72 protein-coding genes and 1 pseudogene are annotated in these 84,669 nt (G+C 66.2%); 28 read left to right on the top strand and 45 right to left on the bottom strand.

All coding sequences use genetic code 11. The features are described from left to right. A pseudogene (locus IP86_RS08565) lies at positions 1–1,274 on the bottom strand (tetratricopeptide repeat protein); the annotation flags it as partial. A 356-nt stretch (positions 1,275–1,630) separates the two neighbouring features. Between IP86_RS08565 and IP86_RS08560 the strand changes: the two are divergent. Continuing rightward, a complete protein-coding gene (locus tag IP86_RS08560; RefSeq protein ID WP_054162094.1) occupies positions 1,631–1,960 on the top strand; it encodes a GrlR family regulatory protein in 330 nt (109 codons plus the stop codon). 51 nt (positions 1,961–2,011) lie between these two features. Here the strand turns inward: IP86_RS08560 and IP86_RS08555 are convergent, their stop codons facing one another. The 4 genes from IP86_RS08555 to fliL are packed head-to-tail and all read right to left on the bottom strand — an operon-like array spanning position 2,012 to position 4,934. Then, positions 2,012–2,791, bottom strand: coding sequence for a MotE family protein (locus IP86_RS08555; protein ID WP_054162093.1), 780 nt, complete (start codon positions 2,789–2,791; stop codon positions 2,012–2,014). Then, a complete protein-coding gene (locus IP86_RS08550; protein WP_054162092.1) occupies positions 2,788–3,225 on the bottom strand; it encodes a DUF6468 domain-containing protein in 438 nt (145 codons plus the stop codon). The genes IP86_RS08555 and IP86_RS08550 overlap by 4 nt, the downstream gene beginning before the upstream one ends. After that, positions 3,222–4,424, bottom strand: a complete 1,203-nt coding sequence (gene fliM, locus IP86_RS08545) for a flagellar motor switch protein FliM (RefSeq protein ID WP_054162091.1) — start codon at positions 4,422–4,424, stop codon at positions 3,222–3,224. The genes IP86_RS08550 and fliM overlap by 4 nt, the downstream gene beginning before the upstream one ends. 6 nt (positions 4,425–4,430) lie before the next feature. Next, positions 4,431–4,934 carry a flagellar basal body-associated protein FliL gene (fliL, locus tag IP86_RS08540; protein ID WP_054162090.1) on the bottom strand — a complete coding sequence of 168 codons (504 nt, stop codon included), beginning with the start codon at positions 4,932–4,934 and terminating at the stop codon, positions 4,431–4,433. A 361-nt stretch (positions 4,935–5,295) separates the two neighbouring features. Between fliL and flgF the strand changes: the two genes are divergently transcribed. The 4 genes from flgF to flgH are packed head-to-tail and all read left to right on the top strand — an operon-like array spanning position 5,296 to position 8,710. Then, a complete protein-coding gene (gene flgF / locus IP86_RS08535) occupies positions 5,296–6,057 on the top strand; it encodes a flagellar basal-body rod protein FlgF (RefSeq protein WP_054162089.1) in 762 nt (253 codons plus the stop codon). Between the two features lie 11 nt (positions 6,058–6,068). Beyond that, positions 6,069–6,857, top strand: a complete 789-nt coding sequence (flgG, locus tag IP86_RS08530) for a flagellar basal-body rod protein FlgG (RefSeq protein WP_054162088.1) — start codon at positions 6,069–6,071, stop codon at positions 6,855–6,857. Positions 6,858–6,869: 12 nt separating this feature from the next. Then, positions 6,870–7,946, top strand: a complete 1,077-nt coding sequence (flgA, locus tag IP86_RS08525) for a flagellar basal body P-ring formation chaperone FlgA (RefSeq protein WP_054162087.1) — start codon at positions 6,870–6,872, stop codon at positions 7,944–7,946. A 5-nt stretch (positions 7,947–7,951) separates the two neighbouring features. Next, positions 7,952–8,710, top strand: a complete 759-nt coding sequence (flgH, locus tag IP86_RS08520) for a flagellar basal body L-ring protein FlgH (RefSeq protein WP_054162086.1) — start codon at positions 7,952–7,954, stop codon at positions 8,708–8,710. 132 nt (positions 8,711–8,842) lie between these two features. On the opposite strand, the gene IP86_RS08515 is transcribed toward flgH, so the two are convergent. Together IP86_RS08515 and IP86_RS08510 are read right to left on the bottom strand one after the other, a co-directional pair. Next, a complete protein-coding gene (locus IP86_RS08515; RefSeq protein WP_054162085.1) occupies positions 8,843–12,004 on the bottom strand; it encodes a multidrug efflux RND transporter permease subunit in 3,162 nt (1,053 codons plus the stop codon). Positions 12,005–12,016: 12 nt separating this feature from the next. Continuing rightward, on the bottom strand, positions 12,017–13,213 hold the full coding sequence (locus IP86_RS08510) for an efflux RND transporter periplasmic adaptor subunit (protein ID WP_245290570.1): 1,197 nt from the start codon (positions 13,211–13,213) through the stop codon (positions 12,017–12,019). Positions 13,214–13,368: 155 nt separating this feature from the next. Here IP86_RS08510 and IP86_RS08505 point away from each other — a divergent pair, with 155 nt between their 5' ends. Continuing rightward, a complete protein-coding gene (locus IP86_RS08505) occupies positions 13,369–13,932 on the top strand; it encodes a TetR family transcriptional regulator (protein WP_054162101.1) in 564 nt (187 codons plus the stop codon). A 170-nt stretch (positions 13,933–14,102) separates the two neighbouring features. Continuing rightward, positions 14,103–14,375 carry a DUF3551 domain-containing protein gene (locus tag IP86_RS08500; protein ID WP_054162083.1) on the top strand — a complete coding sequence of 91 codons (273 nt, stop codon included), beginning with the start codon at positions 14,103–14,105 and terminating at the stop codon, positions 14,373–14,375. A 149-nt stretch (positions 14,376–14,524) separates the two neighbouring features. Here IP86_RS08500 and dksA read toward each other — a convergent pair whose 3' ends face one another. Together dksA and IP86_RS08490 are read right to left on the bottom strand one after the other, a co-directional pair. Further along, on the bottom strand, positions 14,525–14,890 hold the full coding sequence (gene dksA, locus IP86_RS08495) for an RNA polymerase-binding protein DksA (RefSeq protein ID WP_234831092.1): 366 nt from the start codon (positions 14,888–14,890) through the stop codon (positions 14,525–14,527). Between the two features lie 186 nt (positions 14,891–15,076). After that, on the bottom strand, positions 15,077–15,493 hold the full coding sequence (locus IP86_RS08490; RefSeq protein WP_054162081.1) for a flagellar assembly protein FliX: 417 nt from the start codon (positions 15,491–15,493) through the stop codon (positions 15,077–15,079). A 310-nt stretch (positions 15,494–15,803) separates the two neighbouring features. On the opposite strand from IP86_RS08490, the gene IP86_RS08485 reads away from it, so the two are divergent. From IP86_RS08485 to IP86_RS08470, 4 genes are all read left to right on the top strand, one after another. Further along, the gene (locus IP86_RS08485) at positions 15,804–16,925 is read left to right on the top strand and encodes a flagellar basal body P-ring protein FlgI (protein WP_054162080.1); all 1,122 of its coding nucleotides are present in this window, start codon (positions 15,804–15,806) and stop codon (positions 16,923–16,925) included. Continuing rightward, positions 16,925–17,266 (top strand): flagellar assembly peptidoglycan hydrolase FlgJ, encoded by a 342-nt coding sequence (gene flgJ / locus IP86_RS08480; RefSeq protein ID WP_054162079.1) that lies wholly within the window; start codon positions 16,925–16,927, stop codon positions 17,264–17,266. The genes IP86_RS08485 and flgJ overlap by 1 nt, the downstream gene beginning before the upstream one ends. Before the next feature lie 31 nt (positions 17,267–17,297). Further along, entirely contained in the window at positions 17,298–17,786 is a 489-nt protein-coding gene (locus IP86_RS08475; protein WP_054162078.1) for a hypothetical protein, read from the top strand. A gap of 231 nt (positions 17,787–18,017) precedes the next feature. After that, positions 18,018–18,398 carry a hypothetical protein gene (locus tag IP86_RS08470; RefSeq protein ID WP_054162077.1) on the top strand — a complete coding sequence of 127 codons (381 nt, stop codon included), beginning with the start codon at positions 18,018–18,020 and terminating at the stop codon, positions 18,396–18,398. 120 nt (positions 18,399–18,518) lie between these two features. On the opposite strand, the gene flaF is transcribed toward IP86_RS08470, so the two are convergent. The 3 genes from flaF to IP86_RS08455 all read right to left on the bottom strand — a co-directional run bounded on the left by flaF (position 18,519) and on the right by IP86_RS08455 (position 22,120). Further along, positions 18,519–18,887 carry a flagellar biosynthesis regulator FlaF gene (gene flaF, locus IP86_RS08465; protein WP_054162076.1) on the bottom strand — a complete coding sequence of 123 codons (369 nt, stop codon included), beginning with the start codon at positions 18,885–18,887 and terminating at the stop codon, positions 18,519–18,521. Positions 18,888–18,889: 2 nt separating this feature from the next. Next, the gene (gene flbT, locus IP86_RS08460; protein ID WP_054162075.1) at positions 18,890–19,270 is read right to left on the bottom strand and encodes a flagellar biosynthesis repressor FlbT; all 381 of its coding nucleotides are present in this window, start codon (positions 19,268–19,270) and stop codon (positions 18,890–18,892) included. Between the two features lie 192 nt (positions 19,271–19,462). Then, a complete protein-coding gene (locus IP86_RS08455; protein ID WP_054162074.1) occupies positions 19,463–22,120 on the bottom strand; it encodes a DUF1522 domain-containing protein in 2,658 nt (885 codons plus the stop codon). Positions 22,121–22,629: 509 nt separating this feature from the next. Between IP86_RS08455 and IP86_RS08450 the strand changes: the two genes are divergently transcribed. After that, positions 22,630–24,765: an O-linked N-acetylglucosamine transferase, SPINDLY family protein gene (locus IP86_RS08450; protein WP_054162073.1), complete on the top strand. Its 2,136-nt coding sequence runs from the start codon at positions 22,630–22,632 to the stop codon at positions 24,763–24,765. A 341-nt stretch (positions 24,766–25,106) separates the two neighbouring features. Here IP86_RS08450 and IP86_RS08445 read toward each other — a convergent pair whose 3' ends face one another. The 14 genes from IP86_RS08445 to IP86_RS08380 all read right to left on the bottom strand — a co-directional run bounded on the left by IP86_RS08445 (position 25,107) and on the right by IP86_RS08380 (position 42,526). Then, on the bottom strand, positions 25,107–26,906 hold the full coding sequence (locus tag IP86_RS08445; RefSeq protein ID WP_054162100.1) for a thiamine pyrophosphate-binding protein: 1,800 nt from the start codon (positions 26,904–26,906) through the stop codon (positions 25,107–25,109). 28 nt (positions 26,907–26,934) lie between these two features. Continuing rightward, entirely contained in the window at positions 26,935–27,741 is an 807-nt protein-coding gene (locus IP86_RS08440) for an SDR family NAD(P)-dependent oxidoreductase (RefSeq protein ID WP_054162072.1), read from the bottom strand. Beyond that, on the bottom strand, positions 27,742–28,668 hold the full coding sequence (locus tag IP86_RS08435; protein WP_054162071.1) for a nucleotidyltransferase family protein: 927 nt from the start codon (positions 28,666–28,668) through the stop codon (positions 27,742–27,744). It abuts the gene before it with no gap. Then, positions 28,665–30,146: a PfkB family carbohydrate kinase gene (locus IP86_RS08430; RefSeq protein WP_054162099.1), complete on the bottom strand. Its 1,482-nt coding sequence runs from the start codon at positions 30,144–30,146 to the stop codon at positions 28,665–28,667. The genes IP86_RS08435 and IP86_RS08430 overlap by 4 nt, the downstream gene beginning before the upstream one ends. Before the next feature lie 5 nt (positions 30,147–30,151). Beyond that, complete coding sequence (locus IP86_RS08425; protein ID WP_054162070.1) at positions 30,152–31,207, bottom strand: zinc-binding dehydrogenase; 1,056 nt, start codon at positions 31,205–31,207, stop codon at positions 30,152–30,154. 144 nt (positions 31,208–31,351) lie between these two features. Next, positions 31,352–32,404: an alpha-ketoacid dehydrogenase subunit beta gene (locus IP86_RS08420; RefSeq protein ID WP_054162098.1), complete on the bottom strand. Its 1,053-nt coding sequence runs from the start codon at positions 32,402–32,404 to the stop codon at positions 31,352–31,354. Positions 32,405–32,414: 10 nt separating this feature from the next. Beyond that, positions 32,415–33,407, bottom strand: coding sequence for a thiamine pyrophosphate-dependent dehydrogenase E1 component subunit alpha (locus IP86_RS08415; protein ID WP_054162069.1), 993 nt, complete (start codon positions 33,405–33,407; stop codon positions 32,415–32,417). Between the two features lie 13 nt (positions 33,408–33,420). After that, positions 33,421–34,080, bottom strand: a complete 660-nt coding sequence (locus IP86_RS08410) for a class I SAM-dependent methyltransferase (protein WP_054162068.1) — start codon at positions 34,078–34,080, stop codon at positions 33,421–33,423. A gap of 8 nt (positions 34,081–34,088) precedes the next feature. Continuing rightward, positions 34,089–35,126 (bottom strand): GDP-mannose 4,6-dehydratase, encoded by a 1,038-nt coding sequence (locus IP86_RS08405; RefSeq protein WP_054162067.1) that lies wholly within the window; start codon positions 35,124–35,126, stop codon positions 34,089–34,091. Next, positions 35,123–36,061, bottom strand: a complete 939-nt coding sequence (locus tag IP86_RS08400) for an NAD-dependent epimerase/dehydratase family protein (protein WP_054162066.1) — start codon at positions 36,059–36,061, stop codon at positions 35,123–35,125. Before IP86_RS08400 ends, IP86_RS08405 begins: the two co-directional genes overlap by 4 nt. Before the next feature lie 224 nt (positions 36,062–36,285). Then, the gene (locus tag IP86_RS08395; RefSeq protein ID WP_082363893.1) at positions 36,286–36,987 is read right to left on the bottom strand and encodes an SIS domain-containing protein; all 702 of its coding nucleotides are present in this window, start codon (positions 36,985–36,987) and stop codon (positions 36,286–36,288) included. Positions 36,988–37,203: 216 nt separating this feature from the next. Further along, positions 37,204–38,133, bottom strand: coding sequence for an FkbM family methyltransferase (locus IP86_RS08390; protein ID WP_054162065.1), 930 nt, complete (start codon positions 38,131–38,133; stop codon positions 37,204–37,206). A gap of 173 nt (positions 38,134–38,306) precedes the next feature. Continuing rightward, positions 38,307–40,973: a DUF1522 domain-containing protein gene (locus IP86_RS08385; RefSeq protein WP_054162064.1), complete on the bottom strand. Its 2,667-nt coding sequence runs from the start codon at positions 40,971–40,973 to the stop codon at positions 38,307–38,309. A 359-nt stretch (positions 40,974–41,332) separates the two neighbouring features. Continuing rightward, entirely contained in the window at positions 41,333–42,526 is a 1,194-nt protein-coding gene (locus tag IP86_RS08380; RefSeq protein ID WP_502693992.1) for an MFS transporter, read from the bottom strand. A 164-nt stretch (positions 42,527–42,690) separates the two neighbouring features. Between IP86_RS08380 and IP86_RS08375 the strand changes: the two genes are divergently transcribed. After that, positions 42,691–43,620, top strand: coding sequence for a LysR substrate-binding domain-containing protein (locus tag IP86_RS08375; protein ID WP_054162062.1), 930 nt, complete (start codon positions 42,691–42,693; stop codon positions 43,618–43,620). A 50-nt stretch (positions 43,621–43,670) separates the two neighbouring features. Here IP86_RS08375 and IP86_RS08370 read toward each other — a convergent pair whose 3' ends face one another. Genes IP86_RS08370 through IP86_RS08360 form a run of 3 tightly spaced genes read right to left on the bottom strand, consistent with a single transcriptional unit; the run spans position 43,671 to position 49,029 of the window. Next, entirely contained in the window at positions 43,671–45,278 is a 1,608-nt protein-coding gene (locus tag IP86_RS08370) for a flagellar biosynthesis protein FlgL (protein WP_054162061.1), read from the bottom strand. Between the two features lie 7 nt (positions 45,279–45,285). After that, positions 45,286–47,151 carry a flagellar hook-associated protein FlgK gene (gene flgK / locus IP86_RS08365; protein WP_054162060.1) on the bottom strand — a complete coding sequence of 622 codons (1,866 nt, stop codon included), beginning with the start codon at positions 47,149–47,151 and terminating at the stop codon, positions 45,286–45,288. A gap of 48 nt (positions 47,152–47,199) precedes the next feature. Further along, positions 47,200–49,029 (bottom strand): flagellar hook-basal body complex protein, encoded by a 1,830-nt coding sequence (locus IP86_RS08360; RefSeq protein WP_054162059.1) that lies wholly within the window; start codon positions 49,027–49,029, stop codon positions 47,200–47,202. 284 nt (positions 49,030–49,313) lie between these two features. Here IP86_RS08360 and IP86_RS08355 point away from each other — a divergent pair, with 284 nt between their 5' ends. Both IP86_RS08355 and IP86_RS08350 read left to right on the top strand, forming a co-directional pair. Beyond that, complete coding sequence (locus tag IP86_RS08355) at positions 49,314–53,588, top strand: ATP-binding protein (protein WP_054162058.1); 4,275 nt, start codon at positions 49,314–49,316, stop codon at positions 53,586–53,588. A 99-nt stretch (positions 53,589–53,687) separates the two neighbouring features. Further along, positions 53,688–53,960 carry a hypothetical protein gene (locus IP86_RS08350; RefSeq protein WP_054162057.1) on the top strand — a complete coding sequence of 91 codons (273 nt, stop codon included), beginning with the start codon at positions 53,688–53,690 and terminating at the stop codon, positions 53,958–53,960. An 18-nt stretch (positions 53,961–53,978) separates the two neighbouring features. Here IP86_RS08350 and IP86_RS08345 read toward each other — a convergent pair whose 3' ends face one another. Further along, positions 53,979–55,460: a glycosyltransferase family 39 protein gene (locus tag IP86_RS08345; protein WP_245290569.1), complete on the bottom strand. Its 1,482-nt coding sequence runs from the start codon at positions 55,458–55,460 to the stop codon at positions 53,979–53,981. A 392-nt stretch (positions 55,461–55,852) separates the two neighbouring features. Here IP86_RS08345 and IP86_RS28600 point away from each other — a divergent pair, with 392 nt between their 5' ends. Both IP86_RS28600 and IP86_RS08340 read left to right on the top strand, forming a co-directional pair. Next, positions 55,853–56,797 carry a hypothetical protein gene (locus IP86_RS28600; RefSeq protein ID WP_156332440.1) on the top strand — a complete coding sequence of 315 codons (945 nt, stop codon included), beginning with the start codon at positions 55,853–55,855 and terminating at the stop codon, positions 56,795–56,797. Continuing rightward, positions 56,794–57,237, top strand: coding sequence for a hypothetical protein (locus IP86_RS08340; protein WP_054162056.1), 444 nt, complete (start codon positions 56,794–56,796; stop codon positions 57,235–57,237). The genes IP86_RS28600 and IP86_RS08340 overlap by 4 nt, the downstream gene beginning before the upstream one ends. 24 nt (positions 57,238–57,261) lie before the next feature. Here IP86_RS08340 and msrB read toward each other — a convergent pair whose 3' ends face one another. Both msrB and IP86_RS08330 read right to left on the bottom strand, forming a co-directional pair. Beyond that, on the bottom strand, positions 57,262–57,759 hold the full coding sequence (gene msrB, locus IP86_RS08335) for a peptide-methionine (R)-S-oxide reductase MsrB (protein WP_054162055.1): 498 nt from the start codon (positions 57,757–57,759) through the stop codon (positions 57,262–57,264). 124 nt (positions 57,760–57,883) lie between these two features. Beyond that, positions 57,884–59,347, bottom strand: a complete 1,464-nt coding sequence (locus IP86_RS08330) for an NAD(P)/FAD-dependent oxidoreductase (RefSeq protein ID WP_054162054.1) — start codon at positions 59,345–59,347, stop codon at positions 57,884–57,886. Positions 59,348–59,441: 94 nt separating this feature from the next. Here IP86_RS08330 and IP86_RS08325 point away from each other — a divergent pair, with 94 nt between their 5' ends. Then, positions 59,442–59,972 (top strand): SixA phosphatase family protein, encoded by a 531-nt coding sequence (locus tag IP86_RS08325; RefSeq protein WP_054162053.1) that lies wholly within the window; start codon positions 59,442–59,444, stop codon positions 59,970–59,972. 219 nt (positions 59,973–60,191) lie between these two features. Then, the gene (locus IP86_RS08320; protein WP_054162052.1) at positions 60,192–60,620 is read left to right on the top strand and encodes a universal stress protein; all 429 of its coding nucleotides are present in this window, start codon (positions 60,192–60,194) and stop codon (positions 60,618–60,620) included. 89 nt (positions 60,621–60,709) lie between these two features. On the opposite strand, the gene IP86_RS08315 is transcribed toward IP86_RS08320, so the two are convergent. Both IP86_RS08315 and trhA read right to left on the bottom strand, forming a co-directional pair. Beyond that, the gene (locus tag IP86_RS08315) at positions 60,710–61,513 is read right to left on the bottom strand and encodes an SDR family oxidoreductase (protein WP_054162051.1); all 804 of its coding nucleotides are present in this window, start codon (positions 61,511–61,513) and stop codon (positions 60,710–60,712) included. Positions 61,514–61,568: 55 nt separating this feature from the next. Next, positions 61,569–62,267, bottom strand: a complete 699-nt coding sequence (gene trhA / locus IP86_RS08310; protein ID WP_054162050.1) for a PAQR family membrane homeostasis protein TrhA — start codon at positions 62,265–62,267, stop codon at positions 61,569–61,571. 209 nt (positions 62,268–62,476) lie between these two features. Between trhA and IP86_RS08305 the strand changes: the two genes are divergently transcribed. From IP86_RS08305 to IP86_RS08290, 4 genes are all read left to right on the top strand, one after another. After that, positions 62,477–63,946, top strand: a complete 1,470-nt coding sequence (locus tag IP86_RS08305; RefSeq protein WP_054162049.1) for a YcjX family GTP-binding protein — start codon at positions 62,477–62,479, stop codon at positions 63,944–63,946. Continuing rightward, positions 63,943–65,016, top strand: a complete 1,074-nt coding sequence (locus tag IP86_RS08300) for a YcjF family protein (protein WP_054162048.1) — start codon at positions 63,943–63,945, stop codon at positions 65,014–65,016. Before IP86_RS08305 ends, IP86_RS08300 begins: the two co-directional genes overlap by 4 nt. 103 nt (positions 65,017–65,119) lie before the next feature. Next, positions 65,120–66,898 carry an adenylate/guanylate cyclase domain-containing protein gene (locus IP86_RS08295; protein ID WP_054162047.1) on the top strand — a complete coding sequence of 593 codons (1,779 nt, stop codon included), beginning with the start codon at positions 65,120–65,122 and terminating at the stop codon, positions 66,896–66,898. Between the two features lie 238 nt (positions 66,899–67,136). Then, complete coding sequence (locus IP86_RS08290) at positions 67,137–67,376, top strand: hypothetical protein (RefSeq protein WP_054162046.1); 240 nt, start codon at positions 67,137–67,139, stop codon at positions 67,374–67,376. Positions 67,377–67,464: 88 nt separating this feature from the next. Here the strand turns inward: IP86_RS08290 and IP86_RS08285 are convergent, their stop codons facing one another. Continuing rightward, entirely contained in the window at positions 67,465–68,064 is a 600-nt protein-coding gene (locus tag IP86_RS08285; protein WP_502583637.1) for a hypothetical protein, read from the bottom strand. A gap of 190 nt (positions 68,065–68,254) precedes the next feature. Between IP86_RS08285 and putA the strand changes: the two genes are divergently transcribed. Next, a complete protein-coding gene (gene putA, locus IP86_RS08280) occupies positions 68,255–71,260 on the top strand; it encodes a bifunctional proline dehydrogenase/L-glutamate gamma-semialdehyde dehydrogenase PutA (RefSeq protein ID WP_054162044.1) in 3,006 nt (1,001 codons plus the stop codon). Between the two features lie 135 nt (positions 71,261–71,395). Further along, positions 71,396–72,601 (top strand): CaiB/BaiF CoA transferase family protein, encoded by a 1,206-nt coding sequence (locus IP86_RS08275; RefSeq protein ID WP_054162043.1) that lies wholly within the window; start codon positions 71,396–71,398, stop codon positions 72,599–72,601. 1 nt (position 72,602) lies between these two features. On the opposite strand, the gene IP86_RS08270 is transcribed toward IP86_RS08275, so the two are convergent. Next, positions 72,603–73,220: a TetR/AcrR family transcriptional regulator gene (locus IP86_RS08270; protein WP_054162042.1), complete on the bottom strand. Its 618-nt coding sequence runs from the start codon at positions 73,218–73,220 to the stop codon at positions 72,603–72,605. Positions 73,221–73,297: 77 nt separating this feature from the next. Between IP86_RS08270 and IP86_RS08265 the strand changes: the two genes are divergently transcribed. Further along, complete coding sequence (locus IP86_RS08265) at positions 73,298–74,254, top strand: alpha/beta fold hydrolase (RefSeq protein ID WP_054162041.1); 957 nt, start codon at positions 73,298–73,300, stop codon at positions 74,252–74,254. 226 nt (positions 74,255–74,480) lie between these two features. Here the strand turns inward: IP86_RS08265 and IP86_RS28595 are convergent, their stop codons facing one another. Genes IP86_RS28595 through IP86_RS08255 form a run of 3 tightly spaced genes read right to left on the bottom strand, consistent with a single transcriptional unit; the run spans position 74,481 to position 77,266 of the window. Continuing rightward, positions 74,481–74,636, bottom strand: a complete 156-nt coding sequence (locus IP86_RS28595; RefSeq protein ID WP_156332439.1) for a hypothetical protein — start codon at positions 74,634–74,636, stop codon at positions 74,481–74,483. A gap of 32 nt (positions 74,637–74,668) precedes the next feature. After that, complete coding sequence (locus tag IP86_RS08260; RefSeq protein ID WP_245290568.1) at positions 74,669–76,282, bottom strand: hypothetical protein; 1,614 nt, start codon at positions 76,280–76,282, stop codon at positions 74,669–74,671. 15 nt (positions 76,283–76,297) lie between these two features. Next, entirely contained in the window at positions 76,298–77,266 is a 969-nt protein-coding gene (locus tag IP86_RS08255; protein WP_054162039.1) for a hypothetical protein, read from the bottom strand. 217 nt (positions 77,267–77,483) lie between these two features. On the opposite strand from IP86_RS08255, the gene IP86_RS08250 reads away from it, so the two are divergent. Beyond that, a complete protein-coding gene (locus tag IP86_RS08250) occupies positions 77,484–78,095 on the top strand; it encodes a glutathione S-transferase family protein (RefSeq protein ID WP_054162038.1) in 612 nt (203 codons plus the stop codon). Positions 78,096–78,144: 49 nt separating this feature from the next. On the opposite strand, the gene IP86_RS08245 is transcribed toward IP86_RS08250, so the two are convergent. Together IP86_RS08245 and IP86_RS08240 are read right to left on the bottom strand one after the other, a co-directional pair. Next, the gene (locus IP86_RS08245; protein WP_054162037.1) at positions 78,145–79,035 is read right to left on the bottom strand and encodes an NAD(P)/FAD-dependent oxidoreductase; all 891 of its coding nucleotides are present in this window, start codon (positions 79,033–79,035) and stop codon (positions 78,145–78,147) included. Positions 79,036–79,045: 10 nt separating this feature from the next. After that, positions 79,046–79,486: an RrF2 family transcriptional regulator gene (locus tag IP86_RS08240; protein ID WP_054162036.1), complete on the bottom strand. Its 441-nt coding sequence runs from the start codon at positions 79,484–79,486 to the stop codon at positions 79,046–79,048. An 85-nt stretch (positions 79,487–79,571) separates the two neighbouring features. Here IP86_RS08240 and IP86_RS08235 point away from each other — a divergent pair, with 85 nt between their 5' ends. Further along, positions 79,572–79,850, top strand: a complete 279-nt coding sequence (locus IP86_RS08235; RefSeq protein ID WP_349509524.1) for a DUF2798 domain-containing protein — start codon at positions 79,572–79,574, stop codon at positions 79,848–79,850. Positions 79,851–79,868: 18 nt separating this feature from the next. Here IP86_RS08235 and IP86_RS08230 read toward each other — a convergent pair whose 3' ends face one another. From IP86_RS08230 to IP86_RS08215, 4 genes are all read right to left on the bottom strand, one after another. After that, on the bottom strand, positions 79,869–80,366 hold the full coding sequence (locus IP86_RS08230) for a TPM domain-containing protein (protein ID WP_054162095.1): 498 nt from the start codon (positions 80,364–80,366) through the stop codon (positions 79,869–79,871). 14 nt (positions 80,367–80,380) lie between these two features. Next, entirely contained in the window at positions 80,381–81,295 is a 915-nt protein-coding gene (locus IP86_RS08225; protein ID WP_054162034.1) for a TPM domain-containing protein, read from the bottom strand. Between the two features lie 16 nt (positions 81,296–81,311). Continuing rightward, positions 81,312–81,926 carry a LemA family protein gene (locus tag IP86_RS08220; RefSeq protein WP_054162033.1) on the bottom strand — a complete coding sequence of 205 codons (615 nt, stop codon included), beginning with the start codon at positions 81,924–81,926 and terminating at the stop codon, positions 81,312–81,314. Between the two features lie 228 nt (positions 81,927–82,154). Further along, positions 82,155–84,485 (bottom strand): xanthine dehydrogenase family protein molybdopterin-binding subunit, encoded by a 2,331-nt coding sequence (locus IP86_RS08215; RefSeq protein WP_054162032.1) that lies wholly within the window; start codon positions 84,483–84,485, stop codon positions 82,155–82,157. Between the last annotated feature and the right edge of the window lie 184 nt (positions 84,486–84,669).

Genomic DNA, 84,669 nt, shown 5'->3' with positions numbered 1-84,669 from the left:
GGCTTGTCGGCGGCAACGGGCGCGGCCGCTGCCGCCACCATCGCCGCAGCCGCAGGCCCCGCCGCAGCGACGACCGGTCCGGCGGCAATCGTCGGCGGCGCGCCTGCAACGACAGGCTTGTCGCCGAGTCGGGCCGATGGCCCAGCGGGCGAAGCCGGCGCCGCCGGTTTGGGAGCTGCGACGGGGGGCGCGGCCGGCGATGGCGCGGCCGGCTTCGCGGCAGACTTTGCATCCGGCTTCGGCTCTGGCCTGACTTCGGCCTTCGCCCCGGCCTTCGGGTCAGGGACGACCGCCGGTCTGGTCTCTGGTTTTGCGACCTCGGGCTTCGCCTCAGGTTTGCCAGAATCCGGTTTGGCGGTCTCGGCCTTCGCTTCCGGCATGGCCGCTTCGATCTTGGCGATCTCCGGCAGCACCAGCGCGGCGCCGTTCTTCTTCGGCGGCTCGCTCTCCTGCGGCTGGAAGCTGACGTCGACGATGAAGTTCTTGTCTTCGCGGAACGAGCGCACATCGGCGCCGCCGATCAACGTGAAGTCGACGCTCGAGCCGTTGCCGTCGATCTTCTGGCTGATCGCGCCGACATTCGGCGCGCCGGCAAGCTGCGCATCGGCGAGATCGAAGTTGAGCCCGGTGTTGAACTGCACCGTGAGCTTCTTCTCCGTCAGCGTCGACGACACCTGCACGCCCGGGGGCACTTCGAACACGTAGCGCACGAAGGTCGGTTGCATCGAGGCGCGAACACGGATCGGCGGCCGCTTCTTGACCTCGGCCTTGGCCTGCTGGGCGCGCAGCGCACGCTCCGCCGCCCGGGCGCGTTCGGCCAGCGCCTTGACCACGTCCTGCGGCAGGCTCGGCGGGGCGCCAACCCAATTGTCCGGCAGGAAGTCGATATAGAGCCGCTCCCCGGCGACCATCGGGTTGACGGTGAACTTGCGCAGCAGCGCCAGACGGACCGCATAGCCATCCGGATCGAGCCGGGCCGAACCGATGTAATCGCGCGCGGAGTCGGTCAACTTGTCGATCGGGATATCGACCGGCCGTTTGAACCTGATCACCACGATCAGTCCGGCCATCACAACGTCGGAGTCGACGTCCTCGGCGAGTTTGAACAACAGCCGACCATAGCCGTCGGTCGCCTCGAAGCTCGCCTCGCCGCGGACCACCTGCGCGGCGGCCGGGTGCGCCGCCAGCACCACGCCGAGACAGAGCGCCAACGTCAGGCAGACTCGTGCGAGGCGCCAGCAGAGCACCTGCGACCAGTTTGCAACGGCAGCCATCCGCGCCATCGGTTTCTTCCGGTCAACGACCCTGTTTGACGGACGAACCCAAGCCGCCCTTTCGCGTTATCCGACGCATCGCGTCCCGCGCGGCACGCCGCGCAGGCAATTCCACGTTACTTCATCATGAAAGCCGTTAACGTTGGTTTAACCATCGCCCGAACCCGTTGATATCAAAGCCGTGCGACAATCCGGCGGGCAGCTGGGTTGCATCGAGTTTGATTCAAATAGGTCGGCTAATCCTGTTTTTTGTAGTATGACCTCGCGCGGACCTCCTCCTTTTCTTCCCACATCAATATCCGCACCCGCACAGGCGCGACTTCCGACCAGCCGTTCAATTGGGGACCGCTTTAGTCATGCTGTTGAAGGGATTGTATAAAGTTGAGTTTGAAACGCCGCGGCGCAAAGCCGTCGGCGTGGTTTTCGCCGAGGACGGCAAACTGCGCGGTGGCAGCTCCGCGTTCGCCTACATCGGCACCTACGAACAGGACGGCGGCAAAATCCGCGGCAAGATCAGCAGCCGCCGCCACACCAACGATCCGAACATCGCGTCGGTGTTTGGTGTCGACGAAGTCCGAGTCGAGTTTCACGGCTCCTCGATCGGCGACTTTGCTCAAGTCGAAGGCGTCGCAGCCGAGGCTCCCGCGCTCGGCTTCAAGGCCGTGCTGACGCGGATCTGCGACTGATCAGACCGCGCGACGTACCACCCGCCTCGTTCTTGTAGTAAGAGTAATTAGTTACCGCGCAGGAACCGGCCGTCCCTCAATTTTCGGGAGCGCAGCAGCGGAGGCTGTCGCCGCGCCTTTGCCGCTGGCGCGGCGCGCGAGCTCGACGGTGAGCTTCTCGGCAGCTTCCGGCGTCATCAGGCCCAGAATATCGGACATTTTGCGCGGTGCGATCTGGGAAGCTATCTCGATCAGCACCGGCATTTCAAGCCGGTCGAAGATCTTCGCGGCATCCTTGGGCTTCATCGACTCGTACATCGTGATGATGCCCTTGAAGCGTGCGGCGTCGGCCTCGCTCTTCTGTTCGTTGGCCTTGCCGATCTGGCCCTCGGTCGCCTTCATCTCCTCGACCCGGGATTCGATGCGCTTTTCCGCGGCCTTCAACAGGCTCTCGCGGATCTCCACCTCGCGTGCGCGGGCATCGAGCTCCTGCCGGCGTGCCTGCAGGCGCTCCAGGATGGCGCGCTCGGACGGCGAGATGGCAGGCGGCTGCTCTTCCGGAGGCTTGGTCTCCTCGGGCGCTGCCACGGCCGGCTTCGGCTCTTCCTTTTTCGGCGGCGCCTGGACCGAGCCGGTGATGTCGGAATTCAGATCGGGATCCGCTGCCGCCTTGGTGGTGGCGCCGCCCGGATAGTTCAGGTTGGCCTGCGCCCAGGACGGCTTGCTCGTGTTCGGATCGTAGTCGAACACGTAGCCGCCATCGAGCAGCAGGCCGGCGATCTTCAGCACGGCAAGGCCGAGGATCGCAACCAGTACAACCGGGAGGATGCGGACGTCCCGAAATGCGTTCATGCAGCGAGGCCGCTGTGTCGTCGCCGTTCGGCGAAGGCTTCAGCCGCCGCGGCGTTGGCGCGCGCGGCCGAGAGCGTCGGCTGCGCATCGGGCTGCTCCGACGACGGCCGCGCGGCAGCGACGATCTTGGACAGCCTGCGCAGCACGTTGTCGCCTTCGGCGAGTTGCTTCTTGAGATGCTCCGACATCGCGCTCGCCGAGGCGATATCGCGGCCGAGGTTCTCGTTGACCTCGCGAACCGTGAGTTTGAGCCCGCCGATCGCGCGCTCGGCGATCTCGGTGACGGTAATCAGTTCGCCGATCGTCGCCTTCAGCGACTGCTCGTCGGCCTTGAGGCGCAGCAGCCGCTTGTTGAGCAGCCAGCAATAACCAATCGTCAGCAGCAACAGGACGGCGACGAGGCTTTCGATGACGAGTCCCAGGGTATGGCTCATTGTGCCTCCATCATTTTGCTTTGCTCGTCGGTCCGTTCGAACATCGCGTAGGTCGTGACCGGCTTGCGCAGGGGTTTGGTGACGCGAATGGCGACGCGGTCGCCGACGCGACCCATCCGCCCTTCTGTCAGAGTGACGTTGCCGCAGCGCACCGCGACCAGCGCATCTGCGCGCAGCTCCAGCGGCAGCGTGTCGCCGACCTGCAGGGCCATCAGTTGCTTGAGCGGCACCTCGGCTTCGTACAGCACGGCGTCGACCGAAATATCCGCTTGGCCGATCTCGGTCGCGAGGTGACCTTCCCAGACCTGATCACGGCCGAATTTTTCGCCCATGAACATCTGCATCAGCACGCCGCGGATCGGTTCGATCGTGGCGTAGGGCAGCAGCAGTTCGATATTGCCGCCCCGGTCTTCCATGTCGATGTGCAGGCGGACCAGGATGGCGGCGTTGGCCGGGCGGCTGATCGCGGCGAAGCGCGGGTTGGTCTCGAGCCGGTCGATCGAGAATGCCACCGGCGACAGCGGCCGGAACGCCTGCTCGGCGTCGGCGAGTACGACCTCGAGCAGCCGCTTCACCAGGTTGGTTTCGATCGTCGTGTACGGCCGCCCTTCGATCCGCAGCGATGCCTGGCCGCGCCGGCCGCCGAGCAGGACGTCGATCATCGAATAGATCAGGCTGGAGTCGACGGTGGCGAGTCCGAAGTTCTGCCACTCCTCGGCCTTGAACACGCACAGCACCGCCGGTAGCGGGATCGAGTTCATGTAGTCGCCGAACCGCACCGAGGTGATGCGATCGAGCGAGACTTCGACGTTGTCGGAGGTGAAATTGCGCAGGCTCGTCGTCATCAACCGCACCAGGCGGTCGAACACGATTTCGAGCATCGGCAGACGCTCGTAGGAGACCATCGCCGAGTCGATGATCGCGCGAATGCCCGAGTTCTCGTCGAGATTGACCTCGCCGACGCTGAAGCCGAGGAGATTGTCGATCTCCTCCTGCGACAGCACGCGCTCGCCGCCGTTCTTGCCGCCACCGAGATCGCGGCCGCCGTCGTCGACCATGGCGGCCCATTGCTCCGCCATCGTCCCGGTAAGTTCGTTCTCCTGCGCCGCCTTCGCTGCGGCCTCGGGATCTTCCGAGGCCATCGACGCTTCCCATTGGGCGGCGATGGCGTCCTGGTCGAGTTGTTCCTGGCCGGCCATGTCAGCTCACTGCACCAGCACTTCCTTGAACAGCACCGCGTTCACCTGAGCAGGCGCGATCGCGACGTTGACCCGGCGGGTCAGCTCTTCCTTCATCCGAAACATCCCGACCGAACCGTTGAGGTCGTTCGAGCGCAGTTCGCGTAGGTACGTCTGAAACAGGTCGGTGATCCGCGGCATCGTCGGCTTGATCTGCTCGGCGAGCTTGTCGTCCTTCACCTCGAGCACGATCTTGGCCTTGAGATACTGCACCCGCTCGCCCGGAGAGCCGGCGAGATTGACCATGATCTCGGGTACCTCGACGAAATTCGGCGGCTTCACCTTCTCGACGTGCTCGGCGTGATCCTTTTCGGCACCGTGCCCCTTGAACAGGAAGAACCACGCGCCGCCACCGCCGCCTCCAACCAGCAGCAGAGCCGCCGCGGCGATGATGATCAGCTTCTTCTTGCTTTTCGGCGCAGCGCCTTCGGCGCCCTCGGCGCCTTCTTCCGGTTTCTCTGTATCCGCCATCGGCCGCGTCCGCCTGCAAGAAGAGCCGATGTGCCGTCCAGGCGAACCGTTAACGCGATACTAAAGCCGCCAGCGCCTCGAGCCCTGATTGCCTGACGCTAATGTCGCAATGGTTAACGGAACCTTTCCAGACCGGCTCCCGCTAGGAAGTTTTTGCCGGGCAACATGGTCAACAAGTCCTTATTGCCGACCTCCGCGCCTCTCCTAGAATCGATAAAGCATTGAAAAGACGATAATTTGCGGGTTGGCACGACCCTCGCTAGACCAAGGGGCGAACCAGCGCTTGGGAGAGCGCCGGTTCACGGAGATCCACTGAAGGTCTGGGAGGACTGGAGGCGGATCCTTAAAGGGAGAACCACCGATGCAGAATACGCTTCTGGTCGGCTTGTCGCGGCAGGTCGTGCTCGAACGACAGATGGATGTCGTCGCGAACAACCTGGCGAACATCAATACCAACGGCTTCAAGGCCGAGCGCTCGATGTTTCAGGAATTCCTGAACACCGGAGCGCATGAAGACAATTTCCCGTCGCCGGACCGCCGCGTCAGCTTCGTGCAGGACCGCGCCGCCTATCACGACTTCTCCTCCGGTCCGCTGGAGGAAACCAAGAACCCGCTCGACATCGCGATCGACGGCTCGGCCTTCCTGGTGGTGCAGACGCCGGCAGGCGAGCGCTACACCCGCGACGGCAAGCTGACAATCAATCCGCAGGGCCAGCTGGTCAACGCCTCGGGTTATCCGGTGCTCGGCAATTCGGGCCCGATCGTGTTTCAGCCGACCGACAAGGCGATCAACATCGCGGCCGACGGCAATGTCAGCGTGCTCGAGGGCACCGCCACCATCGACTCGCTGCGCGGCAAGCTGCGGCTGGTGTCGTTCGCAAGGCCGCAGAGCCTGGAGAAGCAGGGCGGCAACCTGTTCGCCGCCACCAACGATCCTGGCGCGCCGGATACCAAGGCGGCCGTCCGCCAGGGCTTCGTCGAGAAGTCGAACGTCAATTCCGTCTCCGAGATGTCGCGGATGATCGCCGTCACCCGCTCCTACCAGTCCGTCGCCTCGCTGCTGCAGCAGGAAGGCGATCTGCAGAAGACCGCGATCGAGCGGCTCGCTGATGTGCCGGCGTAAGGAGACCTGAGATGCGCGCACTCTACACCGCAGCGACCGGCATGGCCGCTCAGGAGCTCAACGTCCAGGTGATCTCCAACAACATCGCCAACATGCGGACGACCGGCTTCAAGAAGCAGACCGCACAGTTTCAGGATCTGATCTACGATCACGTCCGCCGCGTCGGCGCGCAGGCGTCGGACCAGGGTACGATCATCCCGGTCGGCGTCGATATCGGGGGCGGCGTCAAGACCGTCGGCACGCCGCGGCTGATGACGCAGGGTACGCTGTCGACAACCGGCAACGACCTCGACCTCGCGGTTCGCGGCGAGGGCTTCTTCAAGATCCAGATGCCGGACGGCACGTTCCGCTATACCCGCGACGGCTCGTTCACCACCGACAACACCGGCCGCGTCGTGACCGCCGGCGGCAATCCGGTGCAGCCGACCATCACCATCCCGAACGGCGCCTACGGCATCACGGTGGCCAGCAATGGTCAGGTCTCGGTGACGGTCTCCGGTTCGACCACGCCGACCGTGATCGGTCAGATCGGCCTGACGCGCTTCATCAACAAGACCGGCTTGCAGCCGGAGGGCGACAATCTGTTCCTCGAGACGCAGGCTTCCGGACCGCCGCAGGATGGCATCGCCACCAACGACGGTCTCGGCGACATCATGCAGAAGACGCTCGAACAGGCCAACGTCGAGGTCGTCAACGAGATCTCCGACCTGATCGCCGCGCAGCGCGCTTACGAGATGAACGCCAAGGTCGTCAGCGCCGCCGACCAGATGCTGCAATCCACCTCCAACATGTTCCGCTGAGGGAGTTGACCGATGATCCGCTCGCTCCTCGCCGCCGCCCTGCTCACCGCGCCGCTCGCGGCCGTCGCAGCCGAACCCGCTGCACCGGCTGCGGTGCCCGCACTGTCGCCGCAGATCGAAGAAGTCCTGCGCACGCCGGTGCTGCGCGCCCATATCGATGTGTCCGACGAACTGGTGCGGATCGGCGACCTGATCGAAAATGCTGGTGTCGCCGCGCAGATTCCAGTGTATCGCGCGCCCGATCTGGGCACGACCGGTGCCCTGTCGACCGCGGCGGTGATCGCCGCGCTACGCGCTCATCAAGTAATCGGCGTGGATACACGCGACATCCGCGAAGTCACCGTGACGCGCCTCGCCCGCAATCTGCCGGCGAAGGAAATCGAACAGCAGGTGATCGACACGCTGCAGCGGCGCCACGGCTTCGGTGAGGCCGAGGACCTGGCGCTGAGCTGGGACCGCGAGATCGAAGCGCGCACCCTGCCAGCCAACTTCGACGGCGCGCCGCAACTCGTTGCCGATCGTTTCGACCGTCGCAGCGGCCGCTTCGACTTCAGCTTCGAGATCGCCGGGGGCGCCGATGCCGCCCCGGTGCGGCTGCGCGCCACCGGGACGGTGGTGGAAACCGCCAAGGTGACGGTGCTGACCCGGCCGGTCGAACGCAATGAAGTCATCAAGGCTTCCGACCTCGCGATCGAGCGCCGGCCGAAAGCGGAAATCGCCTCCGATACGGTGGCGTACGACGCCGCGCTCGGCATGCAAACCCGACGTACCCTGCGCGGCGGCCAGATCCTGCGCACCGCCGACCTTTCCAAGCCCGATCTGGTCACGCGCGACCAGGGCGTGACGCTGATCTACCAGGCCGCCGGCATCTATCTCACTTCGCGCGGCAAGGCGCTGGAAACCGGTACCGAAGGCGACGTCATCAACGTGCTCAATCTGCAATCCAAGCGCACCGTGACCGCGACCGTCGTCGGACGCGGCCAGGTGATGGTGTCGGTCGCGGTGCCGCGCGTCCTCGCCAGCGCTGCACCGGCCACCACACCCGAACCCGCCATCGCCCGAACGTCCGCCTCCGCGAAGCCCGAGTGAGTTCAATGTTCAAGTTCGCCCCAATCAACCGCATCGTCCTGATCACCGCACTCGTCGGGACAGGCGGTCTCGCCGGCGGCTGCTCCTCGATCGACCGGCTCGCTTCGATCGGCGAGCGGCCGGCGCTGAGCGCGATCGAAAATCCGACGACGCAGCCCGGCTACAAGCCGGTGCAGATGCCGATGCCGAAGCCGGAGGTCGCGTCCTACAACGCCAACTCGCTGTGGCGGAACGGCTCGCGCGCGTTCTTCCGCGATCAGCGTGCCGCCAAGGTCGGTGACATCATGACGGTGACGGTGAACTTCACCGACAAGGCCAACATCGCCAATGAGACCCAGCGCAGCCGGAAAAACACCGAGGACTCCGGCATCACCGATTTCATCGGCAGCAAGACCATCACGGCGCCCGCCGCCGCGGTGCTGCCGGGCCGCATCCTGACCACCGACTCGACCTCCACCAGCGACGGCAAGGGTTCGGTGCAGCGGCAGGAAGCCTTGCAGACCAGCGTCGCCGCGGTGGTGACGCAGGTGCTGCCGAACGGCAACCTGGTGGTCGAGGGCAAGCAGGAAATCCGCGTCAACTTCGAAGTCCGCGAACTGATCGTCGCCGGCATCGTCCGGCCGGAAGACATCCAGAGCGACAACACCATCGACAGCAGCAAGATCGCACAGGCCCGTATAGCTTATGGCGGTCGCGGCCAGATCACCGACGTGCAGCAGCCGCGCTACGGCTCACAGGTGATGGACGTGCTGCTGCCGTTCTAATCATCACGATCCGACAAGAGCTCCCACACCCGACCGCGAACCTAGGCGCGGTCAGGTGTTCCAACGCGGCCTCCTCCGGCTCTCCCTCCGGACGGAGGCCGCGGCCTTTTCGGCGAGCGGCGGAGGCCGTCGCTACGATCGCGCGAGAGGCGGTTGTGGATGCACATCCGGCGGCTCTGACCGTTGCGTGGTCGCCTCGGCAGCCGACGCCTTGCGCTCGACCCTGCGCAGCACGAAGACGTAGAACACCGGAACGAACAGCACCGCCAGCACGGTGGCGGACAACATGCCGCCGAACACGCCGGTGCCGATCGCGTTCTGGCTGCCGGCGCTGACGCCCGTGGCGAATGCCAGGGGCGTGACGCCGAGGATGAAGGCGAGCGACGTCATGATGATCGGCCGGAAGCGCACCGCGGCCGCCTCGATCGCCGCGTCGCGGAGCGACTTGCCCTCGGCGTGCAGATCCTTGGCGAACTCCACGATCAGGATCGCGTTCTTGGCGGACAGTCCGATGATCGCGATCAGGCCGACCTTGAAGTAGATGTCGTTCGGCATGTCGCGAAGCATCACCGCCAGCAGCGCACCGATGATGCCGAGCGGCACCACCAGCATCACCGACAGCGGGATCGACCAGCTCTCGTAGAGCGCCGCCAGCAGCAGAAACACGAACAGCACGCTGAGCCCGAGCAGGAACGGCGCCTGATTGCCGGACTGGATTTCCTGCAGCGACTGCCCGGCCCATTCGAAACCGAAGCCGCTCGGCAACTGCCCGGCCAGCCGCTCCATCTCGGCGATCGCTTCGCCCGAAGAGTGGCCCGGCGCGGCATCGCCGGCAAAGCGCACCGACGGATAGCCGTTGAATCCGATCACCTGGATCGGCCCCTTCGACCATTCGGTCCGCGCGAACGCCGACAGCGGCACCATCCGACCGGCAGCGTTTCGCACATTCAGCTTGAGCAGATCGTCCGCCTGCATCCGCCGATCGTCCTGCGCCTGGATGGTGACACGCTGCATCCGCCCCGCATTGGGGAAGTCGTTGACATAGGTCGAACCGAGGCTCGCGGTGATCGTCGCGTTGATGTCGGCGAACGATACGCCGAGCGTGTTCGCCTTCTCGCGATCGATCACCAGATGCAACTGCGCCGAGTTGGCCAAGCCCTCGACCCGCACACCGGTCAGCACCGGGCTGGCGGTGCCTGCCGCGGTCAGGCGCGTCGCGGCATCCTCGAGCGCCGCCGTGCCGCGGCTGCCCCGATCCTGCAGGCGGAAGGTGAAGCCGGTGAAGTTGCCGAGGCCGTCGATCGGCGGCGGCTCGAACGCCATCACCGCGGCATCGCCGATCTTCGCCAGTTCGACATTGGCTCGCCTGGCGATTGCGCCCGCGTTGTCGTGACCGCGCTCGCTCCAGTCCTTGAGAGTCACGAACGCCACCGCGGCGCTCTGCGAATTGCCCGAGAAGCTGAAGCCAGAGACGGTGAAGACTTGCGAAACGCTGGGATCGGCGAGGAACACCTTCTCGGCCTGTTCGATCGAATTCATCGCGCGGGTCTGCGTCGCTTCCGACGGCGCCTGCATGTCGACGATCAGATAGCCCTGGTCTTCGGTCGGCAGGAACGCCGCGGGCAGGCGCAGGTAGGCCCAGCCCAATCCCGCCAGCAGCGCCAGATACACCACCATCAGCCGCCCGGTCCGCGCGGTCGCCCAGCCGACACCATTGCGATAGCGTCCGGCGACGCGCGCGAAAGTCCGGTTGAACCAGCCGAAGAATCCAGCCTTCTCGTGATGATCCTCCGGCACCGGCTTCAGGAACGTCGCGCACAATGCCGGCGTCAGGGTCAGCGCCAGGAAACTGGAGAACAGGATAGACACCACCATGGTCAGGCTGAACTGCCGATAGATGATACCGACCGCGCCCGGAAAAAACGCCATCGGCAGGAACACCGCCGTCAGCACCAAAGTGATGCCGACGATCGCTCCCTTGATCTGCTTCATCGCCTTGATGGTCGCCTCGCGCGGTGACAGCCTCTCGGTCGCCATCAAGCGCTCGACGTTCTCGACCACGACGATCGCGTCGTCGACCAGAATGCCGATCGCCAGCACCATCGCGAACATCGTCAGCACGTTGATCGAGAAGCCGGTGGCGAACATCACCGCGCAGGTGCCGAGCAGCGCGATCGGCACTACCAGCGTCGGGATCAGGGTGTAGCGGATGTTCTGCAGAAACAGGAACATCACCACGAACACCAGCGCGATCGCCTCGGCCAGAGTGTACAGCACTTTCTCGATCGAGGCCTTGATGAATGGCGTGGTATTGTAGGGAATCTCATAGGTCATCCCTTTCGGGAAGTACTTCGAGAGCTCCTTCATCTTGGCGGTCACGGCGTCCGAGGTGGCGAGTGCGTTGGCGGTCGCCGAGAGCTGAATGCCGATCGCGGCCGCGGGCTTGCCGTTGAGCCGGCTGTCGGTGTTGTAGTCCTCGCCGCCGACCTCGATCCGCGCGACGTCACGCAGCCGCACCGACGAACCGTCGCGGTTGGCGCGCAACACGATGGCGCCGAACTCGTCCGGCGTTCCGAGCTGGCCTTTCACCAGCACCGGCGCCGAGACTTCCTGCGAAACCGGGTTGGGCATCGCACCGATCCGCCCCGCCGCGACCTGCGCGTTCTGCGCGGCGATCGCAGCCGTAACGTCACTGACGGTGAGCCCGACGCCGAACAGTTTGTCCGGATCGATCCACACCCGCATCGAACGCTGGGTGCCGAACAGCTGCGCCTTGCCGACCCCCTCGACGCGACGGATCTCGCTGAGGATGTTGCGGGTGATGTAGTCGCCGACCGCGATGCTATCGAGCGATCCGTCGATCGACTGCACCGAGATGAACATCAGGAAAGTGCTCGACGCCTCGTCGACCAGAATGCCGCGCTGAGTCACGGCGCTGGGCAGCCGCGACTCCACGCGGCGGATGCGGTTCTGCACGTCCACAGTGGCCTGCGCCAGCGACGTTCCCGGCTGGAAAGACACCTCGATCGAGATCTGGCCGGTCGCGTCCGTGGTCGACTCGAAATACATCAGACCGGGAATGCCGGCGAGTTGGTCTTCGATCAGCCGGACGACGCCCTGATAGATCTCTTCCGATGACGCGCCCGGATAGTTGGCGGTGACGGAGATCTTGGCCGGGGCGATGTTCGGATATTGCGCGACCGGCAGAAACGGAATCGCCAACGCGCCGGCGATCATGATGAAGATGGCGACGACCCACGCGAACACGGGCCGCGAGATGAAGAAATCGGGCATGACGGCTGGGCCTCACTTCGCGCGCGAGGCGGCGCCGGCGGTGCCGCCCGCGACGATGCCCGGCCACGGCCTCGGGTCGACCGGAGCCCCCGGTGACAGCGCCTGGAAACCTTGCACGATCACGGCGTCGCCGGGGTTGAGGCCGCTGGCGATGATCCAGCGGCCGTCGACCAACCGCGCCGGCGTCACCGGCCGCAATTCGGCTTTGCGGTCGGCCGACACGACGTAGAGCTGCGCCTGCCCGCCGGGATCGCGGCGCAGTGCGCGCTCAGGCACCGCCAGTACATTGGACTGCTCGCCCTGTACTAATTGCACGCGAACATACATGCCGGGCAACAGATCGCCGTCCGGATTGGGAAACTCGCCGCGTAGCGTCACTTGCCCGGTGCTGGCATCGACCGACGCTTCGGAGAACAGCAGCCGGCCACGGTGCGCGTAGTTGGCGCCGTCGTCGAACCGCAGCCGCACCTCGGCTTCGATCGCGTCGCCGGCTTTCGCGGACTGCTGCGCGGCCCGCTTGAGCGCCAACAGCTCGTTAGCCGACTGGGTGAAGTCGGCATAGACCGGATCGAGCTGCTGGATCGTCGCCAGGCTTTCGCTGCCGCCGACGGTGAACAGCGCGCCCTCGGTGATCAGCGCGCGCCCGATACGCCCGGTGATCGGTGCGCGAACTTCGGTGTATTGCAGATCGAGCTCGGCGGCCTGCAGGCCGGCGCGTGCGGAGGCCTCATCCGCCTCGGCCTGCGCCAGCTCTGCGACCGCCTTGTCGTAAAGCTGGCCGGTGGTGACGTCGCGGTCCTTCAGCCGGGTCTGGCGCTCGGCCTGCTGTGCCGCGAGCGTGCGCGTCGCCTCGGCACGCTGCAGCGCCGCCTTGGCGCTGGCGACGCGGACCTGGAACGGCGCGGGATCGAGCCGGTACAGCACGTCGCCCTGCCTGACGATGGTCCCTTGCTTAAACACCCGCTCCACGATGATGCCGGACACGCGCGGCCGCACTTCGGCGATCCGCGTCGGCGCAATGCGGCCCGGCAGATCGCTGATGATCCGCACGGTCTCGGGTGCCACCGTGACCACGCTCACCGTCACCGGCGGCTTGGTCTTATCGGCTTCGGCCTGCTTGTCGCTGCAGCCGATCAGGCCCGCGGTCAGCGCAACCATCACGGCCACGGCACCGACCGAGCGCAAGCCGGCCATCGTCTTCGTCGTCACGAACTCACCTCTGGTCGGAGCGGCGGCGCGCCTCTCGCACCAAGCCGCAGCACGTCGTCTCAAAAGATACCGGCCGGTTGGTATATTACATTCTTGACAATGGCAACGGGGCGCCATCAAGACTTGGGCAGCCCACTTAGAAAGTGTCGCGACGCATGAGCACGGCTTATGAGCGAAAGAAGCAACCTGAGGTCGTGCGCCGCGCCTTGATTGACTGCGCCGCCAAGCTGGCAATGGAGCGCGGGCTTCAGGCCGTCACCGTCCAGGCCGTGGCGGCCGCGGCGGGCGTCACCAAGGGTGGTCTCTTTCATCACTTCTCCAGCAAGGAGAAGTTGATCGAGGCGGTCTTCGACGAGCAGCTCGACGTGTTCGGCGCGGCGGTCGACGATGCGCTCCAGCACGACAACTCGAGTTATGGCTGCTTCACTCGCGCTTATGTGATGGCCACCTTCACGCTCGGCGAAGCGGACGAAGGCCAGTGCGGCGGCGCGCTGGCGGTCTCGATGATGACCGACCCGCTGTTGCGCCCGCGCTGGTCGGACTGGATGCGCGCGCGGATGAGCAAGCACAAGAAGACCGACTCTGCGCCAGCACTCGAAATCGTCCGCCTCGCCGCCGATGGCGCGTGGCTGGCGGATCTCACCGCGCTTGCGCCCGACTTGCGGATGAGCCGCAAGAAGTTGCTGGCGCGGCTGCTGGCGATGACCCGGAAAGACTGACCGCAGCTTCGCGACCGCCCGCAGCCCGATCCTAAGATCGTTGCTGGACGTTCATACCGGCGCATCGCGCTCATTCCCGCATCGCAGTTGTATCGGCCGGCGCGGTCATTATTTTCCCGTCAGCCTGACGATCCCTGCCCCCGCAGGCGCAGGCATGATGGAGATAAGAAATGACCAGGACGGGCGCCGCGCTGATCGCGGCCGCGACGATCTTCAGCTTCGCGGGAGCGCCGGCTCACGCGCGCGATTTTCCCTACTGCCTGCAGGGCGGCGAATGGGGCTATCCCGGCAACTGCCAGTTCGAGTCGTACCAGCAATGCATGGTGACGGCGTCCGGCACCAAGGCCTATTGCGACGTCAATCCGGTGTTTGCGTTCCGCGCCCAACAGCCGGCGCCGATCGACGAGTCCGCACCGCCGCCGCGCCGCGCCCGCCGGCACTGAGCTGGGACGGTCTCGCAGTCCAGCGCAGCGACGATCTGCGGCGACAAGCTCACCGGGTCAGAACAAAGGCGCCGTTCCCGATCAGGAACGGCGCCTTGAATTTTTAAGCGCCCGTTTTCAGCGCGCGGCGATCAGCCGGGGCTGCCCGACTACTCGTCGCGATAGACCTTCTCACGCTTCTCGTGGCGCTCCTGGGCTTCCACCGACAACGTCGCGATCGGACGGGCTTCGAGCCGCTTCAGCGAAATCGGCTCGCCGGTCTCTTCGCAATAGCCGTAGGTGTTGTCCTCGATGCGCTGCAGCGCCGCATCGATCTTGGAGATCAGCTTGCGCTGCCGATCGCGCGCGCGCAGTTCGATGGCGCGGTCGGTCTCCGACGAGGCGCGGTCGGCCAGGTCGGGATGATTGACGTTTTCTTCTTGGAGGGTCTGGAGCGTGAGCTTTGCTTCTCGCAAAATCTCGTCCTTCCAGGCCAGCAGCTTCGCACGAAAATACTCGCGTTGCCGTTCATTCATGAACGGCTCTTTCTCGGAGGGTCGATAGCTTTTCAACTTATCCAAGGGGCAATCCATGATCTCGTTGGGCGGCAAAAAGTCCCGCCTGCGCGGCAGCTTATATAGCGCGCGCCGATGACAGACAATATCGTCCGCCGCCCGCCGCGACGGGGTGCACAAGCAGGAAAGGAACTTCCTTACGGACGGTCAGTATTGGCCGGCCTTGGCCAGCTCGACCTCGACCCGCAGCTCAATCTCCGCCAATACCGCGTCGAGGCCGGGGTCGCCCGACGACGCCTTCAGCTCCGCAGCGGCGGCACGCAGCCGCGCCACCGTGGACGGGTTGAAGCTGCCGGCCAGCAGGCCGATCTTGAGGTCGTCGAGCACGTCAAGGGCGGAGCGGCCGCGCGCGACCGAGCGCTTGCGCCGTTCGGTGGCATCCTCCACGCCCTGCATCGCCAGCAGCGCCTCGAGACCGGTGGGTGCCAGCGGTGCGTGCACCGCCCGTGCTTCCGGCTCCGGCTGTGACGTCGTGGTCGGCAGCGAAAAGGTGCTCGAGCCGGTCCGGCGGACCGGGCCGGTGGAAGTCGACGTGGTGGTGCCGTTCGGGCCGTAAATTCGCATGGTCTCTCTCGCCGGACAGTTCCTGGCTAGGCGCCGCGCCTGAACAGCATACACCCAAGCTGACAAGGCCGCTCAGAGCCCTGGAACCCACCGTCGCCAGATATGGTTAACGCCGCGTAAACGGGCCGGCAAATTTTGCCGGGCCGGCGCAGTTTTGCCGTGGCCAGCTCACTTCACCACGGGCCGCCCGGCACGCTTTATCGAAATATATCATATGCTTAAACTGATCTTCCCGGGTGGCACGGGTCTCGCAAGACCAATGCTGAGGCCGAGTCGCGCGTGCACGCGATAGCCCTTGAGGAGCCCGAGAATGCCGAGCGTTTCGACCACGATCCTGAAGCTGGCCGCAGCCGCTCTGTCCGCGCTGCTGCTGTCGGGCGTGGCGGCCAGCGCCACTTCGCGGATCAAGGACCTCGCCAATATCGAGGGCGTGCGGCAGAACCAGTTGATCGGTTATGGCCTAGTCGTCGGCCTCAACGGCACCGGCGACACCCTCAACAACATCCCTTTCACCAAGCAGTCGCTGCAGGCGATGCTGGAGCGAATGGGCGTCAACATCCGCGGCGCCACCATCCGCACGGGCAACGTCGCGGCCGTGATGGTCACCGGCAATCTGCCCGCCTTTGCCACCCAGGGCACGCGCATGGACGTCACCGTGTCGGCGCTCGGTGACGCCAAGAATCTGCAGGGCGGCACCTTGCTCGTCACGCCGCTGCTCGGCGCCGACGGCAACGTCTATGCGGTGGCGCAGGGCTCGCTGGCGATCGGCGGCTTCCAGGCCGAGGGCGAGGCCGCCAAGATCACCCGCGGCGTGCCCACGGTCGGCCGCATCGCCAACGGGGCGATCATCGAACGCGAGATCGAATTCGCCCTGAACCGCCTGCCGATGGTGCGGCTGGCGCTGCGCAACGCCGACTTCACCACCGCCAAGCGCATCGCCGCCGCGGTCAACGACTTCCTCGGCACCAAGAGCGCGGAGCCGATCGATCCCTCCACCGTCCAACTCTCGATTCCCGCGGAGTTCAAGGGCAACGCCGTGGCGTTCCTCACCGAGATCGAGCAGTTGCAGGTCGAGCCGGATCAGGCCGCCAAGATCATCATCGACGAGCGCAGCGGCATCATCGTGATGGGCCGCGACGTGCGCGTCGCCACCGTCGCGGTTGCGCAGGGCAACCTCACCGTCTCGATCTCCGAGAGCCCGCAGGTCAGCCAGCCCAATCCGTTCTCGCGCGGCCGTACCGTCACGACACCGAACACGCGGGTCGGCGTCACCGAAGACGGCAAGAAACTCGCACTGGTCAAGGATGGCGTGTCGCTGCAGCAGTTGGTGGACGGCCTCAACGGCCTCGGCATCGGGCCGCGCGACCTGATCGGCATCCTGCAGGCGATCAAGGCGGCGGGCGCCATCGAAGCTGACATCGAGGTGATGTGATGTCGATCGTCCCGACGCCGGCTTCGACCACGATCCCGATCCGCAACGGCCGCCCCGACTACGATCTCGCCGCGGCGCTGCCCAAAGTCTCGCCCGAGGCTCAGGCGAAAGCGCGTAGTTCGGCGCGCGATTTCGAGGCGATGTTTCTCAACTCGATGTTCTCGCAGATGACCAGCGGCCTGAAGGGCGAAGGCCCGTTCGGCGACACCGTCGGAACCGGCGTGTGGCGTTCGATGCTGACGGAGCAATATTCGCAGACCATCGCGAAATCCGGCGGCGTCGGCATCGCCAGCGACGTCTTCCGCACCCTCATTCTTCAGCAAGCGAACGCCAAGGCCTGAGTGTAAAGGCCTGAGTGCAAAGGACCACGCGATGATGCAGATGCAACGCCAGCAGGGCCCCGCTCCCGTACAGCCGGTCGCTTCGCCGAACGATGCGCGCCAACTTGCGAACACGCTGACCGCCGTGATGAACGAGCTGCTGGCGCTGATCGAACGCGAGACCGAACTGGTCCGCGCCGGCAAGATCCCGGAGGCGATGAAGCTCGAGCAGCAGAAGAACGGACTCACCAAGCGCTACATCGCGGCGATCACGCTGGTGCGTGCCAGCCAGCCTTATATGGCCAAGGCGACGCCGGATCTGCTCGGCACGCTGCACCGGCACCACGAGGTGTTTCGTGCGATGCTGCAGGTGAATCTCACGGTGCTGGCGACCGCCCATGCGGTCTCGGAAGGCATCGTGCGCGGCGTCAATGCCGAGGTGCAGCGCCGCAATATTCCGCAGACCTATACGGCCGCCGGCAAGCGCGCCGCGCCGGGACCGCGCAATCTGACGCCGATCGCGGTCAGCCGATCGCTGTAGCCACGCGCCTCCGCCACGGTATGCGGCTGCGCCCGTAGCGGGGCCGAGCGGCCGCGAAATCATGTGGCAAACCTGAGGCAGCGAGCCGGACGCCCAAACGGGCGCCGTTGCCTCGCAATGTCAGCAATTTGAATCAAATGCACGCTCAGATTGCAGGACTAGATTCAAGCGTTATGTGCAGCATGCTGGACCGGAGGGGTGGATTTACCTTGATGGAGCCAGGAGGCTGCCATGAGTTTCGACTTCACCGTGAAGCCCGTCGGGCAGCTGGTGATCCCAACCGTCATCAGGCCGGAGCCTGAGGCGGTCCAATCCGCGGTGGCGACGCAGTTGCCTGCGCCGCAAAGCGTGTCCGCGACGGCGAATGGCGCCAGCAGCAATGCGATCGCCAGCAACGCCGCCAAGGTCGGCGCCGACACCATCTCGCGCCAGGTGATCTTCGATCAGGCCGCGGCCGCGATGGTGTTCGTGTCGGTCGACGAGTCGACGTCCGAGGTGCTCAATCAGTACCCGGAATCCTGGCAGCTCAAGGCGCGCGCTTACTTCCGCGAGCAGGATCAGTCGAAGCTTCAGCAGCGCACCGGTCCGATCCCGACCAACCGCATCGCCTGAACGCACGCCGCCGATCGCTGTGCTGTCCCGGCTCGCCTGTGCGAGCGCGGGCGTGGACGCATGTCCGCGGCTGACGGCGGACCGATATCTGCAGATGGGAAAAGAAAAAGTCCGCGCGGATCAGGGACGGCCGCTGAGGCCGGCGGCGATGTTGCGGTTGATCTCGATCAGGGCGTTGAGCGGCTCGAGCTGCGGCGACATCTGCAGCGCGGCCGATTGGCTGAGCACGAACACGCCGATATTGGCGATGTTCTGCCGGATCTCCAGCGATTGCGGATTGTCGTCGCGCAGCGCGTCGCTGACGAAGATCGACCAGAGCTTGCGGTTGAACATCAGCGCCTCGTTGAGGCCGATGGCGCCGCGCTCGTTCCAGTTGGTGACGACGTCCTGAAGCTGCCGTGCGGCCTTGAGCAACGCCTGGGCTTCGATCTCACGCGGGGAAGCCGTTCGTTGCGCGGTGCGGGCGTACGCTTGAGCAGCACTCGACATGACTACCTCTGCAGCAATTCTTCTTCACGCTTGATGAGAGGCCGCAACTCCCTCAAAGCCTTATAAAGCTGGCCGCTTAAAATTAGATTACTCGTCGCCTCGATCGTGTCTCGAAAACTCGGCACGGCTTCGAGCAATTCCTTGATGAAGCCGAGATAGAGATCCTGATACGCCGGAATGTCGTTCTGCAGATACATCATCTGCACGCAGAGATAGACGCGCTTCACCGGCGTGTTGGCGGTCTCCGCGGTGAGGATGTCCTTCTCGCGCAGGATCGGCGCGTCGCCGTCGATCAGAAACGTGGTGCGTGAGTCGGAATTGGTGATCACGCTCTGCCCGATCACGATCCGCTCGAACGGCTTCAATTCGACTCGCAATGGCATCGTGTTTTCCTTTGATTGCGTTGAATGCGACCAAGGACGAATCGTCCCGCCCGACCGTGCGCCGGTTATGCGCCGGCTTTGCGTCGCGATCCAATGTCGTGTTTCGGGCGATAAGTCGAGTGCAGCGTTGCGGGCCGACGAATCGCGGAGATTACGCGAGGGCGCGCACGCCCTCGCCGTTCACCGCGACGATTACCTGAGCAATTGCAGCACGCTCTGCTGCGACTGGTTGGCCAGCGACAGCGCCGAGACCGCGATCGACTGACGGGTCGACAGCGCCTGGCTGTTGGCGGCTTCTTCGTTGGTGTCGGCCAGCGTCAGGTTCGACGAGCCGGTCTGCAGCACGTTGATCAGGTTCTTGGCGAAGTCCTGACGGATCTGCACGATCGAGAGGTTCGAGCCGTAGGACGACGCCTGCGAGCGCAGCGTGGTGGACGCGGTGTTGAGCGCCGCCAGCGTCTTGTTGGTGGCGGCGTTGTCGATGAAGTCGACGCCGGACACCAGCGTCGGCAGGCCGAGCGCAGCGGGGCTGAGCGCGGTGCCGACGATGTTCAGCGTCGACTTGCCGGTCTCGTTGAACACCAGCTTCAGCGTGTCGCCGTTCAGCAGGTTGACGCCGTTGAACGAGGCGTCCTGCGACGTGGTGGTGATCTGCTGAATGACGTTGTTGTACTGCTCGACCAGCTTGGCGCGCGCCATCTGCGAGGTGACGTCGGCGACCGGCGGGTTCGGCGTGCTGAACGTCAGCGTCGCCGTGATGGTGCCGCCGAGCGTGCCGCCGTCCGCGACCGAGCCGAGCGTCGACGACGCGTAGTCGTTGTTGGACGAAATCGTCAGCAGGCCGTTGGCGTCGATCTGCGCGATCATGTTGTTGGTGGCGAGCTTGGCGTTGAGCTGCGCCAGCGACTTGACGGTGCCACCGGTGCCGTCGCCGAAGGTGATGCTGACCGGCGAGCCGCCCTTGAACGAGGTGAAGGTCAGGCTCTTGCCGGCGACGCCGCCGCTGCCCGAGGCGCGCGAGGCCTTGAACTCGGTCGAGGTGCCGGTGTTGCCGGCGAGGCCGAGCGCCAGCATCGCGTTGCCGGTGCCGCTGATCGTCAGGTCGGAGGCGCTGCCGGTCGAGATCTTCAGCGAGCCGCTCGACAGCGAGGAGTTCGCCGAGCCGGTCTGCGTGGTCAGCGTCGCGCCGCCCTGGGCGAGCTTCGCGGTCTGCACGCCGGTGGCGAGGTCGATCGCGGTCAGCACGTCGGCCATGGTGCCGCCCTGCAGATACACGGTCGAATTGCCGAGGCCGTCGGTTTCGACGTGGCCGGTGACACCCGGATGCGTCAGGGACGGCGTCGGCGTCGGCGCATTCTTGAAGGTGATGGTCTTGCCGTTGACGTTCAGCGTCGAACCATCCTCGATCAGCGTGCCGATCGTGGACGAGCTGGTGGTGCGGGTCGCGGTGATCGTCGCCGGGCCGGGACCGGTCGAGCCGGTCAGGCGTAGCGAGTTGAGGAAATCGGCCGGACCGGTGATGCTGAGATCGGCGCCGGTCGATGTCTGCAGCGTCACCGCACCGGAGTTGAGCTGCGACGGCGTGCCGTTGGCCGAGAACGTCGCGACGCCGCCCGAGATCGTCGCCGTCTTCACGCCGCTGGCCAGATCGATCGCGGTGAGCACGTCACCGACCGTGGCCGAGGTGAAGGTGTTGCTCGTCCCCATATAGATCGTCGAATTGCCCGACGTATCGGTGACGATGTTGCCGAGCACGCCGGAGCCGGCGAGCAGGCCCGCGGCGCTCGGCGGATCGCTCGACTTGAACACCACCGACTTGCCGTTGACCGTCAGCGTGGTGCCGTCGGCAATCGCCGGCCCGAGGCCGCCGACCGAGTTGAACAGCTTGGTGGTGGCGGTGATCGCGGTCGCCGCGCCGGTGCCGAGCGCGACGTTGACGGTGGCGCCGAAGCCGAGCTTCGCCAGCACCAGGCCGCCCGTCGAGTCGCTGACCGACAGCGCCCGGTTGGTGCCGGTGTGCAGCTGGATGTGGCCGTTGGCATCGACCACCGACGGATTGCTGGTGTTGCCGTTGATGGTGTCGACGGTGGCCAGCAGCGCGCTGATCGGCTGGTTGATGCCGATCGTGTAGTTGCCGTTGCTGTCGGCGCTGGCCGAGCCCGTGGTGGTGAAGGTGACGGTCTTGCCGTTGACGGTGATGGAGTCGCCGGCCTGCGGGCCGGTCGGCGTCACGGTCGAACCGTTGGTCAGCGAGCTGATCAAGTCGGCGCTGGTCGCCGTCGCGGTCGCGGTGCCGGTGTAGAGCACGGCGCCGGTCGCGGTGGCGTCCGCCGCGGTCGCCTTGGTGATCGCGGTGCCGCTGATGCTGCCGACGCCGCCACCGAGCGTGTCGGTCAGCGACACGCCGTTGGTGCCGCCGGCGCTGCCATCGTTGACCACGGCGCTGGTGGCGGTCGCGCTGGCGAAGGTCTGGGTGCCGCGCAGATCGTCCGGGGTGGCGCCCGCGATGGTCGCCGAGACGTTGGACTTGGTGGAGTAGCCGACGTTGGACTGCAGCGCCTGGTTGGCGATCGACTTGGCGGTGTCGATCAGCTTGTTCAGCGAGGTGATGCCGGTGTTGGCCGCCTGCAGGATCTGCACGCCGTTGCTGATGCCGTCGAGCAGGTTGTTGATGTCGCTGGCGCGGCTGTCGAGCCCTGCCGCGGTGAAGAAGTTCGTCGGATTGTCGAGCGCGGTGTTGACCTTCTTGCCGCTCGCCAGCCGATTCTGGGTGGTCGACAGCAATTCAGCGGTCGATTGCAGCGAAAGCAGATTCTGGCGAACCGCTGCCGAGAGAACCACATCAGACATGGTGCAAACCTTCCTGATCCGCGCTGGGCGACGACTTCGGTCGTACGCTGCTGCTCGCGTCGGGGCAGTGCCGCGACGCTTGCCGGTTGTGTTTAGACGCCTGTTCTGGAGAGGGACCTCGGCCGCACTCGCGCACGGTCCGGATCAGCACGGCCGATTCTCGGCCTACCTTCTTCCTGAGCATGGGGACTATGCCGAGGGGTCTTTAAGATATGGTTAACAGCCGATTAAGGACCCGCCCGGCGGAAAAATCCGTGTCTTTTCAATGCCAGGAAGCGGCGGCGCGGGACCTGGGCACCGGCAAGCGGTCCCTGGACGGGCCTGATTCGGGCTCGTCGCCGCAGCTTTCCGGCCACCGTTAAGGGACTGGTGAGACTCCGTCCGGCCGGCGACATGGTTAATCGATAATTTACGCCGCGACCCGAGTATCAGCGCGATCTACACGAGCGACTCGGAGGTGCGTAGGATCGCCCGAAGAGCATGATTCCTCAGGCCGATTCGGACACCCCATGCCGCCCACCAAGGCCTCTGCCACCTCTTCGTCCCACGACAAATCCTACGAGCCGGTGCTGATGCTGATGCGCGCCCGGGTGCTGCATCAGGGCGGCCAGTACGACGAGGCGAAATCGCTCTACAAGAAGGTGCTGAAGAAGAGCCCGAGCAATTTCCAGGCGCTGCACTTCCTCGGCCTCGCCGAATATCAGAGCGGCCACTACGACGCCGGCATCCGCTCGATCAAGCGGGCGCTGATCGAAGATCCGAAATCCGCGCAGGCGCACTCCGATCTCGGCAGCGTGCTCAACGCCGCCAGGCGCTACGACGAGTCGCTGATCGCCTGCGACAAGGCGATCGCGCTCGATCCCACGCTCGCCTTCGGCCACGCCAACCGGGGCAACGTGCTGATCACGCTGGGCCGTTTCGACGATGCCCTGGTCAGCCTCGACAAGGCGCTCGAACTGCTGCCGACCCATGCCGACACCTGGAACGACCGCGGCAACGCGCTGCACAAGCTCGGCCGCTACGACGAAGCGCTGGTGAGCTACGAAAAGGCGATCGGGCTCGATCCGCAGCACGACGTCGCCTGCATCAACCGCGCCACCACGCTGAAAGAACTGAAGCGCTTCGACGAGGCGCTGGCGAGCTACGACCGCGCGCTCAAGATCGGCAAGCGGCCGATGGAAGCCGGCATCGCCCGCGCCGACCTGCTGCTGCAGATGCGCAACGTCGAGGCCGCGCTGGCGACCTGCACGGCGCTGCTGAAGATCGAGCCGAGTTCAGTGCCGGCGCTGACCGTGCTCGGCAACTGCATGGCGACGCTCGGCGACGCCGACACCGCGACCGCGCTGCATGGCCGCGCGCTGGCGCTGCAGCCCAACTACGAACCGGCAATCTCGAGCCGGATCTTCTCGATGGACTTCTGCTCCGATGCCGACTTCCAGTCGCAGCAGGCGGCGCGCGCGAGCTGGTGGCAGCATGTCGGCGCGCGGCTCTACAAGGCCCACGCCGCGCCGTTCGCCAACGATCGCGATCCGGAGCGCCGCCTCGTGGTCGGCTACGTCTCGGCGGACTTCCGCCAGCACTCCGCGGCGTTCTCGTTCCGGCCGATCCTCGAGCATCACGACCGCAGCAAGGTCGAAGTGATCTGCTACTCGGGCGTGGTGGTGCCCGACATGGCGACCAAGGCGTTCGAGACCATCGCCGACAAATGGCGCGACAGCTCGCAATGGACCGATGCGCGGCTCGCCGACACCATCCGGGCCGACAAGGTCGACATCCTGATCGATCTCTCCGGTCATTCCGCCGGCAATCGCCTGCGCGTGTTCGCCCGCAAGCCGGCGCCGGTGCAGGTCACCGCCTGGGGCCACGCCACCGGCACCGGCCTGCCGGTGATCGACTATCTGTTCGCCGATCCGGTCGCGGTGCCCAAAGAGGTGCGGCCGTTCTACGCCGAGGCGATCTACGATCTGCCGTCGATCGTGATCATCGAGCCGCCGCCGGCCGGGCTGCATTCGCCCGAGCTGCCACTGGACCGCAACGGCTATCTCACCTACGGCTCGCTCAACCGCATCAGCAAACTGTCCGACGCCGCGATCGCGGTGTGGGCCCGGATCATGACCGGCAATCCGACATCGCGGTTGATCCTGAAGGATCACCAGATCGACGACCCGGCGGTGCGCCAGACGCTGCTGGAGAAATTCGCCGCGCAGGGCATCGCCGCGGACCGCATCACCCTGCTCGGCTCGACCTCGCGGCAGGATCATCTGCGGACGCTGCGCGAGATCGATCTCGGCCTCGACCCGTTCCCGCAGGCCGGCGGCGTCTCGACCTGGGAAGCGCTGCATATGGGCGTGCCGGTGGTGAGCAAGCTCGGCAACACCGTGGCGAGCCGCGTCGGCTCGGCGATCCTGTCGGCCGCCGGCCTGCCGGAATTCATCGCCACCGATGAAGACCGCTACGTCGCCATCGCGCTCGCGCCCGACCACGACAAGCTGCGCGCGATCCGCCGCGGCCTGCCTGCCTTCATCGTCGAGCGCTGCGGCCCCGTCGCCTACACCCGCGCCGTCGAAGACGCCTACCGCACCATGTGGCACCGCTGGTGCGCCACGCCGGCGGACGCGAAGGCGGTGCTACCCGGGACGCGGTGAGCAGCGCGCCAGCCCCTGAGCAGCGCGCCAGCCACGGCACACTCCTAACTGACGCGACGAACAATCGTTTTCATGTCGTCATGGCCGGGCTCGTCCCGGCCATCCACGTCTTTGACGCCCATTGGTCTCAGCGTCAAGAATCAGGTTGGTTGGTAACACATCACAGCAAGCACAACCTCATGGTGAGGAGGCGCGTAGCGCCGTCTCGAACCATGGGCCACAGGGAATGCGTCGGCCATCCTTCGAGACGCCCGGCTTCGCCGAGCTCCTCAGGATGAGGACTCAGTGCGTGTGGTAAGCGCCGCAAGGTTGGAGAAGGTGTCCGATCGGCAGCCCCCGCCTCACACCCCCGCCCCGCCGCTCTGACTCGGCGGCGCCGCCTTGTAAGGCGCGACGATCATCTCGCGCGCGATCAGTTCATCATCGATCGACGGCAGCTGGCTCTCCAGCGGCGCGCCGAACTTCAACACCGGGTACAACTTCTGCGCCGGGTTGATCTCGACATTGCAGAACACCGGCCCCTTGCGCGCATAGACATCGGCGAGCTGCGCCGCGATGTCGCCGCTGCGGCTGATGGTGACGACCGGCAGGTCCATCGCCTCGGCGACCTTGGCGAAATCGACGAAGGACAGCCCGCTCGGCGCATCGACGCCGACGTAGTTGGCGTCGAGCCAGGTCTCCAGCGTCTGCTTCTGGATGCCGTGGCCGTGATTGTTGAACAGGAACAGCCGCAGCGGCAGCCGGTGCCGCGCCAGCAGCGCCAGCTCGCCGAGCGTCAGCATCAGCCCGCCGTCGCCGATGATACACGTCACGCCGCCTTTGGCCTGCACGGCGGCGCCAATCGCGGCCGGCAGCGCGTAGCCCATCGCGGTGTTGTTCCAGTCCGAGATCAGCCGCTGGCCGCGCTTGATGCGGAAGCCGTTGCAGGTCCAGGTCAGATTGCCGCCGGTGTCGACATAGATCAGTTCGTCGCTCGGCGCGGCATCGCTGAGCTTGTCGACGAAGTCATAAGCATCGACGTGCCCGGCATTGGCGCCGGCCGGGCCCGGGCGATCATCGGGCAGTGCGCCGCGCCAATGCGCGATCTTCGCCAGCCAATCGGCACGCGGCGGCGCGGCCTCGAGCGCACCCAGCAGCTTCGGCACGAAGGCGTCGAGCCGCGCTTCGATCCGCGTGGCGATGCGGATGCCGCGGCTGTCGAACTTGTCCATCTCGCCGCGACTGGCATCGACCATCACGATCGTCGCCTCGCGCGCGAACGACGGCAGGATGCCGCCGGTGACGTTCTGCGACAGCCGGCTGCCGAGGCACAGAACGAGGTCCGCATTCTGGATCGCGAAATTGCCGAGCCGCGGCCCGTACACGCCGAACGGCCCGACGCGCAGCGGATGGTCGTGCGCGATCAGATCGGTCGCCGCCCAGGTGGTGAGCACCGGCATGCCGAGCCGATCGACCAGCTGATCGAGCGCCGCGCCGATCCGCGGCGTCGACAGCCCGCCGCCGAGCACGACGACGGGCCGTTTCGCCTGCGCGATCACCGGCAGCAGCGTGGCGATTTCGGCGTCGAGGTCGCTGGTGGCGATCTGCGCCTCTGGCACGAACGACGCCAGCGCGTCGGGGTCGATCTCGGCGCGCTGTAGATCGTCCGGCAGATCGATCAGCACCGCCCCCGGCCGGCCTTCGAAGGCGAGGTAGTACGCCTTCTCCAGATGATAGCGGATCGTCGCCGGATCGCTGATCTGCACCGCATACTTCGTCACGGTGGCGAAGATCGACGGCACGTCGGTTTCCTGGAAGCCGAGCTGGCGGACGTCGTTCTGGCCCTTGAGCCGATGCGTCGCCACCTGCCCGGTGATCATCAGCGTCGGCACTGAGTCGTAGTACGCGCAGCACACGCCGGTCAGCAGATTGGTGGCGCCGGGACCGCTCGTGGTGATGGCGACGCCGAGCTTGCCGGTGGCGCGCGCATAGCCGTCGGCCGCGATCGCCGCGGCCTGCTCGTGCTGCGGGAAGATCGGCGTGACGTCCGGATGCTTCGCGGCGGAATCGAACAGATGCACCGCGGCGCCGCCGGAGATGCCGAACACATGCGTGACGCCGCGCCGCGCGAGGAAATCGATGACGTAGTCGGAGAGCTTCACGCGAACCTCCTGGCGCAAACGGCTTCGCTCAATTGCCGTGCCGGCGTAGCTTGTAGATGTTGGGATCGGCCGTCAGCCGCGCGACCAGCGCCTCGCCGCCACCCCGCCAGCCGTCGTGCACCACCGAGAAATTGCGGCCGCTGGTGGCGGCGCGGCCGGCCTTGAATGCCCATTCGATGCAGCCAAAGATGTCCTCGATCGTCGTGCCCTGCTGGCCGCTGTCGAGAAATTCCATCGTCCGGCGCAGATTGATTCCGGCGTCGTCGCCGGCCTCGACGGTCTGCCGATGGATCTTGGTATTGACCCAGCCGGTGCCGACCGCGATGGCGTGGACGTCGGGATACTCGTCGTCGAGCAGCTCGCACAGCTTCACCAGCATCACCTTGCCGAGGCAATAGGCCGAGTAGTTGCGGAACGGGCCGTTGATGCCGCCGCCGACCAGGAACGCGACCTTCGCGGGCGACGATTGATCGCGATGCGGATACAGCGCATGCAGCAGCCGCATCTGCGCGACTGAATTCAGCGACAGCGACGCCGCCCAGTCGTCGAAATCTCGACCGAAGAAGCCGCCGATCGGCGCCAACTGCCCGGCAGCACTGATCAGCCGCGCCCATGGCTTGCCGAGCGCCGCGATCTCCGCCGCCGCGCCGCGCACGCTGGCGGCGTCAGCGAGGTCGCAATGCACCAGATGAATGCCGGCATCGGCCGTCAGCTCGGCGAGGTTGTCGCTCGACCGATACGTGCCGATCACCTCATGGCCCTGCGCGCGATACAGCTGAGCCAGCCGGACGCCGATGTCGCTGGAGATCGCCGCGATGATCACGCTGCCGGGCATCTAGCGGGCTCCGATGTTGCTGTAGGTCTTCGCCGCGGCCTGCACAAAGTCCCGAGCCAAGGCGCCGTTGTTATCGCTCATCAGCCCGAACCAGGGATCGTCACTCTCCGTCATTGCGAGCGAAGCGAAGCAATCCAGAGTCCCGCGCACCGCACTGGATTGCTTCGTCGGCTGCGCCTCCTCGCAATGACGGGGGGAGGTTCCGAACTGCAACAACGCCAGCGGATAGTCGAGCTGTGCCAGCGCCAAGCTCGCTGGATTGCCGATGTCGCGGTGATAGCTGCCGTTGTGGAACGAGCCGATCCGGCCCATGAAGGCCGGTAGCACCTCGGTGGAGAAATCGACGACCTCCTTGCCGAGGCCGGCGATGAAGTCGATCACTTCCGGTTCGACCACATACACCGCCGCGTTGGCGAGGTTGCCCTTCGGATGGGGCGGCTTTTCGTCCATCTCCAGCACGCGGCCTTCCGCATCGAGTGAAAGGATGCCGCAGCTTTGCGGATGGTCGGTAACGAAACTCATCATCGTCATCGCGCAACCCTGCGGCCGCGCTGCGTGTGCGGCCAGGAAGGCGCGCGGATCGAACTGGCTGAGATTGTCGGCATGGGCGAACAGCGTCGGGCCTTCGGCGAAACGCTCACGCTGCCGCAGCAACGTGCCGGCGGTGCCAAGTAATTTTTCTTCCGGCGCCAGGATCACGCGGTCGGCCCACGGGCTGCGGCGGATGTAGTCGCTGACCAGCTCGGCGTGGTGATGCAGATTGACGACGATCTCGGTGAAGCCGGCGTCGCTCAGCATCTCCAGCCACAGCCCGAGCAGCGGGCGGCCGGCGATCGGCATCAGGCATTTCGGCAGCACGTCGGTCAGCGGCGCCAGCCGCGTACCGAGTCCCGCCGCCACCAGCAGGGCCTTGGCTGGCGCGCTCACGCGTCGAGTTCCTTGATGATATCGGCGGTGGTGACCGGGATGTTGCCGATGCGGCCGACCTGACAGGCGGCGGCGATCGAGGCGAGATAGGCGCTGCGCCAGATGTCGCTGCCGACCGCGAGCGCCAGCGCCGCGCAGACGAAGAACGAGTCGCCGGCGCCGGCTGCATCCTTCGGCGCGGTGTTGAACGCCGGCAAGCGATCGGTCAGCACCGAGCCGCGCCCGGCGGCGGCGTGCACCAGCAGACCTTCGGCCGCCAGCGTCAGGATGACGTTCTTGGCCTTCGCTTTCTGCCGCAGCGCCTCGACCAGCACGACGAGACCGGAGTCGAAATCTCGCAGCGCCAGCCGCGCCTCGCGCTCGGTCGGCTTGATCAGCAGCATGTTCCTGAAGCGCGAGATGTCGCCGACCTGCGACGACGACTGGCTGTCGGCCACCATCGGAATCGATCGTTCGCGACACAGTGCGCTGATCGACTCGACCAGCTTGGTCGGCAGGCAGCCATAGTTGAAGTCCGAGAACACCACGAGATCGGTCGAAGCCAGCTTGTCGCGCACCGCCGCCAGCATGGTTTCCTGCAAATCGGCGTCGATGTCGTGCTGCTTGAGATGGCTGACGCGCAGCAGCGTTTTGTTGCCGGCACGGAAGCGCTGCTTGTTGGTGGTCGGCCGACTCTCGTCGGTGAGGATGGTGGCATCGACCTGATAGGAGGCGAGCCGCTCGCGCGCCAGATCCGCCATGGCGTCCTTGCCACCGACGGTGAGCAAACTCACCTTGCAACCCATCCCGGCGGCGTGACCCGCGACGATGCCGGCGCCGCCGACGAACAATTCGCGCAGCACCGGCGTGACCACAATAGTCGGATCTTCCTGCGACATGCCGAGCGGATCGCAGGCGATGTACTCGTCCATGATCAGATCGCCGAGCACCAGCACGCGCAGCGACGGAAACTGCCCGAGGATGGCCTTGAGATCGGCGAAGCCGAAGCGATGGCGACGTGGATAGTCCAGCGGCTTGAAGATCGACGACGGATTGAACTCGCGGAATTCGCGGCGGATCAGGTCCAGCGACGAGAACGCCACTTCGCCCGACGAGAACAGCAGCTTGCCGCCGTAGCCATCCAGCACCGGCTTTTCCGGATTGTCGGCGTTCTCGTGCTCCTTGCCCTTGACCACCACGGCGGGCTTCAGCGCGGCGATGAAGTCTTCAAGCTTATCATGCAGCAGGAAGGCGTGATTGACGAAGCCGATGGCGTTGACGCCTTCGAGCCGCAGATCCTTCGGCAGCATCCAGTCGTAGCCTGGATCGGCCGCGACGCCGACGACGAGGAAGTCCCCGCATTCGGCGGCGAACTTGAGCAGGCGCAGATGACCAGGATGCACGATGTTGAAATTGCCGGAGACGAACACGATGGCGCGGTCCGGCCCGGCTTCGGCCCGGATGCGTTGCAGCGTCGTTTCGGTCTCGGGGTGCAGCATCGCCGTCACTCTAACGTCGGATCGATTTCGATCAGCGGCCGCACGCTGCGGCGGTGTTCGAGATCGTCGAGAGCGGTGTTGATGTCGGCGAGCGCGTAGCGGCGCGTGAACATCGAGGCCAGCGGCAGCTTGCCGTCACGATACAGGCCCGCGAGCAGTTCGATGTCGTGGCCGGGCCGGCTGTCGCCGCCCCAGGTGCCGAGGATGCGCTTGCCGCAGATCAGCTCGAACGGATCGAGCGCAATCTTCTCGCCGCTTTTCGGATGCGACGCGAACACGCAGAGGCCGCCGAACCGCCGCGTCGCGTCGAACGCCTGCTCGATCACGCGGGTGAGCCCTGCGGACTCGATCGCGAAATCGACGCCGAGGCCGCCGGTCAGCGCGCGGATCTGTTCGGCCGGATCGTGCCGCGAGGCGTCGATCACCGCGGTGGCGCCGAGCTCGCGCGCCATCTCCAACTTGGCCGGCTCGACATCGACGGCGATTAGTTGCTTGCAACTGAACAGCTTGCAGGCCATCAGCGCCGACAGGCCGATGCCGCCGAGGCCGAACACCGCGAGCGTCGAGCCCGGCGGCGGCTTGGCGATGTTGATGACGATGCCGGCGCCGACCGGCAGCGCGCAGCCGAACAGCACCGCGACATCCATCGGCACGCCGGGCGGCAGCGGCGTCACGCGATTTTCCGCCACCACCGCGTATTCGTTGAAGGTCGTCACTGCGCCGGCGTTGATGAAGCCGTTGCCGGCCTTGTAGCGGATGCCCTGGGCGTCGGCGCCCGGCCCCTTGATCCAGCCGAGAATGACGCGGTCGCCCGGCCGCACCTTGGTCACCCCCTCGCCGATCTCGACGACGACGCCCGAGCCTTCATGGCCGAGCATATGCGGCAGATAGCGATCGACCCCGCGCCCGCCGCGCGCTTCCATCACCTGGCTGTGGCAGACGCCGGAGTAAGCAAGCTTCACCAGCACCTGCCCGGCCGCCAGGGCGGGGGCTTCGACGGTTTCGATGCTGAGCGGCTGATTGAGCTCGCGGAGCACGGCGGCGCGAAAGGTCACGGACATCGCAAGCTCCGTGGACTTGTACTCCGATCTCTCCCCCTCATTGCGAGGAGCGCAGCGACGAAGCAATCCACAGCCCCGTGCTCGGCGCTGGATTGCTTCGCTTCGCTCGCAATGACGGGGTGAGACTGTGCCATCATCGCATCCTCAGAACGGCCCGGAGAACCACGTCCCCGGCACGTCGTGCGGGAATTGGCGTTGGGCGATCAGCGACGCCGTCTCGACGTCGCGGCCGAGCATGCGGCCGACGGTATCCACGATATGTTCGGCGCGAACGTGATAATTCTTGGTCAGCGCCGGGCTGGTTGCCTCCGGCACACCCGGCGCGGCGAGCCGCTGCGGTGCGGCTTTCAGGCTGGCGAAGTGATCGGTCGCGATCCGCGCCACGATCTCGCCGGCGACGCCGCCGGTGAGATGCCCGCTGTCGAGCGCCAGCAGCCGGCCGGTCTTCTGCACCGAAGCGATCACCGCCGGCCAGTCGAGCGGCCGGATGCTGCGCAGGTCGATCAGGTCGCACGCGATTCCCTGCGCCGCAAGATGATCGACCGCGTGCAGCGCCTCGACCGTCATGTAGCTCATCGCCACGATCGTCAGCGCGTCGCCGCTGCGCACGACGCGTGCGGTGCCGATCGGCTCGCGCACGTCGCCGGCCGGCACGTCGCCCTGCATGTTGTGCAGCCAGCGATGCTCGAGGAAGATCACCGGATCGTCGTCGAAGATCGAACCGAGCAGCAACGTCTTGGCATCCGTGGCCGTGGTCGGCATCACGACCTTCAGCCCAGGGATATGCGCGAACCAGGATTGCAGGCTCTGCGAATGCGTCGGGCCCTGGCCCCAGCCGCGGCCGATGATCATCCGGATGGTGATCGGCACGCCGCGCTTGCCGCCGAACATGAAGCGCCACTTCGCGGCGTTGTTGACGAGCTGATCGAGCGACAGCAGCGCGAAGTCGAGCCGCTGATGCGTCAGCACCGGCCGCATCCCGTTCAGCGCGGCGCCGATCGCAAAGCCGGTCATCGCTGCTTCCGAGGTCGGCATGTCGAATACGCGATCGGGGCCAAACTGCTTGTGCAGATCGAGCGTGGTGCCGAACACGCCCTTGGGATCGTCGGTGCCGAGGCCGAAGCAGATCACGCCGGGATCGGCCGTCAGCGCGGTGGCAAGCCCATCCCGAATGGCGGCGGCGAATGTTGTGCTCATCGCGCCCTCCTCAGCCCGCCGCCGACACGAGCGCGTCCGCCGCATAGACGTCGGCGAAGGCGTCTTCGGCCGGCGGGAACGGCGAGGCTTCGGCGAAGGCAAACGCCTCGTCGATCTCGGCATCGATCGTCGCCTGCATCGTCGCGACATCGGCCTCGCTGATCACGCCCTCGGCGATCAGCGCGCGCTGCAGCGCCGGCACCGGATCGCGCAGCTTCCACGCCTCGTATTCGGCGATGCTGCGGTAGCCGATGTCGTTGTCGTAGTTCGGCCCGCAATGCTCGCGCCAGCGATAGGTCTCGAACTCGTAGAACCGCGGCCCCTCGCCGCGCCGGATCGCCGCGACGCCGTCGCTCAGCGCGGCATGCACCGCGCGCGCATCGTTGCCGTCGCCGTGATGCGTCGTCAGGCCGAAGCCGGCGACCAGCTCGTACAGCTTGCGGCCCGGCGGCTGCCGGACGCTCAGCGGCGAATACACCGAGTAGCCGTTGTTCTCGCACAGGAACAACACCGGCAGCTGCTTCACGACGGCGAAGTTCACCGACTCGAAAAACACGCCGGTCTCCGGCACCGCGTCGCCGAGGAACACGCAGGCGATCTGCCCGGTGTTGTTCAGCTTCATCGGATAGGACAGCCCGACGCCGACCGGCACGGTGCCGCCGACGATCGCGGTCGAACCCATGAAGCCGACGCTCTCGTCGATCAGGTGCATCGAGCCGCCTTTGCCGCGGGCGCAGCCGGTGACCTTGCCGTAGATCTCGGCGATCATCGCCTTCAGCGATCCGCCCTTGGCCAGATAGTGCGCGTGCGCGCGATGGCCGCTGACGGCGAGATCGGTCGGCTTCAGCACCGCGCCGGCCGCGGCGGCGACCGCCTCCTGCCCGACCGACAAATGCGTCGGGCAGCGCATTTTTTGCTCGCCGTAGCGCGCCGCGATGGTTTCCTCCACGCTGCGGATACGCAGCATGTCGAACAGCAGGCGGCGCGACGTCTCGGCGCTCATGAAGCGAACCAGGTCATGGGATGAACCAGTAGTAATCGCCGGTGTACCCGATCTCGGCGAAGAACGCGGTCCACTCGTCGACATGCATGATGGTCTGCGCGGTGAGATTCCACGCCATCATCCGGCGCTTCTCCTCTTCGTCCCGATACGCATCCACGGTGATGAACGCGCCCTTGCGCGCCACCCGCTCGATCTCGCGCAGCGCGGTGGCGCAGTCGTCGCGGACCAAATTGTGCACGGTGTTGATCGAGATCACCACGTCGAACGATTTGTCGGCGAACGGCAGCCTGGTGGCGCTGGCGACGCTGACATGCGGCTTCATATCGTCGATGGCGTGGTCGATCGCATAGTCGGAAATATCGACGCCCTTGACGGTGATGCCGGGGATCAGCTCGGCCATGTCGTGCAGCATGAAGCCCTTGGCGCAGCCGACGTCGAGCACCGACGACGACGCGGTAAGGCCGAAATGCGACTGAAAGGTCGGGATCACCGGCTGCCAGAACCGCGGTATGTAGCCAAACCCGCCATAGCCGTGGCGGCGGTCGCCATCGAAGAACTCCTTGCCGAACTTGCGCGCGACGGCGCGGTCCTCTTCGGATTTGGTCTGGCCGCGCTCGTCGACATTGCGCTTGGTGCGCGGATAGTTGACGAGCAGATCGATTTCCTGGCCCATTCCCGGCCTCACGGCTTGTGCTGATAGTCGAAGGGTTGCGTCTTGAGCACGTCGAACCAGCGGTCGACCCAGGCGATGGTCTGGTCGATGCCCTGCTCCAGCGTGACCTGATCGCGCCAGCCGAGCTCGCGGCGGAGCTTGCCGCTGTCGAGCTTGTAGGCCGCGTCCTTGCCGAGCCGGTCGCCGACGATCTCGACGTGATCGCCGAAGGCGACGCCCATCCGGGCGCAAATCATCTCCACCAGTTCGCGGATGGTGACGATACGGTCGGTCGAGATGTGATAGGTCTCGCCGAGCTTGCCGTGTGCAGCGATCCGGCGAGTCGCATCGGCGACGTCGGAGGCGGCGATGAAGGAACGCTCCGAGGTGCCGCCGCCGTGCAGCTGCAGTTTGCGGCCGAGCCGGATGAACAAAATGGTGCGCGGCACGATGCGATACAGTCGCTGCCCGGGGCCGTAGACATTGGCGGCGCGCGTGTACAGCACCGGGAAGCCATAGGCGCGGAAGTAGGAGCGCAGGCTCATGTCGCCGGCGGCGCGTGACACCGCGTAGGGCGTCGACGGATCGAACGGCGCATCCTCGGTCAGCGTGCCGGTGGCGCCGCCATACACTTCGGGCGTGGTGACGTGGACGTAGCGATCGAGGAAGTCGCAGTGCCGCAAGCGTTCGTGCAATCGCACGGTCGACACCACATTGGTCATGAACCAGTGGTCGGGATTGGCCCAGCTCTCGCCGACCATGCTCTGCGCGGCGAAATTGATGATGCAGCCAAACCGCTCGGCCTCGATCAGCGCCATCAGCGCGTCGAGATCGTGGTTGAGATCGAGCTGGCGGAAACGGAAGCGCGAGGTGTCGGTCCAGCGATAGGGCAGGAACGCCTCGTGCGGCTCCGGCGAGCGGCTGACGCCGACCACGTCCATGCCGTGGTCGAGCAGATCGCGCACCATCTCGGCGCCGGTGAACGAATTGCTGCCGAGCACCAGAACCTTTCCGAACGCCGCGCCGGCCTTCGCATCGGGCGACGACGCGGGAATCGGTCCGGTCACGCCCCGACGCTCCGCTGCATCCAGCGCAGATTGTAGTGCCGGTCCTCGTTCTTCAGTTCGCCGCGCTGGAACTTGACGATGATCTCGCGGATCGCGTCGTTGACGGTCTTCTTCGGCTTGAAGCCGGTGGCGAGCAGCTTGTCGGAGTTGATCCGGTAGGAGCGCGGATCGTTGGATTCGGTCACGGTGATCTTGGTCGGCACCTGGGCGTCGACCATCCTGGCGATGTCGAGGATCGAGATGTTCTCGAAGCCGGCATTGTAGATGCCGCGCAGCTCGGGGCGGTCGAGCAGCATCACGTAGAGGTCGGTGATGTCGTCGATGTGGATGTTGGGGCGAACCTGGGTGCCGCCGAACACGGTGATCTCGCCATTGGTCAGCGCCTGCATGGTCAGCATGTTGACCGAAACGTCGAGCCGCATCCGCGGCGACGGGCCGCAGACTGTCGCCGGGCGTACGATCTGCACCGCCATGTCGCCGCCGTAGCTGAGCATCACCCGCTCGGCCACCATCTTGGTCTTGTTGTATTCGGAGATCGGCTCCAGCGTCAGATCCTCGGTGACCTCAGCCTCGTCCTTGATGCCGTAGACGCTGCCGGAGGACGCGTAGATGAAGCGCTTGATGCCTTCGCGCGCCGCTCGGTCGGCGAGCTGCATGGTGGCGAGCGCGCTGATCTCCCAGGTCAGTTTGGGATTGAGATCGCCGCACGGATCGTTGGCCACCGAGGCGAGATGGATGATGGCGTCGATGCCCTCCAGCGGGACCGATTTGGCGTCGCGCACGTCGCCGCGCACCACCGTCAGCGCGGGGTGCTGCGGCAGGTCGTTGCCGAACCACATGATATCCAGCGCCACCACCTCGTCGCCGCGCGCCAGCAGCTTCGGCACCAGCGTGGTCCCGACATAGCCGCAGGCGCCGGTCACCAGGATCTTCATCGCGTCATCCCACCAAGAACGTTCAAGACATGAGATCGTGAGAGCAGATGTCTCGGGGCACGGCCGGACCGGGACGACCGGCTCCGCCGCAGGTTCGCTACGCAAGGCTCGCTACGCAAACGCCACACCGGGATCGCGGCCATGCCGGATCCACGAATCACTGCTCTCTATGTTTCCAGAGATACACGCATTTCTGCACGCGCTGGTAGGGCCGCGCGGCGCGATCAGCCGGCGGCCGGCAGCGGCACGCGTTGGCCGCAGGCGAAGTCGAGGATCGCGTGGCACAGCGTCAGATGGCCGATCTCCACGAAGCCGTATTGGTCGGAAGCGAGATAGAAATTGATGTCGCCCTGGCTGCGCAGCGGATTGTCCGGCGCAAAGCCGCTCAGCGTCACGATCCGGCAGCCGCGCTGTTCCGCCACCGCGACCGCGTTGAGGATGTTGGGCGAACGGCCGGAGCTCGAGATCGCGATCAGCAGGTCGCCGGGCTGGGCGAACAGATCGATCTGGCGCGCGAACACCTGCTCGTAGCCGAGATCGTTGCCGAGGCAGGTGAGCATCGCGCCGTCGTTGAGGCACACAGCGCGCAGGCCGCCGTTCTTGGAGTAATCGACCGCCATGTGGCTGGCGATGGCGGCGCTGCCGCCGTTGCCGATGAAGATCAGCTTGCGGCCTTCGGCATGCGCCTCGCGGGCCCAGGCGATCACCAGCGACGCCGCGACTTCCTGGCCGAAGCTGTGACCGTCGCGATCGGACACCTGGGTCGCGGCCAGCGCGTCGCGCAGCACGTCGAAATAGCCGAGCATCTGCTTGCGGGAGACCAGCGGGCTCGGAGCGACATCCGCGTGGATATCACCCGATGAGTCTTCGGAGTGGGACTCTCGGGATTGCTGATCCCGGGCCTGCATCTTGCGCGACTTCATCATCCGTGCCCCAGGCGCCCAAGATGCGCTTGATTCGTCACTAATGACTGAATCGCAATCAACTGGCAACGCACAGACATCCACAGACATGAAGCAGCGACCAGCGAAGTCCCCCACGCCGTCCGCGCAACCACCCTCGGCAAGTTACTAGGATGATGCGGATCGCCAGATCGCTCGCGGAAACGGCTCGGGTTCCCAGCGTCAGCAGGCGTGTCGCGACTACGCCGGCGGCAGCCCGGGCATCGCTTCCTTGCGCGTCAGGAAGGCGCTGCCCTGCTTGTAGGAGGTCGGCAGGTCGGCCAGCGACTGCGCACGCCGCCAGCCGGTCTTCTGCGTGAACAGGCGGACGCCCGCGCCGGCCGCGTAGTCGAAGATCGCGGCAGCGTTGGCGTCGCTGCCGATCTCCAGCATGACATCGAGGCTATCCCACTGCGCGGCCGGCAGCGAGGTGATGATCACCGCCTCGTGGCCTTCGGCGTCGATCTTGGCGAAATCGACCGCGGCCGCGATTTTGCTGAAGGCCTCGAGCCGCACCTTGAAGCGGTCGATCTCGCCATAGGGATCGCTCTTGGCGCCGGCGATGTGGCTGCCGGTGGTGTTGCCGCGCAGCCGGAGAAACTCCGCCTCGCCGGCCTCTGCCGACACGGCGGCTTCGTTGACGTGGACGGAGGCGATGCCGTTGGCGCGCATGTTGGCCTGCAGCAGCGCGACGTGCTCGGGATCCGGCTCGTAGGTTTCGACCGCAAAGCCGCAGCGCGCCATCACCAGGCTGTGCAGCCCGATATTGCCGCCGATGTCGGCGGTCTTTCGGTAAGTGCCGCGGTTCTGCCAATAGAATGCGAACAGGATCAGTTCGTCGAGCCCGAACAGGTCCAGCGAGTCGACCGCGCCCATCGCATGATAGGGGAAAGTGATCGGCCCGAATGGTCCGAACGGGACATCCGTGCCGCCCTGCCCGAACAGCGTCACCACAGCCTGCCGCGCGGCGGCTTCGAGCGCCTGATACGCGGTGCCGCCCGGGGCATGGTGATGCGCCAGCTCCGGCAGCGCCGCGATGATCGCGGCGAGAACCTCGTGCGCCGCCGGCGCGCGGCGTGCGGCGGACTGGGACGACGCGGTGCTACCTGGTACCGGGGCGGTCTGGTTCATGAATCGACGCCGTCGCTGATGAGCCGATGAATCACTCCGACCACATTTCGCCGGAGAGGGCAAGCGAATGCCCGTGCGCCAGTCCGGCTGGAAGGCCAGACCGGCCGCCACAAACGAAAGCGGCGGGGTTTCCCCCGCCGCCTCCAGATCGTTAGTTCGACAGTCGCTGCGGATCAGCGCAGGAGCTGGAGCACGCCCTGCTGCGACTGGTTGGCCAGCGACAGCGCGGACACCGCGATCGACTGGCGGGTCGTCAGCGCCTGGCTGTTCGCCGCTTCCTCGTTGGTGTCGGCCAGCGTCAGGTTCGACGAGCCGGTCTGCAGCACGTTGATCAGGCTCTTCGAGAAGTCCTGACGGGCCTGCACGATCGACAGGTTCGAACCGAACGCGGAGGACTGCGACCGCAGGGCGGTCGAGGCGGCGCTCAGCTTCGTCAACACCGAGTTGGTGGCGTTGTTGTCGATGAAGTCGACGCCCGAGCTCAGGGACGACAGGCCGAGGCCGGTCGGGTTGAAGGTCACGCCCTGGATCGAGATCGTGGACTTGCCGGTTTCGTTGAACACCAGCTTCAGGTTGTCGCCGTTCAGCAGGTTGACGCCGTTGAACGAGGAGTCCTGCGCGGTGGTCTTGATCTGGTCGAGCACGTCGTTGAACTGCTTGACCAGGCCGGCGCGGGTCGTCTGCGCGTTGACGTCGACCACCGGTGCGTTCGGCAACGAGAAGGTCAGCGTCGAGGACAGAGTGCCGCCGATCACGCCGCCGTCCGCGCCACCCAGCGTGTGGGAAGCGTAGTCGTTCGACGCCGCGATCGTGAGCTTGCCGGAGGCGTTGTCGATCGACGCCGTCAGGTTGTTGGACGCCAGCGCAGCGTTGAGCTGAGCGAGCGACTTGACGGTGCCGTTGGTGCCGTCGCCGAAGGTGACGTTGGTGGCCGCACCGCCGTTGAAGGAGGTGAAGGTCAGCGTCTTGCCGTTCAGGCTGCCAGCCGCCGCGCCGCGAGCCGCGGTGAACGAGGTGGCGCTACCGCTCGGGCCGGTGAGGCCGAGGGCCGCCAGCGCGTTGCCGGTGCCGTTGATGCTGAGGTCCGACGCGAGGCCGGTCGACAGCTTCAGCGAGCCGCTCGTGATCGACGAGTTGGCCGTGCCGTTGGCGGTCGCGATGGTCGCGCCGGCAACACCCAGCGCCGCGGTGCGGACACCGGTGGCAAGGTCGATGGCCTTGAGGACGTCGTCGACAGTGCCCTTCTGCAGGTACACGGTCGAGTTGCCCTGGCCGTCGGTCTCGACGTTGCCGGAGATGCCCTGGTGGGTCGACGACGCGGTCGGAACCGCGGCATTCTTGAACGTGATGGTCTTGCCGTTCACGTTCAGGGTCGAACCGTCGGCGATCAGCGTGCCGAGGGTGGTGCCGCTGGTGGTGCGCTGCTTGGTCAGCGTCAGCGGGCCCGTGCCGGTGGCGGTGGTGAGGCCGAGGCTCTTGAACAGATCGGTCGAGGCCGTGATGTTCAGGTCAGCGCCGGTCGAGCTCTGGATGGTGGTGATACCACCCGAGACGGCCGAAGCAGTCTGGCCGGAGTTGGTGCTGATGGTGGCCACGCCGTTCGAGATCGACGCCGACTTGACGCCGTTCGCGAGATCGACCGCGGTCAACAGATCGCCCACCGTCGCGTTGGTGAACTTGGTCTGGTCGCCGAGGTAGATCGTGGAGTTGCCGTTGCCGTCAGTGCCGATACGGCCGAGAACGCCGGTGCCCGTCGGGATGTTGTTGCCCTGCGGAGCATCGGAGGTCTTGAACGTGATGGTCTTGCCGTTCACCGAGATGGTGGTGCCGTCGGCGATCGCCGTGGTGGTGAGGCCACCATGGGTGTTGAACAGCTGGGTGCTGCCCGAGATGTTGGCCGACGCGGTCGACGCGGCGGTGTCGACGGTCTGCGCGGTCAGGCCGAGCTTGGCCAGAACGGCGCCGCCGGCATTGTCGCCGACCGTCAGCGGGCTGTTGGTGCCCGAGTGCAGTTCCAGCTTGCCGGCGGTGACGGTCGAGGAGTGACCGGTGTTGCCGTTGATGTCGTCGATGGTGTTGGCCAGCTTGGTCAGCGTCTGGTCGAGACCGATCGTGTAGTTGCCGTTGCTGTCCTTGCTGGCGGCGCCGGCGGTGGTGAAGGTGATGGTCTTGCCGTTCACCGTGATCGAGTCGCCCGCAGCCGGACCGGTCGCCGTGGTGGTCGAACCGTTGGTGAGGTCGCTGATCAGGTTGGAGCCGGCCGCGGTGGCGGCGGCGGTACCGACGCTGAGGACGCTGCCGAGCGCGGTGTTGTCAGCCGCACCGAGAACGGTGACAGCCGCAGACGCCGCGATGCTGACGATCGCGCCGCCGAGCGTATCGGTGCCCGAAGCAGCGGTGGTGCCGCCGGCGGTGCCGTCGAAGATCACGTTGCCGGTGGCGACACCGTTCGTGAAGCTCTGCGTGCCGCGGAGGTCGTCTGCAGTGGCGCCGGAGATCGTGGCCGACACGTTCGACTTCGTGGCGTAGCCCGAGGTCGTCTGCAGGGCCTGGTTGGCGATCGACTTGGCCGAGTCCACCAGCTTGGTGAGCGAGGTGATGCCGGTGTTGGCGGCCTGCAGGATCTGCACGCCGTTGCCGATGCCGTCCAGCAGGTTGTTGATGTCGCTGGCGCGCGCGTCGAGCGAAGCAGCGGTGAAGAAGTTGGTCGGATTGTCGAGAGCCGAGTTCACCTTCTTGCCGGACGAGAGGCGGCTTTGGGTGGTGGCGAGCAGATCAGCCGTGGCCTGGAGCGACGAGAGATTCTGGCGAACGGCGTTCGAGAGAACGATACCTGACATGTGATGCTACCTTCCTGGTGCGCAAATACGATCTTCTTGATCGACCGCGGAACCATGACGGTGAGACTCTAAAAATGCGTAAAGGAGAGGCAGAGGCTTTAACGGACCAGAACGCGCGTAAAACCACGTGGTTAGTCCTCGTGAAACAACGAGGACGGACGCGTATTTGCCGGCGAAGCGGGCAGCGCTTTCGTCGAAAGATGCTGGATTTGGTGAGGCTTGCGAGGATCGCGACGCATCGGCACGCGAGTGACGGCCGCCGCAGGATCACAGCAACGGCGATCTAATCGTTGACGGATCTTTAACTAGGCGGCGTCTTCCGCACTCTGGTGATCCCCGCGTCAGCCCGCCGGGGTTGCTCAGTGAGACCGGCGTAGATGCGGGCGGAGGGCCAGCACGAGCGGGACGATCAGGGCCGCCGTTGCCGATGACGCCAGCACGCCGACCGTGCGGCTGCTGTGATCGGCGATCGTGCCATACAGGATCGGCGCGAGACCGCCTGCACAGATGACGCTTGTATAGAAGACAGCGAACGCACGTCCGGTATCCCCGCTCGAGAGCTCGGGGACAGTGCCATAGAGCACTGACGATGTGCCGTTCAGCACGATGCCGAGCAGCGGCAGCAGAACGAACGTCAGCGGCAGCGGGGTGAACAGCGTCGCCACGATCAGCAAGGCAGTCACCGCCTCGGTGATGATGACGGTGCCGACGACGCCGAGCCGCTCGCCGAGCCACGCGCATGCCGCCTTGCCGAACGCACCACCGATGAACAGCAGTGCGAGCGCGGCCCCGACAGCCTGCAAGCCGCCGCCCTGTCCATGGATCAGGAAGGGCAGAAACAGCAGATATCCCATGCGGGTGGCGGTATCCAGCGCACCGATCGTGGTGAGGATGCGAAAGCCGCCGCCGCCGCGCCCGGGCGTGGCGGCCTCGACGACATTGTTCGCCGCCGCCGCCGGCGGTGTCAGCATGGCCAGCGCGGCCACGATGACTGCCCCGAGCCCCGCCATCAACCCCAGCACCGATTGCCAGGCGAGGATCGGCAACAGCAGCGCGACTGCCGCCGGCAAGGCCGCTTTGCCGAGATCGCCGGAGAAATTGTAGATGCCGAGCGGCTGCCGTGAGGCGGTGCCGTAGTTGGCGACCACCAGCATCGAACCGCGCGGATGCTGGATGCTCGATCCGATGCCGGCCACGACCAAACCGACGCAGAGGCCGGCAAAGCCGAACGGCAGCGCCATCAGCAGCAAGCCCGCCGCAGCCGCGGCGGTGGACAGGATCAGCGCCGCGCGCGGTGACCAGTTGCGGAGCGCCCGGTCGGCCGGGATCTGCAGCCCGCCCATGGTGCCGAAATACAAGGCCCGCACCACAGCGAGCATCGCGTAGGACAAGCCGAATTGCGCCTGCCAGACCGGCAGGAAGGCGTACAGCGCATCGGTGTAGCCGTCATGAAGCGCGTGGGCGAGGCATGCGGCCAGCAGGCTGCGCGATTTTTCGCGCTTCGATGGTCCCGATGCAGCGTGGCATGCACGCGCTCCGGACGCCTCCGCCACCTCCGTCATCGGCATGATCCCGTTGCGCCGGCCTGGCCGCAGCAGAAGAAATTCTGAATCATGATAAGTCGCTGGGCCTCCGAACTGCGTTGGGAGCAGCTTGAACGTTTGCCGCGGCTGTCACAAACCAGTAATAATCGACCCATGGATTAGGATTTCTATTGATGGCCCAGCGCAGAACCTTGCCGCCGCTGAATGCCGTGCGGGCGTTCGAGGCGGCGGCTCGCCTGGAGAGCTTCAAGCAAGCCGCGGTCGAACTCGGCGTCACGCAAGGCGCCATCAGTCAGCACGTACGCCTGCTCGAGGATTGGCTGGGAGACCCCGTGCTGTTTCGGCGCGCGACGCGGCGTGTGGCGCTCACGCCGGCCGGCAAGGCGCTGCTCGACGAGATCGGCCCCGCGCTCGATCGCATCGCGGAGGCGGTCCAGCGTCATCGCGCGACCCACGGCGATGGACCCGCGGCGGTGCTGCGCGTCAATGCATTGGCGACGTTCAGTATGCGGTGGCTCCTGCCGCGGCTGAAACGCTTCCGCGATGACCACCCCGACATCGAGGTTCGGCTGACCACGTCGAACGAACCGATCGACGAACTGCCGGAAAGCTATGACGTCGTCATTCGCGGCGGGCCGGATGTGTTTCACGGCTTCACGTCCCGGCTGTTTCTGTCGGAGCGCCGCCTGCCCGTCTGCAGTCCGGCGCTCATCGCCAGGCTGCCGCTCGACGACGTGGCCGATCTGGCCGCGCATACCTGGCTGAACGTCTCGTCCATGCCCCGGCTATGGCATGATTGGCTGGCGCGAGCCGGGCAACCTCGGATCACCCCAAGCGAAACGCTGACCTTCGACCACTTCTTTCTGTCCATCCAGGCCGCACTGGATGGCTTGGGCGTGGCGATGGGGCCCACCGCGCTGATCGGAGACGATCTGGCGTCCGGCCGCCTCATCGCGCCGTTTCCGAACGTCAGTCTTCCGGCAAGGAGCTACTTCGCCTACGTCCCGGACGGGAGCCAGCACGCCTCCCCGACCGCCGTTTTCTACGACTGGCTGGTGCGCGAGGGCCAGCAGGCCGCCCGCCGTCCAACATCCGCGTCCTAACGGCTTACGCGGAGCGCACTACGCGTATCGCGTAGCGCGCGAAAGCGACCTCAAAGAAACTTGACGAGGCTCATCTGATAGAGCTTCGAGGTCAGCTGATAGGATGCCTGCAGGCTGGTTTGCAGCGCCAGGATCTTGGTCGCGACCTCGTCGTTGTTCACGCCCTCGATCGAATCCAGCATGGTCTGCGCCAGCGCCTTGGTCTGGGTCTGGCGGTCGCCGGTCGCCTTCATGGCCGCCTGGGCGCCGGCGAGATCGGCCTGGATGTTCTGGATGGTCTGCTGGCCCGGCACCACCGCGAGGTTCGCAGCGATCCGCTGGTTGAGCGCGGCGAGCTTGTTGGCGCCGTTCGGATCGGACGCCGATGTCGTCACCGCCGCGAACACCGCCACGGTCTGCAACTGCTTGCGCAGCGCCTGCTCGTCGGCCCGGATGCCGTATTGCACCGTGATGGAATCGTCGACCCGGCCGACCGCGGTGCCGCGCGCCGGATCGCTCGCCGAGTCCGGCTCGCCATTGTACCAGAACACGGTATTGGCCTTGGTGCCGGCGACCTGCGCGGTGGCGCTGCCGAACGGCGCGGTGCCGGCCACGCGCAGCGGCGGCGTGTTGTTGAAGAAGTCGTCGCCAGCCTTGATGGCGGACGCGGCCGACAGCGCGCTGCCCGACAGCTTCTGCACCGCGTCGGTCAGCGCCGATTTCAGGTTGGTGGCCGTGACCGAGGGCGACGCCGCCACCGGCGGCACCGCGAGCGGCTGCCCCGGATCGATCGCAAAGCTGTTGGCCGGCAGCGGCGTCTGCGACGACGCCGTCAGCTTGATGGTTTCCTGGGTGCCGTCCGGCAGGTTGAAGGTGAACGACACGGTGTCGCCCTCCTTCGGCAGATTGCCGTTGAGGTCGATGCCCATCGCCACCGGATTGGGGGCCGCCGGCGGGGTGGTCGGCGGCGTTTCGGTCGGCTGCGTCACGGTCGCGCCCGCGATCGTGGTGGCGATCGAGGAAATCTTCAGGCCGAACGGCGAGGCGCCGACCGGCGTCGGCATCGCATAGGGATTGGCGGCGAAGTCCTCGCCGATCTGCACCGACGACGCCGTCGCGCCGGTCGAGACGATGGTGCGCCCCATGCCGTTGGTGCCGACATCGGCATCATGGCGCTCGCTGATCACCTGCTTCAGCCCGGCGATCGCCGCGCCGTTGCCGTTCATGATCTGGTCGGCGGCGGTCACCGGCGCGGTGTCGGTGGCGCGGCCGGAAAACAGATAGCGGTCGCCGGACTGCGCGTTCAGCATGTCGACGGCATCGAAGAAGTCGAGGCTGGCGGTCTTCTGGCCCGACGACTGGCCGGTGTTGTCGAGCGTCGCGCCGGCGCTGGCGGCGGCGCCCTTCACTTCGCTGCCGATCGCGTTGAGCCGCTGCAGCGACAGGTTGGCGACGCTGATCCGGGTGTTGATGTTGGTCATCGTGTCCGAATAGCTGGCGATGTTCGCCACCTGCGCGCGCATCCCGATCGCCAGGCTGCGGCCGGTGCCGTCGCCCGCATAGGTATTCGAGATGCGGCCGCTCGCAACCTGATTGGTCAGGTTGTCGATCTGATTCCGCAGATTGAGAATGCTGGTGCCGATATAGGAAGTACGCCCGCTTACGCCATCGATCGCCATAGCTGCCTCACATCGCCTGCATCAGCGCTTGGTACATCTGGTTCACCGTGGACATCACCCGCGCATTCGCCGAATACGCGTTCTGCAGCGACAGCAGGTGCGCCATTTCCTCGTCCATGTTGACGCCGGAGTTGGTCGAGTACTTCTGCTGCAGCGTGTTGAGCACCACGTTCTGGCCGTCCGCGAGCTGCGACGCCGCTTGCGCGTTGGAGCCCTGCTGCGAGACGAATTGCTGCAGGTAGTTCTCCAGCGTGCCGTTGTAGGGCGCGGTCGCCGATCCGACGCCGGTGGACGGCGAGTACAGATATTTGGCGGTGGTGAGCTGCTTGAGGATGAAGTCGGGCCGCGTGGTGTCGCCGGCCGTGGTCGTGGCCGAATACGCCACCAGCTTCGACGGGTCGTTGACCAGCGCCGGATTGACGGCGATCCGCTGCGCGAAGCCGGTCATCTGCGTGCCGGTGCTGCTGAGCGCGCCGGTGTAAGCGGCGGTGCCGTCGGTGAACAGCGGCAGCGAGGCGCTGCCGCCGGTCAGTGACGTCTCGGTGGTGGTCACCGACGCCGCGGTGACGGTGGAGAAGCCGGCATTGTTGAGCACCGTGATGTTCGGCGCCGTGCCGGTGAATTGCAGGTTCTGGCTGTTCAGCGCCGCATTGAGCTGCGCGGTGATCGATCCGGACGCGCCGGAGAAATCGATCCCGACCACGTAGTCCTTGGGATCGAGCGTCGCGGTCTGCGGCAGCGGCAGCGCCGCCGGATCGTCGACCCGCATCACCGTGACGGTGCGCTGCGCGCCCGTGGTGGTGTCGGTGTAGCTGATATTGACGGTGTTGCCCGACTTCATGTTCGACAGATCGAGCGCGAAGCCGGCCTGCGTACCCGACGTCACCGCGGTGCCGGCCGTGGTCTTGTCCGACAGCGCGCTCGCCATCGAGGCGGCGAACTGATCGAGCTGGGTCTGCGCCTGCACCAGCGTCTTGTCGCGGAGCTCGATATAGGCCGCCATCTTGCCCGACTTCAGCGAGCTGGTCAGATCCATCGTCGAGCCGTCGGGATAGCTGACCTTGACCGATCCGAGCTGGCTGGTGGCCGCATTCGAACTCCAGGTCGTACCCGGCGTCACCGTGCCCTGCGCGTCGAACGACAGTTTGGCGGCCTGCATGCCGGCGAGCTGCATGCCCGAGCCGGTGAAGATCGTCACCTGGTTGCTGGCGTCGGTGACGACGCGGATGTCCATCAGTTGCGAGAGCTGATTGATCGCCTGGTCGCGCTGATCGAGCAGCGACGCCGTCGCCGCGTCGGTCGATGTGCCGCCCGCCGGATTGGTGCGGATGTTGTTGTTGATCGAGGCGATCTGCTGCAGCAGATTGTTCGCCGTGGTGACGCTGTCGGAGAGGCCCGTCTCGGCGCCGGTCCGCAGCGCCTGGATGCCGTTCGACATCGCATTGAGCGAGCCCGACATCACCTGCGCCGCGTTGAGCAGTCCGATCCGCGCCGACGTGCTGTCCGGGCTGGTCGACAGCGCCCGCACCGCCGCCGTCAGGCTGTTGAAGGAATTCTCCAGCGTGCCCGTCGAATTCGGGTCTCCGAACAGCCCTTGCAGCTGTTTCAGGAAATCGGCCCGCAGCGACGCGTAGGACGCTCCCGACGTCTCGGTGCGAAGCTGCGACTGCAGATAGGCGTCGAGTTCGCGATTGACGCCGATGATCGACACACCGCTGCCGGACGGGCCGGAGGCGGTGGTGATCTGGTCGACCGTCTTGCGGACGTAGCCGGGCGTTTCCGCATTGGCGACGTTGGACGACACCAGCGACATCGCGGCCTGGTTTGCACGCAGGCCGGCCATTGCGATCGAAAGTGCGTCTCCGAGACCCATGACTGACTACCGGTTGGACGAACGAAACAAAACGGCGTGCGACGCGCCTCAGCGCATCACGTTGAGCAGGTCCTGCACCATGGTGTTGGCCGTGGTGATGACCTTGGTGTTGGCCGAATAGGCCTGCTGGGTGACGATCAGCTTGGTGAATTCGTCGGCGATGTCGGTGTTGGAGGATTCCAGCGAGGAGCCCGAAACGCTGCCGCCCTTGCCGTACAGCGCCTCGCCGGACTCGTTGGTGACCTCGAACGCGCCGCCGTCGGTCCGCTTCAGGAAGTTGGCGCCGTTGAAGGTCGCGATCGAGACTTCGGCGAGGTCGATGTTGCGGCCGTTGGAATACGAGCCGACCACGCGGCCGGCATTGCTGACCGACACGCTGACGAGCTGGCCGGCGGCGTAGCCGTCCTGCTGCAGCTGGTTGACCTGGACGTTGCCGTTGGTGTCGGCGAACTGCGTCAGGCCGCCGGTGCCGAACGACATCGTGACGTTGCCTAGCGAGACGCCGGACACGGTCAGGTTCGGCAGCGTGAGCTGGCCGATCACCGGGTTCATCTGGCCGGTGGAGTTGAAGGTGAAGTTGGTATTGACGTTCTGCCAGGCGACCTGGGTGCCGGTCGCATTCGGATTGATCTGGTAGAACAGGTTCCAGGTGTCGGTGTGGCCGGTGCCGAGAGTCGACGAGTCGACCTTGGCCCAGCGGAACTGCACGTTCACCGGAGCGCCGCTGCCGTCATAGGCGGTGGTGGCGCCGCCCGAAATCGATTCATCGAGGAAGGTCTGGTTGTCGGCGCCGGTCACCTGACCGGTACCCACCGTGCCGCCGCCGGTTCGCGTCACGGTCACCGGGCTGGTCAAGCCGAGCGCCGCAAAGCCGCCGGCCGTCGAGGTCACGAGCAGATCGGACGCGACGCCGGTGTGCAGCGTCACCGAGCCGGCGCTGACCGAAGACGCCGTGCCGGTGTTGCCGTTCGCGGTGTCGATCGCGCCGAGCAGGTCGGTCACCGTGGCCGAGTTGAGGTCGAGGTAGGTCGTGTTCGCCGCCGAACCGGCAGAGCCGCCGGCGCTGGAATCGTAGAACGCGATGGTCTTGGCGCTGGCGCCGCTGCCGATCGTAACCGTGTCGGTGATGGTGAAGCTGTTGGTCACGGCGTTGCCGGACGCGCCCTTGAGCAGCGTCGCGCCGGTGATCGCGGTGCCGGCCTTGCTGTTGACCTGCAGACCGACCCTGGTGTTGTCGCCGAACGGCGGCGGCGAGGTGCCGGCCACCTGCGGGTTGGAGGCGAAGTCGGCGGCGCGCAGCAGTTCGGAGCCCGGCCGCGAGGTGTCGTGCTTGGTGGTCAGCGGATAGCTCGCCAGGTTGGCGCGATAGCTGATCTTGGTGGTGGCCTGCGACGGCAGGAAATCGTTCTGGAACTTGAGCACCGTCGGGGTGCTGCCGACCGGGTTGCCAGTGGTCGGGTCGATCGGCACGCCCTGCAGGTAGTAGCCGGCGCCGTTGACCAGATAGCCGTTCTTGTCGAGCGAGAAGTCGCCGCGGCGGGTGTAGTTGTTGACGCCGGTGAACACCGGATTGTTGTCGGTGAACGAACCGGGCTTCTGCACGGCGAAGAACCCCTCGCCGTTGATCGCCATGTAGGTGGACACCGACGCCGACTGCACCGAGCCGGACTGGGTGTTGGTCAGCCGGGACTGCGAGGTCACCGAACCAGCGACCTGCTGGCTCGTCCCGGCCTGCGGCACCAGATCGAGGAACGAGGTATCGACCCGTTTGAACGCGGTGGTCTGGGAGTTCGCGATGTTACCCGAGATGTTCTCCAGCGCGTAGGAGTTCGAGCGCAGGCCCGCGACCGAGGTGGTGAGAGCGCCGAAAATACCCATTACTCACTTCTCCCAATTCGAGCCGCCGCGCGGTCTCTGGCTGTCCGGTGGTGCAATGATCCGGAACATACTCCCGCAAGCCTTGTGCCAAGGCCTCTAGCCTCATGATTTCAGAGACTTAGCCTGCGCCCTCAGGGCCGGCGCATGCGGCGGAATTGCCGGCTCGGGCAATATTTGCCGGCCCGACGGTGCGCTCCTTCGCAAAAAGTTCCACTCCGGAACTCACCTCAGGAACTTTTGAGAGCCCTAGGCGTTCGCATCGGTCATTCGTGTCGGGGGCAGAGTTGGCCGACCTTAAATTGCCGGTTGTATCGCCCGAAGACGGACCGGCCGGTTACGAGAACCTGTTCCTCGGGCGGGGAGAGCTGACGGCGCTGTCCCGCGCCTTCGATTGGGCCGCAACGCCGCTGGGGCCGCCGGAGCATTGGCCGCAGGCGCTGAAGACCGCCGTCCGCATCATGCTGACGTCGCAGCAGCCGATCTGGATCGGCTGGGGGCGGGAGCTCATCTTCTTCTACAACGACGCCTACAAGGCGATCATCGGCGGCAAGCATCCCTGGGCGCTGGGCCGGCCGACCCAGGAAGTCTGGCACGAGATCTGGGGCGACATCGCCCCGCTGCTGGCCAAGGCGACCAGCGGCCACGAGGGCACCTATGTGGAAGCCCAGCTCCTGATCATGGAGCGCAACGGCTTCCCCGAAGAGACCTATTACACGTTCTCCTACAGCCCGATTCCGACCGAGGACGGCTCGCCCGGCGGCATCTTCTGCGCCAATACCGACGACACCCAGCGGGTGATCAGCGAGCGGCAATTGTCGCTGCTGCGCGAGGTGGCCGCCAACGCCGCCCAATCCCGCAACGTCGCGCAGGCCTGCGAGAGCAGCGCCGCCGCGCTGGCGACGGATCCGCGGGACCTGCCGTTCGCCCTGATCTATCTGGTCGAGCCGGGCGGCGAGACGGCGCGACTGGCGGCTTCGGCCGGCATCGACGCCAACCATCCGGGGGTGAAGCCGGTGCTGTCGCTGACCTCCAGCGACGAGCCATGGCCGCTGGCCGAGGCCCTGCGGACCAACGAAGCACGGCTGGTCACCGACCTGGAGCAGCGGTTCGGCTTCGATTTCCCGAGCGGCGGCTGGCGCAGCCCGCCGAACCAGGCGATCGTTCTGCCGATCCAGTCGAGCGGCGACACCGGCCATTCGGGCATGCTGATTGCAGGCCTCAATCCGTTCCGCCCCTACGACTCGGGCTACCGCGACTTCCTCGCGCTGGTCGCCGGTCAGATCGCCTCGGCGATCACCAATGCCGACGCCTATGAGGAGGAGCGCCGCCGCGCCGAGGCGCTGGCCGAGATCGACCGCGCCAAGACCGCGTTCTTCTCCAATGTCAGCCATGAATTCCGTACGCCGCTGACGCTGATGCTGAGCCCGCTCGAGGAGGTCATTACTCAGACCGGGCTGTCGGCCGATCAGCACGCCCTGCTCGGCATCGCGCATCGCAACGGCCTGCGGCTGCTGAAGCTGGTGAACACGCTGCTCGACTTCGCCCGGATCGAGGCCGGCCGCCTCACCGCTCATTTCCGGCCGGTCGATCTGGCCGCCTTCACCGCGGAACTTGCCTCCAACTTCCGCTCGGCGATGGATAAGGCCGGGTTGCGGCTGTCCATCGACGCGCCGCCGCTGGCGCAGCCGGTCCATGTCGACCGCGACATGTGGGAGAAGGTGGTCCTCAACCTGCTGTCGAACGCCTTCAAGTTCACCTTCGCGGGCGAGATCGCGGTGTCGGTTCACCCGACCGCCGACGGGCGATCCGCCGAGATCGTGGTGCGCGACACCGGCACCGGCATTCCGGCCGAGGAGATCCCGCACCTGTTCGAGCGCTTCCGCCGGGTCGAGGGCGCGCGCGGACGATCGATCGAGGGCAGCGGCATCGGCCTCGCGCTGGTGCAGGAGCTGGTCAAGCTGCACAGCGGCAGCATCAGCGTCGAGAGTGAGCTCGGCCGCGGCAGCGCCTTCCGCATCACCCTGCCGTTCGGCACCGCCCACCTGCCCGCCGACCGGCCGAAGCCGGCGACCCACCAGGTGTCCACCAATGTCCGCGCCCAGGCCTATCTCGACGAAGCGATGGGTTGGCTGGAAGGCGACGACAACGTCGACACCGACCGGCCGCACGCCTCGTCGCCGGAAGATCTCGGGCTCGGCAGCGTCAGGAGCGGCGAGACGCGGCCGCGCGTGCTGCTCGCCGACGACAACGCCGACATGCGCGACTACGTGGTCCGCCTGCTTGGGGAGAGCTACGACATCGAGGCCGTCGCCGACGGCGTCGCGGCCCTCGAGGCCGCCTGGAAGCAGCGGCCGGATCTGGTGCTGTCCGACATCATGATGCCCCGGCTGGACGGGCTGAACCTTCTGAAGGCGCTGCGCAACGATACCAAGCTGGCCGACGTGCCGGTGATCCTGCTGTCCGCCCGTGCCGGCGAGGAGGCCAAGGTCGAAGGACTCGAGGCCGGCGCCGACGACTATCTGAGCAAACCGTTCAGCGCCCGCGAACTACTCGCCCGGGTGCGGTCCAATCTCGACACCGCCGAACTGCGCCGCGACGCGCTGCGCACCGAGCACGCGCTGCGACAGGAAGCCCAGGCGGCACGCGAACGCGCCGAGAGCATTCTGGCCAGCATCAGCGACGGCTTCGTCGCGATCGACAGCGAGTATCGCTTCACCTACATCAACGCCGCCGCCGAACGCATGATGCGGCGCTCGGCCGCGCAACTGATCGGCCGGGTCTGCCAGGAAGCCTATCCGGCCCTGATCGGCAGCCGCATCGAGGACAGCCTCAAGCTGGCGATGACCGGACGGACCGGTTCGGAATTCGAGATCGAACATCCGCCGACGCGGCGCTGGTTTCATCTGCGGGTCGCGCCCACCAATGCCGAAAGCGTGTCGGTGTATTTCCGCGACATCACCGAGCGCAAGCGCGCCGAAACCGCGATGCGCAACCTCAACGAACAGCTCGAGGAGCAGGTCGCGCAGCGCACGGCCGAGTTGCGCCAGAAGGAAGCGCGGCTGCGCACCATCTTCGCCGCGAGCTACACCTATCAGGCGCTGCTCGGCGTCGATGGCGTGCTGATCGACGCCAACCTGACGTCGCTGTCGGGCATCGGCAAGGCGCTGGAAGACGTCGTCGGTAAGCCGGTCTGGGAGTCGCCGTGGTTCGCCGATACGCCGGGCATGCCGGAGATGATCAAGCAGGCCGTCGCCACGGTTGCGGCCGGCGGCACCATCCGGCGCGAGCTGCATCTCAATCTGCCGGTCGGCGGCTGGCGCTGGTTCGATTTCCAGATGCGCCCGGTGCACGACGCGCAGGGCCAGGTCATCGCCATCGTGCCCGAAGCCGTCGAGATCACCGAGCGGCGCAAGGCCGAAGAGGCTTTCCGTCAGGCGCAGAAGATGGAGGCGATCGGCCAGCTCACCGGCGGCGTCGCGCACGACTTCAACAATCTGCTCACCGTGATCCGCTCCTCCGCCGATCTGCTGCGTCGGCGCGAACTGCCGCCCGACCGGATGCGCCGCTACGTCGACGCGATCTCCGACACCGCCGACCGCGCCGCAAAACTCACCGGCCAGCTCCTCACCTTCGCGCGGCGTCATGCCCAGAACCGCCAGGTGTTCGACGTCACGGCGCAGATCGAGCAGATCGCCGAGATGCTACGCACCGCGCTCGGCTCGCGCGCCGGCCTGACGCTGACCATGGACGAGCGCCCGCTCGCGGTCGAAGCCGACGCCAATCAGTTCGACGCCGCGCTGGTCAACCTGGTGGCCAATGCGCGCGACGCGATGGACGGCCAGGGCGAACTCGAGATCCGCGTCACGCGCGTGCGCCCGACCCTGCAGGAGATTGCCGGCGGCGTTGCCGACGTGGTCGCCGTCGCGGTCTGCGACACCGGCTCCGGCATTCCGCCGGACCAGATCGACCGCATCTTCGAGCCGTTCTTCACCACTAAGGATGTCGGCCGCGGCACCGGCCTCGGCCTGTCGCAGGTCTACGGCTTCGTCAAGCAGTCCGGTGGCAACGTCACGGTCGACAGCGAAGTCGGCAAGGGCACGACCATCACGCTCCGGCTGCCGCTCAGCGCCAAGCCGATCGAAGAACGCGAGCGCGCGGCGAGCGGTGACTCCAGCCGATCGCAGGAGCGAAGCTGCGTGCTGGTGGTGGAAGACAACGCCGAGGTCGGCGAGTTCTCGACCCAGTTGCTGCATGACCTCGGCTACGAGACCGTGCTGGCGTCGAGCGCCGAGCAGGCGCTGCAGCTCCTCGGCCATGAAGCCGCCCGCTTCAACCTGGTGCTCAGCGACGTGGTGATGCCCGGCATGGACGGCGTCGCGCTCGGCCGCGAGATCCGCAGCCGCTGGCCGAACCTGCCGGTGGTGCTGAACTCCGGCTACGCCAACGTGCTGGCGGACGACGGCCACCACGGCTTCGAACTGCTGCACAAGCCGTATTCGGTCGAGGACCTGTCGAAGGTGCTGCGCCGGGCGCTGGCGTCCGCCAAGGCGGCGGGCTGACGCGTTGCGATCGTGCGGTTCCGGCTTGCGCCAGATCAGGACGTCGGGCCTCGTATCGTGGTATCAGACGACCAGAATTCATTGTCGAACGGAACGGGCATGAGCGAAGGCGAGATGGCGCAGCATGTGCTGCAATGTTTGCGGCAGACCGAGCTGAGCGAGCCCAAGGCGGCACTGGGCATCCTCAACGGGCTGGTCGGACTGGTGCAGGGAGACGGCACGCCGCACTCCTTCGAGGTCGACGAGGCGCGGGCCTCGACCTTCATGGCGGTTTGCGAATACGCGAAGGCGCTGCATCGCGGTCAGCCGGCCGACGAGCTTCGCCCGGCGGCGATCGAAGCTGCCGAGAAATGGCAGATGCTGGTGGGCTGACGCGAGCCCGGCCGGGCCTCAGCCGCCGCAGGCCTTCGGCGCCACGAAGCGATAGAAGTACTCTTTGGTCTTTCCGGTGTGGGTCCGCAGCACCGGCACGCTGATCTGCTTTTCCTCGGACATCGGCAGATCGGGAAACTCAGCCGCGAAACTATCCGGCACCTGCGGCAGCGTGTAGATCAGCACGGCGCCGTTGGCGGCGAGCTTGCCGGCATCGAACCAGCGCGCTTTCGGGATGAATTCGATCGTCATCGAATCTCCCTCGGGGCCGGCCGCAATGCCGATGCCGTAAACCGTCTGGCGGTCGCCGAGGAAATACGCCGGACCGCATTTGTACTTGCTGTTCCAGTCGGCCAGCACGAGCCGCGCGGCCTGCGCGGTCGCCTCCTGCAACCCGCTGTACGACGCGAAGAAGATGTAGATCACCGAGGCGGCGATCGCCAGCACGCCATACAGCGCACCGAGCGACAGCGCGGTCTGCCGCATGACGGCATCGCGCTTGCCGGAGGCCCAGGAAAACAGCGGCGCCAGCGTCAGCACCGACAGTTCTGCGAACGGCGCGCCATAGCGGGCGATGTATTCGAGACCGAACCCAACGATCAGTACCGTCAGCAGCGCGAACATCGCGGTGTTGGCGATCACGACGAATTTCAACTCGTCGCTCGCCTCGGCAAAGCGCGGCACCCGCCAGATCACCATGCGGCGCGCCACCGCGATCGCCAGCACGATCGCGCCCGGCACCAGCAGCGGCAGATAGCCGACGACCAGCCAGCCGAGCCGCCGCGCGGTGTTCGGCACCGAACCGAAACCGGTGAAGTGACGCTCGCCGTAATGGATCGTCGTCCCGACCTTCAGGGCCGCGATCACGTGCGGCAGAAACAGCAGCACGCCGACCAGCGCCGCGACGTAGAAGCCGGGCCGACGCACACAGGACCGGAACGACGGCACCGCGACGACGCCCGCCGCCATGCCGATGAACAGCACGACCGCGTTGTACTTGGTCAGCGCCGCAATCGCCGCCCAGACGCCGACCAGGATCCAGTGCAGCCAGCGATCCGTGCTGCGGCCACGCAGGAAGTGATACAGCACCGCCGGCCAGGAGGTGAGCTGAAGGATATCGGCGTTGAGCGCCCAGGACAGCGGACCGAACACCACGTAGAACGAGGCCGCCGTCAGCGCCAGCATGTAGGCCGCCATCGTGCGTTCAACCAGCAGGCGCAGCGTGGCGTAGAGATAAGCGAGCCCGATCGCGAGGCAGAGCTGATTGACGAAGACGATCGCGGTGCCGGACGGGCCGAACAGGAAATCCACGGCACCGCCGACCCATACCATCACGGGCGGATGCACCGGCGTGACCAGCGGGAAATGGCGCCCCCACGCAACCAATTCGCGGGTGTCGTAGAGCGGTGTCGGAAATACAAGCGCCGCGAGCAGAACCGGCAGCAGCAGCGCAAATACGACCAGAACTATCAGGCCAATGGAGAATCCCGACCGGGACAACCTGCGATCCATCTGGCCTGCCGCCAACATATCCAAAAGTTAATGTTGGCCGCTTGATGGAGGACGGGGCGCGACCTTGTCAATCGCAGCCGCGACTTTCTTTCCAGAAAACCTACGAGGTGAGACGCAGCGGCAAGAAAACCCGACAGCCACCAGGGCGGATCGGGGTCCCGCTGGTATGCCGGCGGCGTCGCGGCCGCGCGTCAGCTCGGATTCGAGGACGCAGGCTTGAAGGTCAGCGCGTAGCCGTCCATGCAATAGCGCAGCGCGGTCGGCTTGGGGTGCGCTCGCCGACCGCATTCGGCAGCGGCAGCCAAAAGCTCGGCCGACCGGGGCTGCCATTCGCATCTTTACAGCTTGGCGGTTCCGCTGCGCAGGCTTAGAATAGCGGGATGGATACCGTCAGAGAAAAGGCTATCGGAGTTAAGGATCCTGCCCGACGTCAGGTGCTCGTAAATATTGGCAATCGCTACGTCGTGTTTGGAAACCATCGAGGGTTACCGGGCGAACGCGTACTCGGGCCAAACGATGTTCTCCGGCCAGTAGCAGAGCGAATAGCTGACGAATACGATTTCCCGGCGTCTCGTCTCGAAAAAAGTATCGTTGTAGATGGCGCAGACATCAGGCTGTCCGCTGGAGCGGACCCCGGATGGGATTTCGAAGTCATCTACCCAGATGGCTCGACATCTATTGTAGAAATCAAGATCCGAACTCGCGATTTTACCTTGCGCGAGCTTGATCAGAATATTGCTCGTCTACGTCAAATGCAAGCATCCGGATTCGCCGCGCCAGAAATTTGGAACTTCAACATCGACCGGCTCAATCTTCACATCCTCGCAATCGACGGCAACGGTTCACCTCATTCGGAGGTACTGCCGCCGCTCAATGTCTGGCAGTACAATCAAGACGGCAGCACGTTCGATCGCGCTGCTATTGAGAACAGAGTGACAGACTGGGTGAAACGAATTGACAACCTCTACGCAAGCATCGCGGCTTGGTCAGCCGGGCTTGGAGTCACAATCGACCGATCACGGACCATCCGGATGTCCGAAGAACTTATGCAAGATTATGCCGTGCCTGATCGAGACTTAAGTATCCTGGACTTGAGCAAAAATGGAAAAGCAACTTTGAGTTTTGTCCCCGTTGGCCTTTGGATATTTGGCTCAAATGGGCGAATTGACATCATATCCAACCGGGGAACTACACTTCTCTTGGATCTAGCTCGTCCACTCGACCCGCCAAATTGGTGCATCCTGAAAGACAGAGTTGAGCGTAGTTTTGAACCATGGGGTAAAGCGGCCTTTCTGGAAATTTTCGAGGCCGCTGAAGCAACGTGACCAAGTTGAATGAAACCAGACTGGCGTATGATCGGGTAAAAGCACTACTCGATCAGCAACTATTGGAGAAGAAGGGAAGCGCTCAGCAGATCAAGGACTGCCAATCAGCTGTGAACGCCGCATTTTATTTGTTAGGATGGGCACAGTTCGAATTTCTGACGCGTAAAGAGGCGGAAGAAAGGATCGAAGCAGACGCCCGCGCAAAGACGGTTCATGGCATAGGCTGGAGATACGTCCTCGCAAACATCAAAGCATTCTCGCTTAGGAAAAAACTTGAGGTAATCTTCTTCGCTGATCCAGTTACGCTCAATCAGCTGAATAGGGATTACGATCTGCGGAACGAAACAGCCCACAACTACAAGAAATTGCCAACGGAAGTTAGTGACGTGTCGGCATGGCTCGATCACCTTGAGAGCCTCGCAAACAAATTTCAATCCTAGATAGCCAAAGGATGACTCCCTACTTTAGCTCGGGTTGGTCGACGCCGGCTTGAAGGTCAGGGCGTAGCCGTCCATGCAGTAGCGCAGGCCGGTCGGCTTCGGGCCGTCGTCGAACACGTGGCCGAGATGGCCGCCGCAGCGGCGGCAGTGCACTTCGGTACGGATCATCCCGAGCGTGCTGTCCTTACGCTCGCCGACCGCGTTCGGCAGCGGCTGCCAGAAGCTCGGCCAGCCGGTCCCGCTGTCGTATTTGGTATCCGACGCAAACAGCGGCAGATCGCAGCCCGCGCACGCGAACGTACCTTTGCGGTGCTCCTTGAGTAGCGGGCTGGAGAACGGCCGCTCGGTGCCCTCCTCGCGCAGGATGTGGTACTGCATCGGCGTGAGCTGCGCCCGCCACTCCTCCGGTGTCTTCTCGATCTCGAATTTCTCGGCGGCGCGCGCATCGTCGGGCCGCAGCCAGCGGAAGCCGAACACCGCCGCTACAGCGGCGGACGCAAGCAGCAGGCGGCGGTCAATCATGGCTTTCTCCGTGCGATGCGAGCTCAGGCGGCCGCGGTGATGTCGAGCGGAGATACGCGGCCGGGCTCGCGGAAGTTACAGCACCGCGCCCTCGCCGCGCTCACATTGTCGCGAGCGCCAGGAGTTACTGCGATCCGCCGGCGTCGTTGGGACGCTTATCCCGCACTGCACGATCGGGGCTTTCGACCTGCCGCGCGACCGGCCTCCGCTCGGGGGAAACGCGCCGCACGCTGCGATTGGCGGCTTCGAGCCGTTCCTCGCGCAGCCGGCGACGCTCGGCGGCACGTTCGCGGTAGCGCGCCAGCACACCGGCGGCGATCGCGGTCCGCCGCTCGGCAATCGCGACGCCCTGCCCCACGACCCGGCCGATCCGCCCGCCCGCCCAGACCAGCTCGAACGGATCGAACAGCCGCCAGCGCTGGTCGCCGTGGACGATGCCGCGCGCGATCAGCCGGCCGGCGATCGCGGTGGCGGCAAGCCCGTGGCGACCGAACCCGCTGGCAACCCAGAGGCCGCGCCGCAACTCGCCGATCTGCGGCATGCCGTGGACGGTCTGACCGATCACGCCGCTCCAGCTCCGGTCGATCGCCACCGCACCGAGCTGGGGATACAGCGCGGCGATCCGGCGGCGGATCAGCCCTTCGAGGCGCGTGGGTGCGATCTCGAAGGTGGTCTCCGGACCGGTCCATAGCAGCCGGTCACCCCCGACGATGCGGTAGTGATCGACCCCATGGGTGTCGGCGATCGAGCCGGTGAAGGCGATCGCCTCGGCCAGTCGCTCGCCGAGCGGCGCGGTGAGAACGGCGGTGCGCCACATCGGCAGCAGTGTCCGGGTCAGCCGCGGCGATGCGGCGCCGAGATGCACATTGCCGGCGAGAACGATATCGGACGCTCGCAGCCGTGCATGCGGCGTGACAATCCGCTTGCGGATGCCGGAAGAGTCGATGCCGAGCGCCGGCGTATCCTCGAAGATCCGCACGCCGGCACGGCGCGCCATCGCCTCGAGGCCGCGGATATAGCGGCGGCCGTCGAGCTGGAACGCATCGGGAAAATGGATGGCGTGGAAGTAGCGCCGGGTCCGCAGCACCTCGCGGACGCGGTCGATCTGCCAGCCTTCGACCTCGCTGCCGAAATCGACCCCGAGGGTCTGCAGCCGAGTAACCAGGCGGTCGCCGAGATCGACGTTGGACACTTCGAGCGCGCCGCTCGACAGCGCAATGCCGGGCATCGCCTCCTCGCTGGCGCGCGCGCGGACGATTTCCATGCCTTCGCGCGACAGTTTCCACAGCTCGCCGGCGTGAGCCACGCCGACGCGGTCGATGAGGTCGCCGATCGGCACGCCGTAGCCTGGCGACACGCTGCCGAGCGTCGCCCCCGAGGCCGCCCAACCGACCCGTCGCCCTTCCAGCACCGCGACGCTGAGGCCGAGCTGCGCCGCCTCCAGGGCCACCGACAAACCGGCGAGGCCGGCACCGATCACGCACAGGTCGACATCGAGGTCGAAGGTCAGCCGTGCGTGCAGTTCCGCGGCCGCTTCGGTCGGCAGCGGGTCCGGTCCATTGGTCGCACTTGTGACGGACGGGGTCATGACGTTTCCTTACGGACAGCCCGAGCGATTGTCACCTTGTCCTGCCCGGGCAGTTCGATTAATCCGCAAGCTCGCCCCCCGCTGGAAGGGACACATGCGCCGACTGATCCTGCTGCGTCACGCCAAGACCGAAACGGATGCGCCCACCGGCAAGGATCACGACCGCCGGCTCGAGGAGCGTGGCCGGGCCGATGCCGCCGCGATGGCGGAATGGCTGTCGGAGCAGCGGCTGGTGCCGGACCAAGTCCTGGTCTCGACGGCGACGCGCACGCGGCAGACCTGGGACATCCTCTCCGGCCTGTTCGCCGCCGGCACGGAACCGCAGGTCGAGCATCTGCCGGAACTGTACAGCGCCAGCGCAGCGCAGTTGCTGCAGGCGATCCATGAAGTATCCGCCGGGATCAATCGGCTGATGCTGGTCGGGCACAATCCCGGCCTGCACGAGCTGGCGCTCGGCCTGACCTGTGGCTGCAACGAATCCGACCGCAAGCTGCTGTCGGGCAACATGCCGACCAGCGCGATCGCGGTGATCGATTTTCCGATCGCCGACTGGGCCGACGCCCGCTTCGGCACCGGCAAGCTGCAGCATTTCGTCAGCCCCAAGATCTTGCGCGAAGCAAGCTGACGCCGGCAACCTCGTCGCCAACCTCCAGCTTCCTCGTGCCCCGGACAAGGCACTCACGCCGTCTCGGCCTGAGCGCCGCAGATCCGGGGCCCCGGTTCAGCGACGCTTGCCGGTGTCTCGCCGCGGACGCGATCACCGGGCGTCCTGGTCTCTTGCCGATTGGCGCACACCGGCCGCTGCGTCATACTGCGCGCACGCCGTTCGCACGGGAGACCGCAGATGTTCAAACGAATCCTGGTGCCGATCGATCTCGCCGATACTGCGCTCGCGCAGCCGGCGATCAAGACCGCGGCGACGCTGGCGCGGACTTATGACGGCACGGTGCGGCTGCTGCACGTGATCGCGCTCACGCCGGTGGTGCTGGCCGAATACGTGCCGGCGGATTTCGACGAGCAGCAGCGCCGCGACGCCGAGGCGGCGCTCGCCGAGGTCGCGGCGGCATCCGAGATCGAGCCTGCGCGGCTTTCGACCGCGGTGCGTCAGGGCGGCATCTATCACGAGATCATCGAAGAGGTGACCGCGATCGGGGCGGACCTGATCGTGATGAGTTCGCACCGGCCGGCGATGCGCAGCTACTTCCTCGGCTCCAACGCCGGCCACGTCGTCCGCTACGCGCCGTGTTCGGTGCTGGTGGTGCGGGACAGCTAATCAAATCCACACGGCCACGTCGCCGGCCTCTCCTCGCGTGCGAGGAGAAGCCGACCATGGCCCGGCAAGGTCGGGCGACGAGAGGCGTGTTACTGCGCCTTGGCGCCGAAGCTCTCCCGCAGCTTGGCCTGGATCTTCGCCATGCCGCCGATCCAGCGGTCGTAATTGTCGGTCTTCTTGCGCATGTAGTCGAGCACCTGCGGGTGCGGCAGGATCAGGAAGGTTTCCTGCTCGACGCCCTTCAGCGCATCCTGCGCGACCTGTTCGGGCGACAGATTGCCGTCGTCGGATTGCGGCCCCTTGGGGATGCCGCGCAGCATGTTGGTGTCGACGCCCTGCGGGCACAGGATCGAGACGCGGATGTTGTGGGCCTTGTGCGAGATCGCGAGGTTTTCGGCGAAGCCGACCGCGCCGTGCTTGGTGGCCGAATAGGCCGGGCTGCCGACCTGGGAGAGAAGACCTGCCGCCGAAATCGTGTTGAGGAAGTAGCCGCCGCCGCGCGCCTTGTAGCGCGGGATCAGATGCCGCGCGGCGTAGACATGCGCCATCACGTGGATCATCCAGCTTTTCATGAACGGCTCGTCGGACGTTCCGCCGGCGTTCTCCGATAGCGGATCGAAGCCGCCGCCGATCCCGGCGTTGGAGCAGAACAGGTCGATCGGGCCGTACTGCCGCTCGGTTTCCTCGATCACGTGCTCGATGTCGGATTCCTTGGCGACGTCGCATTTGAACGCCGCGCCACCGACCGACTGCGCCACCGCTTCGGCGCGGGCCTGATCGAGATCGGCCACCACCACCTTGGCGGCGCCGGCCTTGGCGAAGGCCTCGCACAGCGCCTGACCGATGCCGTTGCCGCCGCCGGTGACGACGACGACCTTACCTGCGATCTGCATGTTTCCCCCGTGTTGTTGTTTGCGGGGGTGTCTTATCGCAAAGGCGGCGCGGGAGCTATGCCGCCAGCACCAGATCCATCACCGCGACGTAATGGCAGGCTGCGGCGAGCAGCACGAAAGCATGCCAGATCGCGTTCTGGAATCGCAGCCGGCGCCAGGCGTGGAAGATCACGCCGAACGTATACAGCGCGCCGCCGATGCCGAGGAACCACATCGCCGTGGTCGGCAGCGTCTCGACCACCTGGTCGTAGGCGATGATGCCGCTCCAGCCGAGCGCCAGATACAGGCCGACCGACAGCTTGTCGAACTTGCCAGGCTTGAACAGCTTAAGCAGGATGCCGACAATCGCCACGCCCCAGACGCCGGCGAGCAGCGCCAGGCCGAAGGTCTGGTCGGGGATCTGGCTGATGATCGGCGTGTAGGTCGCGGCGATCAGGATATAGATCGCCGAATGGTCGAACCGGCGCAGCAGCCATTTGCGCGGCGACACCGGCCACAGATTGTACGCCGCCGACAGGCCGAGCATCGCCAGCAGGCCGGCCGCATACACCGATACCGAGACAATGGTGGGCGTCGAGGCGAACACCCCGGTCAGGGTGATCAGCGCGGTGACGGCGATTAGGCCGGCGACCAGGCCGAGGACGTGGACAACGCCATCGGCGATCAGCTCGGCACGGTCGTAGTTCCAGTGAACCGAGCCCTTGGCGTCGATCCTGGCGTGCGAAACGATTTGCTTCAAGCGAAACACTGTCATAGGCGGAGCGGGGACCCTGTCTTTCGTTGATCTGACACCTACATGGCGACGAAGGGCGGCGCGATACAGGCCCGCCGCCCGCAATTGCCAGCGAATTCTATCCGTCGGAAAGGCGGCAAAGCCAAGGCCCCCCGCAGGTCGGATTGTCGCATTGCGCGTTTTCCGGCTAACGTCCTCCGCCATCCATCTCCTGATTGAATATCGCGCGCATGGCCTTCAGTTTTTCAGATCTGGTCGAGGAAGCGTGGCTGTCGGCGCGGGCGCTGAAAGACTACAGCGAGACCATCTTCAACCCGACGGTCCGGCTCGGCGTGACCGGTCTGTCACGCGCCGGCAAGACGGTGTTCATCACCGCGCTGGTGCACGGGCTGTGCCGCGGCGGCCGGTTTCCGATCTTCGAATCGATGTCGACCGGCCGGATCGCCACCGCGCGGCTGGCGCCGCAACCCGACGACGCGGTGCCGCGCTTCGCGTACGAGACCTTTCTGGCCACGCTGATCGAGCAGCGGCAATGGCCGACCTCGACGGTCGATATCAGCGAACTGCGGCTGGTGATCGACTATCAGCGCAAGAGCGGCGCCGAGCGGACGCTGACGCTGGACATCGTCGACTATCCGGGCGAATGGCTGCTCGACCTGCCGCTGCTGAACAAGAGCTACGAGAAATGGGCCTCCGAGAGTCTCGCGCTGTCGCGGCAGGACCCGCGGGCACGGGTGGCGCGGGAGTGGCACGCGCATCTGGCGACGCTCGATCCGAACGGCCGCGAGAACGAGCAGGAGACGTTGACCGCCGCGCGGCTGTTCACCAGCTATCTGCGCGCCTGCCGCAACGAGCAGTTCGCCATGAGCCTGCTGCCGCCCGGCCGCTTCCTGATGCCCGGCAATCTCGCCGGTTCGCCGGCGCTGACCTTTGCGCCGCTCGACGTGCCGGTGGATGGCACGCCGCCGGAACGCTCGCTATGGGCGATGATGCGGCGACGCTACGAATCCTACAAGGACGTGGTGGTGCGGCCGTTCTTCCGTGATCACTTTGCCCGGCTCGACCGCCAGATCGTGCTGGCGGACGCGCTGAGCGCCTTCAACGCCGGTCCCGAGGCGCTGCAGGATCTCGAAGCGGCGCTGGCCGGCATCCTCGACTGTTTCCGGGTCGGCCGCTCGTCGCTGCTGTCGACGATGTTCAGGCCGCGGATCGACAAGATCCTGTTCGCCGCCACCAAGGCCGACCATCTGCACCACTCCAGCCACGACCGGCTCGAGGCGATCCTGCGCAAGCTGGTCGAGCGCGCGATGCAGCGCGCCGAGTTTGCCGGTGCCACCGTCGATGTCGTGGCGCTGGCCGCGGTGCGCGCCACCCGCGAGGCGCAGGTGCAACGCGGCCGCGACCGCCTGCCGTCGATCGTCGGCACCCCGATCCAGGGCGAGATGGCCGAGGGCGAGGTGTTCGACGGCGAGACCGAGGTCGCCACCTTCCCGGGCGATCTGCCGACTAATCTGCAGGGCCTGTTCAAGGGCGAGGACACCTTCCGCGGCCTCGCCGCCGGTCCGCATCAGGACGCCGACTTCCGCTTCCTGCGCTTCCGGCCGCCGCGGCTCGCCACGCATGATCCCGAGGGCCCGGCGCTGCCTCACATCCGCCTCGACCGCACGCTCCAGTTCCTGATCGGAGACAAACTGCAATGACCGAGCGGGTCCCTCCGCGCCGGCCGGCGACCTTCAAGCTGACCGACCCCAGCGTCGTGCTGATCGACTCGGACGAGGCGGGCCCGAGCGCCCGCCCCACCGCGCCGGAGTCGGCGCCCTCCGCGCCGCCGCCGCGCGCCCGGGTTCAGCTCGCGCACGAGAAGGAAACGCCGATCGTGGCGCCCAAGGCACCGCGCAGCATCATCAACCCGAAGAAGGGCTTCAGCTGGGGCACGCTGTTCTGGACCGCGGCCACCGGCCTGCTGTCGCTGGCGTTCTGGCTGTGGGTCAGCAAGCTGGTCGAAGACCTGTTTGCGCAGAGCACCACGCTCGGCACCGTCGGGGCGATCCTCGCGACGCTGGCCGGCGGTTCATTGGCGATCATCGTCGGCCGCGAGGCGTTCGGCCTGATCCGGCTGTCGCGGATCGAGCAACTGCACGCCCGCGCCGCCCGGGTGATCGAGACCGACAACCGCGCCGAAGCGCAGGCGATCGTCCGCGAGCTGCTGAAGTTCGAGAATCCCAATCCGCAGCTCGCGCATGGCCGCGCCACGCTCGCCAAGCATCTCGACGACATCATCGACGGCGCCGACCTGATCCGGCTGGCCGAGCGCGAGCTGATGACGACGCTCGACATCGAGGCGCGGGCGCTGATCTCCAAGGCGGCGCAGCGCGTCTCGGTGGTCACCGCGATCAGCCCGAAGGCGCTGATTGACGTGCTGTTCGTGGCGATCGCCGCGACCCGGCTGATCGGCCAGCTCGCCCGGCTGTATGGCGGCCGGCCCGGCGCGCTCGGCATGATGAAGCTGATGCGCCAGACGGTGTCGCATCTCGCCATCACCGGCGGCATCGCGCTCGGCGACAGCGTCATGCAGTCCGTGCTCGGCCACGGCCTCGCGTCTCGCCTGTCGTCCAAACTGGGCGAAGGCGTCGTCAACGGCATGCTGACCGCCCGCCTCGGCCTCGCCGCCATCGACCTGACCCGGCCCCTCCCCTTCAATGCCCTGCCCCGCCCGGTGCTCGGCGATCTGGTCAAGGACCTGCTGAAGAAGCGGGAGAAGGAAGAGTAGCCGCCCACTTGCTGGACATTGCGGGCGCAGAAAAAGACGGTGCGCGCCGAAGCGTGACCCGCGGCGTGTTGACCGGCGGCGGAAATCCTTCGACAAGCGGCTGATGCACCGCCCGCCCGACCAGCGCGACACCCGACGGACAACGGACGGCCGGCGGTTCCGCCTGCCCGGCTGGATGCGCCGCATCGGCCTGCGCCAGATCCGGATGTTCACCGGGCTGGTGATGTTCACGTACTTGCTCAGCCATTTCCTCAACCACGCGCTCGGCAACATCTCGCCGGAGGCGCTAGAGGCCGGGGTGCTGTGGCATCTCGAAATCTGGCAGTTCCTGCCGGTCGCGATCCTGTTCTACGGCTCGGTAACGGTCCATGCGGCGCTCGGCCTGTGGGCGCTGTATCAGCGCCGCCAGTTTCGCTGGCGCACGATCGAGCCGCTGCAGCTCGTGCTCGGACTCAGCGTGCCGCTGCTGATCTACACCCATGTCATCGGCCTGCGTCTCAGCAACGTGCTGTACGGCATCGACAAGCTGTATCCGCAGGTGCTGTACGCCTATTGGGTGGCGTGGCCGACCTACCGGATCTGGCTGATGGTCACGGTGATGCTGGTGGCGTGGATCCACGGCTGCATCGGCCTCGGTCTGTGGCTGCGGATCAAGCCTGCGTTCCGCAAGGCGATGCCGGGCCTGCTGGTGCTCGCGGTGCTGATCCCGACGCTGGCGCTGCTCGGCTTCTACGAAGGCGGCCGCGACGTCATCCGCGTCGCCGCCGATCCGGCCTGGCAGGACGCCAACCTGTCGATCAAGCAGATGGGCACACTGCAGCAGCAGAAGACGCTCGACCGGATCGGCGATGCGTTCGTCTTCGGCTATCTCGGACTGATCGCGCTGGCGCTGGTGGCGCGCGCGATCCGCGGATTGATGGAGCGCCGCGGCGGCATGATCCGGCTGACCTATGGGGGCGACCGCATCGTCCGTGTGCCGAAGGGCATGAGCGTGCTGGAAGCCAGCCTGCGCCACAACATTCCCCACGCCAGCATCTGCGGCGGCCGCGCCCGCTGCTCGACCTGCCGCATCCGCGTGATCGGCGGCGTCGACGAACTGCCACCGCCGACGAGCCGCGAGGCCTTCGTGCTCGGCAGCGTGGGCGCCGCCGACGATCCGACCATCCGGCTCGCCTGCCAGCTGCGGCCGACCCACGATCTCACCTTCCTGCCGGTGTTTCCGCCGCGCAATGTCGCGGCGGCGCGGCAGGCGGCACGGGCGTCGCGCATCGGCGACGAGCGCTATCTGGTCAGCATGTTCGTCGATCTGCGCGGCTCGACGCAGCTCGCCGAGACGCGGCTGCCGTTCGACACCGTGTTCATCGTCAACCGCTTCCTCGGCGCGGTGTCGCGCGCGGTGATCGCCTGCGGCGGCCAGCCCAATCAGTTCGTCGGCGACGGCGTGCTGGCGCTGTTCGGCATGAACGAAACGCCGCGCGAGGCCTGCCGCAACGCGATCCGGGCCGCAGCCGCGATCGCCGCGTCGGTCGACGAACTCAATGGACTGATCGGTCACGATCTCGGTGCGCCGATCCGGTTCGGCATCGGCATCCACAGCGGCGTGGTGATCCTCGGCGAGATCGGCTATCGCGACCATATGGTGTTCACCGCGCTCGGCGACTCCGTCAACGTCGCCGCGCGGCTGCAGGATATGACCAAGGCGCTCGGCTGCGAGACACTGCTCAGCGACGAACTCCGCGCCACCGCCGGCCTCGCCGCCGACGCGCTGCCGACCCAGCAGGTCGACATCCGCGGCCGCGCCGAGCCGATGCTGGTCTGCCCGATCGCGCAGTCGCGCGATCTGGCGACCGCGCTGGACCGCAGCGAAGCGATGCTGGCGTAGCACGCCACGACTATCACAGCGGCGGCCCCTCCCGTCCTTGTCCGGCGCCCCTGTGAGGTGCCCTCACGCCGCGCCTCGAGCGTGGTACGGAATCACCGGCGCCGGGGCGCGGAAAACCTTTGGTCGGCGTGAACCCGCTCGATTCTCAACACGACGAAGGTGCGATGGGCAGGATCCGATATGCCGGATTCGAGTGAACTAACAACCGCGCCTCGTGCGCTTGATGAGGAGTACGACCATGTTTCGCAAGCTCGCACTCGGACTGATCGCTGCCGCTTCGCTCGGCGTCGCCGCCCTGGCACCAACCGCCGCCTCGGCCGGCGGCGGATGGGGGTGGCATCCGCACCACCATCATTACTGGCACGGCCCCGCCTTCGGCATCGGCTTCGTCGGCTATGACGGCGGCAGCTGCTACGTGACCCGCCGCGTCGCCACGCCTTACGGCTGGCGCTGGCGCACCTTCAATATCTGCGACTGAGCAATTCCCGTCGCGGCTGCAGGTGCGGTAGTCCCGATCACCGGCGCGGTCGGGACTACCACCTTATCCGCTGCGGTCGTCCTGCTCATCAGTCGAGCTTGACCCACTGGTCGACCGGCATCACTTCCGGCGATTGCGCATAGGCGCGGGTCCACATGTCGACGACCCATTCGGCGCCGGTGGCGCGCTCGACCAGCACCGCGGTGTTGTGCGGGGTCTGCAGCACCAGCACGTTGCCGCGATATTTCGGATCGCCGACGCTGTGATACTTGAGCAGCCCCCACTCCTGCATCATCAGCAGCAGGCTGGTGGTGTTGCGGGTGGTGTCCCAGCAATCGAAATTATGCTTGTCGTCGAAGTAACGGAAGTCGGCACGGGCGATCCGCTTGTCGGTGCCGAGCACCGGACCGAGCCTGCGATCGAGCCAGACCACCGCGGCCTGCACCGCCTTGCGTTCCGCGGCGGCAGAGCCTTTGCCCGCCGCCATGATCCGCGTCAGCGCCGCTCGGTCGCCGGCGCCGAAGGCGAGTTCGTGACGGCGGCGGCAGACGAAGCCGTAGCACACCGTCATGGTCGAAGCCGTCGGCGGGAAGATCGAGACCGAGCTGTAGAGCTGCGCCACCTGCGGGCTGAGCTGACCGGCGCTCGCCGGCGCCAGCATCTCGCCGATGGCGATCACCAACGCCATGACCGCGACGACGCCACGTCTCGCGTTGAAGCCCCGTTTTCCTGCCCGCATACCGTTCTCAGCCCTGTCAAAAACCGCCCGGACGCTAGCGTGACGGGCTGCCGGTGCCAATATGGGAGTGAGACGTCGCCTGATTTGCTGCACAGGCTGATGCGGGCCGCACACACCCGCGGCTCGCTCGAGGACCGCCATGTCGCCTGATCTGCCGATCCCCGCCTTCACGGCGCCCTACGCTGCCGACGACGAGGCCATCGCCAGCGGGCTGCTGCGGACGGTTCCGCGCGAGACGGCGAGCGAGGCACGGATCGATGCGACGGCGACAACGCTGATCGGGTCGATCCGCGCCGGCGACCGGCTCGGCAGCGTCGAAGCGATGCTGCGCGAATACGCGCTCTCGAGCAAGGAAGGCCTGGCGCTGATGGTGCTGGCCGAGGCGCTGCTGCGCATCCCGGACAGCGCCACCGCCGACGCCTTCATCGAGGACAAGCTCGGCCAAGGCGATTTCGCGCATCACCGCACGCAGTCGGACACGCTGCTCGTCAATGCGTCGGCCTGGGCGCTCGGCCTCTCGGCCCGCGTCGTGCGGGCCGACGAGACGCCGCAGGGCACGCTCGCCGGCCTCGCAAAGCGGATCGGCGCGCCGGCCGTGCGGGCGGCGACGCGGCAGGCCATGCGGCTGATCGGCAATCACTTCGTGCTCGGCGAGACGATCGAGGCCGCGCTCGGCCGCGCCCACGCGCAACAAAGCGACAGCGTGCGCTATTCCTACGACATGCTCGGCGAAGGGGCGCGTACCCGCGACAACGCAGACCGCTACGCCTGCTCCTACGCCCACGCCATCGCGGCGATCGGGCGCGCGGCCGGCAATGCGCCGCTGCCCGCACGGCCGGGCATCTCGGTAAAGCTCTCGGCGCTGCACCCACGCTTCGAGGCGGTAAGCCGCGACCGGGTGTTGCGCGAACTCCCACCGCGACTGATCGAGCTGGCACGCGAGGCGAAGCGCTACGATCTCGCTTTCACGATCGACGCCGAAGAGGCGGACCGGCTCGAACTGTCGCTGCAGGTGTTCGCCGCCTGTCTGGCCGATCCGTCGCTGCAAGGCTGGGACGGCTACGGCCTCGCGGTGCAGGCGTATCAGAAGCGCGCGGCGGCGGTGATCGATCACGTCGCCGAGATGGCGCAGAGGTTCGACCGCCGGCTGATGCTGCGGCTGGTCAAGGGCGCCTATTGGGACACCGAGATCAAGCGCGCGCAGGAGCGCGGCCTCGACGACTATCCGGTGTTCACCCGCAAGGCGATGACCGACCTCAACTACGTGCATTGCGCGCAGAAGCTGCTGGCGCTGCGGCCACGGATCTTTCCGCAATTCGCCAGCCACAATGCGCTGACGGTCGCCACCGTCCTCGAACTGGCCGGCGAGACCTGCGACTACGAGTTCCAGCGGCTGCATGGCATGGGCGACGCGCTGTACGCGCGGCTGCTGGCCGATCATCCCACGCTCGCCTGCCGGATCTATGCGCCGGTCGGCGGCCATCGCGACCTGCTCGCTTATCTGGTGCGACGGCTACTGGAGAACGGCGCCAACTCCTCCTTCGTGGCGCAAGCCGGCGACGATCGCGTCGATCTCGCCGAGCTGTTGCGACGCCCGGAAGCGATCATCGGCACGCCTGTCCAGGCGCGTAGCGATCAGGCTCCGCGCCCCGGCGAGTTGTATGGACCGCAACGGCTGAACTCGCGCGGCGTCGAGTTCGGCGACCGCGCGGCACTGCAGGCGCTGCTCGACGACATCGAGGCGGCGCGGCGGCCGCTGCAGGTGTTGCCGCCGGCCACGCCGGAACAGGCCATGGCGGCGATCGCCGTGGCTCGTGACGGCTTCGAAAGCTGGACCCGCACGCCGGCCGAAGCCAGAGCGGCCGCCCTCGAGCGCGCCGCCGATCTGCTGGAGCGGCGGCGCGCCAGCTTCATCGCCCTGCTGCAGGACGAAGGCCACAAGACGCTGGACGACTGCGTCGCGGAAGTCCGCGAAGCGATCGATTACTGCCGCTACTACGCGGCCGAGGGACGGCGCCTGTTCGGCGACGGTGTTGCGCTCCCCGGACCGACCGGCGAGAGCAACACGCTGCGGCTGCGTGGCCGCGGCGTAGTCGTCGCGATCAGCCCGTGGAATTTCCCGCTGGCGATCTTTCTCGGCCAGATCACCGCAGCTCTGATGGCCGGCAATGCCGTGGTGGCCAAGCCGGCGGAGCAGACGCCGGTGATCGCCGAAGCCGCCGTGAAGCTGCTTTATGAAGCGGGCGTGCCACGCGAGGCCTTGCAGCTCGTACAAGGCGATGGCGCGAGCGGCGCCGCGCTGATCGCTCATCCCGGCATCGCTGGTGTAGTGTTCACCGGATCGACCGAGGTGGCGCGCGCGATCAATCGCGCGCTCGCCGCCAAGGACGGAGCGATCGTGCCGCTGATCGCCGAGACCGGCGGCATCAACACGATGATCGTCGACGCCACAGCGCTGCCCGAGCAGGTCGCGGACGATGTCGTCGCCTCGGCGTTCCGCTCCGCCGGCCAGCGCTGCTCGGCGCTGCGGCTGCTGTTCGTGCAGGACGACGTCGCCGACAGAATGATCGCGCTGATCGCCGGCAGTGCGCGCGAACTGCAGCTCGGCGATCCCCGCGATCCCGCGACACAGATCGGCCCGGTGATCGACGCCGAGGCGAAGGCCAGGCTCGACGCGCATATCGCCCGGATGCGGCGCGAGGCGCGGCTGCATTTCGCCGGTGAAGCGCCCGGCGGCGGCAACTACGTGGCGCCGTACGTCTTCGAACTCCGCAGCGCCGCCGACCTGACCGAGGAAGTATTCGGCCCGGTCCTGCATGTGGTCCGTTACCGGGCTTCGGAATTCGGCGACGTGCTCGACCACATCGCTGCGAGCGGCTACGCGCTGACGCTCGGCGTGCAATCACGTATCGACGACACCGTCGCCCGCGTGGTCGCACGGCTGCCGGTGGGCAATGTCTACATCAACCGCAACATCATCGGCGCGGTTGTCGGCGTGCAGCCGTTCGGCGGTTCCGGCCTGTCGGGCACCGGCCCGAAGGCCGGAGGGCCGCATTATCTGCCGCGCTTCGCGCTGGAACAGACGGTCTCGATCAACACCGCCGCCGCCGGCGGCAACGCGGCGTTGCTCGCCGGCGGGGCCTGATCGCCGCGTGCAGGGCGTCATGCGGCTTCGAATATTGCATCGGTCAGCGAACGCGGGTCATATGCCCCGACGGCCGAGACATGCAGCAGATATTCCGGCCGATGAAAACAATAAACGCCAAGGGAGCAGTTCGCGATGGACGACGGCATCTTCAAGGGTCTCAAGGTGCTCGATTGTGCCAGCTTCATCGCAGCCCCGGCGGCCGCCACGGTGCTGTCCGACTTCGGCGCCGACGTCATCAAGATCGAGCCGCCCGGTGCCGGCGATCCGTATCGCAACCTGCCGAACCTGCCCGGCTATCCGCGCAGCGAACACAACTACGCGTGGATGATGGAATCGCGCAACAAGCGCAGCCTCGCGCTCGACCTCGCCAAGCCCGAGGGCAAAGAGGTGCTGCGCAGGCTGGTGGCCGAGGCGGATGTGTTCATCACCAATTTCCCGCCCCCCGTCCGTGCCCGGCTCGGCATCACCTACACGGATCTGGCGCCGCTGAACGAGCGGCTGATCTACGCCAGCTTCACCGGCTACGGCGAGCGCGGCGCGGAAGCCGACAAGCCGGGCTTCGACAGCAACGCCTGGTGGGCGCGATCCGGCATGATGGACCTGGTCCGCGCCGACGAGGAGTCGACGCCGGCGCGCTCGGTCGCCGGCATGGGCGATCATCCCTGCGCGATGGCGCTGTACGGCGCGATCGTCACCGCGCTGTACAAGCGCGAGCGCAGCGGCAAAGGCAGCGAGGTCAAGTCCAACCTGATGGCCAACGGCGTCTGGTCGTCGAGCGTGCTGGCGCAGGCCAAGCTGGTCGGCGCCGAATTTCAGGAGCGGCGGCCGCGCGAGCGCGCGCTCAACGCGGTGGCCAATCACTATCGCTGCCGCGACGGCCGCTGGCTGATCCTGTCGCTGCTCAACGAAGAGAAGCAGTGGCCGACCTTGACGCGCTGCCTCGGCCGAGAGGATCTCACCAATGATCCACGTTTCGCCACCAAGCCCGATCGTCACGCCCGCTCGATCGAACTGATCGCGATCTTCGACGAGATCTTCGCCACGCGCGATCTCGCCGACTGGCGCAAGGCGCTCGACGGCAACGGCCTGGTGTTCGGCGTCGTCGGCATCCTGGACGACATTCCGGGCGATCAGCAGATGATCGAGAACGAGGTCCTGGTGCCGTTCGAAAACAACACCATCATGACCATCAACAGCCCGATCTGGATCGAGGGTAGCACCAAGACGCGGCCGCGGTTGCCGCCGGCCGTCGGCGAGCACAGCGACGAAGTGCTGCGCGGCGCCGGCTACGACGACGCCGCGATCAAGGCGCTGCGCGCGTCGGGAGCGGTCGGATAGTTCAGCCGGGCCGGCGCTTCTTCGGAAAGCGCGCCGCCACTCCTGCGACGACGTCGTCGACGATATCCTGGAGTTCGGCACGGCTCGCGCCGTCTCGCGCCTGAATCGAGAGTCCCTGCATCACCGCTGCGAGGTGGCGGGACAGCCGTTCGACCTCCTCAGCATTGGCAAACGGCCTCAGGGCGCCGACCAATCGACGGCGTAGCGCGGCCCGACGTTCCGCGGCGTCGCGCGCCAGCGCGGCATGGTCGGGATGACAGGCCACCATGCCGCTGGAGATCATGCAGCCTCGCTCGCGCTCCGGATCGACCACAGCAGCCAAGGCGGCTTCCAACAATCGCCGCACTGCGTCCGCCATCGACATCGCGCCTTCCAGCGTCGCCGGCTTGAGCGCGCCGATCGTCTTCTCGTAATGGTCGAGCGCTGCTTGATACAGTTCCGCTTTGCTGCCGAACGCAGCATACAGGCTGGGCGGGGCGACGCCGATTGCGCGTGTCAGATCGCCAAGCGACACCCCTTCATAGCCGTGCCGCCAAAACAGCCGCATCGCGGTTTCGACCGCCGTCGTCCGATCGAAGCTCCACGGTCTGCCGCCGCGCGACCTGCCTGTTACTTTCATAGCGAACACTAAACAACCCTTGACTCGGATCGTCAAGCGCGTTGTTTATTGATCGATAAACAACGTGGAGATGTTCGATGCAGTCATCCAGACGCCGTTTCCTTGCCGGTGCAGCCGGAATTGCCGCCATGGCGATGGGGCGTTCCAACGCCGCCACATCGACGGATGCGGGTTCGCAACCCCTGCCGGTTATTGCCGGCTCCAACTCGCTGGAAGCCCTGACGGTGAGCTCCGCGGACGGCACGAAGCTGACCGGGGTGATGCGGGGCGATCCACAAGCGCCGGAAATCCTGTTCATCCACGGCCTGCGACAGAGCCGGCTGAGCTGGGACAAGCAATTCGCCGACCCGGCTCTGGCCAGTTTCCGCCTGGTCAGCTTCGATCTGCGCGGCCATGGCGATTCAGACAAGCCGGTCGCGCCCGAGGCCTATGCGGATGCCGACCGCTGGGCCGACGATGTCGCCGCTGTCATCGCTCGCGCCAAGCTACGCAGGCCGGTACTCGTCGGCTGGTCGCTCGGCGGGTACGTCGTGGGTGCGTATTTGCGCCGCTATGGCGGCAAGTCGCTGGCTGGTATCAATCTGGTCGACGCCGTGACCAAGCTTTCGGCGGAGCTTTTGACTGATGAAGCCGGCGCATTCACGCGAACCACGACCTCGCACGATCTCGCCGAGCGCACCGGGGCGACGGCCGACTTTCTGGCCGCATGCTTCCATCAACAGCCGGCTGCCGACGAGATGCGCCGCATGCTGGTGATCAACGGCATGACGGCCCGTGCGGTGAACGAGGGCTTCATCAAGACCGAGACTTCGGATTTGGAACCCATGTTCAAGCAATTCGCCGGGCCGATTCTCCTGACGCACGGACAGCACGACCGTCTGGTTCGTCTGGCGATGTCGGAACGGATCAAGGCGCTGCATCAAAACAGCCGACTGTCCGTGTTCGACGCCAGCGGCCACAGCCCATTCTTCGAAGAGCCCGCACGCTACGGCCGCGAGCTGGCCGACTTCGTGACCGCCGCCAACAAGGGCTAGAGCGGTTCATCGTTTGATCGAAACAATCCGACCTTTCCGAACGCACTGAGTCCTCATCCTGAGGAGCCCCGGCGGAGCCGGGCGTCTCGAAGGATGGGACAATGCAACCCCTGCGGCCCATGGTTCGAGACGGCGCTACGCGCCTCCTCACCATGAGGTTGTCTATGTGGCAGGCGTTCCGAATCTTCAGCTCTAAAGCAGAGGTGCTCTAGCTGGCAGCCGTCAACTAACGACGCAAGAACACCCAGCCGAACACGGCGAGAGCGATACCGATGGTGATCGCGATCGCAAAGCTCGACACCCGGACCGAGCTCGCGGCCTGCCGCGCGCTCTCGTTGTCGGCCATTTCGCGATCGATCTGTTTGGTTTCTGGATCACTCACCGGCCGCCTCCTCGATCGACGCATGCTGCGGGTCAGCGCGGTGCGACGAAGCACATGCCGATCGGAAACGCCGTCGCGCCGCGCACCGGCTGGCAGGTCAACCCCTCGGCGCAGGTCCAGTTCCGGAAGCTCGGATCGATGCGACCGCCCGCAGCCGGCAGACCGCAGGCGGCCCCCCATCCCTCACCTCGCTTGTGGCCTGCGAACGATGCACCGCTCAGCTCCGGCCGATCGGTGAAGCCGCGCGCGTAGTCGGGCACGCGTCCGTCTTTCACCGCCACCGCGATGGCGCGGCGACGATCCTGGTCGGCGATGAAATGCGGTGAACCGGCTGCGGCGGAGCGGCGCGCGGGCTCGGCCGTCCAATCCACCCCGGGAAAATGAAAGCCACCAATGCCGAGCGTCTGGTGGCAACCCGAACAGGTGATGTCGTTGAGCCGTCGCTCGAAGCCGGCCGGTGAACGGATCGTTTGCAGGACGAGGCCGCGATCTGCCGCGCGTTGCAAAGCCGCGACGATGTCCGCATCGCCGATCAGGGGATCGGCTGTCGCCGGCCCGGCCAGCCCCGCGGCGGGCCGCTGCGGTGCATGAGAGAATGCGGCCGGCGTCACGGCGATGGCGCTCCGCGCCAGATAGGCATCGGGAATGATCAGCGTGCCGCGATCGAATGCGGCGAGGTTGTCCGGCTGCAGCAGCCAGCGCTTGAACGCCTGCCCCAGATCGTGATCGGCGAGCAGGCGGTCGCGGTCGATCTGATTTTCCATCGGTCCGGCTTCGTAGCGGCCGGTCGCGGGGTCGAAGCGAAACACGTCGAGCAGATAGTCCGCCCGAAACTCGCCGGTGGCGGTATCCTGCATGGTCGCGATCTGCAGATTGATCTCGAGCCGGTCGATGGCGGCAGGACCCAGCGGCGCGAGCGGACCGCCCGACGCGATCAATCGCCTTGCGCGATCGGCGCCCACTTCCGGCCATGCTTCTGCGGCAAGCCAGCGCGTTGCGACGTCGCGGCAGCTCATCGCGTCGTCCGCGCCGCGCGCGCGCAGCACCAGGTTCAACGTCATCGGCAGCCGCTGCGTGCCGGCGCCAGTGTCGTGCACCGGTCGATAGATCAACCGAACCTCGCCGCAGCCGTCGGCTGCCACATAGCCGCGGTCCATCCGGTTGACGATGCCCGCCAAGGCAAAACGCGTCGTCGACGCTTCCAGTTTGTCGAGATCGAACAACGTCCACTGCGGAGCAGGATGCGATTTGGCAGAACGCTGTAGTTCATCAGCGAGCGCAGCGCGAAGCCCGCGCAGAAGGGGTAACGCAAACAGCCGGTCGTTGCCGAAGGCAGTGGAGGGATTGGCTTCCGACTGCGGATCAAGCAACAGCTGCAGGCCGAAGCCGGGATGCGCCGAGGCTTCGCCGCGATGTTCGCGCAGATCGAGCTCACGCAGAGCCGCCGGATCGGTGACCGCCAGCGCGCGCGGCGGCTCCTCGGCCGCGCCCGCGACGAGCGGGACGAGACTTCCGATCAGCACGATCAGACCAAGCAGGCGTCGCACGCGGCCATGCTCCCGAGCCGCTCCGCGGCCAGATGCAGCGTAGCGGAGGGAGCCTAAAGCAAAACGGCGCAGCGTGTCTGCACACGCCGCGCCGCTCAAAAGCATTCGTGATGATCAGCGCGCGACGATCAGGCCGCGGCTCGTCACAACCACCCAGCGTCCGTCCTGGCGGCGGATCGCATCGACCCGGCCGAGGCCCGGCAGCGGGTCGCCGGCATAAACCTCGAAGGTGCCCGACCGACCGACCACCACGGCGGCTCCGTCATAGACGTCGCGCAACACCCAGCCCTCGACGGTCGGCAGCCGGCCGACGTCGTTCGGCTTCGCGGCTACAGGCTTCGGCGAGACCGAGCCGGTGATATCCTGCGCCGCCGAGGCGACCTGAGCGGGCGCCGGAGCCGGAGCCGGCTTCTCGGCCTGAGCGATCCGCAGCTTCTCCACTGTCTCGGTCAGCCTGGCGATCTTCTGCGCCGGCTCGGCTTGGGCCTTCTCGATCTTCTCGAGGCGGTCGGTGGCCTTGCCGATCTGCGCGCTGGTGGTCTTGGCCGCCTGGTCGACGCTGTCCTTGAGCGCCGCGACTTCGGCCTGCAGCTTGGCGACCTGCGTGTCGAGCGCGCGGGCCTGCGACTGCGCCTGCGCGGCCGCATCGCTGCCGCCGCCGAGATGCACGAAGCCCGCATTGGTCAGCGCGCCACCGGCTGCGCCGGCGATCGCCGCGAGGATCACCGCCACCGCGACGAGCGCGAGCTGGCGCTTGTTGTGCGGACGGCCCGCACCCGCGGGCTCGTCAGGCGCCTCGACCTCGATCTCGTCGTCCCAGTTCCGGTACCAGTTCTCGTGGCGGGACGGCGCCATGATGGTGACCTTGCCGAGACGGTCCGCATCCTTGCCGGCCGCCGCGTTATCCTTGCGGCGCTCGACCTGATTGGAGGCAGCCGGCTCCTCGACCGGCTCGGCAGACGACTCGGCGCCACCGGCGCTCACCGCACCGCTGTCATTGCCGTCGATCGCACCCGATCCGGACGACGCAACGCCGGCGCCAGCCTGGTCTTCGCTGATGGGCTCTTTGCGATGCTCGTCCACGTCAAATCCTCCTCGTCCGCTTGACCATTCGGTAACTTTGATTACTTGCGAAATCGTTACTTCCCTCGGTGCTTACCGAAATTTCAGGAATCACAAATCTCGGCACGCAGTGTGGCGCGCGCGGGTCGCCGTCGCGCGGCTTTGCGCCGCACGGCGTCCCGCGCTAGGACAGTGACCGAGCACGGCGCACGAAGTCGCCGAGACCGGGGAGATGACCATGAAGCTGTACGATTCGATCGGACCCAATCCGCGCCTGGTGCGGATGTTCATCGCCGAGAAGGGTCTGACGATCCCGATCCAGACCATCGACCTCCGCTCCGGCGAGAACCGCAAGCCCGAGCATCTGGCGCGCAATCCGCACGGGCAGACTCCAACTCTGGAACTCGACGATGGCAGCTTTTTGTCGGAGATCACCGCGATCTGCGAATATCTCGAAGAGATCCATCCGACGCCGCCGCTGATCGGCGCGAGCCCGAAGGAGCGCGCCGAATGCCGGATGTGGACGCGGCGGATCGACCTGACGATCTGCGAGCCGCTGGCCAACGGCTTTCGCTTCAGCGAGGGGCTGAAGATGTTCAAGGACCGCGTGATGTGCATTCCGGAAGCGGCTCCCGGCCTGAAGAAGATCGCGGCCGACAGGCTGCAATGGATGAACACGCAGATGCAGGGCAAGGAGTTCGTCTGCGGCTCGCGCTTCACCCTCGCCGATCTCATGCTGTTCGGCTGGATCGAGTTCGGCAACCAGGTCGGCCAGCCGCTCGACCCGAGTAACACCGTGCTGGCCGATTGGCATAAGCGCATCGCGGCACGGCCCTCGGCAAAGGCCTGACGATCACTCGTGTCGACGCGGCGCCTCGATGAGAGCCGCGTCGATCAGCTCAGGCGTCGGGCCACACCAACGATCGATGCAGGCTGGCGCCGGCCCATGCTCCATCGGCGACCGCCAGCGACAGCGAATGCGGCACCCGCGCCGCATCGCCGCAGGCGAAAGCGCCGGGCACGCTGGTCTGCTTGGCCTCGTCGGTCTGGATCTGCGTCCCGAAAGGCGTCTCGCTCAACGCGCAGCCCAGCGACTGCGCGACAGGCGTGGCTGGAGCATTGCGCGAAGCGGTGAAGATGCCGGCGAAGCGCAGTCGTCGGCCGTCGCTCAGCACGACGTCGGCCTCACCCGCGATTCGTGCGATCGGCGTCGGTTCGATCGCAACGCCGCGGGCTTCGAGATCGGCGCGGGCCGCATCGTCGAGCGTGACCGCTTCGTTGGTGAACAGCGTCACCTCGCCCCACTCCGGCAGCAACTGCGCCTGATGCAGCGACATCGGGCCTGTGGCGATCACCGCGATGCGGCCGCGATCGAGTTCGTAACCGTGGCAGTAAGGACAAAGGAACACGCTGACTCCCCAGCGGTCCTGCAGGCCATCGATCGCCGGCAGCGTATCCGACACGCCGGTGGCGAACAGCAGCCGGCGCCCGCGATGCTGCGCGCCGTCCTGCATGCTCACGATGAAGTCGTCCTTTTGTCCGGTCGCCGTTTCGGCGCGGCCATCGATCCAGGTCAGCGTCGGGTACGCATCGAGCTGACGCCGCGCGGTCGCGGCGATCTCCGCCGGGTCGGCGCCGTCCTGCCCGAGAAAACCGTGTGAATGATCGGCGAAACGATTACGGCGCTGACCGGCGTCGATCACCAGCACACGGCGGCGGGCGCGGAGTAGCTGAAGAGCGGCGGCCATCCCGGCGTAGCTGCCGCCGATCACGATGACGTCGTACTGCATGTCGTTTCCTTTAGCTGCGGGCGCGGTGCGCCGCGTGACGCCGATTGAAGTCCGCCGACAGTTTGGCCAGCGTCACCTTGGCGAACCGATCGAGTAGCAGCGCCTCGGCGTCGGCAAAGGCGCCGTCGAGCGCGGCATTGACCGCCTGTTCGACCAGACAGCCCGGACTCTCATTGCGATTGCCGATCGCGAAAATCGCGGGTTCGCCGAGTGCCTCGTGCAGATCGCGCAAGGTGACCTTTTCGAGATCGGCAGCAATCATCCAGCCGCCGGATGGCCCGCGCGCCGACGTCACCAGCCCGGCGTCGCGGAGCAACCCCATCGTCCGCCGCACCACGACAGGATTGGTGCACATGCAGATTGCCAGTTGTTCGGAGGTCATCAGTTCCTTCTGCTCGGCCATATGCAGCAGAGCGTGGAGCACGGACGACAGGCGGCTGTCTCGCTTCATGTAACTTCGTTTATTACGATTTAGCCGAGCGCGCAAGCGTCCTTTCAGATAGTGCGCACAGCCCATGGCATGTCGTTTGCTTCGTGTGCTGCGCTACTCAACCGACGAGATGCGATTGCAGGCGAGTTCACACATGCTCGGCATTCCACGCAGGTACAGTCATTTCATCTACGCGGTTCTGCAATCGGGGATCACCACGTCGATCGCCTCCATGATCGCCAGCGTACCATTCATGAGCGACCACACATTCCTGGAGCATTGGATCGGCGCCTGGGGCGCGTCCTGGATGGTGATGCTTCCCGTTGTGATCTTCGCCGCGCCGCTGCTGCGGCGCCTGACCCTGGTGCTGACGACGGAAGACTGACGGCGCTTGGCGCGGTCGTCACACCACTACGGGGGCGTCAGGGAGCTCATTGGTCCCGGAGCCGTCTTTGGGAAAATGCGTCGCCAGATGCGCGGTGATCAGGTCGATGCCGCGGAGCACGCCGGCTTCGAAGCGGCCTTCGCGGAAGGCGCTCTCCATTTCGCGGCAGATGTTTTCCCAGGTGCCGTCGCCGACGCGGACGTGAATGCCGCGGTCGGCGATGATTTCGACGTCGCGGTCGGCGAGCAGCACATAGATCAGCACGCCGTTATTGTGCTCGGTATCCCAGATGCGCAATTGCGAGAAGATGTCGAGCGCGCGCTCGCGGGCCGGCTGGTCGCGGAACAGCGGCGCGTTGTCGAGCGCGCCTTCGACTACGAAGCGGATCTGGCCGGCGTGTTGCGCCTCGCTGGCCTTGATGGCGCGTTCGATGGCGTCGAGCGAGCTCGGCGGAAACGCCCGCGCGACCTTACCGCGGCTGGTGAAGAGATGCTTGCCGATGCGCCGGATGCCCATCTTCGCCTCCCCGCTCACCAGCTGCCGGAGGCGCCGCCGCCTCCGAAGCTGCCACCGCCGCCGCTGAAACCGCCGCTGCTCGACCCGCCCGACCACGACGAGCCGCCGCTGCCACCCGACCATGTGCCGCCGGAGAAGCCGCCGCCGCGGCGTCCGGACGTCATCGTGGGCCCGCCGAACAGATCGATGAACAATGCGAACAGGAACGCGGCAAAGCCGGCGACCAGCGCAAGATACCAGGCGAGGCCAAATACCAATGCGACGCCGCCGACCACGACGCCGGTGACGCCGGATGCGAGAGCACGGCCGAGTGCGGCCTGCAGGAATCCGTTAATCACCAGCGTGCCGAACAGCAGCGGGATTGCCCAGCCGGAGATCTGATCAAACGAGTCCGGCGCCGCCCATTCGTGCTGCGGCTCCGGCGCCGGCAGCGGCTCACCGTCGATCACGCTCATCATCCGGTCGACGCCGGCTTCGATCCCGCCCGCGAAATCGCCGCTCTTGAATTTGGGCGTGATGATCTCGTCGATGATGCGCTTGGCGGTAACGTCCGGCAGCGCGCCTTCGAGGCCGTAGCCGACCTCGATCCGCAGCTTCCGGTCGTTCTTGGCGATCAGCAGGATGGCGCCGTCGTCGACCTTCTTGCGGCCGATCTTCCAGGCCTCGGCGACGCGGATCGAATACTGCTCGATCGCCTCCGGCTGCGTGGTCGGCACGATCAGCACGGCGATCTGGCTGCCCTTGCGGTCTTCGAACGCCTTCAGCTTCTGGGTCAGCGTTGCGACAGCGTCGTAGCTGAGCGTGCCCGTCTGATCGACCACGCGGCCGCTGAGCGGCGGCACCGCGACGTCGGCGCGCGCGAACGGCGCGGCCGCCGCCATGACGAAGCACAGCAGCAGCGCGACCACAGATGTCCGCACGGCGCTCATCGCCGCCCTTCCGCGCTTACTTGGCCGGCGCTGGTGTCGGCGCCGCGTTGAAGTCGACCTTGGGCGCGGTCGAGATCTCTTTCTCGTTCTCCACGGTGAAGTTCGGCTTTTCTTTGTAGCCGAACATCATCGCGGTGAAATTGGTCGGCACCGACCGCACCGTGACGTTATAGGCCTGCACCGCCTTGATGTAGCGGTTGCGCGCCACCGTGATGCGGTTCTCGGTGCCTTCGAGCTGCGCCATCAGGTTCTTGAACAGTTCGTCAGACTTGAGCTGCGGATAATTTTCGGTGACGACCAACAAGCGTGACAACGCGCTGGAGAGCTCGCCCTGCGCCTGCTGGAACTTCTGGAAGGCGGCAGGATCGTTCAGCACTTCCGGCGTCGCCTGCACGCTGCCGACTTTGGCGCGAGCGTTGGTGACGCCGATCAGCACGTCCTTCTCCTGCTGGGCGAAGCCCTTCACCGAGTTGACCAGATTGGGAACCAGATCGGCGCGGCGCTGATACTGGTTCACCACCTCCGACCAGGTCGACTTCACCTCCTGGTCTTCGCTCTGGATGGTGTTGTAACCGCAATTGGTCAGGCTGAGCGTGGCGAGCGCCGCCAGCACCGTCAGGAACTTCCGCATCGAATCCTCTCCCGCGCGAACAGGTGCGCAGCATAGCATGCAGTGTGCGATAGATTTGTCGGCTCTTGAACGGATTAGGTTCTAAACGGTTCGAGCCAAACACTGCTCGGTTCCGAATACCGTCATTGCCAGGTTAATCCGGCCTCCCCGTCGTGGATGACGCGAGGCTCGGAAACGTCGATGCCCGCGACCAGCGCGGGCATCGCATAGGGTTGTGGCGGTGCCGGATCAGGCCGCCTGCGCCGCCTTGGCGTCCTGAATCGCCCGCCAGACCTTTTCGGGCGTCAGCGGGGTGTTGAGCGCGGTGACGCCGAGCGGGGCAAGCGCGTCGAGCACGCCGCTCACGATGCAGGGCGGACCGCCGATCGCGCCGGATTCGCCGCAGCCCTTGGCGCCGAGCGGATTGGTGCGGCACGGCGCCGACGGATCGAGCGTAACGTTGATCGGCGGCAGATTGTCGGCGCGTGGGATGCAGTAGTCCTGATAGCTCGCGGTCAGCAGCTGGCCGTCGTCGTTGTAGGCAGCGTTTTCGTACAGCGCCTGACCGACGCCCTGGGCGACGCCGCCGTGGATCTGGCCGGCGACCAGCATCGGATTGACCGCGTTGCCGACGTCGTCGACCGTGGTGTAGCGCACCACGCGCGACACGCCGGTTTCCGGATCGACCTCGATCTCGCAGATATGCGCGCCGTTCGGCCAGGACGGACCGTCGACCTCGCCGGTGGTATCGACGCTAAGCCGGGCGCCCTTCTCCTTGGCGGCGATCTCGAACAGGCTGATCTTGCGATCGGTGCCGGCGATGGTCAGCGTACCGCCTGAATACTCGATATCCTCGATCGAGGCTTCGAGGATGTTGGCGGCCTTCTCGCGCGCCTTGGCGATCATGTCGACGGTCGACACCGCGACCGCGGTGCCGCCGACGAACAGCGAACGCGAGCCGACGCTGCCGAAGCCTTGCGCCAGATCGGTGTTGCCCTGCACGACGTCGATCTTCTCGATCGGGATGTCGAGCGCCTCGGCGATCATCTGCGAGTAGGTCGTCTCCAGCCCCTGCCCCATCGCCTGGGTGGCCGAATGCAGCACGATACGGCCTTCCGCGGTGGCGTGCAGCTTGACGTTCTCGGTGTGGGCGCGACCGCCGGTCCACTCGATGTAGCTGGTGACGCCGCGGCCGTAGAGCAGGCCCTTCTTCTGCGCTTCCTTCTTGCGCGCCTTGAAGCCATCCCAGTCGGACAGTTCGGCGGCGCGCTCCATCATGTGGGCGAAGGCGCCGGAATCGTACACTTGGCCGACCGCGTTGGTGTAGGGCAGCTGCGACGGCTTGATGTAGTTGGCCTTGCGGATTGCGCGCGGATCGATCTTGAGCTGCCGCGCGGCAGCGTCCATCAGTCGCTCGATGATGTACACGGCTTCCGGGCGCCCGGCGCCCCGATAGGCGCCGACCGGCGCGGTGTGAGTCATCACCGCCTTGATGTCGAAATGCACCAGCGGCAGATCGTAAACCCCGGTCTGCACGAACGGCCCAAGCACCAGCGGGATAATCACGCCAGCGCCGGCCAGATACGCACCGGTGCCGCCGATCGAGGTGACGCGATAGGCCAGCACCTTGCCCTTGGCGTCGAGCGCGATCGAGGCCGTCGAGGTCAGGTCGCGGCCATGGGTGCCGCCGACGAATTCGTCGGTGCGGTCGCCGCGCCAGCGGATCTTCTTGCCGAGCTTGACCGCCGCATAAGCGACCAGCGCGTCTTCGGGATAGACGCCGGTCTTCTGGCCGAAGCCGCCGCCGATATCGCCGACCAGCACCTGGATCGACTCCTTCGGCCGCTTGAGGATGGCGTCGGCGAGCGCGTCGCGGGTCTGCGCCGGGGTCTGCGACTGCACATGCAGGATCAGCCGGCCGGTCTTCTTTTCGATTTCCGCAATGGTGGCGCGCGGCTCCATCGCCGACGGGATCAGCCGCTGGCTGACGATGTCGAGCGACACGGTGTGGGCGGCCTTGGCGAACGCCTCGTCGACCTTGGCGGCATCGCCATAGCTCATCGCCGCGACGATGTTGTCCGGCGCGGTCTCGTACACCACCGGCGCGCCGGGCTGAATCGCCGCGGTCGGATCAGTCACCGCCGGCAGCTCTTTATAGTCGACCACGATGGCTTCGATCGCCGCCTGCGCGGCGTCGCGCGACGTCGCGATCACGGCCGCCACGGGCTCGCCGACGAAGCGGACCTTCTCGTGCGCCAGCAGCCGGCGCGGCGGCAGCGCCATCGGCGAGCCGTCCGGGCGCTTGAAGATCGGCAGGGTCGGAATGGTGCCGATATCGTCGGCAATGAGGTCGGCGCCGGTGAGCACAGCTTCGACGCCCGGCATCGCCTTCGCGGCCTCGGCATCGATCGAGACGATTTCGGCATGAGCATGCGGCGACCGCATGATCACCAGCCACATCGCGCCGTCGGCGGGCTTGTCGTCGAGATAGCCGCCGTGCCCGGTGACCAAACGTTGATCCTCGAGACGCTTGACGGGCTTGCCCGCGCCGAACCGCATGGAGCCGGGAAGAATGTTCATACCGCTTCCTTTTGTTGCTTGCTTGACCAGGGTTTTAGCGGAGATCGCAGCGGTACGCCAAGAGGGGGGTCTGAACCTCTCCCCGCAAGAGCGGGGCGACGGAGCCGGCCGTGCTCGGGGCGACGTGCCATTCCGAGCAAAGCGCCCAACCTCCCCTCCCCCTTGCGGGGAGGGGTCGGGGGTG

The sequence above is a fragment of the Rhodopseudomonas sp. AAP120 genome (assembly GCF_001295845.1).
Lineage (GTDB): Bacteria > Pseudomonadota > Alphaproteobacteria > Rhizobiales > Xanthobacteraceae > Rhodopseudomonas.
Note: the sequence above shows the minus strand (reverse complement) of the source record. Positions and strands in the feature narration are given on the sequence as shown.

Bases quoted from the DNA above. Each gene is read 5' to 3' on its own strand.
- IP86_RS08560 (WP_054162094.1), top strand. From the start codon at position 1,631: ATGCTGTTGAAGGGATTGTATAAAGTTGAGTTTGAAACGCCGCGGCGC.
- IP86_RS08555 (WP_054162093.1), bottom strand. From the start codon at position 2,791: ATGAACGCATTTCGGGACGTCCGCATCCTCCCGGTTGTACTGGTTGCG.
- IP86_RS08550 (WP_054162092.1), bottom strand. From the start codon at position 3,225: ATGAGCCATACCCTGGGACTCGTCATCGAAAGCCTCGTCGCCGTCCTG.
- fliM (WP_054162091.1), bottom strand. From the start codon at position 4,424: ATGGCCGGCCAGGAACAACTCGACCAGGACGCCATCGCCGCCCAATGG.
- fliL (WP_054162090.1), bottom strand. From the start codon at position 4,934: ATGGCGGATACAGAGAAACCGGAAGAAGGCGCCGAGGGCGCCGAAGGC.
- flgF (WP_054162089.1), top strand. From the start codon at position 5,296: ATGCAGAATACGCTTCTGGTCGGCTTGTCGCGGCAGGTCGTGCTCGAA.
- flgG (WP_054162088.1), top strand. From the start codon at position 6,069: ATGCGCGCACTCTACACCGCAGCGACCGGCATGGCCGCTCAGGAGCTC.
- flgA (WP_054162087.1), top strand. From the start codon at position 6,870: ATGATCCGCTCGCTCCTCGCCGCCGCCCTGCTCACCGCGCCGCTCGCG.
- flgH (WP_054162086.1), top strand. From the start codon at position 7,952: ATGTTCAAGTTCGCCCCAATCAACCGCATCGTCCTGATCACCGCACTC.
- IP86_RS08515 (WP_054162085.1), bottom strand. From the start codon at position 12,004: ATGCCCGATTTCTTCATCTCGCGGCCCGTGTTCGCGTGGGTCGTCGCC.
- IP86_RS08505 (WP_054162101.1), top strand. From the start codon at position 13,369: ATGAGCACGGCTTATGAGCGAAAGAAGCAACCTGAGGTCGTGCGCCGC.
- IP86_RS08500 (WP_054162083.1), top strand. From the start codon at position 14,103: ATGACCAGGACGGGCGCCGCGCTGATCGCGGCCGCGACGATCTTCAGC.
- dksA (WP_234831092.1), bottom strand. From the start codon at position 14,890: ATGAATGAACGGCAACGCGAGTATTTTCGTGCGAAGCTGCTGGCCTGG.
- IP86_RS08490 (WP_054162081.1), bottom strand. From the start codon at position 15,493: ATGCGAATTTACGGCCCGAACGGCACCACCACGTCGACTTCCACCGGC.
- IP86_RS08485 (WP_054162080.1), top strand. From the start codon at position 15,804: ATGCCGAGCGTTTCGACCACGATCCTGAAGCTGGCCGCAGCCGCTCTG.
- flgJ (WP_054162079.1), top strand. From the start codon at position 16,925: ATGTCGATCGTCCCGACGCCGGCTTCGACCACGATCCCGATCCGCAAC.
- IP86_RS08475 (WP_054162078.1), top strand. From the start codon at position 17,298: ATGATGCAGATGCAACGCCAGCAGGGCCCCGCTCCCGTACAGCCGGTC.
- IP86_RS08470 (WP_054162077.1), top strand. From the start codon at position 18,018: ATGAGTTTCGACTTCACCGTGAAGCCCGTCGGGCAGCTGGTGATCCCA.
- flaF (WP_054162076.1), bottom strand. From the start codon at position 18,887: ATGTCGAGTGCTGCTCAAGCGTACGCCCGCACCGCGCAACGAACGGCT.
- flbT (WP_054162075.1), bottom strand. From the start codon at position 19,270: ATGCCATTGCGAGTCGAATTGAAGCCGTTCGAGCGGATCGTGATCGGG.
- IP86_RS08455 (WP_054162074.1), bottom strand. From the start codon at position 22,120: ATGTCTGATGTGGTTCTCTCGGCAGCGGTTCGCCAGAATCTGCTTTCG.
- IP86_RS08450 (WP_054162073.1), top strand. From the start codon at position 22,630: ATGCCGCCCACCAAGGCCTCTGCCACCTCTTCGTCCCACGACAAATCC.
- IP86_RS08440 (WP_054162072.1), bottom strand. From the start codon at position 27,741: ATGCCCGGCAGCGTGATCATCGCGGCGATCTCCAGCGACATCGGCGTC.
- IP86_RS08430 (WP_054162099.1), bottom strand. From the start codon at position 30,146: ATGCTGCACCCCGAGACCGAAACGACGCTGCAACGCATCCGGGCCGAA.
- IP86_RS08425 (WP_054162070.1), bottom strand. From the start codon at position 31,207: ATGTCCGTGACCTTTCGCGCCGCCGTGCTCCGCGAGCTCAATCAGCCG.
- IP86_RS08420 (WP_054162098.1), bottom strand. From the start codon at position 32,404: ATGAGCACAACATTCGCCGCCGCCATTCGGGATGGGCTTGCCACCGCG.
- IP86_RS08415 (WP_054162069.1), bottom strand. From the start codon at position 33,407: ATGAGCGCCGAGACGTCGCGCCGCCTGCTGTTCGACATGCTGCGTATC.
- IP86_RS08410 (WP_054162068.1), bottom strand. From the start codon at position 34,080: ATGGGCCAGGAAATCGATCTGCTCGTCAACTATCCGCGCACCAAGCGC.
- IP86_RS08400 (WP_054162066.1), bottom strand. From the start codon at position 36,061: ATGAAGATCCTGGTGACCGGCGCCTGCGGCTATGTCGGGACCACGCTG.
- IP86_RS08395 (WP_082363893.1), bottom strand. From the start codon at position 36,987: ATGATGAAGTCGCGCAAGATGCAGGCCCGGGATCAGCAATCCCGAGAG.
- IP86_RS08390 (WP_054162065.1), bottom strand. From the start codon at position 38,133: ATGAACCAGACCGCCCCGGTACCAGGTAGCACCGCGTCGTCCCAGTCC.
- IP86_RS08385 (WP_054162064.1), bottom strand. From the start codon at position 40,973: ATGTCAGGTATCGTTCTCTCGAACGCCGTTCGCCAGAATCTCTCGTCG.
- IP86_RS08375 (WP_054162062.1), top strand. From the start codon at position 42,691: ATGGCCCAGCGCAGAACCTTGCCGCCGCTGAATGCCGTGCGGGCGTTC.
- IP86_RS08370 (WP_054162061.1), bottom strand. From the start codon at position 45,278: ATGGCGATCGATGGCGTAAGCGGGCGTACTTCCTATATCGGCACCAGC.
- flgK (WP_054162060.1), bottom strand. From the start codon at position 47,151: ATGGGTCTCGGAGACGCACTTTCGATCGCAATGGCCGGCCTGCGTGCA.
- IP86_RS08360 (WP_054162059.1), bottom strand. From the start codon at position 49,029: ATGGGTATTTTCGGCGCTCTCACCACCTCGGTCGCGGGCCTGCGCTCG.
- IP86_RS08350 (WP_054162057.1), top strand. From the start codon at position 53,688: ATGAGCGAAGGCGAGATGGCGCAGCATGTGCTGCAATGTTTGCGGCAG.
- IP86_RS28600 (WP_156332440.1), top strand. From the start codon at position 55,853: ATGGATACCGTCAGAGAAAAGGCTATCGGAGTTAAGGATCCTGCCCGA.
- msrB (WP_054162055.1), bottom strand. From the start codon at position 57,759: ATGATTGACCGCCGCCTGCTGCTTGCGTCCGCCGCTGTAGCGGCGGTG.
- IP86_RS08330 (WP_054162054.1), bottom strand. From the start codon at position 59,347: ATGACCCCGTCCGTCACAAGTGCGACCAATGGACCGGACCCGCTGCCG.
- IP86_RS08325 (WP_054162053.1), top strand. From the start codon at position 59,442: ATGCGCCGACTGATCCTGCTGCGTCACGCCAAGACCGAAACGGATGCG.
- IP86_RS08320 (WP_054162052.1), top strand. From the start codon at position 60,192: ATGTTCAAACGAATCCTGGTGCCGATCGATCTCGCCGATACTGCGCTC.
- IP86_RS08315 (WP_054162051.1), bottom strand. From the start codon at position 61,513: ATGCAGATCGCAGGTAAGGTCGTCGTCGTCACCGGCGGCGGCAACGGC.
- trhA (WP_054162050.1), bottom strand. From the start codon at position 62,267: ATGACAGTGTTTCGCTTGAAGCAAATCGTTTCGCACGCCAGGATCGAC.
- IP86_RS08305 (WP_054162049.1), top strand. From the start codon at position 62,477: ATGGCCTTCAGTTTTTCAGATCTGGTCGAGGAAGCGTGGCTGTCGGCG.
- IP86_RS08300 (WP_054162048.1), top strand. From the start codon at position 63,943: ATGACCGAGCGGGTCCCTCCGCGCCGGCCGGCGACCTTCAAGCTGACC.
- IP86_RS08295 (WP_054162047.1), top strand. From the start codon at position 65,120: ATGCACCGCCCGCCCGACCAGCGCGACACCCGACGGACAACGGACGGC.
- IP86_RS08290 (WP_054162046.1), top strand. From the start codon at position 67,137: ATGTTTCGCAAGCTCGCACTCGGACTGATCGCTGCCGCTTCGCTCGGC.
- IP86_RS08285 (WP_502583637.1), bottom strand. From the start codon at position 68,064: ATGGCGTTGGTGATCGCCATCGGCGAGATGCTGGCGCCGGCGAGCGCC.
- putA (WP_054162044.1), top strand. From the start codon at position 68,255: ATGTCGCCTGATCTGCCGATCCCCGCCTTCACGGCGCCCTACGCTGCC.
- IP86_RS08275 (WP_054162043.1), top strand. From the start codon at position 71,396: ATGGACGACGGCATCTTCAAGGGTCTCAAGGTGCTCGATTGTGCCAGC.
- IP86_RS08270 (WP_054162042.1), bottom strand. From the start codon at position 73,220: ATGAAAGTAACAGGCAGGTCGCGCGGCGGCAGACCGTGGAGCTTCGAT.
- IP86_RS08265 (WP_054162041.1), top strand. From the start codon at position 73,298: ATGCAGTCATCCAGACGCCGTTTCCTTGCCGGTGCAGCCGGAATTGCC.
- IP86_RS08250 (WP_054162038.1), top strand. From the start codon at position 77,484: ATGAAGCTGTACGATTCGATCGGACCCAATCCGCGCCTGGTGCGGATG.
- IP86_RS08245 (WP_054162037.1), bottom strand. From the start codon at position 79,035: ATGCAGTACGACGTCATCGTGATCGGCGGCAGCTACGCCGGGATGGCC.
- IP86_RS08240 (WP_054162036.1), bottom strand. From the start codon at position 79,486: ATGAAGCGAGACAGCCGCCTGTCGTCCGTGCTCCACGCTCTGCTGCAT.
- IP86_RS08230 (WP_054162095.1), bottom strand. From the start codon at position 80,366: ATGGGCATCCGGCGCATCGGCAAGCATCTCTTCACCAGCCGCGGTAAG.
- IP86_RS08225 (WP_054162034.1), bottom strand. From the start codon at position 81,295: ATGAGCGCCGTGCGGACATCTGTGGTCGCGCTGCTGCTGTGCTTCGTC.
- IP86_RS08220 (WP_054162033.1), bottom strand. From the start codon at position 81,926: ATGCGGAAGTTCCTGACGGTGCTGGCGGCGCTCGCCACGCTCAGCCTG.
- IP86_RS08215 (WP_054162032.1), bottom strand. From the start codon at position 84,485: ATGAACATTCTTCCCGGCTCCATGCGGTTCGGCGCGGGCAAGCCCGTC.